The 113,046-nt window shown below is 69.5% G+C and carries 115 protein-coding genes, 1 tRNA gene and 1 pseudogene (1 of these 117 only partly in view); 82 read left to right on the top strand and 35 right to left on the bottom strand.

Going from position 1 to position 113,046, the window contains the following annotated elements; genetic code table 11:
* Window positions 1–1,537, bottom strand: the 5' portion of a protein-coding gene (locus tag ACZ60X_RS36590; protein ID WP_469608255.1) for a DUF2637 domain-containing protein. The gene continues 134 nt to the left of window position 1, outside the view; 1,537 of the gene's 1,671 nt are visible here — the first part of the coding sequence; the start codon lies at window positions 1,535–1,537; the stop codon falls past the left edge of the window.
* A 381-nt stretch (window positions 1,538–1,918) separates the two neighbouring features.
* On the opposite strand from ACZ60X_RS36590, the gene ACZ60X_RS36585 reads away from it, so the two are divergent.
* Both ACZ60X_RS36585 and ACZ60X_RS36580 read left to right on the top strand, forming a co-directional pair.
* Window positions 1,919–2,848: a ParA family protein gene (locus tag ACZ60X_RS36585; RefSeq protein WP_469608167.1), complete on the top strand. Its 930-nt coding sequence runs from the start codon at window positions 1,919–1,921 to the stop codon at window positions 2,846–2,848.
* 1 nt (window position 2,849) lies between these two features.
* Window positions 2,850–3,842 carry a hypothetical protein gene (locus ACZ60X_RS36580; protein WP_469608164.1) on the top strand — a complete coding sequence of 331 codons (993 nt, stop codon included), beginning with the start codon at window positions 2,850–2,852 and terminating at the stop codon, window positions 3,840–3,842.
* A 60-nt stretch (window positions 3,843–3,902) separates the two neighbouring features.
* Here ACZ60X_RS36580 and ACZ60X_RS36575 read toward each other — a convergent pair whose 3' ends face one another.
* The 9 genes from ACZ60X_RS36575 to ACZ60X_RS36535 form a co-directional block, all read right to left on the bottom strand.
* Window positions 3,903–4,676, bottom strand: coding sequence for a hypothetical protein (locus ACZ60X_RS36575; protein WP_469608162.1), 774 nt, complete (start codon window positions 4,674–4,676; stop codon window positions 3,903–3,905).
* Window positions 4,673–5,641 (bottom strand): ParA family protein, encoded by a 969-nt coding sequence (locus ACZ60X_RS36570; protein ID WP_469608159.1) that lies wholly within the window; start codon window positions 5,639–5,641, stop codon window positions 4,673–4,675. The genes ACZ60X_RS36575 and ACZ60X_RS36570 overlap by 4 nt, the downstream gene beginning before the upstream one ends.
* A 513-nt stretch (window positions 5,642–6,154) precedes the next feature.
* A complete protein-coding gene (locus ACZ60X_RS36565; protein WP_469608156.1) occupies window positions 6,155–6,949 on the bottom strand; it encodes a DUF5677 domain-containing protein in 795 nt (264 codons plus the stop codon).
* Between the two features lie 238 nt (window positions 6,950–7,187).
* Window positions 7,188–7,586, bottom strand: coding sequence for a hypothetical protein (locus tag ACZ60X_RS36560; protein WP_469608153.1), 399 nt, complete (start codon window positions 7,584–7,586; stop codon window positions 7,188–7,190).
* A gap of 18 nt (window positions 7,587–7,604) precedes the next feature.
* The gene (locus ACZ60X_RS36555; RefSeq protein ID WP_469608151.1) at window positions 7,605–8,195 is read right to left on the bottom strand and encodes a replication/maintenance protein RepL; all 591 of its coding nucleotides are present in this window, start codon (window positions 8,193–8,195) and stop codon (window positions 7,605–7,607) included.
* A 795-nt stretch (window positions 8,196–8,990) separates the two neighbouring features.
* The gene (locus ACZ60X_RS36550; RefSeq protein WP_469608149.1) at window positions 8,991–9,797 is read right to left on the bottom strand and encodes a hypothetical protein; all 807 of its coding nucleotides are present in this window, start codon (window positions 9,795–9,797) and stop codon (window positions 8,991–8,993) included.
* Window positions 9,798–10,019: 222 nt separating this feature from the next.
* Entirely contained in the window at window positions 10,020–12,503 is a 2,484-nt protein-coding gene (locus ACZ60X_RS36545; protein ID WP_469608146.1) for a helicase associated domain-containing protein, read from the bottom strand.
* Window positions 12,504–12,645: 142 nt separating this feature from the next.
* The gene (locus ACZ60X_RS36540) at window positions 12,646–13,167 is read right to left on the bottom strand and encodes a hypothetical protein (protein ID WP_469608144.1); all 522 of its coding nucleotides are present in this window, start codon (window positions 13,165–13,167) and stop codon (window positions 12,646–12,648) included.
* 260 nt (window positions 13,168–13,427) lie between these two features.
* Window positions 13,428–13,823 carry a hypothetical protein gene (locus tag ACZ60X_RS36535; RefSeq protein ID WP_469608142.1) on the bottom strand — a complete coding sequence of 132 codons (396 nt, stop codon included), beginning with the start codon at window positions 13,821–13,823 and terminating at the stop codon, window positions 13,428–13,430.
* 764 nt (window positions 13,824–14,587) lie between these two features.
* Between ACZ60X_RS36535 and ACZ60X_RS36530 the strand changes: the two genes are divergently transcribed.
* On the top strand, window positions 14,588–16,399 hold the full coding sequence (locus ACZ60X_RS36530) for a zeta toxin family protein (protein WP_469608139.1): 1,812 nt from the start codon (window positions 14,588–14,590) through the stop codon (window positions 16,397–16,399).
* A gap of 60 nt (window positions 16,400–16,459) precedes the next feature.
* On the opposite strand, the gene ACZ60X_RS36525 is transcribed toward ACZ60X_RS36530, so the two are convergent.
* Window positions 16,460–16,786, bottom strand: a complete 327-nt coding sequence (locus ACZ60X_RS36525; RefSeq protein ID WP_469608136.1) for a hypothetical protein — start codon at window positions 16,784–16,786, stop codon at window positions 16,460–16,462.
* A 135-nt stretch (window positions 16,787–16,921) separates the two neighbouring features.
* Here ACZ60X_RS36525 and ACZ60X_RS36520 point away from each other — a divergent pair, with 135 nt between their 5' ends.
* On the top strand, window positions 16,922–19,627 hold the full coding sequence (locus ACZ60X_RS36520; RefSeq protein ID WP_469608133.1) for an ATP/GTP-binding protein: 2,706 nt from the start codon (window positions 16,922–16,924) through the stop codon (window positions 19,625–19,627).
* Between the two features lie 350 nt (window positions 19,628–19,977).
* Here ACZ60X_RS36520 and ACZ60X_RS36515 read toward each other — a convergent pair whose 3' ends face one another.
* The gene (locus ACZ60X_RS36515; RefSeq protein WP_469608130.1) at window positions 19,978–20,250 is read right to left on the bottom strand and encodes a hypothetical protein; all 273 of its coding nucleotides are present in this window, start codon (window positions 20,248–20,250) and stop codon (window positions 19,978–19,980) included.
* A 488-nt stretch (window positions 20,251–20,738) separates the two neighbouring features.
* Here ACZ60X_RS36515 and ACZ60X_RS36510 point away from each other — a divergent pair, with 488 nt between their 5' ends.
* The 3 genes from ACZ60X_RS36510 to ACZ60X_RS36500 are packed head-to-tail and all read left to right on the top strand — an operon-like array spanning window position 20,739 to window position 22,256.
* Window positions 20,739–20,939, top strand: coding sequence for a hypothetical protein (locus ACZ60X_RS36510; RefSeq protein ID WP_469608128.1), 201 nt, complete (start codon window positions 20,739–20,741; stop codon window positions 20,937–20,939).
* Between the two features lie 23 nt (window positions 20,940–20,962).
* Window positions 20,963–21,520, top strand: a complete 558-nt coding sequence (locus tag ACZ60X_RS36505) for an RNA polymerase sigma factor (protein ID WP_469608125.1) — start codon at window positions 20,963–20,965, stop codon at window positions 21,518–21,520.
* Between the two features lie 7 nt (window positions 21,521–21,527).
* On the top strand, window positions 21,528–22,256 hold the full coding sequence (locus tag ACZ60X_RS36500; RefSeq protein WP_469608123.1) for a hypothetical protein: 729 nt from the start codon (window positions 21,528–21,530) through the stop codon (window positions 22,254–22,256).
* 71 nt (window positions 22,257–22,327) lie between these two features.
* Here the strand turns inward: ACZ60X_RS36500 and ACZ60X_RS36495 are convergent, their stop codons facing one another.
* Entirely contained in the window at window positions 22,328–22,999 is a 672-nt protein-coding gene (locus tag ACZ60X_RS36495; protein WP_469608120.1) for a hypothetical protein, read from the bottom strand.
* Window positions 23,000–23,078: 79 nt separating this feature from the next.
* Complete coding sequence (locus ACZ60X_RS36490; protein WP_469608258.1) at window positions 23,079–23,381, bottom strand: hypothetical protein; 303 nt, start codon at window positions 23,379–23,381, stop codon at window positions 23,079–23,081.
* Between ACZ60X_RS36490 and ACZ60X_RS36485 the strand changes: the two are divergent.
* A pseudogene (locus ACZ60X_RS36485) lies at window positions 23,341–23,610 on the top strand (SOS response-associated peptidase family protein); the annotation flags it as partial. The gene ACZ60X_RS36490 and the pseudogene ACZ60X_RS36485 overlap by 41 nt on opposite strands.
* 233 nt (window positions 23,611–23,843) lie before the next feature.
* On the opposite strand, the gene ACZ60X_RS36480 reads toward ACZ60X_RS36485, so the two are convergent.
* Window positions 23,844–24,104 (bottom strand): hypothetical protein, encoded by a 261-nt coding sequence (locus ACZ60X_RS36480; protein WP_469608118.1) that lies wholly within the window; start codon window positions 24,102–24,104, stop codon window positions 23,844–23,846.
* Between the two features lie 390 nt (window positions 24,105–24,494).
* Here ACZ60X_RS36480 and ACZ60X_RS36475 point away from each other — a divergent pair, with 390 nt between their 5' ends.
* Entirely contained in the window at window positions 24,495–24,698 is a 204-nt protein-coding gene (locus tag ACZ60X_RS36475; protein ID WP_356317676.1) for a cold-shock protein, read from the top strand.
* Between the two features lie 49 nt (window positions 24,699–24,747).
* Window positions 24,748–24,824, top strand: a tRNA-Met gene (locus ACZ60X_RS36470).
* An 88-nt stretch (window positions 24,825–24,912) separates the two neighbouring features.
* Here ACZ60X_RS36470 and ACZ60X_RS36465 read toward each other — a convergent pair.
* Both ACZ60X_RS36465 and ACZ60X_RS36460 read right to left on the bottom strand, forming a co-directional pair.
* On the bottom strand, window positions 24,913–25,341 hold the full coding sequence (locus ACZ60X_RS36465; RefSeq protein WP_469608114.1) for a GNAT family N-acetyltransferase: 429 nt from the start codon (window positions 25,339–25,341) through the stop codon (window positions 24,913–24,915).
* Between the two features lie 584 nt (window positions 25,342–25,925).
* On the bottom strand, window positions 25,926–27,788 hold the full coding sequence (locus ACZ60X_RS36460) for a hypothetical protein (protein WP_469608112.1): 1,863 nt from the start codon (window positions 27,786–27,788) through the stop codon (window positions 25,926–25,928).
* A 320-nt stretch (window positions 27,789–28,108) separates the two neighbouring features.
* Here ACZ60X_RS36460 and ACZ60X_RS36455 point away from each other — a divergent pair, with 320 nt between their 5' ends.
* Window positions 28,109–28,540, top strand: coding sequence for a hypothetical protein (locus ACZ60X_RS36455; protein ID WP_469608109.1), 432 nt, complete (start codon window positions 28,109–28,111; stop codon window positions 28,538–28,540).
* 448 nt (window positions 28,541–28,988) lie between these two features.
* On the opposite strand, the gene ACZ60X_RS36450 is transcribed toward ACZ60X_RS36455, so the two are convergent.
* The 12 genes from ACZ60X_RS36450 to ACZ60X_RS36395 all read right to left on the bottom strand — a co-directional run bounded on the left by ACZ60X_RS36450 (window position 28,989) and on the right by ACZ60X_RS36395 (window position 41,565).
* Window positions 28,989–29,750 (bottom strand): DUF6292 family protein, encoded by a 762-nt coding sequence (locus ACZ60X_RS36450; protein WP_469608106.1) that lies wholly within the window; start codon window positions 29,748–29,750, stop codon window positions 28,989–28,991.
* A gap of 197 nt (window positions 29,751–29,947) precedes the next feature.
* Window positions 29,948–31,705, bottom strand: coding sequence for an ABC-three component system protein (locus ACZ60X_RS36445; protein ID WP_469608104.1), 1,758 nt, complete (start codon window positions 31,703–31,705; stop codon window positions 29,948–29,950).
* Complete coding sequence (locus tag ACZ60X_RS36440) at window positions 31,683–31,949, bottom strand: ABC-three component system middle component 6 (RefSeq protein ID WP_469608101.1); 267 nt, start codon at window positions 31,947–31,949, stop codon at window positions 31,683–31,685. The genes ACZ60X_RS36445 and ACZ60X_RS36440 overlap by 23 nt, the downstream gene beginning before the upstream one ends.
* Window positions 31,946–32,884, bottom strand: a complete 939-nt coding sequence (locus ACZ60X_RS36435; protein WP_469608099.1) for an ABC-three component system protein — start codon at window positions 32,882–32,884, stop codon at window positions 31,946–31,948. The genes ACZ60X_RS36440 and ACZ60X_RS36435 overlap by 4 nt, the downstream gene beginning before the upstream one ends.
* 486 nt (window positions 32,885–33,370) lie before the next feature.
* Window positions 33,371–34,519, bottom strand: a complete 1,149-nt coding sequence (locus ACZ60X_RS36430) for a hypothetical protein (protein WP_469608096.1) — start codon at window positions 34,517–34,519, stop codon at window positions 33,371–33,373.
* A 203-nt stretch (window positions 34,520–34,722) separates the two neighbouring features.
* On the bottom strand, window positions 34,723–35,226 hold the full coding sequence (locus ACZ60X_RS36425) for a TFIIB-type zinc ribbon-containing protein (RefSeq protein WP_469608094.1): 504 nt from the start codon (window positions 35,224–35,226) through the stop codon (window positions 34,723–34,725).
* Window positions 35,227–35,258: 32 nt separating this feature from the next.
* Entirely contained in the window at window positions 35,259–35,600 is a 342-nt protein-coding gene (locus ACZ60X_RS36420) for a hypothetical protein (protein ID WP_469608091.1), read from the bottom strand.
* A complete protein-coding gene (locus ACZ60X_RS36415; protein ID WP_469608089.1) occupies window positions 35,597–36,376 on the bottom strand; it encodes a hypothetical protein in 780 nt (259 codons plus the stop codon). The genes ACZ60X_RS36420 and ACZ60X_RS36415 overlap by 4 nt, the downstream gene beginning before the upstream one ends.
* On the bottom strand, window positions 36,373–36,639 hold the full coding sequence (locus ACZ60X_RS36410; RefSeq protein WP_469608087.1) for a hypothetical protein: 267 nt from the start codon (window positions 36,637–36,639) through the stop codon (window positions 36,373–36,375). Before ACZ60X_RS36410 ends, ACZ60X_RS36415 begins: the two co-directional genes overlap by 4 nt.
* Window positions 36,636–38,843 carry a Mucin-19 gene (locus ACZ60X_RS36405; RefSeq protein WP_469608084.1) on the bottom strand — a complete coding sequence of 736 codons (2,208 nt, stop codon included), beginning with the start codon at window positions 38,841–38,843 and terminating at the stop codon, window positions 36,636–36,638. The genes ACZ60X_RS36410 and ACZ60X_RS36405 overlap by 4 nt, the downstream gene beginning before the upstream one ends.
* 137 nt (window positions 38,844–38,980) lie before the next feature.
* Window positions 38,981–40,372, bottom strand: a complete 1,392-nt coding sequence (locus ACZ60X_RS36400; protein WP_469608082.1) for a hypothetical protein — start codon at window positions 40,370–40,372, stop codon at window positions 38,981–38,983.
* Window positions 40,373–40,812: 440 nt separating this feature from the next.
* Window positions 40,813–41,565 carry a GntR family transcriptional regulator gene (locus ACZ60X_RS36395; protein WP_469608079.1) on the bottom strand — a complete coding sequence of 251 codons (753 nt, stop codon included), beginning with the start codon at window positions 41,563–41,565 and terminating at the stop codon, window positions 40,813–40,815.
* A gap of 278 nt (window positions 41,566–41,843) precedes the next feature.
* Here ACZ60X_RS36395 and ACZ60X_RS36390 point away from each other — a divergent pair, with 278 nt between their 5' ends.
* The 39 genes from ACZ60X_RS36390 (at window position 41,844) to ACZ60X_RS36200 (ending at window position 69,222) form a co-directional block, all read left to right on the top strand.
* Window positions 41,844–42,335 carry a hypothetical protein gene (locus ACZ60X_RS36390; RefSeq protein ID WP_469608076.1) on the top strand — a complete coding sequence of 164 codons (492 nt, stop codon included), beginning with the start codon at window positions 41,844–41,846 and terminating at the stop codon, window positions 42,333–42,335.
* Window positions 42,332–42,763: a hypothetical protein gene (locus ACZ60X_RS36385; RefSeq protein WP_469608073.1), complete on the top strand. Its 432-nt coding sequence runs from the start codon at window positions 42,332–42,334 to the stop codon at window positions 42,761–42,763. Before ACZ60X_RS36390 ends, ACZ60X_RS36385 begins: the two co-directional genes overlap by 4 nt.
* Window positions 42,760–44,376 carry a hypothetical protein gene (locus ACZ60X_RS36380; RefSeq protein WP_469608070.1) on the top strand — a complete coding sequence of 539 codons (1,617 nt, stop codon included), beginning with the start codon at window positions 42,760–42,762 and terminating at the stop codon, window positions 44,374–44,376. Before ACZ60X_RS36385 ends, ACZ60X_RS36380 begins: the two co-directional genes overlap by 4 nt.
* The gene (locus tag ACZ60X_RS36375; RefSeq protein ID WP_469608067.1) at window positions 44,376–44,789 is read left to right on the top strand and encodes an RRQRL motif-containing zinc-binding protein; all 414 of its coding nucleotides are present in this window, start codon (window positions 44,376–44,378) and stop codon (window positions 44,787–44,789) included. Before ACZ60X_RS36380 ends, ACZ60X_RS36375 begins: the two co-directional genes overlap by 1 nt.
* A 116-nt stretch (window positions 44,790–44,905) precedes the next feature.
* A complete protein-coding gene (locus ACZ60X_RS36370) occupies window positions 44,906–47,551 on the top strand; it encodes a DNA translocase FtsK (protein WP_469608065.1) in 2,646 nt (881 codons plus the stop codon).
* A 196-nt stretch (window positions 47,552–47,747) separates the two neighbouring features.
* Complete coding sequence (locus ACZ60X_RS36365; RefSeq protein ID WP_469608062.1) at window positions 47,748–49,106, top strand: hypothetical protein; 1,359 nt, start codon at window positions 47,748–47,750, stop codon at window positions 49,104–49,106.
* Window positions 49,107–49,292: 186 nt separating this feature from the next.
* On the top strand, window positions 49,293–50,018 hold the full coding sequence (locus tag ACZ60X_RS36360) for a hypothetical protein (RefSeq protein ID WP_469608060.1): 726 nt from the start codon (window positions 49,293–49,295) through the stop codon (window positions 50,016–50,018).
* Window positions 50,019–50,125: 107 nt separating this feature from the next.
* Complete coding sequence (locus ACZ60X_RS36355) at window positions 50,126–50,323, top strand: hypothetical protein (protein WP_469608057.1); 198 nt, start codon at window positions 50,126–50,128, stop codon at window positions 50,321–50,323.
* 99 nt (window positions 50,324–50,422) lie between these two features.
* Window positions 50,423–50,665: a hypothetical protein gene (locus ACZ60X_RS36350; RefSeq protein ID WP_469608053.1), complete on the top strand. Its 243-nt coding sequence runs from the start codon at window positions 50,423–50,425 to the stop codon at window positions 50,663–50,665.
* Window positions 50,666–50,840: 175 nt separating this feature from the next.
* Window positions 50,841–51,434 carry a hypothetical protein gene (locus ACZ60X_RS36345; protein ID WP_469608051.1) on the top strand — a complete coding sequence of 198 codons (594 nt, stop codon included), beginning with the start codon at window positions 50,841–50,843 and terminating at the stop codon, window positions 51,432–51,434.
* Window positions 51,435–51,556: 122 nt separating this feature from the next.
* A complete protein-coding gene (locus ACZ60X_RS36340) occupies window positions 51,557–51,799 on the top strand; it encodes a hypothetical protein (protein ID WP_201843353.1) in 243 nt (80 codons plus the stop codon).
* Between the two features lie 103 nt (window positions 51,800–51,902).
* Window positions 51,903–52,655 carry a DUF6197 family protein gene (locus ACZ60X_RS36335; protein WP_469608048.1) on the top strand — a complete coding sequence of 251 codons (753 nt, stop codon included), beginning with the start codon at window positions 51,903–51,905 and terminating at the stop codon, window positions 52,653–52,655.
* Between the two features lie 26 nt (window positions 52,656–52,681).
* Window positions 52,682–53,221: a hypothetical protein gene (locus ACZ60X_RS36330; RefSeq protein WP_469608046.1), complete on the top strand. Its 540-nt coding sequence runs from the start codon at window positions 52,682–52,684 to the stop codon at window positions 53,219–53,221.
* Between the two features lie 22 nt (window positions 53,222–53,243).
* Window positions 53,244–54,344 carry a DUF6919 domain-containing protein gene (locus ACZ60X_RS36325; protein ID WP_469608043.1) on the top strand — a complete coding sequence of 367 codons (1,101 nt, stop codon included), beginning with the start codon at window positions 53,244–53,246 and terminating at the stop codon, window positions 54,342–54,344.
* Between the two features lie 41 nt (window positions 54,345–54,385).
* Window positions 54,386–54,601 carry a hypothetical protein gene (locus ACZ60X_RS36320; protein WP_469608041.1) on the top strand — a complete coding sequence of 72 codons (216 nt, stop codon included), beginning with the start codon at window positions 54,386–54,388 and terminating at the stop codon, window positions 54,599–54,601.
* A 70-nt stretch (window positions 54,602–54,671) separates the two neighbouring features.
* Complete coding sequence (locus tag ACZ60X_RS36315; protein ID WP_469608038.1) at window positions 54,672–55,313, top strand: hypothetical protein; 642 nt, start codon at window positions 54,672–54,674, stop codon at window positions 55,311–55,313.
* Window positions 55,310–55,585, top strand: a complete 276-nt coding sequence (locus tag ACZ60X_RS36310) for a hypothetical protein (RefSeq protein WP_469608036.1) — start codon at window positions 55,310–55,312, stop codon at window positions 55,583–55,585. The genes ACZ60X_RS36315 and ACZ60X_RS36310 overlap by 4 nt, the downstream gene beginning before the upstream one ends.
* Window positions 55,586–55,676: 91 nt before the next feature.
* Window positions 55,677–55,949 (top strand): hypothetical protein, encoded by a 273-nt coding sequence (locus ACZ60X_RS36305; protein WP_469608033.1) that lies wholly within the window; start codon window positions 55,677–55,679, stop codon window positions 55,947–55,949.
* On the top strand, window positions 55,946–56,458 hold the full coding sequence (locus tag ACZ60X_RS36300) for a hypothetical protein (protein ID WP_469608031.1): 513 nt from the start codon (window positions 55,946–55,948) through the stop codon (window positions 56,456–56,458). The genes ACZ60X_RS36305 and ACZ60X_RS36300 overlap by 4 nt, the downstream gene beginning before the upstream one ends.
* On the top strand, window positions 56,455–56,670 hold the full coding sequence (locus tag ACZ60X_RS36295; protein WP_469608028.1) for a hypothetical protein: 216 nt from the start codon (window positions 56,455–56,457) through the stop codon (window positions 56,668–56,670). Before ACZ60X_RS36300 ends, ACZ60X_RS36295 begins: the two co-directional genes overlap by 4 nt.
* Window positions 56,667–56,978, top strand: coding sequence for a hypothetical protein (locus ACZ60X_RS36290; protein WP_469608025.1), 312 nt, complete (start codon window positions 56,667–56,669; stop codon window positions 56,976–56,978). Before ACZ60X_RS36295 ends, ACZ60X_RS36290 begins: the two co-directional genes overlap by 4 nt.
* The gene (locus ACZ60X_RS36285) at window positions 56,975–57,256 is read left to right on the top strand and encodes a WhiB family transcriptional regulator (protein WP_201843363.1); all 282 of its coding nucleotides are present in this window, start codon (window positions 56,975–56,977) and stop codon (window positions 57,254–57,256) included. Before ACZ60X_RS36290 ends, ACZ60X_RS36285 begins: the two co-directional genes overlap by 4 nt.
* Entirely contained in the window at window positions 57,253–57,993 is a 741-nt protein-coding gene (locus ACZ60X_RS36280) for an Lsr2 family DNA-binding protein (RefSeq protein WP_469608022.1), read from the top strand. The genes ACZ60X_RS36285 and ACZ60X_RS36280 overlap by 4 nt, the downstream gene beginning before the upstream one ends.
* A gap of 3 nt (window positions 57,994–57,996) precedes the next feature.
* Complete coding sequence (locus ACZ60X_RS36275; RefSeq protein WP_469608019.1) at window positions 57,997–58,485, top strand: hypothetical protein; 489 nt, start codon at window positions 57,997–57,999, stop codon at window positions 58,483–58,485.
* 88 nt (window positions 58,486–58,573) lie between these two features.
* Entirely contained in the window at window positions 58,574–59,725 is a 1,152-nt protein-coding gene (locus ACZ60X_RS36270; protein WP_469608016.1) for a phage Gp37/Gp68 family protein, read from the top strand.
* Between the two features lie 28 nt (window positions 59,726–59,753).
* Window positions 59,754–60,608 carry a hypothetical protein gene (locus tag ACZ60X_RS36265; RefSeq protein WP_469608014.1) on the top strand — a complete coding sequence of 285 codons (855 nt, stop codon included), beginning with the start codon at window positions 59,754–59,756 and terminating at the stop codon, window positions 60,606–60,608.
* Window positions 60,608–60,844, top strand: coding sequence for a hypothetical protein (locus ACZ60X_RS36260; protein WP_469608012.1), 237 nt, complete (start codon window positions 60,608–60,610; stop codon window positions 60,842–60,844). The genes ACZ60X_RS36265 and ACZ60X_RS36260 overlap by 1 nt, the downstream gene beginning before the upstream one ends.
* Before the next feature lie 59 nt (window positions 60,845–60,903).
* On the top strand, window positions 60,904–61,155 hold the full coding sequence (locus ACZ60X_RS36255) for a hypothetical protein (protein WP_469608009.1): 252 nt from the start codon (window positions 60,904–60,906) through the stop codon (window positions 61,153–61,155).
* The gene (locus ACZ60X_RS36250; protein WP_469608006.1) at window positions 61,152–61,715 is read left to right on the top strand and encodes a hypothetical protein; all 564 of its coding nucleotides are present in this window, start codon (window positions 61,152–61,154) and stop codon (window positions 61,713–61,715) included. The genes ACZ60X_RS36255 and ACZ60X_RS36250 overlap by 4 nt, the downstream gene beginning before the upstream one ends.
* Before the next feature lie 12 nt (window positions 61,716–61,727).
* Window positions 61,728–62,882: a DNA polymerase III subunit beta gene (gene dnaN, locus ACZ60X_RS36245; protein WP_469608003.1), complete on the top strand. Its 1,155-nt coding sequence runs from the start codon at window positions 61,728–61,730 to the stop codon at window positions 62,880–62,882.
* A gap of 88 nt (window positions 62,883–62,970) precedes the next feature.
* Entirely contained in the window at window positions 62,971–63,642 is a 672-nt protein-coding gene (locus ACZ60X_RS36240) for a hypothetical protein (RefSeq protein ID WP_469608000.1), read from the top strand.
* Between the two features lie 69 nt (window positions 63,643–63,711).
* Entirely contained in the window at window positions 63,712–64,017 is a 306-nt protein-coding gene (locus ACZ60X_RS36235) for a hypothetical protein (RefSeq protein WP_469607998.1), read from the top strand.
* Window positions 64,014–64,946 carry a DUF1643 domain-containing protein gene (locus tag ACZ60X_RS36230; protein ID WP_469607994.1) on the top strand — a complete coding sequence of 311 codons (933 nt, stop codon included), beginning with the start codon at window positions 64,014–64,016 and terminating at the stop codon, window positions 64,944–64,946. Before ACZ60X_RS36235 ends, ACZ60X_RS36230 begins: the two co-directional genes overlap by 4 nt.
* A gap of 193 nt (window positions 64,947–65,139) precedes the next feature.
* Window positions 65,140–65,625 carry a transcriptional regulator gene (locus ACZ60X_RS36225; RefSeq protein WP_469607992.1) on the top strand — a complete coding sequence of 162 codons (486 nt, stop codon included), beginning with the start codon at window positions 65,140–65,142 and terminating at the stop codon, window positions 65,623–65,625.
* Between the two features lie 46 nt (window positions 65,626–65,671).
* Window positions 65,672–66,031 carry a hypothetical protein gene (locus ACZ60X_RS36220; RefSeq protein WP_469607990.1) on the top strand — a complete coding sequence of 120 codons (360 nt, stop codon included), beginning with the start codon at window positions 65,672–65,674 and terminating at the stop codon, window positions 66,029–66,031.
* Window positions 66,028–66,876, top strand: a complete 849-nt coding sequence (locus tag ACZ60X_RS36215; RefSeq protein ID WP_469607987.1) for a hypothetical protein — start codon at window positions 66,028–66,030, stop codon at window positions 66,874–66,876. Before ACZ60X_RS36220 ends, ACZ60X_RS36215 begins: the two co-directional genes overlap by 4 nt.
* Window positions 66,877–66,888: 12 nt before the next feature.
* Window positions 66,889–67,053, top strand: coding sequence for a pRL2-8 (locus ACZ60X_RS36210; RefSeq protein WP_469607983.1), 165 nt, complete (start codon window positions 66,889–66,891; stop codon window positions 67,051–67,053).
* 246 nt (window positions 67,054–67,299) lie between these two features.
* Window positions 67,300–67,755, top strand: coding sequence for a RapZ C-terminal domain-containing protein (locus ACZ60X_RS36205; protein ID WP_469607980.1), 456 nt, complete (start codon window positions 67,300–67,302; stop codon window positions 67,753–67,755).
* 144 nt (window positions 67,756–67,899) lie between these two features.
* Entirely contained in the window at window positions 67,900–69,222 is a 1,323-nt protein-coding gene (locus ACZ60X_RS36200; protein ID WP_469607978.1) for a hypothetical protein, read from the top strand.
* Window positions 69,223–69,379: 157 nt separating this feature from the next.
* On the opposite strand, the gene ACZ60X_RS36195 is transcribed toward ACZ60X_RS36200, so the two are convergent.
* Complete coding sequence (locus ACZ60X_RS36195) at window positions 69,380–70,804, bottom strand: Twin-arginine translocation pathway signal (RefSeq protein ID WP_469607976.1); 1,425 nt, start codon at window positions 70,802–70,804, stop codon at window positions 69,380–69,382.
* 310 nt (window positions 70,805–71,114) lie between these two features.
* Between ACZ60X_RS36195 and ACZ60X_RS36190 the strand changes: the two genes are divergently transcribed.
* From ACZ60X_RS36190 to ACZ60X_RS36165, 6 genes are read left to right on the top strand one after another with little or no spacing between them, the layout of a single operon-like run.
* The gene (locus ACZ60X_RS36190; RefSeq protein WP_469607973.1) at window positions 71,115–72,296 is read left to right on the top strand and encodes a cytochrome P450; all 1,182 of its coding nucleotides are present in this window, start codon (window positions 71,115–71,117) and stop codon (window positions 72,294–72,296) included.
* A gap of 31 nt (window positions 72,297–72,327) precedes the next feature.
* Window positions 72,328–73,692 carry a preATP grasp domain-containing protein gene (locus tag ACZ60X_RS36185; RefSeq protein ID WP_469607971.1) on the top strand — a complete coding sequence of 455 codons (1,365 nt, stop codon included), beginning with the start codon at window positions 72,328–72,330 and terminating at the stop codon, window positions 73,690–73,692.
* A gap of 20 nt (window positions 73,693–73,712) precedes the next feature.
* The gene (locus ACZ60X_RS36180; protein ID WP_469607968.1) at window positions 73,713–74,681 is read left to right on the top strand and encodes an aspartyl/asparaginyl beta-hydroxylase domain-containing protein; all 969 of its coding nucleotides are present in this window, start codon (window positions 73,713–73,715) and stop codon (window positions 74,679–74,681) included.
* A complete protein-coding gene (locus ACZ60X_RS36175; RefSeq protein WP_469607966.1) occupies window positions 74,678–75,835 on the top strand; it encodes a glycine amidinotransferase in 1,158 nt (385 codons plus the stop codon). Before ACZ60X_RS36180 ends, ACZ60X_RS36175 begins: the two co-directional genes overlap by 4 nt.
* Window positions 75,832–77,079 (top strand): ATP-grasp domain-containing protein, encoded by a 1,248-nt coding sequence (locus tag ACZ60X_RS36170; RefSeq protein WP_469607962.1) that lies wholly within the window; start codon window positions 75,832–75,834, stop codon window positions 77,077–77,079. Before ACZ60X_RS36175 ends, ACZ60X_RS36170 begins: the two co-directional genes overlap by 4 nt.
* Window positions 77,076–77,879 (top strand): class I SAM-dependent methyltransferase, encoded by an 804-nt coding sequence (locus ACZ60X_RS36165; protein WP_469607959.1) that lies wholly within the window; start codon window positions 77,076–77,078, stop codon window positions 77,877–77,879. The genes ACZ60X_RS36170 and ACZ60X_RS36165 overlap by 4 nt, the downstream gene beginning before the upstream one ends.
* Before the next feature lie 22 nt (window positions 77,880–77,901).
* Here ACZ60X_RS36165 and ACZ60X_RS36160 read toward each other — a convergent pair whose 3' ends face one another.
* Window positions 77,902–78,888, bottom strand: coding sequence for a phosphotransferase family protein (locus ACZ60X_RS36160; RefSeq protein WP_469607957.1), 987 nt, complete (start codon window positions 78,886–78,888; stop codon window positions 77,902–77,904).
* Window positions 78,889–79,189: 301 nt separating this feature from the next.
* Between ACZ60X_RS36160 and ACZ60X_RS36155 the strand changes: the two genes are divergently transcribed.
* The 5 genes from ACZ60X_RS36155 (at window position 79,190) to ACZ60X_RS36135 (ending at window position 83,503) form a co-directional block, all read left to right on the top strand.
* A complete protein-coding gene (locus tag ACZ60X_RS36155) occupies window positions 79,190–80,851 on the top strand; it encodes an AAA family ATPase (RefSeq protein ID WP_469607954.1) in 1,662 nt (553 codons plus the stop codon).
* Entirely contained in the window at window positions 80,851–81,693 is an 843-nt protein-coding gene (locus ACZ60X_RS36150; protein ID WP_469607952.1) for an HNH endonuclease, read from the top strand. The genes ACZ60X_RS36155 and ACZ60X_RS36150 overlap by 1 nt, the downstream gene beginning before the upstream one ends.
* Window positions 81,694–81,893: 200 nt before the next feature.
* Complete coding sequence (locus tag ACZ60X_RS36145) at window positions 81,894–82,787, top strand: ATP-dependent DNA ligase (RefSeq protein WP_469607950.1); 894 nt, start codon at window positions 81,894–81,896, stop codon at window positions 82,785–82,787.
* Between the two features lie 80 nt (window positions 82,788–82,867).
* On the top strand, window positions 82,868–83,119 hold the full coding sequence (locus tag ACZ60X_RS36140) for an antitoxin MazE7 (protein ID WP_469607948.1): 252 nt from the start codon (window positions 82,868–82,870) through the stop codon (window positions 83,117–83,119).
* Between the two features lie 3 nt (window positions 83,120–83,122).
* Complete coding sequence (locus ACZ60X_RS36135) at window positions 83,123–83,503, top strand: toxin Doc (protein WP_469607945.1); 381 nt, start codon at window positions 83,123–83,125, stop codon at window positions 83,501–83,503.
* A 153-nt stretch (window positions 83,504–83,656) separates the two neighbouring features.
* On the opposite strand, the gene ACZ60X_RS36130 is transcribed toward ACZ60X_RS36135, so the two are convergent.
* Complete coding sequence (locus ACZ60X_RS36130) at window positions 83,657–85,291, bottom strand: 3'-5' exonuclease (protein WP_469607942.1); 1,635 nt, start codon at window positions 85,289–85,291, stop codon at window positions 83,657–83,659.
* A gap of 371 nt (window positions 85,292–85,662) precedes the next feature.
* Between ACZ60X_RS36130 and ACZ60X_RS36125 the strand changes: the two genes are divergently transcribed.
* The 12 genes from ACZ60X_RS36125 to ACZ60X_RS36070 all read left to right on the top strand — a co-directional run bounded on the left by ACZ60X_RS36125 (window position 85,663) and on the right by ACZ60X_RS36070 (window position 103,446).
* On the top strand, window positions 85,663–89,103 hold the full coding sequence (locus ACZ60X_RS36125; RefSeq protein ID WP_469607939.1) for a DNA polymerase III subunit alpha: 3,441 nt from the start codon (window positions 85,663–85,665) through the stop codon (window positions 89,101–89,103).
* Between the two features lie 5 nt (window positions 89,104–89,108).
* Window positions 89,109–90,098 (top strand): DNA polymerase Y family protein, encoded by a 990-nt coding sequence (locus ACZ60X_RS36120; protein ID WP_469608253.1) that lies wholly within the window; start codon window positions 89,109–89,111, stop codon window positions 90,096–90,098.
* 69 nt (window positions 90,099–90,167) lie between these two features.
* A complete protein-coding gene (locus ACZ60X_RS36115) occupies window positions 90,168–90,725 on the top strand; it encodes a hypothetical protein (RefSeq protein WP_469607936.1) in 558 nt (185 codons plus the stop codon).
* A 325-nt stretch (window positions 90,726–91,050) separates the two neighbouring features.
* Complete coding sequence (ku, locus tag ACZ60X_RS36110) at window positions 91,051–91,971, top strand: non-homologous end joining protein Ku (RefSeq protein ID WP_360098969.1); 921 nt, start codon at window positions 91,051–91,053, stop codon at window positions 91,969–91,971.
* Window positions 91,972–92,806: 835 nt separating this feature from the next.
* Window positions 92,807–96,178 carry a hypothetical protein gene (locus tag ACZ60X_RS36105; RefSeq protein ID WP_469607932.1) on the top strand — a complete coding sequence of 1,124 codons (3,372 nt, stop codon included), beginning with the start codon at window positions 92,807–92,809 and terminating at the stop codon, window positions 96,176–96,178.
* A gap of 196 nt (window positions 96,179–96,374) precedes the next feature.
* Window positions 96,375–97,205 carry a hypothetical protein gene (locus ACZ60X_RS36100; protein ID WP_469607929.1) on the top strand — a complete coding sequence of 277 codons (831 nt, stop codon included), beginning with the start codon at window positions 96,375–96,377 and terminating at the stop codon, window positions 97,203–97,205.
* A 403-nt stretch (window positions 97,206–97,608) separates the two neighbouring features.
* A complete protein-coding gene (locus ACZ60X_RS36095) occupies window positions 97,609–97,893 on the top strand; it encodes a hypothetical protein (protein ID WP_469607927.1) in 285 nt (94 codons plus the stop codon).
* Between the two features lie 59 nt (window positions 97,894–97,952).
* On the top strand, window positions 97,953–99,017 hold the full coding sequence (locus tag ACZ60X_RS36090) for a DUF6292 family protein (RefSeq protein ID WP_469607924.1): 1,065 nt from the start codon (window positions 97,953–97,955) through the stop codon (window positions 99,015–99,017).
* A gap of 223 nt (window positions 99,018–99,240) precedes the next feature.
* Window positions 99,241–99,600, top strand: a complete 360-nt coding sequence (locus tag ACZ60X_RS36085; RefSeq protein WP_469607916.1) for a WYL domain-containing protein — start codon at window positions 99,241–99,243, stop codon at window positions 99,598–99,600.
* 104 nt (window positions 99,601–99,704) lie between these two features.
* Entirely contained in the window at window positions 99,705–101,252 is a 1,548-nt protein-coding gene (locus tag ACZ60X_RS36080; protein ID WP_469607913.1) for a hypothetical protein, read from the top strand.
* A 184-nt stretch (window positions 101,253–101,436) separates the two neighbouring features.
* Window positions 101,437–102,090 (top strand): hypothetical protein, encoded by a 654-nt coding sequence (locus ACZ60X_RS36075; RefSeq protein ID WP_469607911.1) that lies wholly within the window; start codon window positions 101,437–101,439, stop codon window positions 102,088–102,090.
* Window positions 102,091–102,177: 87 nt separating this feature from the next.
* On the top strand, window positions 102,178–103,446 hold the full coding sequence (locus tag ACZ60X_RS36070) for a phosphoadenosine phosphosulfate reductase domain-containing protein (protein ID WP_469607909.1): 1,269 nt from the start codon (window positions 102,178–102,180) through the stop codon (window positions 103,444–103,446).
* Window positions 103,447–103,578: 132 nt separating this feature from the next.
* On the opposite strand, the gene ACZ60X_RS36065 is transcribed toward ACZ60X_RS36070, so the two are convergent.
* The 3 genes from ACZ60X_RS36065 to ACZ60X_RS36055 form a co-directional block, all read right to left on the bottom strand.
* On the bottom strand, window positions 103,579–105,642 hold the full coding sequence (locus ACZ60X_RS36065; RefSeq protein ID WP_469607907.1) for a Shedu anti-phage system protein SduA domain-containing protein: 2,064 nt from the start codon (window positions 105,640–105,642) through the stop codon (window positions 103,579–103,581).
* A 192-nt stretch (window positions 105,643–105,834) separates the two neighbouring features.
* Window positions 105,835–106,797 (bottom strand): hypothetical protein, encoded by a 963-nt coding sequence (locus ACZ60X_RS36060; protein ID WP_469607903.1) that lies wholly within the window; start codon window positions 106,795–106,797, stop codon window positions 105,835–105,837.
* Window positions 106,798–106,902: 105 nt separating this feature from the next.
* On the bottom strand, window positions 106,903–107,397 hold the full coding sequence (locus ACZ60X_RS36055; RefSeq protein WP_469607900.1) for a hypothetical protein: 495 nt from the start codon (window positions 107,395–107,397) through the stop codon (window positions 106,903–106,905).
* A 557-nt stretch (window positions 107,398–107,954) separates the two neighbouring features.
* Here ACZ60X_RS36055 and ACZ60X_RS36050 point away from each other — a divergent pair.
* From ACZ60X_RS36050 to ACZ60X_RS36010, 9 genes are all read left to right on the top strand, one after another.
* Window positions 107,955–108,623, top strand: coding sequence for a hypothetical protein (locus ACZ60X_RS36050; protein ID WP_469607897.1), 669 nt, complete (start codon window positions 107,955–107,957; stop codon window positions 108,621–108,623).
* 76 nt (window positions 108,624–108,699) lie between these two features.
* Complete coding sequence (locus tag ACZ60X_RS36045) at window positions 108,700–109,212, top strand: hypothetical protein (RefSeq protein ID WP_469607895.1); 513 nt, start codon at window positions 108,700–108,702, stop codon at window positions 109,210–109,212.
* A 2-nt stretch (window positions 109,213–109,214) separates the two neighbouring features.
* Complete coding sequence (locus ACZ60X_RS36040) at window positions 109,215–109,532, top strand: hypothetical protein (RefSeq protein ID WP_469607892.1); 318 nt, start codon at window positions 109,215–109,217, stop codon at window positions 109,530–109,532.
* A gap of 2 nt (window positions 109,533–109,534) precedes the next feature.
* Window positions 109,535–109,759 carry a hypothetical protein gene (locus ACZ60X_RS36035; RefSeq protein WP_469607889.1) on the top strand — a complete coding sequence of 75 codons (225 nt, stop codon included), beginning with the start codon at window positions 109,535–109,537 and terminating at the stop codon, window positions 109,757–109,759.
* A 589-nt stretch (window positions 109,760–110,348) separates the two neighbouring features.
* Window positions 110,349–110,744: a DUF3846 domain-containing protein gene (locus ACZ60X_RS36030; protein ID WP_469607886.1), complete on the top strand. Its 396-nt coding sequence runs from the start codon at window positions 110,349–110,351 to the stop codon at window positions 110,742–110,744.
* A 76-nt stretch (window positions 110,745–110,820) separates the two neighbouring features.
* On the top strand, window positions 110,821–111,390 hold the full coding sequence (locus ACZ60X_RS36025) for a hypothetical protein (RefSeq protein WP_469607883.1): 570 nt from the start codon (window positions 110,821–110,823) through the stop codon (window positions 111,388–111,390).
* A 48-nt stretch (window positions 111,391–111,438) separates the two neighbouring features.
* Complete coding sequence (locus tag ACZ60X_RS36020) at window positions 111,439–111,657, top strand: hypothetical protein (RefSeq protein WP_201843412.1); 219 nt, start codon at window positions 111,439–111,441, stop codon at window positions 111,655–111,657.
* 86 nt (window positions 111,658–111,743) lie between these two features.
* The gene (locus ACZ60X_RS36015; RefSeq protein ID WP_469607880.1) at window positions 111,744–112,256 is read left to right on the top strand and encodes a DUF6573 family protein; all 513 of its coding nucleotides are present in this window, start codon (window positions 111,744–111,746) and stop codon (window positions 112,254–112,256) included.
* 86 nt (window positions 112,257–112,342) lie between these two features.
* Window positions 112,343–112,729, top strand: coding sequence for a hypothetical protein (locus ACZ60X_RS36010; protein ID WP_469607877.1), 387 nt, complete (start codon window positions 112,343–112,345; stop codon window positions 112,727–112,729).
* Window positions 112,730–113,046: the final 317 nt, after the last annotated feature.

The raw sequence follows: 113,046 nt of genomic DNA, 5'->3' as shown, positions 1-113,046 counted from the left end.
CGGACAGCTTCTTGCCCTCTGCCTCCGCCTCGATCAGCCACTGGACGACGCGCTCGACCCGCTGGTCCTCGGTCAGCTCACTCACTGGCGTCTCGGCGACCTGCTGCTCGGGAACGCGCGCGGTGGCTTCGCCCGTGTCCGTCACGGTCGCCTCCCAGGGCGTCGCATCCCCGTCCGCTCCGCCCGCTGCAGAACCAGTCGTGAAGTCGAGAGCAGTCTGCCGGGGCAGCCGGCCGCTGGCGGCGGACGTGTCAGCTGCGGACGCCACGGGCGCGGGCACCGGCTCGGCGACTGGCGCGGACGGGGATGGTGCAGCAGTCGGCGTGACCGATGGGGTGACCGACGGAGCATCGAAGTACGAAGGCGCGGTGACCGATGCGGGGTGACCGACAGGATCGGTCATGCCGGCGGGCGGGATGTCCGTGACCGACGGATCGGCCATCCACTCGCTTGGGTTCTCGACGCGGTGCCGCAGCTCTCTCACGACCGGCACGAGTTCCCTCTCGGCGATCGGGCCACCGTGCGACGGGTCGGTGATTCCGTAGCCGTCGGCGAGGAAGAGGGCGAACTGGCGGGCGGTGGGGAAGTCACCGTGGTGGTTGAGGTACTCGGCGTATGCCGTGGCGAAGCTGGAGTGCGAGTCCGCGGTCAGTCCCAGGACGGCTTCCTCGACCAGCTCTTCGGTAAGCGCCTCCGGCTGCGCGGCCACGGTCTCCTCGCCGGCCGTGGACGTGACCGGGCCTTCGTACCGGTGGTCCGAGGCTTCCTCGGTGGCCCTCCCGGCTTCCAGGGCCCGCTGATGTTCAGCGCTCGCGGGCGCGAGCGGCTTCGGATCGGCGGCCAGCGACAGGCCGGCAAGGACGGGCATGGGCTCGTCGATCCCGGCCGCCGCCAGCCCGGCCGGCGCCGTCTCCCCGAGCGGCACCCCGTAGCGGGCAAGCCGCAGCGGCATCAGCGACTCCACCGGCGCCTTCCGGCGCCACGCCCGGCCGAACCGGGAGCGCAGCCGTGCCTGGTAGACGAGCCGTTCCTGCTCGAGCCGGATGACCTGGTCGTAGGAGCGCAGCTCCCACAGCTTCATGCGGCGCCAGAGAAGGAAGGTGGGGCCAGGTGAGAGCAGCCAGCGGGTGAGGCGGACGCCCTCCATGTGCTTGTCGGCGGTGATGTCCGCGATGCGGCCAATCGCGTGGCGGGCCGCCTCGACGGCGACGACGAACAAGACCGGGATGACCGCGTGCATGCCCACACCCAGCGGGTCCGGCCAGGCGGCCGCGCCGTTGAAGGCGATCGTCGCCGCCGTCAGCAGCCAGGCCGTCTGCCGCAGCAGCGGGAAGGGGATGCGGATCCAGGTCAGCAGCAGGTCCAGGGCGAGCAGGACGCAGATGCCCGCGTCGATGCCGACCGGGAACACGTAGGAGAAGTTCCCGAACCCCTTCTTCAGGGCCAGCTCGCGGACGGCCGCGTATGAGCCGGCGAAGCCGATGCTGGCGATGATCAAGGCGCCGGTCACGACCACGCCGATGAGTACGCGGTGCATCCTGGTCAGCTGCGGTGGCGCGGCCACGTGCTCCTGCCCTCCTCCAGAGCCTCACTCCTGAACGGGCATCACACTCTCACGTGCGGCATCGTGAAGCAGCAGTTCGGTCGAGCGGAGCGTCCGATCGTCAACGAATAGTGATCATCTGCCCCGTTCGTGTCGGCTCGGTGTGGCCCAGTTCACTTAATTGATCTTGCTCTGTTTGCACCGGATCAACCCCGGCACGAGGGCGCGGCGTTGGCCTCGCCCCTGCTCGAGTGGACTCCCCAATTGGGGAGTCGGGCCGATGGCCCAGAGATCCCAAGGGGCGGGGTGTGCCAGGATGCCGTGTGCCGCGCCTCACCCGGGTGCGCACAAGTACGTACAAGGAGGCTTCTTCCGGTGCTGAGCGATGCCGTGGATGCCATCGAGCCACACGAGAACGCCGTCATGATCGGCACAGGCAAGGGTGGCGTCGGAAAGAGCACAATCGCCGCCCACAAGGCCGCCTGGCATGCCGCGCAAGGCCAGCGCACCCTCCTTATCTGTGTCACCAGCCAGGACGACGACGACCTGGGCATCGAGCGATACGACCGCGGACTGCGCCCCGACGGACCCTCGGTACTCAAGGGCGAAGGCCTCTACCGGGCGATCCATGACCGCACTGCCCTGCTGCCGGTCCGGGAAGTGCGTCCCAACCTCGACGTCGTGCCGGGCGGGCCGGCCGTCGGTGAACTCCTGACCCTGCTGACCGCACGCATGCCCATCGAAGGCATCCACGTCGTCGCCTCCCTCCACCGGGCGATCGCCCCCATCGCCCCCTGGTACGACCGCATCGTCATCGACAGCGCACCGGAACAGGACCCCCTCGAGCAGCTGGCGCTGACCGCGGCCCGATGGCTGTTCGTACCCACCCGCTCCGACGACTCCTCCATCGGCGGCATGCGGCGCATCGCCCGCAACTACAAACTCGTGCGCAGCCAGATCAACCCGCACCTCCAGGTCGCCGGGGCCTGCCTGTACGGGTCCAATCCGAGCGCCACGCAGCTCCATGAAGAGGTCCGCCGCGACGTGATGGAAGTACTCGGGGCTAGCACCCCGATGCTGTCGACGGTGGTCGGCTACCGCGAGATGCCGGCCGTCAACGCCCGTAAGAAGGGCCTGACCTTCGGCGAGTACGCGGCCCTGCTGCCCACAAGCGCGAAGAGCTACGACGTGGCGGCTGGCCGCGCCGCAAGGGCTGACGTGGTGCCGGAGTCCATCAGGCCGCTGGCTAAGGAGATGGACGAGCTCAACGTGGAGATCGACTCATACTGCAGGAGGACTGCCTGAGATGGGCGCGTTCGACGACGACCCGACCGACGCAACCCGGCCGAAGGGCCTGCTGGGCAACGGACTGCCCACAGTGCTTCAAGAGGCCACCGTCGTGGTGAAGGCCCCGGTCGGCACAACCCTCGAGTCCATCCCCGCCCCCCGCCCGCCCGCCGCTGAAGGCGAGCTCACCCCGGAAGAGGAGAAGACGTTCGAGGCCTGCAAGGCAGGCATGGACAATCTCCACAAAGCCTTCTGGATCGCGGGCAAGAGCCTCGAAACGATGGCGACCGGCAACCTTCACCGCAACTCCGGACACCCGAACTTCGCCGACTTTGTCTGGGTGCACTGGGAGATTTCCGAATCCCAGACCTACCGCCTGATGGACGAATGGCGCATCGGCGAGGCGCTGTCGCAGATGGGCTGGCACCCACGCGAGTCCCAGGTACGGAAGCTGGTGGACATCAAAAACGCCGCCGGCAACACAGCGGCCGTCGCCGTCTACGACGCGGTGGCCCGTACGGGGAAGCGCGTGACAGCGAGCCTGCTCGAAGACGTCGCCCGCCGCCTTCCTCCCCTGACCCCTGAATCAAGCCCGGTTGAAATCGGGCAGATGGTGCGGGGCCTCCTGGCTCCCCCACCGCCCGCGCCTGAACCGGCCACGGACAACGAGCCGGCCGGGGACACCGGCGGCACGCAGTCCGATCCAGCGGTCGTGAACGGCACCGAGGGGCCCGTGCACAACATCACGACGATCGGCGGCAACCCGGACTCCCCAATTGGGGAGTCCGGCGCACAGGCCAGTGATTCCAAGGGTTCCGCCGCAAAGTCGGCGGACATGGAGCGGCTGACCGAGACGCTCGCGCTGCTGCGCGAGGCGGAGCGCGGCATCAGTAAGCCGGCCGTGCGGCGCGCCCTCGAGGCGGAGCCGGCAGCCGCCGCCGCGCTGCTGGCCGAGATCGAGAGCAGCCTCAACAAGATCGGCAGGACGGTTGCGGTGCGCCGCCCCGAGTAGCTGCTGAAGACGCAAGGATGGGCGGGGCCGACAAGTGGCCCCGCCCATTCGCGTCTCTGCCTAGCGTGAGGTCCGCCGCCCAGGCAGGGGCGGAAGGAATGCGTCGAGTACGGCGTCGAGGAAGTCCGAGCGGTTGTCGAAGGCGTACGCGGCGGCGTACGCGTCGTACACCGCGAGTTCCTGCTGCGACGGGCGGAAGCTCTGCTGCACGCCGTGCTTGACTCCCCCACGGTCGACGCGACGGGCCGGCACCTCTCCGAACAGGCCGTCGGGATCGTGGTCCTCTTCGCTGACCGGCTGCTGGCGATGCCGTACGGCTTCACGCAGCTGCGGCCACAGGTTGTTCCGGTGGGCGTGTAGGAAGGCTCTTTTGACGACCACCGCGTTGGTGGGTTCCACGCCGGTCTCAACCTTCTGCGTCATCTGGTAGCGGCCGAAGCGCTCCCGTACCTGCGGCTGCACCATGATCGTGCATTGGGTGGGGAGGTTGCCTTCCCTGGCGGGCGTGGGCCCGATGTCGATCCGGCCGGCTGGAACGGCGTCCGAAGCGGGCACGGCGTCGATGGGGCTCGCCATGTGCGGAACGGCGGACGGCAGCACGGGTTCCGCTGCCGTCGGCGCAGCGGGCGCCCCCTCTCCCCCGGTATCGAGAGGCCTGGTCTTCTCGGAGGCGGAGAGCGGCGAGCGGGCGGTGGGCGCGAACGCGGCCAATGCCGCCGTGCTGTCGATGGCGAACGCGTCCAGAGCTGCGTCCTCGGGCAGTCCGCCCCGCAGCGCCGGTGTGTTCTCCGTGCCTACCTTGGTCTCGCCGGTCGTGGTGGTGTCCTTGGTCATCGCCGTGCCTTTCGGTTCGCGTCAGCCTGGTCGAGTTCCGCCTTCGCCTGCAGGACCTCCAGAGCCAGCGACCGGTAGTCGCCGGCCAGCGCCTTCATCGAGCGTCTGAGCGCGGGGTCCAGGTCGGGACTCGCGGCGAGCTCCTGCGGCACCTGCCCGTGGGTACGGCAGGCGACGGCAGCGGCTTCGACATGGCGGATGGTCTGCTCCATGACCCCGGCCGCACCGTTGAGATCGTGGGCGAGCTGATCCCTGATTTTCTGCTGGACTCTGGTGGCCGCCGACGCCGTCGCGAACAGCACCACGCCCAGCAGCCGCAGCTGCGGGTTTAGACGCATGGCTACGGCGAACCGGCGAGCCACGGTCCTTAGCCCCTTTCGAGACGAGGGGTCGGACCGGGTGGGGACCAAGGCCATGTCGCCGGCGACGAGCGCCTGCAGTTGCAAGGGTTCGGACCCGGGGGCGACATCGAGGACGATGACGTCGTAGAGGTGGCGGACGGCGTCGATGGCCGACGCGTACATCCCCATCCAGGCGAGCTGATCCTCTGGGTCGTCACTGGTCGCGGCGACGCGCCGCTGGCAATACAGCTCCTCGATCACATCCTGCAGCGCACTTCCGCCGGGAACCACGTACAGGTTGGGCCGCGCCTCGCCGGTCGGGGTGAGGGGCTTGCCCTCGAGGATGGCGGCGGCCTGGGCCTGGCCGTCGTCTGCGAGTTCGGTGCCGGTGGTGCCGAGGTCCTCGCAGTGGTTGCCCTGTTCGTCGATCTCGATGAGCAGGACCTGCAGCCCGGTCTTGGCGAGGGCGGCGGCGATGGCTGCGGCCAGGCTGCTCTTACCGACCCCGCCCTTGCCGTTGATGATGACGATGACCTTGCGGTCGTGGACGCCCTCGCTCATCAGCTGCAGCCGTCTACGCAGTGCGGCTTTGACGCAGCTGAGGTCGACGACGCCGAGCCTCACGGTACGCAGAGGCACAAACATCACATCCCGTCAATTTACGGACATCGTGTGATGATCGAAGATAAGGAGAACGGCGCGGACACCCGGTACGACACACAGGCACACCACAACCCGCTGGCCCTCCTTCATCTGTTCGGCGCTGCTGAGTGCCAGACCAAGCCGCACCGCCATAGACACGAGAGTCGACGACCCGCCTAGCCAGCCGACTAGCGAGGCCCCTAGCGCACCGGCTACCGCGCTACCAGCCAGCGCAGAAGCGGCAATCGACGTGCTGCTGGCAGCGGTGCCGCCGACTCCCCAATTGGGGAGTCGCGCCCGCTGCCCTTGTGCCACAAGGGCAGCGGCCGACAATACCCGTGTCCTGCCTCGTGGAAGCCGAGGCCTCAATGCCTCAGCTCGCCTGAGACACGCTGGCCACCGAGGCGACCGCCACCCGTTGATCGGCCGTAGACGGCGGCCTTGCAGCGCCCTCGGGCCGGGGTCAGGAAAGGTCGGCTTCCGATGCGGCCAGGACTACTTCACGCGTACGGGCAGAAGCTGGGTGTTCTCGAGGCCGAGCTCCGCGAGGGCCTGGTCGATGCTGGGGCGCAGGGGGTCGCCCTCGATAAGGGGACTTACGACGGTGGCGGCCTGGAGCAGAGCCAGGGTCAGTTGAATGACGTCGGCGTGACCAAGTTCTGCCGCATCCTGCCTGATCTGCAGGGTGCCGTCGTCCATCTGCTCTACGTACGCGCTGGCGGTGGAGATGGTGGTGTGCGACAGCGAGGACAGGTGCGAGTACACCGGGTAGACCTCGGCAACGTCGTACCGGTCGAGCATGTCGTAGAAGTTCTTCAGCTCGTGCTTGAGCTTGTCGTGGAGTGCCTGCTCTGCGGCAGTACGGGCGGGCGGTGCAGGCTGCTGCGCGGCGGCCTGTTCCAGCGCGGCCCGGAACTCGGCGGCCTGGGGCCAGCCGGTCTCTTCCAGCTTCTTGCACAGCTTCTCGCGTTCCTCGTCCCCGCGGGCGACGAGGGCATCTACGGCGGCATCGCCATTGTCCGCGAGCCAGTGGATGGCGTACGCGTGGTTCAGGATGTTCCGGACCAGAGGGGCAACCTCGACTGTGAAGCCCTGCTCGGTGAGCAGCAGGACTGCCTCGGCGGTGCGACAGATGAGGCGCCACCAGCTGTAGACCGGGCCGAACACTCGCACCTTGGCCAGGGGGACGCTGACGCCGTCCACGATGGCGTCCTCGGCGGCTTTGAGTAGATCAGCGGCCGTCGCGCGGGCCAGGTCGGCAGTCTTCTGGTCGTTCCTCAGCTTCGACATGGCAGGACTGTAGGGGAGTGGTAGGACCGTGACGATCGGTTTCACGGAGGGCTCGGGACGTGCTGCGCGAGCATCTTGGCACGGTGACTGGGGCTGGGGGAGCGGCATCAGGCTGTCGGCGGCAGGGCGGAACCTCACGTGCGGCGAACGTCGACGCAGGGCATACTGAGAGCACGCTTTTGCGTACAGGTGCAGAAGGTCCCCGGCGGGAACGCCGGGGACCTTTTTGCGTCCTGCGTCAGGCGACTGCGTGCAGGCCGCCCTTGCCGGGCTTCGGAGGCCGCTTTGCGTAGCCGGGCACCCTGATGGGCGGGGGCCCGCCGACAGCGAGCTGTTCGGTCATCGCCTTCTCCAGCTCCGTCTGCGACTCGTAACCAGCCACGGCCGGATTGAGCGCGTAACGGTGACCGCGCCCGTTGCCCGAGCGGAGGACGATGCCGCGGTCGACGAGCAGGGCCATGGCCCGGCTCATCGAGGCCTGGCCCACACCGAGGATCTCGTCGATCTCAGACTGCTTCATGTCGAGCGATCCGCCGGCTTGCTGGCGCTGAACCATCACCGACAGGACGTCGATCGCCGTGGGGGTGAGCTGGAGCTGGTGCAGCATGCCCAGCAGACCCGTGGTGTTGAACAACATGGCGATGGATCCCTTCGGTCAGCCGAGCTCGGTCCTGGGAAACAGGGTGAGCTCGGGAGCGAGTTCGTCGGGGAACTTGGACTCAAGTGCGAGAGCCCTGAGCTCAGCGAGGAAGTCGTGCTGTTCCTGGCCGTTTCCGTTATAGGCGACGCGCGGGTTGAGCTGGTAGGAGGACCTTTTCACCTTGCGGATCAGGTTCTTGTCGCACAGGGCGTCCAGGGCATGGCCGATGCTCGTGCGCTTCACTCCCAGCTCGGCAGCGATCTCAGCGTGGGTGACGTCGATCTTTCCTTTCTTCTGCCGGCCGATGATGTTGGACAGGACCGCTGCCTGGAGCTTGCTGATGATGTTGTGCATCAGGCAGTACGGCAGCACACGGCGCAAGAAGTAGTTGCTGACGAGCGAGTAGCCGTCAGCGCCGAGCATGTCGTGAGGGGGCCGCCGGTAGACCACCGCCTTCACCTCGTGGACCGGCCCCTTGCCGAACTGCTCGGCAATCATCCGGGCGAGGTCAGTCCCGTCGTCTGCGCGTACCGGCCGAACCGGCTTCTGTTTCTTGGGCGGTGGGCTCGCGCGCCAGGCGCGCAGGGACTCTGCCGCTGCGTCCATACGAAGATCCTTTCACGTACAGGTGCCCGGCACTGTACGGCAAAAGTTGCGGCCATCCGCATGTTACGCGCCGAGAGTTGCTGACCGTCGCAACTTTGTGTCGGCGCCTGCCGACATTGCGGTTCCTCTCCGTGTCGTGCCGTCAGGCAGGCGCTCCGACGACAGGAGGCTGGCGGCGAAGTCCGAGGCGTGGGCAAGAGTTGCGCCTATCCGCATGTTTCGTGCAGATCTTGCGGATGGACGCAAGTTTTGCACGCGGATGTAGGCGCCCACTGACATCCGACAGCATCTAATGTCGGTGGCCACCGACATTAGATTTCACAAAGCCGCAGGTCAGCGGGCCTTTTTGCCGAGAGCCTCTTAACTAAAGAGCTGCCGCCCGATGGACGCCCACCCTCGAGGTCAGTGAGTCTGAAGCCAAGCTCGCTTCGCGTGCGGGCCCTCGGTCAACTGCGGCCAGTGGTCAGCAGCAGCGGTGCTGAGTCTCGGTGGGGCACCGTCGTGACGAATGCAAGCAGCGAGGCGTGGCTGGTGCCGCTGGGTGGTGCCGCTGCCCGGCCCTGGGGGCCAGGCAGCTCAGGTACCTCCGTACCTTCGTGGTCATCGATCCGTGGTCGTTACGTCCGTTCGGTGGCTGAGGCAGGAACGTTGGGTGGGTCTTGCCCGCGACAGATACAAGGTTGGTCGAGCCAGCGGGTGGATGGTGGGCACCTTGCCCCTTGAGCACCTTGGCGGACATCGGGACCCTTGGCTGGCCTGGCGTCGAGGGTTCGCCGGACACTGCCCGGCTCGGGACTATGACTCCGTGAGGAGTGCCGTGGCCGCGGCGTAGGCGAGGTGAGCCCCTGTAGTGGACGCGGGTGGGCGGGCGGCTTCGCGCTCGGTTCTCTTCAACTCTCGAACCACAGCCTCGACGTAGGTCTTGAGGCTGACCATCTGGGTGGGTGTTTGGCAGCTAGGAAGAACGGCGGCGATCTGGTCCAGCCAGAAGGTGATGTCCGCGCCGTCGTCCAGGCCTGCCCGGTGATCGAGCAAACGTTGGGCGACTGGTGCCAGGAGTCCGTAGCGGCGGCTGGCCTCCTCCTGCGCGCGTCGCTCTGCCGCAGCGCGCAGGGCAGCGTGTCGTTCGGCCTCGAGCACAGCCTCGGGTGTGCGTCGTAGGGGCCGGTCATCGCCGGAGGGGTCGGTGAGCGCGGCGGCACGCAAGCGAGTCGCCTTGTTGTACGCCGCGCTGGGGGCATTCACCGCCAGTGCCGGCACCAGTTCGCTCCACTCGGCGTTCGCAGCCCGGGCGTCTTCAATGGCCTTCGCTTGATGGAGGTCCACCTGCTCGCGGAGGTACTCCCACAGCTTCACGCGCGTGATCGCGGCCTTACGTTGCGCTGCCTCGTCCTTCAACGCGCCAGCGTGGGCTTCGAGATAGAGGAGAGCGCGATACAACTCCTCGTTTGCCGGCATGCGGTCGACCTCTTGGTCCTCCGCGTCCTCGTGCAGCTGGCGCAGCTCTCCGACGAGGGCAGCGGTGTCGAGACTGCCGATGCGAACACGGTGCTTCTGCAGTGGCCGTGTGGGAGTGGCTGACTTTCGGGCGGGGCGTGCCATGACGTCGAGTCTGCCCGGCGCATCCGATTCACATTCTGTGAATCAGCGGCTTTGCGGCGTCCCGCTCGACTCCCCAATTGGGGAGTCGAGCGTACAGGCCCGATTTCTCGGGCTCGAGCCCAATCCCGAGCTCCGAGCGGGGCCGAACGAGCCGCTGCGGTCCGAAGAACAGCGGGATGGTGCGTGCGCACCTGGGGTGCCCGCGCATTGTGATCGGCTCCATCACGACCAGCGCATGTCGAGTGCGGTCAGCGCATCCTTCAGGTCGCCGGGCTGGGCAGCCTGCCGTGCACGCACGTTGTTGATCCAAGCGCCAAGCCCGACGTCGGTTCCGTCGACGGCTTCGCGATGGGAGCGGGGGACGTCGAGGTGGCCTTCGCGGGCGTGGAACTGGCGGGCGGCCTCGAGGTTCAGCGCGCGCTGCTCGGCGCGGGTGAGCTTGCGCGGGGCGGGGGCGGGCGTGAAGTGGAGCATGCCGGTGAGCATCCACTGCTGGGTGATGGTCAGCTTGGTGAAGGCACGGCCCTGGGCGGCGAGCCACTTGCCGATGTCCGCGCCGTCGACGACGACTTCGCCGGCTTTCGCAGTGAGGGCGCCGCCGGTCTGCAGGTGGTGCCAGGCGAGGCGGAAGTGCCGCTGCCAGTCGATGGCCCAGGGCGGGCACCAGCCCGGATCGATGTCCTCGAGGGCCTGGCGCCGCCGGTCGGTCAGGGGCACGGTCCCGCTGTCGGGTGCGGTGGTGCCCTCCGCCTGGTGGTGGGCGAGGACTTCGGCGCGGCGGGCGGCGGCGCGCTGGTTGCTCAGGAACTTGCCGACGGGGTAGGTGCCCTGCATCGCGTCGGTGGGCGCGGCGAGTCCGACGTGGTGGTCGGCGGCCCAGGCAGCGGCTGCGGCGAGGCCTTCTTCGAAGGCGGCGTCGAACTCGGACCAGATCATGCCGAGCTTCTCTGCCTGCTCGATGCGCTCGGGGTCGAGGGTGCCCTCGTGGTAGTAGCGGCGCAGGTCGGCGACCCAGACGCCGAGCGGGAAATCGGCGGGGGACCAGTCGGTAGGGGTGCGGTAGCTGTACGGGACGCGCAGGTCATCGTGCTCGGCGAGGTAGCGGGTGGCGGCCTGGATCCCGCGGCGCCAGTGCACCTTCTCCGGGTTGAGGACGCGCATGCCGATGAACGCGGCGATCTGGCGGGGGTCGTGGGCGGTGGAGAAGGAGAGCAGCCCGCGGGTGGTGTCGTCGGCGTTGTCGTCCTCGTCCGTGTCGTCCTGGGTGTCGGCGGCCGGCTCGGTGTCGTCAACTGGCCCGTCGGTGGGGGAGGGGCGGGTCGGTGTACTGGGGGAGGCGAGGGCTTCGACGATGCGGGAGTCGTGGGCGCGCAGCGCGGTCAGCAGCTTGGCGAGCGGCGCGTAGGCGGGGGAGGTGAGCAGTTCGTCGGGGGATTCGCCGGCGCCGAGGATGATGGGGACGGCGATGGTGGCGAGCTTGCCTTCACCGGGGTGCATGCGGAGCGCCCGGCCGACGGCCTGGACGAGGTCGGGCATGGAGCCGCGGACGTCGGCGAAGAACACGGCGTCGCACTCGCGGGTGTCGACGCCTTCACCCAGGACCTTGACGGAGGACAGGAACGCCGGGCCTTCCCGGTCGGCGGCGAACTCGCGCAGGGTGCGTGCGCGATGGTCGGCCTTGTGGTCGCCGGACAGCCAGGTCGTCCAGAGGGTGTCGGGGTGCGGGTAGCGCTCGGGATCTTCCTTGGCCAGGGCGGTGGCCGTGCGGAGCAGTCCGTCGGAGAAGGCTTCGGCTTCGTCGAGGCGCGAGTGGAAGGTCAGCACGCGCTGGAAGCCGTGCTCGACGGCGGACTTCAGGGCCGCGGTCTGCAGGGCGGCCAGGCGGGCGGCGCGTACGGCCTCGGTGGCGTCGCCGTCGGCGGCGAGCTGGAGCGTCTGCAGCTGCGGGTCCTGGATCTCGATGCACAGCACCTGGTAGGGGGCGACGATGCCGCGGTCGATCGCGTCGGAGAGGGTGAGCTTGTAGGAGACGGCGCCGAAGGTACCGGTCGGGTCGTCGTCCATGGAGGCGACGAGTTCGCCGGCTGCGCCGTTCTCGCCGGTGTCTGTCTCGCCGTTGTCGTCGCCGGCCGCCCACAGGCGCGGGGTAGCGGTCATGTAGAGCCGGGCGGTGGCGGCGATGCGGGAGTTGTCGTGGACGAGCGCCCAGGGCTTGCCCATCCGGCCGCTGGTGCGGTGCGCTTCGTCGATGACGATCAGGTCCCAGGGCTGCAGGCCCATCTGGTGCGCAGCCTCGATCGTGCCGAGTGAGGCGTAGGTGCCGTAGACGGTGACCGGCCCGTCGCCGGCGTCCTTGAGTAGCTGGGTGAGGGCGGCGGGGTTGGTGGTGTTGGGGAAGCCGACGTCGCTCTGCCGCAGTGAGGACACCCCGATGGCGGGGCCGGGGCGTCCGGCGAGGCGCCAGGCGGCGGCGGTCTGGGTCAGCAGCGGCCGTGACGGCATCAGGACCAGGACCCGGGCGGCTCGCAGTTCCTGGGCGACGTGCACGGCGACGTACGTCTTGCCGCTGCCGGTCGCCTGGATGACCTGGGTGCGCAGGCCGTCCGGCGGTAGGACGGAGCCCGTCGGGACCTCGAGGGCCGGGACCGCAGACGTGACGGCCTCTGTCTGGTGTTCGCGCAGGGCCACGAGCGGCTGTGTCTGCATCCCAACGTGCCTTTCTGCAATGTCGCTTGTGATGGTCTCAGCCGGGAGGGTGCGGTGTCCGTCACTCCCAGGAAGGTTGTTGGTGACGGCCGCGGTTCCAGTCCGGGCTGAAGGGGGCCGCACCTTGGGGGCGTCCCCTTCCTCAGTAGGTTCGGCGGGCGGGCGCGTTGGGGCCGCAGCGGTCGCAGGGCGACGTCGCCCTGCTGGGGCCGTGGGTGTGCAGGGCGAGCAGGTCTGTGGTGGTGGCAACGGGGGTCCAGCGGCGGCCGCGGCACTTGCCGGCGGTGCAGGGGGTGGCGGCCTCAAAGACCTGGTCGGCGCGGCGAAGTCGCATCCGGATCTCGCGGCCGCGCACGGTGAGCTGGCCATGATGGGTGTCGCGGTCCTGCCAGGACCAGCTGATGTGGAAGGCGACCTGGTCGCCGAAGGTGGCCCGGGCCAGCTGGCTCGCGGTGAACTCGGCCGACGGCTCGAGGTTCCCGGCCAACAGGTCGGCGATCGGGTCTTCCTCCGGCAGGAAACGAAGCGTGCCGGCGTCGATGCGTCCGCAGTGGGGGCAGTGGGCCGGCTCCCGGCGGGTGCCCAGGCACCCGATGGTGAGGCGTTCCCCGCAGCACGGGCAGTAGTGAGCTCGGCGGTCGCCGTCGGTGCCGAGCCGGTTCATGCAGTTCTTGCACGCGCCCGGCTGCTGGTCGCGGCGAAAGGGCGTCTGAGGCCGGGGCGGCGCGGTGTGCTGATGAGTGGGACAGGTCGTCACGCGGACACTCCAGGGTTCGTAACGGGCGGGTCTCAGTGCACGGTGGTACGGCGAACGCGATGTCACAGGTGCGACGGCCGCTGTGGATCAGGAGATCGGCAGAGGCGGGGTGCTGTGGCGACGGCCGCGGGAGGGGAACGTCGGCCGCCGCCACAGCGGTTCCGAGGTCAGCGGCCGGTGTAGGGCTGGGCACGGCACTTCTCCGCGTGCTTCTGCGCCCACTCGCGTGCGGCCTGGACGAGCGGCGTTACGGCCTCTGCGGTCTTGTCGGCGCTGTCGTCCAGCGGCACCGCGTTGGTGAGCGGCTGCTCGTGCAGAGGGCTGGTGCAGCCGTGGCCGGAGCAGGAGGCGACCGCGCCGACCTGGACGGTGCGGTCGGTGCTCGGGTAGCGCTTGGTTGCGATCTTGGCGACAGCCTGGACCTCGACGGTGGCGCCGCCCACGGTGGTGAACCGGCCGACCGTCTCGCCGGAGGTGAAGTGGCTGGTGGCCCAGTTCCGGGCGTCGCGGATCAGTTCGGCGACGACGTCGGCGGGGTCCGGGGCGGTCTGGGTGGTCGGCATAGGGTCGGTGTCCTTTCCGTCTAGGGCAGGTGCCGGCGCGGATGGCGAGGCGGGCGACGCCCTCGTCCCACCGGTGGGGAGCGGTGCGAACAACGCCTCCAACTCCATATTGCAGATCTTAGATATGCATGTCTAGAGACTGCATATTCGGAGTATTCATTTTTGCCTGACTGGACCCAACTTTGCAGAAGGATCGGGGTCGTTCGTCGCCTTGTAGCTGCGCAGGCCGAGCGGGAAGTGGCCGCTCCCCTGGATGTCGCCACCCTCCCTGGCGTGCGTCGCACGCACCGCGCCGATATGGCCGGAAACCGTCCTGGCCGTTGTCGGGCGGGGAGTTGATCGGAGGCCCGGTTGCGAACTCTTTCGGGGGTGACGGGGGATGCCCTCCGGGGCGGGAGGGTGTGGTGACCTTCCCGAACACTCGACCCCAAGGCGGCGGTCCACTCAAGGGGTCGGCTGTCGTCGCAGGCGTCCGCGGTCTTCGTTGCGGCGTTGCCGTCGTCGACGGGGCGGGTGTGGTGCCGCCTGACCGTCAAGATATGCAGACCTTGACTATGCATAGTTAAGTTCTGCATAATAGAGGTGCGGCTGTTGCTGGTGAGTCTCCGGAGAAGGCCATCCCCGGCCACGCTGCCACCCTGAGCTGACAAGGGTGAATCCCCTCACTCGGGACGTCTTCAGTCTTCAGTGCACGCACATTGGAGGAGTACGTGAGCTCGGCGCACCGTCCCGGTCCGGCGGCATCCCCGGCACAGCTTCCAGACGTGGCCTCTGCCGCGTCTCGTGCAGTAGCTCCGGTCGGCGACTGGTCCGAGGAAATCCTCACCAACACCGTCCTGCCCAGCGTTCTGGAAGGCGCAGTTCCCCAGACCCGCCCAGTGGTGGTGTACGTCCTGGGGCAGCCGGGCAGCGGCAAGACCACGGTCATCGACCTCGTGCACGCTGCGCTGATGGCGCGGGGTGGGGCGGTGCGAGTGGATCGCGACACCTACAAGAACGTCCACCCTCGCTACAGCCAGCACCTTGCCGAGGACGTGCGCACTGCCGGGGTGCGGGTGCGGCCGGAGACGTACCGGTGGCAAGCCGTTGTGGAGGCCCGGGTACGCGAGGGCTGCTACGACGCGGTGGTGGAGGTACCGGTGTCCCGCCCGGAGGAGTTCCTCGCCGGTGTGGCTGCGGACCGGCAAGCGGGCCGATGGGTGGAGGTCGTGGCCTTGGCCGTGTCGTGGGCGATCAGCCAGTCCAGCACCCTGGAGCGGGACCTTCGCCTTGTCCAGGAAGGCCGGGCCCCCCGGTACGTCTCCTGGGACAACCACGACACGTGCGCCGACGCTCTGGTGCCGACCCTCGCCGCGGTGGAGACCAGGCACCTGGCGCACCGGGTGTTCGTCATCCGACGCGGCGCAGAGACGGCGCTGGACGTCATCTACGCCAACGAACTCGGCCCCCATGGGCGCTTGCTCCGCCCGGCAGGCGCGGCAGACGCGGTGCTCGCCGAGTGGCGACGGCCGTGGAGCGCCGCGGAGACGGGACGGGTTCGCCGTCAGCTCGCCGACGCCGAGCGGCGCCTGGCCGACCCCGCGCTGCCGGAGGACTGGGCGCTTGCGCTGAGCCGCACCTCTGAGCGCGCCGCCGCGCTGGCCGAGCCCGTCCGGCGCATCGCGCAGCCCCGGAGGGAGGCGCCCGGGGTGGACTACCACCAGCTCTCCGTCGAGGAACACAAGTGGATCTACGACGAGCTGATCGTGCCGTCCCAAGGGCCCATCACCCCGCAGGAACAGCCGGTCGTCATCTACGTGCTGGCCCAGCCAGGCGCGGGCAAGTCGCGGGCCGCCCGGATGATCCTGAACAGCCTCCGCGATCCGTCCCACATCACGGGCGAGATCTTCAAGACGGCTCATCCGGACTACCTGCGGCTGCTGCGCGAGGAGCCGCGCACGGCCTCGGCACGGATCCGTCGCGACTACCGAACATGGCAGGCCTGGTATGAGGCATACGTACGCCGGAGCCGCGGGAACATGGTCGTCGAGATCACCCCTGAGAACCCTGCCCAGTTCGTGGCCCGCGCCGCTGCGGACCGGCAGGCGGGCTACCGGACGGGGCTGGTGGTCTTGGCGGTCCGCGAGGCCGACTCCCGCCAGGGCACGGCCATCCGTTACGCCCAGGTGAGTCAGCTGGACGGGACCCCGCGGTTCACCACGTCCGCCGGGCACAACGCCAGCTTCGCCGTCTTGCCCGCGACGGTGGCACTGGCCGAGCAGATGGCCGCGGTCGACGAGGTGACGGTGATGCGGCGCGACACCCACCTCCTGTACCGCAACCACCTGACCGACGACGGGCGTTGGGACCGGAACCCTGCCGGCGACCTCGCCGTGATCGGGGAGCACTACCGCCCCTACACCGCAGAGGAGGCCGCGCAGTTCTGGGCGAACCAGCGCTGGCTGCACGCGGCGATGCCGCAGTACCGCGACGACCTCGTGGCGATCGCTGGGCTGGCCTGCCCGCTGATGCCCGCCCAGCGTCCGCACCAGCTCGGCGCCTCCGCCCCCGTATCCGCGCTGCCCGTGCCCGCCTGATCTGCCGTACGGCCCGAAGTCTGTACCGGTTCTGGGCGTGCGGCACGGCGTCCGTTGCTGCTATGCCTCGGGACGCGGCTCGGTGGCTTCCAGCTCCTGCAGACGTGTGGCGTAATCGGTGGCGATACGCGTGGTCTCCTCGGGCCCGGCGTCCTGGAGCCGGTGCTGGTCCTCCACGCACTTCTGCCGTTGCGCCTTCAGCTCTTCAAGGCGCTGCTGGTCGCCAGCGCGTCGCGCGAGCAGCAGCGCCCGGCTGTACCAGGCGATGACGGTACCCACGATCTCGTGCGCCGCCTCGTACCCGACGGCGTTGACGCCTTCCGGGCCCGATGCTGGCCCCGACGGGCGCTGCGGGTCGGGGGACGACGGCGATGCGGAGTCATGCATGGGGCAACCACCTCAAGGTTGGCAATCATCAGAGAAAAGATCATTTTCCCTGATGGGCTGAACTGCGGCTGTGATCGGCCACGGTACGCGGCATAGATTTGGGGCGTAGGTGATCACTTCCGGGGGGACTCGTCCATGGCCGACCTTCGTGCGCTGTTCAGCAGCAATGACCCCAACTCCGTGGGCAGCGACGAGGCGTTCACGAACCGCCAGTTCCAATGGAACCTCGTCGCCGTCGCCATCGAGGAGCACCTGCGGCACATCGCCGGCCCCAGCTTCGACGTCGAGGACCTGGAAGCCCCGCGTAATAACGTGATCGTGTTCCACGGGGTGGGCGGCGTGGGCAAGTCCACGCTGCTACGCAAGGTGGAGACGTCGCTCACCACGGCCGAACAGCGGCCCATACAGTGGGGCGCGCCAGCCTGGGCGGGCGAGAAGATCCTGCCGATCCGCATCGACCTTTCCCGCTCTGCATCGAACGGGTCGGATTTCGAACGCGTGCTCCTCACGGTCCGGCTCGCCCTCGCGGCCCAAGTCGGCCGCTCGTTGCCCAGCTTCGACCTGGCGCTGCGGCGGTACTGGGATGCGCAACATCCCGGAGAGCCGCTGGAGGAGTACGTCCGGCGCACCGGCCTCGTGGGCAGGTTCGGGGCGATGCTGCCGCAGCAGGTGCAGGGCGCGGTCAGTGAGGCGGTCAGTGCGCTGCAACTTCCCGGCCTGGTCGGCTCGGCGGCCGGGCAGGTCGCATCGGCGCTCGTCACGGCTCTGCGCGAGCGGCGTGAGCGGGCGCGGGCCCTGGCCGGCTGCGCGCGAACCGCCGATCTACTCGAGGCCGAACCCAGCTTGGAGGCGCTCTCCTACTATCCGCACCTGCTCGCCTGGGAGATCAGCCGCCTGCCCGCGAAGCACTCGGTGGTGCCAGTCATCCTGCTAGACACGTTCGAGGACACCGGCGACCGTCACCGCGACACGGAGCGGCTGCTGCAGCGTCTGGTGTGGCTGATGCCGAACTGCCTCTTCATCATCAGCGGCCGCAACCGCCTGCCCTGGGCTGATCCCGCCTTGCAGGGCCAGCTCGACTACACCGGCCCGGCCGCCTGGCCCGGCCTGGCCACCCCCGCTGGGCAGCCGGCGCAAACCGCCGGGCAGGGCAGCCGCCAGCACCTGATCGGGGACTTCTCCGAGCAGGACTGCGACGCCTACCTCGCCCGACGCCTGACCACCCAGGACGGCCAGCCGCTGATCAGCCCCGAAATCCGCGCGGTCATCACCGCGCGCTCGCACGGCCTGCCGCTGCACCTGGACCTGGCCGTCGCACGTTTCCTGGAGATCCGGCGCACCGGGCGTACTCCCTCGGTGGAGGACTTCGACCACACCTTCCCCGCGCTCATCGCCCGCACGCTCTCCGACCTGACCACCGACGAACGCCACGTCCTGCGCAGTGCCAGCCTTCTGGACGCGTGGGACCTTGACCTGGCCACCCGGGCCGCGGGCCTCACCCACCAGTCGGCGGCCCGCCGGCTCGTCGATCGGCCGATGGTCAGCGAGGACCCGTACGCGATCTGGCCGTACCACCTGCACGGCGCCATCCGCACCGCGCTGCGCACCGCCGACGACCACGCTGAGGACCGCTGGACCCCCGCCGACTGGCACCAGGCCGCTGAACGGGCACTCGCCGCCCTCGGCCGGCAGTGGCGGGACGCCGACGCCCGCACTTCCAGCCGGGCCCTGCTCGTCGCGTGCCTGCGCCAGGGCCTGCGCCTGGCAAGCGCCCATCACCTCGCCGACCTCACCTGGCTCACCGATGCCGCCTTCGCCTACACCGACGACTCCGTCTGGGAGCCCCTCGCCCCGCCTGCTCGCACCTCCAGGCCTGTGCCCGGTGCCAGCCAGCAGCCGGAGGCGGACACACCCGCCGATGCCCTGGCCGAACTTCTCGACGCCATCGCGCGGCGCCAGCACGAGCACCGCGAACGCACGGCCGAACGGCTCACCGCCGTGCTGGCAACCGGCGCGTTGTCCGGCGAACTCACCGAACTGGCCCTGTACTACCGGGCCAAGGCTCACAAGGATCTCGGCCGCACGGCCGCCTCCCTTGACGGCATGCGTCAGGTCGCCGACGCCGGCGGCCGGCTCGCCCCGCGCGCTCGCCGTGGCATGGCCAACCTCGCCCGTATCCGCGGTGATTTCCCAAGCGCCCTCGCCGCCGTTCCGACCCTGGGCTGGAAGGGCCGCCACCACCGAGTCCTGGGCGACATCCGCTGGCCGCAGGGTGACTTCCCAGGCGCCATCGTCGCCTTCGAGAACGCGCGTGCCGAGGCCGAAGAGCACGATGCCCCCGGCGAGCGAGCCATCGCCCAAACCCGCCTAGCGCTGGCCTGCGCCTTTTCCGACCCAGTCCGTGCCGACGACGAACTCGCCCTCGCCTATCAGCTCCTCGAACCGCTCGACCAGCGCGCGACCACCCTGCTCGCCCAGGTCGCCAGTCTCGTATGCGACGCCGGCACCGACCGCGATGTCACCGACCGCGCCGCCGTCCTGCGCACCCAGATCGACGTCACCGGCCTGGCTTGGCTCGTCCCGCTGCTGACGACTGCCCTGGCCTTCCACCACGCCGTACGCGGCGCACAGGACGACCTTGCTGCCACCATCGACCGCCTCCGCGAGATGACCGCGACCGGTGACTTCGCCTACTACGTGGACATCGCCCACTTCATGGCCGGTCAACCGCTTCCCCAGCCCTCCACCACTACCTGGCTCGACACCGAGGACGCCGTACGCAACCGGTGGCGCACCCTCATCGACGAGCGTCAGCGCCACCTGAATGCCCGCCCGTCGTGAACCGCGGCAGCCTGTTCGACAAACGCCTGACCAGCACATATAGGGCTGTGGCCCGCGAACACACCAGGTGTTCGCGGGCCACAGTGAAAGCAGGCAGACTCAGAGGGCGTCCGGGTCGACGCCCTGCGCACGCGCGAGAGCGAACAGAACTCGCTCGATCGTGTCCAGGCGCTGGGCGATCGACCGGTCTCCGGGCCTACCGACAGCGTTGGCGAGGGAATCAACACTCCCCAATGGCGCCCGCTGCTGCTCACGGATCGTCGCCAGTTGCCTGGTATACCCCGCAAGCGGACGTCCTGCACGAAACGCTTCCGCATCCTGGCCCGAGGCGGCAGCCAACACCAGCATGATCAGCTTGCGTCCGGACTCTTGCCCACCAGCGCAGTCAGCAGCTCAACGATCTGCGCCTGGTTCCGGTCCATCTTCTCTTCAAGGGCATCAAAACGGGCGCCGACCTTGGCAAACCCATCACGAACCTCACGACGCAACGCCGCCTGGCCCTCGATGACCGCCGCGAAATTCCCGCCCGTCTGCACCTGCAGCGCCTCGGCACGGTCCTCCACCGCCTCCAGGCGGCGGGTCAGCGCCTCGATCTCCCTCTGCGTGATGTCGTCCTCGGCCACGCGAGACTCCCCCAGATCATGTGCGGTGCTCATCAGACCCCCACGATATCGCGGGCTACACACCGCAGACCTGCGCCGGGAAGACACTGCCATGGACACACCCCCGAGCCAACGGCCGACGTAGGCGGTCCCTCGGCGCGGTTCGGTCGCAGCGCCTTTCGCCTGCGCACCGGTCATGTGATCCGCGTCACGGCTGATCGCTCTGCCGATGCCGCGCAAGGATCCACCGTGCGGCGAGTTCCGGTAGCTGCCTGTGATCCCGTCGCTGCTCAGAGTGCACTTTGGTGGTGCGGGGCCACGCCACGCGCCCCCGGGGGCCAGAGCTTGCCATCAGTAACCGGAGGTTGACTGCCCGCAAGATTCCTTGAGGGCTCGTTGCACGAACGGTGGCCCTGATCGATTGGCTGATCTCCGAGAGCGACAGGGCTCTCCGGTGCCCGCTGAGGGGGGCAAGGCACCGCCTGCCGATGACAAGGACTTCATTAGCCGTGAAAGACGTAGCCGACCTGGCGCTGGCCCTCTCGGCGGTCACCGCGCTGCGCGTGTTCGGCCCCGGCACCCGGACGCTCATCCGGCGCCTGCTGGGCGCGAGCGTACGCATCGGAGCCGAGTCCCTGGCCGAGCAGCGCACCGCCTACCTGGCCACGGATGCTGCGGCCGGCACCGAGGAGAAGGGGAGCCGACGGTGACCAGCCCTCACCAGCCTCAGCGCGTGATCCGCACGATGACCACGGAACTACCCACCGCCTTCTGGGGATTTCACAACCTCTACTACCGGCCTTATCTCGAATACGCCCACATCCAGCTCGGAGACCAGCGCTCCGCCGGCGAACTCGTCCACACCACCTTCATGGATCTGGCGCTGCGCTGGCCGGACATGATGGAGGACGCCAACCACGAGGCCTACGCGTGGGCCCTGCTGCGCGAGCGGATCGCCGACGAACTCCGCCTCCAGGGCCGCGCCCCAGCCACCGTGGAGACCGCGGTGTTCGCGCGCGTCAACCGCGCCGCCCTGGAGTCCGTGCGTGACCAGCTCGCCGACATGGAAAGCGCACTGGGCCTGTACGCGGCCATCTCCCGCCTGCCCGAGCGCCAGTTCGACGTCATGGTGCTGCGCTACGTGCTCGGCTACACCAGCGAGCACACCGCCCACATCCTGGGCGTCACCGAAGCGACCGTGCGCTCACAGGCCCGGCACGCCAAACGGAAGCTGGCCAAAGACCTTGATCTGACCCTCGACCCGACAGCCGACTGCGACGATGCGGAGTGACCACCCGATGCAGCTGAAATCCCTTGAACAGGTTCTCGCCGACGCCCGCGTCCTGGAGGGCGATTATGACGACTACGACGCGGCAAAAGCCCGCCAGCGCCTCGCGAAAGACGTCTCCCGCCTGCGCTGGGAGAGCCTGTTCGACCTGCGGCTCCCGCACGTCCTCGCCCAGCGCCGCTGCGGCGACAGCCCCCTGCCCCGTCCGCAAGAAGCCGCTGACCGTCGCCCTGCACCAGCTCACGCCCAGGCGGCCACGGAATTGCAGGCCCTGTCCATCGTCGTCATCCACGACCACGAAGCGCCCTCCTTCGTAGCCCGCCTCGTCAACGACCGGCGTATCGAACCCGACGGCGCATTGGTCCTCGCCTGCCTGCTCGATCTGGCCAAACAGGAGGAAGGAGCCCAGTTCTGGTGGCAGTTCGCCGCCGGCGCGGGCAACGCCACCTCCGCCTACTGCCTCTACCTCCTTCACCTGCGGCGCGGCGAGACACGCGACGCCGCACACTGGGCAGAACAGATCAGCCGGCTCAACGCCGAGTCCGACCAGTACCTTCTCCAGCCGAGTAAATCCACAGTGCGGGATGTAGCCCCCCACCGCGACTGCCCTTGCAGAGACGGCGTGTTGCGGGATGCGGTCGAACACCTACCCACGAGTTGCGACGACGACTACGGACTCGTACCGCAACCGGATCCCGCCCTGGCCGGGCGGCTCGAAGCCCTCGCAGCAGCATGCTGAGCGAGGTGGCGGTGGGTGGCACCGGCGATCTCGCCCTGCGCGCAGCCACAAGACGCCACGCGATCCGCCTGTCAACCGAGACCGAGCTGGCTGGAAGCGGTAGTCCAGTCGGTGACGATGGCCTGCTGCGCCGCCTGAAGAGTGATCTTCCCGGAGCAGACTGCCGTGTGCAGCTTCGTCTCCACCGGGTCTTTCTTGTTGTTGACCCCGCCGCCTGGCTTGTGGCCCGGGTCAGCCGGCTCCACCCAGAGGTTCCGGGCGTCGTTCGGGTCGCCCCCGAGCTGCAACGAAATCAGGTGGTCGTACTCGTCGTCGCTGAGGTTGCCGGTCACTCCGTAGGAGGCGGCGTTCAGTCGCTTCTCCTTCCCAGTGATCGCCACCGGCGGGCGGACCCCCTTGGTGTAGCCGCCCTTGCGGCAGATCGTCGACGCCAGATTCGCCTGGGTCACCGCCGGAGAGGTGGCGCCCGGCGTGCACTTCAAATCCGGCAGCGGCTCACCTTTTTCATACCGGTACTTGCAGCTGCCCGCGGGCGGCTGCTGCTGCACCGTGTACGTCGTCTGAGGACCCGCACCCACCGGGATCTTCGCCGCTCCCGCGGGTACGGCCGTGCCCGACGGCCCCGCCGCTGACGCTCCGTCCTTCCCCGAGGTGTCCGCCCCGGAGGAGGAACCGCTCGAACAGCCCGCCAGCAGCAGGCAAGAGAGCAACACCGGCGGAATGGCGCGGCGGATGGAACGCATGGCGACCCCTCACGGGCAGGCGACAACTGGGCACATGCTCCCCCATCCAGAGGTCCTCCTACCGCTCAGCCCCAGGCGCTCAGGTGCGCGCAGGCTCGCTGGGACGAGAGTTGAGGGCGCGTGTCAGAGGGAGCTCGTCACGGGGCCCATACATCGCCAGGCCCTCGTACCAGTCGGTGGTCGCCTCAACGAGACCGACGCCCGGGATGTCGATGCTGACGGTGATCTCCTCCGCGGTCCAGGCGGCACCGTCGGAGGCCTCCCGCTGGACCCACCGGGAGGTGACGGTGCCGCCGACGCGCTCGTAGAGGTCGTTGAGCTCCAGCTGGGACCACAAGACGAACGACGACCCCACGGCCTGGCTGATGACCTGCACCATCATCACCACCGAGGCAACCGACGCCGCCGGCCGCGTCCACCCCCGCATGCCGCTCGCACTCACCCCCGACCACTACGACGCCTGGCTCGACCCCCGCCACCAGGACCCCGACGACCTACGCGCCCTCCTGGACCAGCCCGCAGGCGGCCACCTTGACGCTCGCCCCGTCTCCACGGCCGTCAACAACGTCCGGAACAACGGCCCTGAGCTGCTCGAAGAGGTCCATCAGTAGCGACCGCCGAGCTGCGCGGCGCCCCCATGGAGAACCCGGCTGCTCGCGCCTCACGGCTTGTGGCCTGCCCGGGACGACGTGCGATGGGCCCCGGACAGGCTCCGCTCCCACTCTGCGGGGAAGTGCGGCTCGGCGCTCGCCGGTGGGCTCATGTGGCGTAGCGGTGCTGGCCGACGTGGCGCAGGCGGCCGCGGCCCGAGCGAAGCCAATCAGACCTGCAGCCCGGGCTGCGATCAGGCGGCCTCTTCCTTCCAGGGCCGCCAGCCGCGCAGGTCCAGGTCGGCATCAAGGACGGCATCCAGGCGCGCGCCAACGGTCAGCCACATGCCGGGCAGATCCGCTCGGGAGCACCGGGTGACCTGCATGAGCAGCATGGTGTCGACGGGGACGAGGATCTGGCCATGGTGCCAGTCCGGCAGGGCGATGAGCGTGGTGGTGTCGCCGACCCGCACGATGTGGGCCGCTACGAAGCTGTGGGTGCCGGTTTGAGCCATGCCAGCCTCCAATCACCCCGGGCCGAAAGGGGCATCACAGTCCCGGGACGCAGATCATCACCCAAATCGCACAGCCTGACCAGGCATTTGACACGCTGTGAGCCCATCTGAGGGGCGCCATACCTGTCTGCGGCGGCTGGCTGAAATCGGGCGACCCAGGAGAGCCGACCTACTCATCGACCCGAGCACCCGACCACGCTGGGCGGGCTCAGACGCCTCGCCGTCAGCGGTGATGTACACAACGCCAGGTACCGGCCACAGCGGCCCGCCGGAGGTAATGATCGGATAACCGGGCTGCGAGCTGGGTAAGACGAACGCCGGGTGCCTTCGCCTTGGAAGGCCCCCACCTCACCGGCTGGGGGCTTCCCAGCGAGAACGAAGGACAGCAGCATGGCCAGCGGCACTGTGAAGTGGTTCAACGCCGAGAAGGGCTTCGGCTTCATCGCCCAGGACGGCGGACCCGACGTCTTCGCGCACTACTCCAACATCACGGGCAACGGATACCGGGAACTGGTCGAGGGAGAGACCGTCACCTTCGATGTCACCCAGGGCCAGAAGGGCCCCCAGGCCGAGAACATCGTCCGCGGCGGCTGACGCCCTACCCGAGTCCCGCATGATCCACCATGTAGAGTGGCATCACCGACGCGGGGTGGAGCAGCTCGGTAGCTCGCTGGGCTCATAACCCAGAGGTCGCAGGTTCAAATCCTGTCCCCGCTACCAGAAGAAGGGGCCCGCAGGCGCGGGCCCCTTCTGCGTTGGCCGAGCCGGACGAGCAGCCGACCACTGGGCAGTGTTGTCGCGACCTGTTCTACCGCTCCGCGAGAGCCGAACTGCTGGTGCTGCGCCGGCCAGACTCGACCGTAACGAATGTGCCCGCTCCGTGTCGGGCTCGACGTAGCGAGACGCCCAGCCCTTTCAGCGCCAGTTGGTAGCCGTCATCACCGTCGTCGCAGCAGAGCTCGAGGCCTGGAAGCCACACCCGGAACGGCTCCCCCTGCGCTGCCACCAGGTATCCGCGCTGGCGGTACCAGCGCATCACTCCGTACTCCCCCCGGGCGATCTTCGCCATCACCACGCGGCACCCCCGGTTTGCCAACCATCCCTCGGCCTCTTCAAGGAGTGCACTGCCCACTCCTTGCCGTCGGACGTCGGCATCCACGGCCAGCAAGTCAATCTCTGCCAGCATCCGGGCCAGAGCACGCATCGCCGAACGTCCCTGCTCGGTGTGCTGGCGCATCAAGCGAACCGGGGGAGTCACGTAAGCCAGCCCGCATGGTCCACCTGCCGACTCCCTCTCGGCCACCACGGCTCGCACTTGGCCGAAGGGGCGCACGGAGAACTCGCCACCATAACGATCCACGAGCGTCCCAAGCCGCTGATCCTCCGGCTGCCGCAAGGAGGGGCGACCTCCTATGGCAATGTCTGACAGCCGGTTGAGATCCTTGCTCTCACCGCGGCGTGCGGTGCGAATGGCAAGCACCGAATTTCCTCTCATCGTCTGCGATCAAGTCCGTCCCTTACGTGGTGCGGGCGTCCCATACAACGACGGACCAACTGTTTTGGGCACACAACAGCCGTATTGCTTCCGCAGTTCCGTCCGGGGAAGAGCTGCCTGTGTGCGGCCGACGGCCCAGCGCCGCCATGGACGCGACATTCAGCCGGGCCGACTGCTGAACCGGCAGGTAGCGTCCTGGCCCCTGCTCGAGTAGGCCAAGCGCCGTACTTCTCCCGGTCCTTCAGGTTGGGAAGCCGCGCCAGGTGTGCGCCTCTGTAGTCGCTTCTCAAGCCTCCTGGCCGCCGCCGGGCCGACCATCTGCCGCACTATGAGGAGAAACTCGGCACGTCCGGGGTCACCGTCGGGACGCTCTGCCGTGCTGCTGTGGAGGGCAGGTCACCCCACAGGCGTCGATGAAGGGCGTCGGCTGCGGCCGCCATGTTCGCATGGTCGAGGGGTTCGGCTTGCGGGTCCAGGACGGTGGGGGGATGGTCACTGTGCCCAGGGCCGCGAACGATCAGACCATGGTCCGGGAAGCGGCCCAGCACGGGCGTGCCGTAGCGCGCCAGTTGCTCTTCGACGGCCAAGTCGAATTCCTCCGGTGCGGCAGCCTTGTCGGACTCGGTGAGAAGCAGCATCCCGTTCAGGGGGTGGGCGCACACCGACCGGCCCAAATGCTCCGACCGCCACAGGACGGCCGACTCGACCGGTGTCAGCGGTACGCCATCGTCTGTTCGCGTGGTGTTACCTGTGGTCTTGCCAGGGAACGGGATGTGGCGCTGGAAGGGCCGGGCGTGATGCACGAGAATCCGCAGGTCGGCGGCCCACTTCGAGGACGTCACCTCCTGCATCCAGCCGTCGTAGGCGCCGATCAGGAACACCTCGTCGAAGCCGCGGGGAGCATGCTGAAGCGCGGCGCCGATCGCGTCGCCGGTGTTGGGGACCGTCATCGACCACAGCTGGCCAGGTGGGGGAGCGAGCCGCAGCCGTGTCCAGGTGCTGGCCGCCTTCGGCAGTGTGGCTGTCGGCCACTCTGTGCGGCGCGGCTCGCGGAAGAGGCCCATGCTGCTTCCTTCCACGAGAAGGAGACCTACTGCCCGGCCGCGGGCAGCCCAGGCGGCGGCGATGCGCTCGGCCACCCTGATCAGGTGGTCCCGCCCCAGGCCGCCGTTCGGCGCGTCGAGGAGCTGGACGATGCACGGTCGCTTCGGACCGTCTGGCTCCTTGCCGTGCTCTGCGCGCTGGGGTCGGCTGGCATTTCGACCATCACCCACTGCTGTCAACGGCCGTGGGCCAGGGATCGAGCCGGCCCAGGCCGCCGGCACACGACTGCTGCGAATCGTGAGCAGGCCGTGGCCGAAAGACCGGAGGGGTGCCATCCGCACGGTGCATTCTTCGGGCCCGCATGTGTGGTCCAGCAGGCGTAGCCCGCACCCCACGATGCGGTCCTCGAGTACCTCGATCAGCCGGTCCTCGTCGAATCCGCCACCTGCCACCTGGCGTTCGATCAACCAGTCGAGCCCGTGATCGGCCATCTCGGTGCTCAGCCGCACACCCACGTACCCGGTGAGGCTGTCCCACAGGCGCGGGCGTCGCAGCAGGGCGCTGCCCATCGTGCAAGAAACGACGAGCCGGCGCAGCAGACTGCGTTCCACTGGCTCTCGGCGTCCAGGCCCTCGCTCTTCACGCAGCGGATCCCACTGCACGACGTGACCGGATGCCGTGACCTGATCGGTGTGGGCGGCCAGCAGCTCGGAAAGATCCTCACCGTGCGGTCCGGTCACCCACACGGCCGGCGCTGGGGAGCGCCAGGACGCCTCGAATGCCCAGGGTCGAAGACCGAAGCGCAGACGCGCACCGTCCATCTGCACGGTCAGTCCACGTACGCCACGCCACGGTCCCTTCTTCGTGCGGCAGGGCAACATCCCGAACAGGGACTGCACGTCCGCACGTCGCTCGAGGCGCAGAACCAGCCCACCCTCCGTGGGCTTGGCTTCCCTGACGCCGAACGGCCGTGTCTGACCATCCACGTTGCCGAGAGCGGAGACCAGTACCGCCTCCAGAAGGGCCTGCTCCCCTGAAGGCGAGGGAACGAGCTGATCGAAGCGGTCGAGGCTGCTCAGACGGCGTCGGACGTCCTCCAGGGACTCACCAGTGAGCTGGCAGACGGCGTTGCTGAGCTGATCCATGCAGTACATGCGTGTTCCTCCGAGTAGCCCCCCGACCTGGGCAACGAAGGCGCATCTCAACAGTTGCAGGATCCGACAAAAGGTTCACGACGTTGGTTCTCTGACGATGCCGCGTGGTCGGGTCGAGCATCCAGAACTGGCCGCGTCCGAGGCCAGGCGCGAGAAAACTAGCCCGACGGCTCCATCCGTTCCACCCGCCACGCCGACAAGGACCGCTGGTCCGCCAGCATGCGGCCACAAACTTCTGCTCGATCACCGCCACGCCGAGCGAGTGAACCGCGACTCGGCACGCGGCGGAGATCCCCCAAAGCAACCCGCCCATGCTCTATCAGCGGGACATGACAGACGTCCTACTCGACCGCTTCCTCCGACGAGCCGACCTCACACGGGTACTCGAGGAACACTTCGGAACCTGCCGCGCCTGGCCCCTTCGCTTGCGAGCCGCCTACGACCAGCTCGAAACACTCAGAGATCTGCTCGGACCCGCCACCTACTCCACGTTCCTGCGATGCGCCGAGCGTGCAGCCAGCCAGAAGGAAGGCTCCGAGTCCCGACTGCTCACCATGCACAGGGACTATCTGGACCGCGAGCTGTACAGGCAGTACGGCGATGAACTGACCGAGGAGATCAAGGTTGCCTGGGCAGTGACCTTCGGCATCATGCTGCTTCTCGACGACCAGGACTACGCCCACCTGATCAGGGCGGCCGTCCGAGCTGACGAGGCCAACACCGTCAGTACAGGTGCGTCATGATGCGAAGCCCCGCCAACACGGCGGGGCTCACTTCCACTCACTCCCGTTCTTCGCCGGCGCGGCCGCCGGCTCCGAGGGTCCTTCGTGGGGCCGGTGTCGCCGCCGGGTGAGCGCCGAGTACGCCGCGGGCCCGCAACCCGTCCAGGTCGGGGAGACGGACTTCGGGAAGTGCGTCGAGAAGGTCGGCCTGGGCGGCGCGGATGCCGTGCGGGGCCCGGGGGCCGGCGCCAAGGGTGCGGCGGGCTGTCACGCAGACATCGTAGGCAGCGCGTCAACTGCGTCCATACCCACGGGGAGGCGTTCGTAGTTCAGAACGGGGTGAGGGCCCGGGGCCAGGCGCTGGCGGTTCCGGGCCCTCGCGAGGTTCGCGCATCCGCGGGGGGGCGGATGTTCAGGGCGCGACGCCATACTCAACGACTCCCGGCCCATGCGGGTCACGCGTCGTGCGTTAGGCCGGGGCGTCGGGTCCGCGTCGGTGTTCGCGTCGGCGTTTTCGTCGTGCGGCCTCTTGTACGGCGCCGTCTTGGAGTTGTTCAGCTGAGGCTGAGCGGCCGGTGCGCGCCTTGATGTCCGCGGCCAGAAATCTGCCGAAGGGGTTGTTGTGGCTCTCGGTGTATTCAAGGAGGTGCAGCAGCGCTATGAGTTCCCCCTGCCGAAGGGGGACTTGCACGAGGGGGTCCGGGGCGGTGTTGTTCAGTGCCGCCTCTACCCGTTGCACGTAGGCGTCGGTCCGGGCGGTCTCGACCCGAGCGTGAGGGTTGGGGACGATTCGGCTGGTCGGCAGGTGGTGGCGAAGGCGCGCCAGAAGGTCGGGGAATCCTTGCCCTTCCTGCCGGTAGTAGGGCCTTTCGATGCTGCCGGCCTGGTCGGGGGCAAGCCGTACGGTGTCCAGGAACGCGGCGACGCGCTGCGGCTCGGGCAGAAGCCCGGCGCCGAGCCAGCGGGCTCCCTTCAGGTAGTCGCTTCCATCGGTGACCTGGTAGAAGCACCAGCCGGACGTGCCTTCCCAGTGGAGCCCGCAATCACCGCCGTACTGGTCCTGGAATGACTGTGTGAAGTTGATGCTGGCCTCGACATCGAGGTAGGGCTTGTCCGGGTCGTCGTAAGGGCCGCAGGTGTGAATGCCAGTGACCGGCAGACCTTCCGCCAGGAGCGCCTCGGCGACGGCGGCAGCGTAGTGCCCCGCGAGACGGGACAGTTCGGCTGACATCTGTGGGCTGGTTCCAGAACCCAAGTGAGGCCTCCTTCGACGAGGTGGTGCTGCCGATCCTTCCAGGTGGCGCCCGGTCCTGGGTACGAAGGCTGATTGCGCTCCACGGCCCACGAGTCCGGCGCCCGGGGTGCTGGGGCATTGGCTTCGTCCTTGACGCGTCCATCCAAGCGGAGTGACGACGCGACGCGTTCGGGTCAGAAACGGAAGCCGAACAGTCCGCCGGTGTCGATTTCGTCGGTGAGGTGGGGCTCACGGACGTAGGGGGCGGGGTCGAAGCCGAGGCGGGTGGCTTTGTCGAGGTCGTCACTGTTGAAGGTAGCGACGTACTGCAGGCCTTCGTCCCGGGTGACGTCGGCGACCAGGGAGAGAGCGGCGGCCAGCTGGCGTGCGTCGACTCCGTCGAAGAGGTGGCTGTCATGGATGAGGAAGTCGGGCCCGCGGCCGTGACGGTGGGCGAGAACGGCGAGGGTCAGGTCGAAGCAGAAGATGACCATGTTGCCGATGCCGCGGCTGTCGTCGCTGTGGATGTGCGGCCGCACCTGCAGACTGTTGGGGCCGGCTTCAATGGCCAGATAGGCTTCGCGGCCCTGTCCATACAGCCGCTGCGCGTACCGGGAGAACAGCAGTGTCGCCTCGGCGGTCTGCTCGACGCGCTCGTCGAGGTCGGTGGTGACGGCCTGCTGCAACTGCAGCCGCTGCGCGGTGATCTGGCGGGCGCTGGCCTCCAGCGTTTGCGCTGCCTCATACCGGTGACGCAGGGCCTCAAGGGTGGCCTGTTCGCGGGCGAGTGCTTGCTGCAGTGCGGTCAGCGCTTCCAGGGCGCCTCCGTCGTTGAGGATGCGCAGCAGGCGTGCCTGTTCCTCCCCGAGCTGGGCCCGTTCGGTTCGGCGGCCCTCCAGCCGGGCGGTCACTTCGGCGATTTCTGCCTCGAGGAAGCGCCGGCGGTTGCGTACGACGGAGTGGTGGAAGGTCTGCACGTCCTCGAAACGGCGGCGGACCTGGTTGGTGAGGACGATCCCGAGTTCTCGGTAGACGGGCTCGAGGTACTCCGTGTCCACGTCCGCGGCCTCGTTGACGGCCTGCTGCAGCTCCTCCAGGTTGCTCTGGTCGATCACGTCGTCCTGGGCGAGCTGCTTGATCTGCCGGGCGATCCCATCGGCCTGTTCCTTGACCCGCTCGTATTCGGGGACGACCCTGAATTCCGCGATCTGCGCCTGGAGACGATCCACCTGGGCCTGGGCCAGAGTAATCTGACCACGCAGATCAGCCGTGGTGCCGACGATCCTGCCCCATACGGGGTCGTTTACGGCCTTGCGGAGCTGGGTGCGGGTTGCCTTGCGCGCGGCGAGCTGCCGGTAGCCGTCGGCCAGCTGCCAGTCCAGGCCGAGCAGATAGGCGAGATTCGTGGTGGCGTCGGCTTCGGACTGCCGCGCGAACGTACGCGTTGCCTCATTGAAGCCGTGCGAGGACACCCGTCGGGCCAGGAACGACAGCATCGTCCGCCCACTGACACCGGCGTGATCGGAGCGCAGATGGAACAGCTCCCGTTCGATCAGCCGCGTCCATTCCTCGGCGCTGATATCGGCCGGACCAGGAAAGTCCGACCAGAGACCAAGGTCTAGGTCTTCGGTGGCGGTGATGTCCGGCGCGACGCGGACGACGGACGGGCGGCTTCCTTTACGCCACACGCGCAGGTCGGCTTCGATCGTCGGCCATGTCATCTGCAGTTCGAAGGTGATGTCACGCACCGCCTTCTTGGCCACCAGGGACTTCTTCGTGACCCGCGCTCCGAGCAGGAAATGGATCAGCTCGATGAGGCTGGACTTGCCGGCGCTGTTGCGGCTGTCGGTGTCGGACGAGCCCTGCGTGCGGTCCGCCACGATCAGGTTCAGGCCCGGCGTGAAGTCGGCGGGCTTGAACCGAGGGTCATCAGCGCTCAAGCGCCGCAGCATGCGCACTCCTCGCCACCAGCACGTCCCCGCGCAACTCCACCACACCCATGCTGAAGAGCACATCCAGCGCCAGCACGAACCAGCCGAACGATACCGGCGAGGGGTGCCCGTGCTCCGCCCGCCATGACTTCAGCCGGGCCCACGCCTGGCTGACAGAGCGGGGTTCCTCCAACTGGAGAAGAACCTGAGCGCCGACCGCGAGCAGGCACCGGTCGGGAGCAATGCCCTTCGTCGGGGTGATCATGCCACGACCCCAATCGTGGAGTTCTCCCAGCCGGCGGGCGGCGCCTTGAAGATGTCGCAGCGCTCGAAGAAGTGGGCCAGGACCACCCACGTGGCCCGCTGCACACGCGGAGGCGCGCTGCCATTGCCCAGCACGTACATCTCCAGCTGCCACAGCACGTCTTCCGGATCCGACCACTCCCGGCATACCTGCTCGTAGTACAGGCGGAAGCCCTGCGCCACCTCGTCGTGCTCCACGGCACGAAGCTTGCCGTCGTAGAAGGCGTCGACCAGGTGGCTGTGCCGCATGCCCCGCAGCAGCCCCTCGCGTGCCTCACCCTGAATACTGTTGAAGTCGAGCTTGCCCGGATCGACCTCGGGCAGCTGCATCAGCGGATCCGGGGCGCTGCGGTGGTCGCGCAGATGATTCAGCAGAGGCGCGAGATCATCCATGCCGATGCCGTGCACGACGGCATGAATCGGGACCTCACAGCCCAGCACGTCCTCCACAAGTGGCAGTTCCAGCTGGATGCACTCATGCCACAGACGCCGCGCGCCCATTTGCTCTACTCGCAGCTCGGGGTGGGCGTCTTGCACGTCCGACAGGACAGTGGCGACCTCGGGGTGCATCCCCCGCCGGTCGTTGTGTACGAAGACGAACACGTCGAACTGACTACCACGCTTGCGCAGCGCCTTCGCGACGTCCGAATCGATCTTGCGTTTGATCTCTGAAGCGTCCACGGTCTGCGGCGCGTAACAGGCATACAGCTTGCGGTCGTACAGCAGGAGACCATCCGCACCCTGGTCACCCAGCCGGCCATGCGTACGCACATCCAGAAACTGGGGGTACCGCGCGCACATGAGCCGGTGGAAAAAGTCCTCGAACGCAGACTCATACAGCTCAGCCATCAGCTCCAAGAACTTCAGCCGCGCATACATCCGCTGCTCGTATCGCATAGTCCCCTCCCCGCGACACACAGTAGCTCCCCGAGATCATCCGAGACAGTCCCGCGCAGCGCCTACCCCCGCCGCCCGCGGCCCGGCCCCGTTCGGGACCAATTCACAGATGCCTTGCTCCTGCATGGTGCAGGAGTCGGCACTCGCCGGTCCGTTCGGCGGGTCCCGCTTCGCTCGCATCGCAAGGTGCTGTTCCGCCCACAGGCCCACAGCGTTATCCGCGCTCTGCGCACCGGTCAGGCAGCGGTGGGCTACCGGAGCATCAGCGACAGCACGCACCGCTTGACCACAGCGGCTCCAGCGCAGCGGCGGCACGATTGTGGGAGGTCTCGCAATCCGTCGTGAATCCCGGCTCCACGCCGTACGTCATCGCATCCCACGAAAACGTCGCGGCCACAAGCGCGGGCTATCGCATGTCCAGGCGTTTGGGTGAAGGACCTGGCGACGCGGCCGCCATGCATCCGACCGGGAACACCGCGCGGCTGGCTATGCCCAGCTTGACCGTTTGCTCATCGCGTCGTCGATGAGGGCGCTGTAGCGACGCGCCGCCTCTTCAGCAACAGGATCGAACCTGGCGCGCAGGGCCGAAGCCTCTTCGTCCCAGTCCGTCCAGCCGAGCACGGGCGCGGCCAGATCCAACAAGCTGAGGAAGACCGCACCGACCTGCGTGATCCAGTACGCGCGCTGCACGTGCAGCCCGTCGAAGTCGTAGGCGAACTTGCCAGACTCAAGGTCCCCGTACAGCAGCATGTGCTGCATCAGGCTGGGGTGCCCGCCGGCGTTCGAGAGCATCGCGAATGCGGGATAGCCTCCGACCTCGGTGAAATGCGTATCGAACAACCGCTGGCGATTTGGCTTCGCCACTCGGGGGTAGCCACGCTGCACCCAGAGGGCATCCAGCGCGCTCTGCAACGTCGCCTTGATCCTTCGCCACCGGAGCGCGTTCTTGCGAAGCCGAGGGTCCCCGGAAGTCTTGGCGGCTTGATACCAGTGATCCTCGCCCTTGCCGAAGATGTCGATCGTGTCCATCGTCAGTGCGAATGCACGCGCCTCCATCGTTCCCTCAGTCCCGTTGACCAGCCAGGCCGCGAGAGCCTGCGTCTCATGGAGATGCCGCAGTTGCGCCAGTGCCGTGGTCGAGGCCCACGCGTCGAGCAGGGCGTTTGCCGCCGCCGCCGACTCGGCGCCGTTCGTCAGGAACATGAGGACCTGGTGCTCGGGGAGGGTCGGGATCGGGTGAGGGAAGTCGGGGTCGCCTTTAACACCCGCCTGGAGGGCCGCCTGGATCCGCCTCTGCCCGACGTTCTGGGTCGCGTGCGAGACCACCTCGAACGCGGCCCTGCGCAGCTCGGCGTCGGAAAGATCCGCGGGCAGCCGGGCCGCGTCCTCGTGGACTTCCTGCGGCGGAACGACCGATGCGGCGAAGGCGGGGAGCATGTCGTCCAGGAACGCCATGCCTCGCTCGGAGCCGAACTCGCTCAGGATGCTCTCGTAGCTCACCTCGGTGCCGCCTTCGGACACGGAGAACGAGCTGATCACGTCAAGCAGCGGCTGCATCCGTTGCATCCGTTCACGGGCGTCGTTCGTGCTGAACCAGGCCAAGAACTCTTCGGCCGTGGGCTGTTCATCGGTCATGAACGCAGGCTCGCACAGGCGAACTCGGGCACGTTACTGAGTAAGAGTGCGCCGCTTCCTCGTGCTACCTTCCGTCGCCGCGGTCAGGCTCCTGCGGCGCGGACGATCGTCCCGGCCATCCGGTGCGTGAGGACGTCGGGTGTGACGGGTATCGAAGAATGGAGCCCACTGCACGGTGGCGTATGGAGAAGGCGCAGCCACGGTCACCACTGCTCGCCTTCGCCTTCGTCGGCGGCGTCCTGCGCCGCCAGCTCGGCCGTCGCCTCGACGTCCACCTCCCCCGTCCCGTGGTAGACGAACACCACCCCGTCCTCTTCCTGGAAGTACGACGGGAGCTCGGAGTCGTCATAGTCGTCCGAGCAGAAGGAACGACGGCCGCAGGCCGGGCACTTGAAGAAGTCGAACCCGTCGAACTCCATCGGGGCCATGGCTGTGGCGCACTCGGGGCAAGCCGGCTGCCCGCTATCAGGAATGTCCTGCGGGGACGGGTCCGGGGCGCCGGTCGCAGGCCGACGGAAGGACAGGACGGTCGCCGACGGCCGATCCGTGGGAGCGCCCGTGCACTGGCCCTGGTGGCCGACATGCCATGGCCCGGCTTCCCCCGGCCCCAGGTTGCCCTCGGAGATCCAGCAGGTCCTGCACGTGGCGGTATGCGTCTCCGCGTCGTACGAGTACAGGGCCTGGGGCGACGGGGGATACAGGGGCATCAGCTTCGTCCTTTGGCTTGTCCCGTCAGGGGTTACAGAGGCCGTCCGTCGCAATCGACGTATCCGCCCGCGGACCGGTGTGGCTGGAAGCAGCTGGCGTGTGCAGCGTCGTGGTCGTAGGTATCGCCGTCGGCGTGCTGGACGAGGAAGGCCCCGGCGTCCGCGGATACTTCCCCCTCGCTCCCGAGCGGCTCCGCGGCGTCACCCCGGGTGCCATCCGCACTGGTGGCCTCCCACACGAACCCCTGCTCGCGGGGAAGCATGATGATTTCGGCGCGGCCGCCGGCGAGCAGCAGCTCGGTGACGCCAGCAGTGGCTTCGCCCGGCGTGACGTCCTTCTTTCCGCAGTGACGAGCACTGTGGTGGGTCCTCACCGGTTTTCCTTCCAGGCGCGGATCTCCAGGTAGACGATCTCGGCCTCGGGATGCATACGGCCGGTCATGACGAGCCAGCCCTGCACCGCAGCGGTCACGTCCCCGCCTGCCGCGTCCACAAGCTGCTTGAACTGGACCGCGTCGAAACCCTGTTCGCCGGATCCGGGGCCGCCGACGTTCGCGCCGTAGGCGCGTTCCTCGGTGCCGTCGGCGCGCTGGACGACGTTGCGGCGCACACCGGGGGAGTCGGCCAGCCGTCCGGCGTCGTGGGTGAACATGCGACGCAGCGCCCGCACCGTGAACGCGATCTTTCCGTTGTTTGCGGCCGCCTCCGCGATCACCGGATACAGGCGGGGCGCACCGGCGGCAATGTGCTGCCTACCGGCCCGCGCCAGGGACGACGTCCACTCCTTCACCCGCCGTCCCCGCTCATCAGTGACCGTACGAGTGCTGCGCACCGTGTTCCGGTGGCGCACACGAGCCCGCTCACCGCTCTTGGTCAGACGCGGCCGCACGTGCGCGCGGGCCAGCCGCTTGAGGCTGTCGATGTCCCGCGGCCCGCCGGCCTGCACCTCCTGCACGACCGCCCGCAACGCCTCCACCATCGAGGCGCCCTTGTTCTTCGTGAAGAACTGCGACACCAGCGACGCGTCACGGCCGAGGATCTCGGCGACCTGCTTCCGGTTGAAGCCCTCGGCGATGAGCTGGTCGGTGAGGCGGGCGGCCTCGTTGCGCTGATCGCGGCGGCCGCCGCCGCGCTGCCTGGGGGGCGTCATGCGGCCGTCTCCTCAACCTCGTCGTCCAACTCGTCGCCCGTATCGCACTCATGGCCGGAGGCGGCCCGGTCGCCGTCCTCCCACTCGCCGTCACCGCCGGCGCCGCAGATGCACTCCCACTGCCCGTACCAGCCGACGTCGCCCGGCTCGGGGCAGTCGTCGTGTCCGGAGGCGGGGGAGTCCTCATCAGGGAACAGGGCTTCGCCGGAGGCGCCGCATTCGGAGTGCTCCCAGCGGGCCTCCCACATCACGTCCGCGGTCACAGCCCCTCGGCCTCCAGATTCTGGCGGCCAAACTTCTGCAGCGTGTAGAACTCCTCGTCGCTGGTCGGGGTGGTCTGCTCCCAGTCCAGTGCGCCCTTGAGGAGGTAGTCGCCCGGCTGCCCGCTGTAGGGCCAGTCCGGCCGCACGGTGGTGTAGATGGCGTCCGTACGGAACGCCAGGACCGAACCGGCCGGCAGATGCAGGGCGCCGGCCGGGACTCCCTTGCCGACCTTGACGTCGCCGGTCTTCTCGTCCTGCCCGATGACCACGCTCTGGTGCGTGGACAGCAGCGCCGCACGCGCGGCCGACCACACGGCGGCTGCCCATTCCGGGTGCGCGTACGGGTCCCGCGCGAACCCGCCGTAGCGCTGCCAGGTGACGTGCGTGTCCGTGATCCCGGTCAGATGCGCGCCATCGGGGATCTCCGGCGTGGACCCGTCCTTGTTGAGTTCCACGGACCCGGTGGTGATCTTCGGGCGCTGTGCGAACGTCCCGATGCCATACAGCAGGATCGACCGAACCGCCCGCGCAGCCAGTCGGAACGCCCACCGCATCGACTCATCCCCGTGCGCGGTGGACCAACGAAGCAGGTGATTCCAGACGCTCTTCAGCTTCGTCGACCACTCCTGCAGCGGGCGCTGGTTCTTCTCCCACACCAGGCCGTCGAGGACCTCCACCTTCCAGGGCATGAGCGGGTTGCGGAGGGCCAGGTTGACCTCGGCGCCTCCCGCCCACGTGACGAAAGTCTGCCCCGGCTCGTACGGGTAGTGCCAGGACCGCTCCCCGGGCGCCGGCGCGGGCAGCAGCCCGACGTGCTCCCACCCCTCCGGGATGGTGACCTTCACCTGCCAGTGCGACGGCGAATACAGCACATCCGCCATCTCCTTGTCGCTCAACGCGGCGAACGAGTCCTTCGTCATCCGGCGCGGAACGCCGGTCGGAGAGGTGGAGCAGTGCCGGGCGTAGGCGAACGTGCGGTCCAGCTCGTACCAGGCCGGAACCTTCGCCGGCACCCGAGGCGGCGTGATCAGCTCGGTGCGGCCCTGCCCGGCCGTCGCGTGCAGCAGACCACGGATCTCTTGCGACAGCACTGGATAGCCATCCGCCCACCGGCCCCGCTCCGGGATGGTGCGTGTCCACAGGTCACGGCCGGTCTGCGACGGCGACCCCATCAGCACGACGTCCCGCCACTTCTCGTGCAGCGCCTTCCACAGCTCCACAAAGGCCTGCCGCACGATCTCCGGGGGCGCACCCTCGGGGTCGAACCACTCACCCACGGACCTGATTTCGGTGTGCTGGTCGCCGCGCTGCCACCGGCCCACTGGATTGCGTGGGTGGACCAGGTGCCCGGCCTGCCGGTCCTTGCCGCGCGAGGACTCCACCTGCCAGCCCTCCGGCAGCGGACCATTCAGCCACGCAGCAACCGCGTCCTTGAGCCACTCATGCCGGGCCGCGTCCCGGTGCCACGGATCGCCTCCTGTCACGTAGATGCGCTCGATCGAGGCCGGGACCGTCGCGTACACCGCGGTAAGGATCTCTGCCACACTCGCGCGCCCCAGCTCCAGCCGGGCAGTCCCGCCGCTCCACACCAGGACACCGGCCGCGGTGTCGAGGAACGCCATCTGCCGCACGGCTTGCTTGAAGTTCGGCCGGGCCGAGACCAGGTTCGACTCGGCCCTGAACCAGCGGTCGCCGTCCGGCCCGGCCGGGATCGACGGCAGTTCACGTGCAGGTGCTTCTCCGGCTGGCTGCGGGGGCTGAGCTGTGGGGGCCTGCTCGGTCGGCGCGGCCTCGGCGGTGTCGGGAGCCGATTCCTCGTCCTGGCCCTCGGGTTCCTGCTCTTCGACTGGGGTCGGCGGCGTGTGACGGTCGGGAGCGACAGATGCGGCAGGTTCCTTGATCGCTTGTGCGGCCGCCTCTGCCGCGGGGCGATCACCGGTGGACTCCGTGGCCAGGTTTTCCGCCGCGGGCTCGCTGGTGGGCGCCTGGGGGCCCAGGCGGGGCACGAGGGCGACGACGTCGATCACCGACAGGCCGGCCGACGTGGCCAACCGATCGGCCTTCGCCTTCTCATACTCGCCCAGCGCAGCGATCTTCTTATCCCGGTCGGCCAGCAGCTTCTTCAGCTGGCGCTCCAAGGGCCTGATCTCGTCACGCAGTTCACGCAGCTCGGCAAGGCCGGCGTTGTAGCTCTTGGCGTCCATCAGTCAGAGACATCCTTCGGAGATCGCCGGAACAACCGCGACCCATTGTGCAGATTATGACTATGCATAGTCAAGCTATGCGTTACTTGGGGGTGCTGCCGGGCCCGGACAGTCCAGCAGGAGAAGAACGCCACCGCTCACCCCACCACCGAATCCGCGCCGGAACCCTGCATGCTCCCAGACCCCACCGACACCGGCTCCGGCCCCATCAGTTCGCCCATCACGTCCTGCAGGTTCCGGCACGACGAGCACAGGCCCGACGGTTCAGACGGAGGAACCCGCTTCTTCGAGCCGGGGATGTTGCACGATCCGCTGCACTCTGGCCAGCCCAGGCACCGCGGGCACTTGTCGTACCCGTCGGCAACCGCCGGACTCCCGCACTCCTCGCACTCGCGCATCACGCGGCTGATCTCGCCCGACCAGGCCGGAGGCGTCCAGACCTCATCGATGTCCTCGTACCGCGACTCGCTCCCGTACGGCGCAGCCGACTGCGCCGGGATGGGCGCGGCCGCCGACGGAGCCGGCCCGCTCGCAGCTCGCCGCAACCGGCCCGCGATGATTGCCTCACGAGTCGTCGTGATCCTCTGCGGCCAGGGCCGGCCGGCAACGACATAGCGGATCAGCTCCGCCGTCCAGCCGCTCGCCAGCATTCCGCTCACAACCCGGCCCTGCTCGGCCAGCACCGGCCCGGTCAGTAGGAACTCCGGACCACACTCCTGGGCGATCGCATTGAGCACCTGCACGCCGGGCGAGTCATCGACAACGGCGTCCGCAGGCCTGCTCTTGGAGTTGGCGAGATCCCCCGTCCCGTCCGTCCCTCCGTCCGGTTTCGTTTCGCGCGCGGGAGCTGCAGACGAAGGACGGACGGAAGGAAGGGCGGGCTCTCGAGAAGGGTTATCGACTGGGTTCTTGATATTGGGCGTCATGGGTGACCCCACCCTCCCGTCATGGTTGACGCCAGGGGTGGCGTCATGGGTGACGGGACCCCCCTCCCCTTGGGGTGGCGTCATGGGTGACGCCACCCCCTCAGCAGCACCATCCTTCGGGTCGATCGGCGGCCCAGTCTTCGCCGCCTTCCGCCCGCCCTTCGGCATGATCCCGGCGTCCTTCTTGGCCTTCACCCGCGCCGCCGTGACCGCCTCCGCGACATCCTTCGCCTTCTGGTCCGGGCCCAGCGGATCAACCCACTCCCCACGCCAGAAAGCCGCGTCGTTCAGCTGGTAGACGTTCGCGTCATTGAGCTTCGGGTTATCCGGGTCCGTACGGCGCTCGATGCGAAAGAGCCCAGCGACCTCGCCCTCGAGGAGAGTGCGGTCCAGCGTCTTCTCACTCACACCCAGCTGCGCCGCCAGCTCGCGCCGGTAGGGCTTGCCGCGGCCGGTGTCCCGCACGCCTACATCGGCGTACGTGACGAGGATCGAATAGAGCGTGCGCAGGTTGGTCGTGTACCGGGGATCGCACACCCACTGCGACACGACCTGGCCGAACGGCAGGCCGCCGCCCCGGCGCACCTCGGGAGAAAGGCTCATCGGCCTCGCCCCCCAGGTCGATTGGAAGCGATGGCCTGGCGCGGCCGGGCGACGGTCGAGGATGCGGATGGCGATCCGTGGGTTCGTGAGATTGCCCCCGCGGAGCTCGGGGGTGCCGCTCTCTGGCCGAACGGCGGAGCAGCAGGGTTGTGCTGGTATGACACGTACGGTCCCTTGATCAAAGGGAGCCGATGATCAGCAGATGAACGTGACTCGGCCTACATGATCGAAGCCGCAGTGGAGCTTCGACGGCGAGCCTGACTATCCTGTTCGTGGTGACCGCGGGCCCTGGTGGTCCAGGCACCCAGCGCGGTCACCGCGCTGACCACGACTCCGATGCTTGCCGGCGGGGGAGTCGCTTCGACGGCCGCACCTGTTCCCGCAGGGGCGGCCGTCACCCGTTTTACGGGGGGATACCAAGATTCACGGAGCCGTTCTCCTTATCCGTCGAACTCGTACTCGAGCACGTACGAGAGCGAGTCGAGAGTCATGTGATTGACCTCCACAACCCGTCCGCCCTCTTCGTAGGCAGTCCGGACGATGTTGATCACTGGCGTGTCTGAGGAGAGGTTGAGCCCGACGGTGTCCTCCGCCGAGGGCATGCGGACTCGGATCTCTTCACGGAAGTGCACAGGGGCATGACCGAGTTCAGTCAACCGAGCGTAGATCCCGCCGTCGCCTGAATGTTCTTCAGTGATCTGCGACCCTGCGACCAGGTCGTACGGCATGTACGACGTAGACAAGAGGATCGGCCGGTCCTCGACGATGAAGCGACGACTGCGGGCGAACGCAGAGTTCTCACCTTCGAGGCCCAGTGCCTGGGCGATGAGCGGCGGCGCGGTAAGCCGACCGAGGAACGTGCTCTCGCTTGTCAGTGTTCGGCTGTCATCGGCGGAGAAGATGCTGGCACCTGATCCCCAGTGCTCGCGGGACAGGCGCGCGATGCCTCGACGGCGGACGGGCTGGAACGACCGCACGTAGAAGCCGGCCCCTTTGCGGGACTCGACTAGGCCCTCCTTCTTGAGGGCGTTAAGCGCCTGACGCGCGGTCATGCTGGCCACGCCGTACTCGGCAGCCAGGGGGTTCTCCCCAGGCAAGCGGTCGCCGGGACCAAATGCGCCTTCATCGATCTTGGTGCGCAGATCGTCAGCGATGCGCCGGTACTTCGGCAGCTTGCTCGTCTCTCCAGCCATCCCTCTCCCTACCTCGCTAGCGATCCTACGGCCCCACGCCGCAGAGATCACTCCGAGGCCCGACAACACGCCTGGAGCATACATCGCTAGGGAGGTGTTGACAGCTCGCTAGGGAAGGGTCTTTCCTGGGTGGCGGCGGCACAAGCTCGCTAGGGAAGTTCCGCGGAAATTGGGCGGGGCTTTCGAGGGCACCGCCATGCCAAAAACGGCCCTCCGGGTGGTCTTGGCAGAGACCCGGAGAGCCGCCCGGCCGTACCGACTGAAACGGAGTTACGACCGTGTCAAAGATTCTCGCAGGCAAGCGACCGACAGAACAGCGCGTAGAGATCGCGGGTTCGCGGCTGCTGGCTGCGGCGTTCGAGCGTCATGCCGACGCGCTGCTGGCCTACATCCGCGGGCACAACGAGCTGCCGGCCGCCACCGACTCGTACGGGGTCGAGGACCTGGCCGCCGAGGTGTGGCTGGAGTTCGCGACGAACATGGACCGCATCGACAAGCGGGTCCTGGACTTCTCGTACGTGCGGCTGACGGCGAACAAGGTCGTCCGCAGGGTCGCGAAGGTCGAGGACGTCGAGGTGCCGGTCGGCTTCGCCGGCGGTGAGCTGGGACTCGCCGTCGAGGGCGCCGATTTCGGCGACGACGAGGACTACGCGGTGGCCCCGCTGGAGCCGGTGGCGAAGCTCGGCGACACCCTGATCGAGGGCAGGCCCCGCACCGGCATGGGTGCCGGGCTGGTCCGCCACCTGTTCGATGCGGGGGTGGCGGCGTGAGTGCGGCGACGACTACTTCGACGCGGACCAAGGTCAAGATTTCCGCTCCGCAGGTCACGGTCATCCAGGCACAGGCCCTCGTCACCACCTGGTTGATCACCGGATTCGTAGCCTTCGGTGTCGCCTGGGGCCTGGGCCTGCAGGCCGCCTGGTGGCACCGCGTTCTGCTGGCGCTCCCGGTCGTCGGCTTGGGCGTGGCGGATGCGTACGGCATCGACCACGTCATGGACTTCCGCGCCCGGCTGACGCGTGCGCTCGCTGACCTGGACTGGGTGCAGATCCCGCTCGCGATCGGTGGCGGTGCATGGCTGCTGGGGCTCGTGCCCGCGGTCGGCACCCGCCTGGTGATCGTCGGGCTGATCGTCTTGGTTGCCGTGCTGTACCGCTACGCGCCGCACGCGGCAGCCCCCGCTGGAGGTGCCCGATGAGCAGCAGCCTCGCTGACTTCCGTACGGAGCGCCGCCAGGACCAGGAGTTGCAGGCCAGGCAGGCCCGGGAGGACAAGGCTCTCGATGTCGACCTCGAACTCCGCAAGGAGGAGTCGCAGTTCGAGCGGGAGATGCGGCTGAGGGCTCAGGAGCTGGAGGCCGAGCGGCTGAAGGCCGAGGAGGCCCGCAAGGACAAGGCGCAGAAGGACGCCGCCGAGCTTGCGAAGAAGCAGGCGGCCGAGGCAGCGAAGCTTCAGCGGGAGAAGGAGCGCCGCAAGGAGAAAGAGCGGGATCGGAGGCTGCGCCGGGAGCGGTGGCAGCAGCGGCTCGACGCCGCGCCGAAGTGGCTGGCCGAGCACCTGGACTTGTCGGCCGCGTTGGCGGTGATGGCCTGCAGCATCGTTCCCGCCTTGATCTCCCAGGCCTCGTCGCTGAGTGACACCGGCATCGTGGACGCGATGGGTTGGGCCGGCGGCCTGCTGGTCGCGCTGCTGCCGTTCATGCTGGAGTGCTCGGCCTGGGCGGCGACCGCCGGCGAGGCCAAGGCGATGAAGCAGGGCCGCTCGCCGTGGCCGTACCGGATCGCCGTGTATGCGTTCGCGGGCTTGGCCTCGTGGGTCAACTACCTGCACGGCCGCAACGTCGGCGGTGACCGTTACGGGGTGCTGCTCGGCAGTGTCCTGGCGGCGTCCTCGATCATCCCCATCCTGGTGTGGCAGCTGGTGCAGCTCGGCCGGCACATCGAGTACCGGGAGCGGCTGCGTGCGGAGCGGCGCCGGCGCCGTGATGCGAGGGCGACGCGCAGGACGCGGAGGCAGGATCTGCCGAGGGTCTGGGATGCCGCGAAGCGGCTGCGGGCGGTCGCTGGGTTCGAGCGGCTGTCCGAGGAGGACGCGTGGACGGTCGCGTACACGGTGTTCGAGGGTGCCGGATCGGAGGCGCTCTCGGACGAGATCCTGGCGCTGTTGTCCGCGGAGATGCTCGGTGATCTGGTGGAGGCCGAAGGACGCCGGACGGTCGTCCTGGAGGCGTTGGCGGAGGTTCGGTTCGAGCGACGGCGACTCGCGGAAGCGCTCGCCCAAAGGACCTCCGAGGAGGGGTCCGCGAAGGGCTCTGAGGAGTCCGTGAAGGAGTCCGCGGAGCAGTCCGCAACCCTCCCTGTGCGGGTCTTTGAAGCGTCCTCGAGCGGACTCGTCACAGTCTCCGAAAAGCCCCGGTTGCGGACGGTATCTGTGCAGATCAACCCGTCCGTCCCCGCGTCCGCACGCACGTCTGATTCCGCGCCCGCGCGCACACGCGAAACCGCGCGCCCGCGCACGCGTAAGGCTCGTACGGCGAGCGCCGTACGGAACCTGTCGCCGGGTGCGCGGAAGGCCGCGTCGGTGTCCGCGAAGGCGTACAGCGCGAACGAGAACGCGGACATCGAGGAGTGGATCCGCGGAGAGCTCGCGGCGGGCCGCAAGGTCGGCTTCAAGGAGGTCGCTGACGAGACGGAGAAGCGCCGCCAGGCGAACCTGCCGAAGAAGAAGGCGGCCGAGCTCGGCCGGCCGAGCAAGACCTGGGCCTACACCCGGATCTCCGAGGCGAAGAACCCGGTCCGGCGGAGCGCCTGATGCCCCGCATCAGCATGCACTTCTGGGACCCGGAGGGCTTACGGTTCGGCATCCCGACCTGGCCCGTCGGGCACCCCGACGGACCGGACCAGGAAGTCCTCGCCACCTACCGGCAGTTGAAAGCCCGGGGCTTACGCCCCGGGGGGCAGGAGCCGGTCGGCCAACTCGGCTGGTGGATACGCCGAGGCCAGCGGTTCGCCTACCTCTACCGGGTCGACCAGGCGAAGAAGCAGCGTCCGATGACGCCGGCGAAGTGGGCGTCGGTCCACAAGGCGCTCGCGGCGCGGCGGACCTGCCCGGAGTGCAAGACCGAAAAGGGCTACTACATCAACCGCGACCCGGGCGTGTGCCGGGAGTGCGATCCGAACGCCCCGAAGGCCTGGGATTCCGACGATCCATTGCTCGCGGCGTGAAGCACCAAGAAGCCAACTGAACAGGGGCGCGAGACGGGAGGTGCCGGCTGCACCTACCAGAGCGATGACCGGCTTTCGTCTCGCGCCCCGCCCCCAGAGACGGAGGCACGACCAGCATGACCGAGATCGACACCAACCCGGTAGTCGGCGCCGGCCTGGACCGCCGACTGGTGTGGGATGCCGCGGAGCTCGTGGTGTCCACCCAGTTCGGTTCTCGGTCCATGCTGCAGCGCAAGCTCCGTATGGGCTGGCAGCAGACGGAGCTCGTCATGGAGGAGCTGGAGCGGCTCGGCGTAGTGGGCCCGGATGAGGAGTCCAAGGCTCGCGAGGTGCGCATTCGGCTCGTCGAGGACCTGGAGCCGGTGTTCAACGCCCTCATGTACGGCGAGACGATCACCACGGACACCGTGGTGGAGGCGGCGCTGGCCGAACAGGCCGACGAGACGCTGGTGCTTCCCGTGCCGCGCGAGCTGCCCCACCTCACGCTCACCAAGGTGCCGGCCGAGCCGGCGGCGCCCGGGGAGGGCCCAGACGATGACGGCGAGCCGGAGCCCGAGCACTCCCGGGGTGTCGAGGGCACCGTCTACACCTCCCAGGAGTGGGAGGTGCGCGAGGACCCCGAGGGGGACCGGCCGTGGATCAATCCGCAGCTGCGCACCCGTGAGGGGCGCCGCGGCTACCTGCGGTTCCTGCGCCGCCAGGCGCGCCGGCGGATGCGGAAGAGCGTGGCCCGTCAGCGCACTCCTCACGGTCTGCTGCCGCGGATGTGGCGCGGCCACCAGCGGGTGCGGGCCTGGGTGGTCGGCATCGAGGGCGCCAAGGCCAAGGCGGACCTGAAGCTGGCGTTGGTTTCGGTGAAGGAGGCCGAACGGGCAGCGAGGCGCGCCCAGCTGGCGATCCGTGACCGGGACAAGAAGCGGCAGGCAGCGGTTGCGTTGCAGATGGAGTCTGGCAAGCAGCTGGTCGTTGCGAAGGCGGCTGGCGAGGCGGCGAAGCGGGCCATGTGGACCCGCGCGGGTCTGGTGTACGGGCCGGTCGTCGTGGTCGACGGGGTCACCTTCGGGCTCACCAACGTGTGGGGCCTGCTCGCCGCGCTGATGGTGAACATGTTCGGCCTGGCCTGGATGGGCCGGGATGTCGAGCTCACCGAGGAGGAGCTGGCCAGGCTGGAGCAGATCGAGGACGGCATGCCGCAGGAGGTCACCATCGGCATGACCCCGCGGGTGTTCCAGGAAATGATGCGGCAGGCCCTGGTCGAGAAGCTGAAGTGCGAGATCAAGTCGCTCCGGGTGGACCCGCTCGAGTACGCCTACGTCGTGCACGTCTGGCTGGACGGGATGACGCCGAAGCGGATTGCCGATGGACTGGCCGACCTGGAGGCGAATCTGCCGGGCGTGCGGACGTCGTCGATCCTGCTGCGGCAGTCGGCCGAGTCGCGGAATTACTGCATCATCACGATTCCGGGCAAGGACGCCTGGGCCGCGGTGCCCGAACTCCCCTATCGGGAGCCGAAGTCGCTGACCACGGACGACATTCCGGAGGCGCAGATCGCGGCCGCGATGGACGGCTCCGCGCTGGGCCTGCCGATGGAGCGGACCAACGTCAACATGGTCGGCAAGTCCCGCTCTGGCAAGTCCACGTGGCTGCGGGCCATCGCGGACGTGCTGACCGCCACGGACGATCAGATCGTCATCGGCATCGACCTGGGTTCGGCCGGCAGCGGCTTCGCAGGCCTGCGCCGCGGGATGCACCTGGTCATCACCGACCCGTTCCTGGCGGCGGAGGCCCTGGACTGGGGTCTGGCCGTCGGCCAGGGCCGCCCCGACCTGTTCGACGAGCTGGGCATGGGCCAGACCTGGGTGACCTCTTCGAAGCGGCCCGGCATCAAGTTCGTGGTCGACGAGTTCCCCGCGCTGGTGATCGCCTCCCGTAAGCACGTCATCTACGACGAGGAGACAGGCCGCAAGACCGGCGACATCAACCTGGACGGCAAGCTCGCCGAGATGGCCGACACCTGCGCCAAGTCCGACGTCACGATGGTGATCGCCTCGCAAGGCCTGACGAAGGAGCGGATCGGCAAGAACACCTGGCTCAACGAGCTGCAGGTACAGGTCATGGCCGCCTGCGACAAGGACGACATCGGGCTGGTGCTCCACTCCGGCGCGATGGACGAGGGATGGGCGCCGCACCGCCTGCAGCCGCAGATGGGCAAGGACCTCAACGACGCCGGCGTCGCCTACGTCCTGGCCGGATCCAGGCACAGCGAGCCGATCCCGTACCGGGCGTGCATCACCTCCGATGAGGAGTACGACCGGCGCGGCCGGGAGCGCGGCCGGCACCTGGTCGCGATGGACGCGGAGTCGGAGGAGTTCTCCGAGATCACCCTGGAGGACCTGATGGCGAAGCAGGCCGCGCTCGAGGAGAGCCGCCGCCGGCGCCGCTCGTCCGGCCCGCCCGCCCTCATCACCACCATCCGAAGCATCTTCCGGGACGGAGGCGACCCGGCCGGCTTTTCGCGTGAGGAACTGGCCGAGGCGCTCGGCGAGGTGGACCCCGACACCTGGGCGCTGGACAACTTCGACGGCGACGACGAGGCCGAGCAGATCCAGGCCCGGATCGACGCGGTCCGGGTGGCGGTCGACGCGGTCCTGGAGCCCACCGGCCACTCCTGGCCGCTGGAGAAGTACAGCAAGAACCTGCCCCGCGGTTGGCGCCTGCGGGACCTGAAGGTGATCACCGGAGAGGCCCCGTCAGAGGGCTGACCGGGCACCGGAATCGGGACGGAACCGCAGGTCAGCGAGGGGAACCGGGCCGGAACCGGCCCGGAACCCCCTCGAGACCAGCGGAACCCGGTACCCGCCAAGATCCCGGTTCCGGCCCGGTTCCACCCCCCCTGACCTGCGAGTTCCTGTCGGTTCCACACCGGTTCACGCCCGAAAGATCCCTTGGAGTCCGAAAATGGGAATCGACCCGAAGCGCTACCCCAAGCCGGCCGCCGGCTACCACCGCATCGCCTGCGAGCGCCGCTTCATGTGGATCGAGCCCGACCCGGAGGCGAAGCTGCGCGACAAGTGGCTTCAGCACCCCGTCGCCTGCCCGGTCTGCACGGTCGACACCGAGCTGGTCCTCGTGTACGAGGAGCGGGCCGACACGTTCGTCCAGGTGCTGTGCCCGGGCGGCCACGAGTGGCCCGAACCCCTCATCGACACCGCATACTTCGCCGCCTACTCCCAACAGCGTTTCTACGCCGACCCCAACCCCGCCCTGCTGTGGATCATCGACGCGGGCTTCGGGGAGGAACCCCCGCCCCCGATCGATGACCACGTCGAACAGGTCGTCCGCGCCTACCGGGAAGCCGCCAAGTACGCCCACCGCAAGGCGAAGACCCGCGTCAAGCGCGCCGTGCGGAAGCCGATGCGGAAGGCCAAGAAGAAAGCCCTCAACATCGCCTTCGCGCCGGTCGCCGCCGCGTTGCGCACCGCCTGGATCATCCAGTCCGGCGGCGTGCCGCAACAGGCCCCCAAGGGCGCGAAGGCCGGGGGCAGGCGGCGCCGCCCCGAGGACGGCATGAAGATCCCTTCGGTGGCCGCCTACCGCAAGGCCCTCGGCGTCCCCGCCCCGGAGAAGGGACCGACGTGCCTGGTCTGCCAGGACACCGGCCGGATCACCGCACCCGGCGTCAGCATCCTCTGCACCGAGTGCAAGGGAGCTGCCGCACCGCTCGCCCGGGCAGAAGAGAAAGCCCGCCGCGTCCGCGAGGGTGGCAACCGCGCCGCCGCCGGCCGCGCCCGCAAGGCGGCCGCCCCGCGCACTCGGACCAGGACGAACACCCGCAAGCAGGGGGTGACCGTCCGCGCGGGCGAGACCGTCACCGGACCGGTCTCCGTCACCGGGCCCACGGCGGCCGCCGCGCCGAAGTCCACCGCTAAGAAGGCCGCGAAGGCACGTCCGCCCGCGCAGGCCGGCGCGGCCGCGGCCGAAGCGTCCGCCCACGCCGCCTCCCGCCCCGGCATGACTGTGGTGACCGGTGTCGTCAACGTCGGCAACGGCCGCACCACCGGCTCCGTCCAGGAAATCCACGTCTCTGGCAGCCGCCAGCAGATCAGCGTCCGCAACGACGGCCGCCCGCCCGCCGGCGGGCGCACCCCGACTGCCGGCGAGGCAGCTGCCGTCCGCGGCGACCTCAAGGCCGCCGACCAGGCCATACGCGAGAGTGCCGGCCGCTCCTCCACCACCGTCCAGGTCTCCGGCAAGAACAACTCGGTGATCACGACCACCACCGACGGAGATGCCACCCACGTCACCGGTGACGGGTGATCTCTGGGGCTCTGACCAGCGCCTCCAGAGAAACCCGCACCCGTTTAATGCATAGTCTTGAAATGCATACTCTGAATCTGCATTATGGAGTGTGTAAGCCCCCGGGGCGGCCGCCAGGTCGCCAACTCAGCCGACCGCCCCGGGTCTTCCGTCCCGCTCAACCCGACTTCCGACAAGGAGCAGCACGTGACCGAGAAGACGCAGCCGGGAGGTCAGAGCTCGCCCATGGACCCGATCAGCTACCGCTACGGTGGCGACGCCCGGATGAACGGCGTGGACATCACCATCAGCCTCACCCCCGCCCAGGCCAAGGCCCTCGGCGGGGAGGCCGGAGTGATGGCCGACTGGTTCCACACCGCGCTCCACGCGATGGCCATGCTCCGCACCGGCCGCAACGCCCAGGGAGAGCCGTACTTCGCCGGACCGAACGACTGGTACACCGCGATCAACGACCTCGACCACCGGCTGATCCCCCGCCTGGAGGGCATCCGCGACGCCGTGGTCCGCTCCCACGCCAACAGCGGCGGCACCGTGCAGCACCTCGCGCTCGCCATGGACGTCCCGGACAGCACCGCCCAGTTCCGCCAGGAGGCCCTGCTGAGGACCATGCCCAGCACCTGGGAGAAGTGGGCCGAGGACGGAGGCCCGGAGAACAAGGGCCGCATCTCCGACCCCTACGCGCCCGGCATTCCGGTCGCCGGCGGATTCGTCATCGGCCAGCAGGTCCGCATCACAGCCGTCTCCGGCCTCCTCGCCGACCGGACCGACCTGATCGGCAAGGTGGGCCGGATCGTCTCCGAGGCGCGCGACGGACAGCTCACGGTCCGCGGCCTCAGCGGCAAGGAGCGCGAAACGTACGCGGACTTCCTCGGCTTCTGGCCGACCGAGCTCGACCCCGCCGACCGGAACTGACTCCGCCCCGGGACGGCCGCCACAGTTGCCGAACTCACCGGCCGTCCCGGGCCCAACTCGCAGCTCCAGGACCTTCTCCGTACCGACCCGACCTGGAAGGAGCGACCGTGGCCAGGACGCAGCACACCTGCGGCGGACCGAAGTTCGGCCGCCTGACCGCCGGCGCCGAGCCGGTCCGCTGGGCGCCCAGCCGCCGCGAGCAGGACGAGCGGCGCACCCAGGAGATCCACGACCACTTCCGTGGCCCCCACTCGCCCCACGCCCGCGGCGAGTGCGGGCCCGTGTGCACCTTCGGGGACTGGTAACGGCCCGGCCCCTCTTTCTCCCGGGGCGACCGCCAGGTCGCCAACTCCAGCCGCTCGCCCCGGGAGCCTCCCACCCGCCGAAGAGAAGGCAGATCCGACATGGGAATTCGAGACCGGCTCCGCGATGCGGTGATCGAGCACACGAGCCGCGCCGACGGCTCGCCCGCCCTCGCTCACCGGGCGACCCAGGTGGCCTCCTCCGCCGCCAACCTGGCCAGCCAGCACAGCCACCTCGCCGCCGCCGGCATCGCGTCGCTCGGAGCCGCCGCCGTCGCGGCGGAGGGAGCCCTGACCAACTACGTCTATCCGCAGGGCGAGTACGCCACCTTCCGCGAGGACTGATTCGCCGCTCGGGTCGACAGCACCCAAACTACGCGCAGACTCTTGTAATGCATACTTAGATTCTGCATTATGGAGTCCTGTAAGAAGCCCGGGGCGGCCGCCAGGTCGCCAACTCCAGCCGACCGCCCCAGGCCCTCCAACCCGCTCCACCCAACTCCAGCCGAAGGAGCAGCACGTGACCGAGATGACCGCCTCGCCCCGCAAGACCATGGCCCGCACCGAACCGCACAACGTCATCGTCCGCCGCTTCGTCACCCGCATGCTGCGCCGGGCCGTCGACGGCAGCGACCTGTTCTTCAGCTCGGCCTTGCTGGCCCTCGCCGGACTGTGGTTCGCGCACACCGGCCCGGCCTGGATCGCCCAGGCCACCGCCTGGAAGCTGATCGGCTACGGCGTCATCCTCTACGGCATCAACCGGCTCTACGACGGCGTCGTCGAAGGCATCGCCGACGCCCTCGACCCCGACGGCTTCGACGGTGACGTCTTCTTCGAGATGACCGAGAGCCTGCGCGCGCTGCGGGCCGACATCGACAGCGGAGCCGACACCGACGACGTCCTCGACAGCCTGGTCGCCAGCCGCGTGATCGAGGAACTGGGCGGCACCGTCCGCGGCCTCTCCCAGCAGTACGCCGCCCGCGGCGACCAGGACGAGGTCCAGCGGCTGATGGCAGTGGTCCTGCACCTGCGCAACGCCGAAGACAACCTCGGTTACGGCACGCTCAACGCCGAGCTGGACGCCGTCGAGCGCAGCAGCGCCGGGCTGTCGTAGCTTCGCCCGGGGACGGCGGCCAGGTCGCCAAACTCAGCCCGCCGTCCCCGGCCTCCCATCCCGCTCCACCCGGAGCAGGGGGCCGGAACCATTGTCTCCTACACCCCGAGTGGAGTTCACCAGTGACCCCCCGACACAGCCGACCCGACGGTGCCGAACAGAACCTCGAGGCAGCCGTCAGAGAGGCGAAAGAAGCCCGCGACAAGGCGATCGCCGACGCCGACAAGACGTTCTGGACCCGGATCGCCGAACTGAAGGGCTCCTACCGCGGCGCCCAGACCGACATCGCCGGCTTCCTCGGCGTCACCCGCGACGCGATCCTCAAGGGCATCAAGAAGCACGCCGGCGACAAGCCCACCAGCTGACTCGCCACCCCGGGCGCGGCCGCCAGGTCGCCAAACTCAGCCGACCGCCCCGGGCCTCCTTCTCCCTCCCACCGTTCCCCCCGCAGCAGAGGTTGGCCTTTCCATGCCCGCACACTCGACAGCCACGCTTGCCGCGCCCCGGACCTTCTGGTCCGAAGCGGCCCTCGCGGCCGCCGTGGACGCGGTGTTCGCCGAGGCCCTCGCCGAAGAGCTGGCCGCCGCCTTCCGCGACGAGCCCTCCGCCGAGCCCGAGATCACCGACGACGCCCAGCAGGCGCCTGTGATCGTGCTGCCGGACACCGACACCCTCATCCGGCAGGCGGGCATCGCCACCGGCCCCTGCCCGCCCGACCCGCGCATCCCCACCCGATCGGGACAGCTGGCCCGCACCGCCGGCCGCTGCGCGGCCCGCGCCGCCTGGGTGCTGCTGAAGTACTCCACGCTCTTCGCCGCCGGCGTCCTCGTCTGCTCCATCCGGCTGCTGTGGGACCTCACCATCCCCCGGACCGGCACGACGCGGCAGCTCGAGGCGACGCCCGCTCCCCGGCCCGAGGCCGTGCGCGCCTTGAGGGCCGCCGACTTCCTCCAGGCAACCTCCGAGACGATCCGCGTCCGCGGCTGGGTCCAGGGCGACTTCGTCGCCGCCGACGGCGTCTGCGTGATCGGCGCCGAGCAGGAGCTCGTCCACTCCGGTTACGCCAGCCGCACGACCGCCACCGACGCCAACGTCTACCTGCGCTCGGTCATCGGCCGCCGCTCCATCCCGCGCTGGAACGACAACCTCCAGCGCACCGAGGAGCAGGTCCACCGTGCCCTCCTCGCCGCCGCCGACCGCGCCCGCGCCGCCGCCCAGTAGCCACCGCCACGAAAGGGACACCCCTCATGGTCGCCATCACCGAAGCACGCGTCGGGTTCCGCAACCGGGGCCTGGCCCGGCACGCCCGGCAGATCGCCGACGCCGCCGCGGACCTGGTCCGCTACCAGTTCGGCTCCCTGCCGTACATCGAGCTGCTGCTCACCAGCGACACCAACCACTTCGCGGAGGCCGCCGCCCGCTCCGAACTCGCCCTGGTCCCCGGCGTCAGCTCGCGCGCGGCGAACAAGGAACTGCGCCTGGCCCGCCGCAACGCCCGCGGCAAGGCCGGTATCACCGTGCTGCGCGAGGTCGGTGTCCTGGTCGTCGCCAACCTGGCGAATGTGCCCGACAAGGCCGCCGTGAACCAACTGCTCGTGCATGAGTTCACCCACGGCCACCAGCTCGGCGACCCCGCCTCCCGCCAGCAGCACCTGGACTTCTGCGCCCACGCGTACGGCGTCACGCGGCTCCCGCGCCGCACCGTCCGGCAGATCGAGGTCCTTATCGACAGCCGCGAGGACCAGGCCTACGCCGCCGAACGCCTCGCCACCCAGCTGCCCGCCTGATCAGGACGGAAGGACCACGCCCATGCGACTGCGACTTCCCGGAGTGAGCCGCACCGACCGTGCCCGCTGGCGCGCGGCCCGCTCCATCGCCGATCTCGCCGAACTGACCGCCTTATGGCTCGAGGGCCGCATCGCCTCCCATCCCGGCGTCATGCCGAACTGCGGCCCGGACGAGGAGACCACCCACCTGGTGCCGGTCCTCGCCCTCGCCAACCGCGCCGGCTACCTGACCGACAACTCCCAGCCCGGTATCTCCCGACCGGGATTCGACGGCCGCTGGTGGGCGCAGCGCGCCGCGGTGACCGGCTGGGTCCGCCGCGACCGCAAAGGCGTCGACTTCGTCAACCAGATCATCGGACCCGCCCGGGCGGCCGGACTGGTCGTGTGCGCCGACAGCCACAGGCTCGGGTATCCCGTCACCAACGTGGACGGCCGCGACTACACCACCTTCGGTGCGCTGCTCAGCAAGCGTGACCTGCGCAGCATCTGGCCCGCCCACCTCATCCACCGCGACCTGTTCCGCGAGCTGGAGATCGCCATCCAGCTCACGGTCGTCGACCCCCAATGGGGCCGCGACGATGTGCTGTGGGACGTCCTGGCCAAGGCCCTCTACACACCGCCCACACCCGCCGCCGCACCGAACATCACCGAACCGGGCCTGTACGTGCTGATCGGCCCGGCTGGCTCCGGCAAGTCCACCCTCGCCGCACGGCACTTCCCCGCAGGCTCCGTCCTCGAGCTCGACGCCTTCCGCGCTCTGGCCGCCGGCACCCGCGCCGACCAGAGCGCCACCCCGGCCGCCGTCACCGCCTTCGACGCGATCCTCACCGCCCGCCTCGAGCGCGGCCTGCTGACCGTCCTCGACGCCACCCACGCCGAGGCCCGCCACCGCCGCAAGTACACCGACCTCGCCCATCAGCACGGCCTGCCGGCCATCGCCGTCCTGCCGGACACCCCGGACGCCGAGTGCCAACGACGCAACGCGATGCGCCCGGACGACCGGCGAGTTCCCCCGCGCATCCTGCGCGACCAGGCCCGCCAGGCGGCCCGCTTCAACGCGAAGGCCGACGGCTTCGACGCCGTGCTCCGCCCGGCCGACCTCGCCCCCGCCGACCCCAGCTGACAACCACCTCCCCATCCCTCCCCGCAGGAAGGAGCCTGCCCGTGCAGACCACGCCCGCCCCCCAGCCCCAGACCGACGCCGAAGCCCGTGTGCTCGTCGACCAGATCGTCGGCAGCGACATCGAGGCGCCCTCCGCCTTCAACGGCGACTGGCACCAGCTCCTGAAGAACACCGCCGCCCGCTGGGCCGTCGACACCCCCGCCCGCTGGGCCGCCGAGACTCTCGCCGGCACCAGCCCTGCCCCGACCAGTTCCTGACGAGATCCCCCTGGACTCCGGACGGCCCGCCGGGCGCCCGGCCCCACCAGAACACAGGAGACCCAATCCCGTGACGATCAACACGACGGCACTCAACCCGACCGATCAGAACCCGGCCAACTGGCTGGACGCCATCCGCGGCCGCGTCCAGGCCGCCACCCCCGGACCGTGGACGGTCCAGAGCGCCACCCTCAACGGCCACGTCCTCACACGCTGCGTCGGCATCAACGACCTGGCCAGCGACGACGACTGCATCGCCGAACTCGACGTGCACCCCGACGGCCGCGACGCCGCCAACGCCGACTTCATCGCCCACGCCCCCACCGACATCAAGCAGCTGCTCGCGCACATCGACCAGCTCACCCAGCGCCTGGCCGCCGCGGAGGCCGCCTTCCCCGGCATCACCCATCTGGTTCCCGGCGAGCCGGTCGAGCTGACGATCTACCGCACCGAGCACGACACCATCCCCTGCGGCCTGTTCACCAACCGTGCCGCGGCCCGCGCCTGCGGATCGGACCTCAGCACCCGCGACGACGACCGCATCGAGGTCACTCACGCGTGGATCCCCGAGCACGGAGGCGACGACGCCGCCGAGGACCTGTCGCTGTTCGGGCCCGACGGCGAGGACGACGAGACCATCACCAACTACTCGATCGTCCCGCTGACCCTGCACGCCGCGTACGACCCGCAGACCTCGGAGGACGGGGCATGACCGGCCGCACGCAGATGTGGGAAGTCGACGTCCCCATCTGCCACCCCGACGACCAGCGCACTGGGATCCACGTCTTCACCGGCCTGGCCAGCGACAAGAACGCGGCCTTCGCCTCCGCCCGGCGCGTCGTCGAAGAGGCCCTCGAGCACCTGCACAACGGGCGCGAGATCCCCGTTCCCGACCACGCCCGGATCGACTGGGCCGCCCGCGGCCTGCGCCCCGGCTGGGAGCTGCGCTGGGAGTGTGCCAAGGCCCACCAGATCATCCTCTGAATCCGCCCCGGGACGGCCGTCAAGGCCTGGAAAACCACCGGCCGTCCCGGGCCCCCCTCACCCGCGCAAGCGAGAAAGAGAGAGCACCATCATGCACGCTCGCACCAGCGGCACGCGCACCCCGGCCAGAAGGACCGCCGCCGAGATCATGCGCCAGATCGCCGCGCGTTCGCCCCGCCTGGGCCGCACCCCGGAATCCGTCTGCACCCGTCAGCACTGCCACGTCGCCTGGCGCGGCGAGGAAAACGACTGCTGGCACTGCGGCCTGCCCGCCACCGCCACCTACCGGCGGCGCGGCTCTGCCCTGCAGAGGCTGCTCGCCCAGGTCGACGCCGGCACGGCCCGGAAGGCGGTCGCGGCATGAGCACCCTCGCCTTCCTCAACCAGCTCGTCGGCGCCCAGGTCCTGGGCGACCACCTCACGGCCTGGGTCAACAACCTCGTCGACAACGAGGAATTCGCCCGCGCTGACGCCTACCGCTGCATCACCGACTGGGCCGACGAGGGTGACCCGAGCATCATCGCCTCCACCGGCCAGACGTGGGTACGCCGCGACGACGTCGACCCCGCCGACGCACCCGTCCGCCGCCTGCACGTCGTGGAACGCACTGACGACGGCGTCTTCCTCATCTACTACCTCCACGACATCGACACCGGCTTCGACATCGACGACCACGGGGACCAAAGCCTCCTGCTCGAGCAGGACCGCGACCTCAACCGCTACCAGCTCGCCCACCACCTGCCTCCCTCCCACGACCTGCCGCGCGGCGCCGACTTCCCGGTGGAACTGCTGCACCTGTACCGGCTCGAGGCCTGGTTCCCGCCCGAGTTCTTCCTCCCCGGCTGCACCCCGAAGGAGGCGAACACGCCGTGACCGCCGCCATCCGTACGACCCGCGCCGCGGGCTGCACCGAGTGCGCCGGCCGCGACGCCGAAATCCTCGAGGTCGTCTCCGGCAGCCGACTCGACAACGACCGCGTCGCCGACCGACTGGCCCGCAAACTCGGCAACGGCGCCCACACCCACGCCGCCCTCAACACCGACATGCACGTCGTCCGCGCCCTCACCAGGGAGAACGCGTCATGACCACGGCCACCCGACTCACCAGCCGCGACTCCTACATCACCGTCCGGACCGACCGCACCACCGAGCGGGGCGTTGACCTTCTCGCCGTCGAGAGGGCGGTCAACGGCGAGAAGCCCGAGAGCATGACCGACACCGAACTGGCCTACGCGGCCCGCGTGCTGAGCGAGCACAACGTCTCACGCGACGAGTCCGCGCGCCGCCTGGACCTACCGGCCTACGTCCTGCGCAAGTGCCAGGACAGCGGGTGGAAGCCCGACACCATCACCAGCTGGCGCGAAAACTCGCAGAAGAAGGCGGTCGCGGCATGACCGGCCGTCTCGCTCCGTTCCCCCGTTTCACCGGCGCCGAGCCGTGCCAGGACCCCGACTACGACCCGGACCTGTGGAGCAGCAGCGACCCCGTCGACCGGGCCACCGCCCAACTGGCCTGCCTCAGCGGCTGCCCCGTCCGCGAGAAATGCCTGGCCTGGGCGATCGACCACCCCACCGAGGCAGGCGACGACATCTGGGCGGGCACCACGAAGGCCCGACGCACCACGCTGCGCCGTGAATTCTCGACCACTGCGACGAGGAGGAAGTCGGCATGAGTACCCGCGACACCGCCCTGCTCATGCTCAAGGGCCGCCGCGCTCCCGGCGAGATCCAGCGCGCGACCGGCATGAGCACCGGCCAGATCGCCGCCCTCGCCGAAGTCCAGGGCCTGTCCCAGACCGCGGCACGCTCCGGCGGCTTCCTCACCGGCATCGACCCGACGCTCATCCGGGGCCTGGTCGCGCTGATGTGGGCCGAGCAGAATGCCGGGCACCAGCGCGTGCGACGGCAGGCCGCCCGGGTGCGGGAACTGCTCGGTGAGCTCGCCGGCTACCAGAGCCGCATGATCGCCGAAAATGGCATCCGTGGCGAGCTCGCCGAGATCAACCGGAAGCTGAACAACGCGCAGTCCAAGCTCAGCCGTCTCGGCGCCAGCACCGCCTTGCTGATCCGGGACTGGGCAGAGAAGCAGGGCATGACGGTCAGCCCGAGCGGTGTGCTGTCCGCCGATGTCATCGACGCCTTCGAGCACAACCACCAGCACACCAACAGGCTCGACCAGCGCCGCGCCATCACCGCGGCCCGCCTCCAGCGCGAGATCGCAAGCCTCAAGCGCAGCCGGACCGCCGCCCGCCGCCGACTGGACAGCCTGACCAACCCGCCCGCCGCCGAGGTACGGGCCTGGGCCCAGCAGCGGGGCCTGGCCGTAGCCGTCGGCGGCCAGATGCCCGCCTACTTGATCGAGGCCTACAAGGACCACCAAGCCAAAGCCATGTCCGAGCAGGCCGGATAAGCGATGGCCGTCTTAACACTGGCCTACCGCCGCACCGAGCGGGTCACCGGTACGGGACGCGTCACGCTCGCCCGTACCGGCGGCGGCGCCGACTTCGGCGCGTACGCCCTCCTCTACACAACCCGACCCGTCGACGGGGGAGTGGAAGCCATCATCGCCGCCACCCGCCCCGAGGACACCGACCCGGCCTGGAACCTCGACGAGCCGCACCGGTCCGGGCCGAGGGTCAGCGAAACCCGCCCGCTGATGGTCTGGGCGGCCGGCCTCAACGGAGCCAAAGCCAACGACCGCGGCGACGCCTACGCCGAGCGGCTGGCCAAGGCGCTGCTCACCACCGCGTGGAGCACGCGCATGGTCCCCCCGCCCGGCACGGTCGACCTGCCGCTGGCCGCCTGGGAGATCGAGACCCAGCACGTCGTCCCGCTCTGGCACGCCGGACACACCGCCGTCCGCATCGGCCGCCTGATCACCGTCACGGCCAAAGAGACCTAGACGCCCCTGAGCACCGGCCCTCGCCCGGATGCCGTGATCCCGGGCCGGGGCCGGTCAAAGCCCCCTACTACTGCAGGAGAGAACCGCTTTGAGTACCACCCGCATCGAGTGGGCCACCCACGTCTGGAACCCGATCTCCGGATGCGACCGCGTGTCCGACGGCTGCACGAACTGCTACGCCGCCGTGTTCGCCCGCCGGCACCGCGCCATGGGCACCCGCGGCTACCAGACCGATGGCCGCCCGGAGACCTCCGGACCCGGCTTCGGTGTCTCCCTTCACGACTGGGCCCTTACCGAGCCGCTGCGCTGGCGCACCCGGCGCGAACGCATCTTCGTCAACTCCATGAGCGACGCCTGGCACCCGGAGGTGCCGGACGAGTACCTGGCCGCCCTGTGGGCCGTCATGTACTGGACCGGTGCCGACGTCCGCGGCCGCTACGCCCATCGCCCCGTCCAGACCTACCTCCTTCTCACCAAGCGGCCCCCCAGGATGCGGGCCTGGCTGAAGAAGTGGGCCGACCGCGACACCCGCGTCGAACTGATCAAGGCGGCTGCCGCGCGCGGCTGGTGCGACCAGGAAGACATCGACAACGCCCCCTTCATGCCCGACCGGCTGGCCTCCGTATGGCTCGGCGTGTCCGTGGAGGACCAGGACACCGCCAACACGCGGATCCCGCAGCTGATGCAGACCCCCGCCGCCGTACGGTTCGTCTCCGCCGAACCTCTCCTCGGGCCGGTCAACCTCACCCGCTGGCTGCGGCCTGCCCTCGACTGCGGCTTCGCAGACCTGGCCGACGGCTGCTGTACCCACCCCGCCACCCTCACCCCTGAGTGCCACCGCTGGGTGCGCTGCCCCGTCGCCGCGGCGGGCCGATGGGAGGGCCTGGACTGGGTGATCGCAGGCGGGGAGAGCGGCCCGGCAGCCCGCCCCATGCACCCCCACTGGGCCAGCAAGCTGCGCATCGACTGCGAGGTTGCCGGCGTGCCCTTCTTCTTCAAGCAGTGGGGGGAGTGGGCACCGCTTGCCCCCAACACCGCCGGACGCCCGGGTGTCGTTCACGTCGACCCCCAGGGCGGCATCCACGGCTCGGCCGCCGGCGACACGCCGCCCGCCGGATCGGCACGTATGGCCCGGTACGGCAAAAGCCGCGCCGGCCACGTCCTCGACGGCGAGCACTACCAGCAGCTCCCCGGCCACTACGACGACCACGGCACCCCCACCACCCTCGCGACCCGCTGAACCACGCGGCCCAACAAGGAAGTTGCGGATGACCATCAGCCCATCGGCCGCCGAGCACGCCCCGCGTCTGCTGGAGCAGCTCGAGCGGTTCACCACCCGCGACGACGGCCAGGTTGCCGTTGGCCGGCGCCTGCTCGCCGACCACCCCGACCTTCCGCTGTTCGGCTTCGCGATCTCCCACAGCATCGATCCCGAGCCGGGCAAGCCCGCGCACTCCCTGATCCTGCGCGTCGGCGAGTACAACACGGACGCCATCACCGCCTGGGCGAGCGCTCTGGGCACCGAACCGGTCATCGACGGCGCCCGCCACACCCTGACCACGGCCATCGACGGCATCGGGATCTGGGCGACCGCCATGGTCCCGGACGACGTCTACGACATCGAGCAGGCCGTCTTCACCCCCACCGATGCCGACGTCACCTGTACCTACCGGGGATTACTCCTGACCAGTCTCGGGGAGGACGGCGCTCTGCTCATCGTCGGCCATCCGCCCGCGCGGCACGTCCTGGCCGCTACGAGCGCCTACTACCGCGACACCTGCGGCCAGCGCCTGCGCCCGTTCGATGCCAACGACCTCGCCGACAGCATCGCGCGCGGTTGGGGCCGGTTCGTCGCCTACCCCACCCGCAGCGAGTGGCAGCTCCAGCCCTGCTGGGAAACCACCCCCGGCGCCATGCCCGTCACCTGGATGTACGCCGAGGACGGCCATACCCAGGACCTCCTTTCCGTCGTCGCGCACTGCCCGAACTGCCAGCGCCCCAGCCGCGGCCTCGACTACGACCCCGTGGACGGGCGCGTACACGTGTGCCCCTCACCCGTCTGCCGGCACCAGTGGCCGGTCACCGACTCCACGTCCCCGACCAGCATGAAGGAGCACACCTGATGCGGTACGTCGCCACGATTCAGCCCGTCCACTCCGACAACACGGTGTGCAAGCACACGTTGACGGACACCAGTGAGCCGAAGGACCAGGCCGGCTGCAGCGGCCGGTCCGGCTACATCGCTCGCTGCAGCGGTTGCAGCTGGCGCCGCACGAGCAAGACCGAGGCCCAGCTGGAGGATCTCGGCGACTCGCACCTGCGCAGCCACCTCCACACCCCCGCCCTTGCCGCCAGCTGACACTCCGCGGCGGCCCGGAATCCCCGCATCCCCGGCCGCCGCGCCCGGAGGACTTTCAGATGACCGGGATCACCGGACGCACCTACCTCGAACGCGGCAGCCCCGTCACCGTGATCACCGCCTACAACGCCCGCCGCACGCCGGACATCACAGCCCCCTGGCTGCACTTCTCCTGGCCCGGGCGCCGCCCGGCCGCAGGACCCCGCAACGTCGCCATCCGCCGCGCCGACGGATCCACCACCATCCGCCCCTTCCGTGGCCTGACCCGACCCGATCGCCACGACAGCGACCCCAAGGAGGAACACCGATGACCGATCCCAGCACCGAAACCGCCGCCCCGGCCTGGCTCGCCGCCGCCGAAGCCGCCCACCAGGAACAGCACATCGACACCCTGGCCCAGGGACTGCTGCGCGCCCGGCGCCACGCCGATCTGATCAACGCCCGCCTCGCCGAGCTTGGCATCGAGCCGATCGACGCCGCTGGCGTCGACGACCGCGGCAACCTCAAGCCCGCCCGGCTCACCGAGCCCGAATTCGACCCGCACGCCTACTACGAGGTGCGCGCGGCCTGGAGCGAGGACGACAAGGAAGTCGAGCTGCACACCGCCGACTGGGAAGACGACCAACCGACCTTCGGTCGCGTGCGCCTGCTGAACTCGCTCGCCGACGTCGCCGCCGCACGCCGCGAGTGGCCCAAGTTGCCCGCCCCCGCGCGCGACTACCGCCTCGAGGCGATCCGCGCGATGGACAGCCTCAACCCCGACCACCTCAACAACGCCCAGGTCGAACCGATCACGACCGCCATCAACGGCACCACCGCAGCGCTGCTCCACCTCGCCGACACCATCGCCCGCACCAACTCCACCGTCTGAACGGACAACCTGATGAAGCTCAGCATCGCCCACAGCGACCTCGCCGCCGCCGTCGCCGACACCGCCCGCGCCCTGCCCGCCCGGCCGCCCGCCCCCGTCCTCGCCGCCCTGAAGCTCGCCGCCGCCGACGGCACGCTCACCGTGTCCGGCTTCGACTACGAGATCTCCGGCGAGGCCACCGCGAAGGCCGACGTCACCGAGCCCGGCACCGCGCTGGTCTCCGGCCGCCTCCTCGCCGACATCACCCGCGTCCTCAAGCCCAAGCAGCCGATCAACCTGGCCCTCGAGGGCACCCGCGTAGTCCTCACCTCCGGACAAACCCGCTACACCCTGCACACCCTGCCCCTGGAGGAGTACCCGGCCCTGCCCACGACGGAAGAGCCGACCGGCACCGTCTTGGGCGCCGCCCTCGCCGAAGCCGTCGCCCAGGTCGCCACCGCCGCCGGCCGCGACGACACACTGCCCGTCCTGACCGGCATCCAGCTCGAGCTCACAGGCGGCAAGCTCACCCTCGCCGCCACCGACCGCTACCGCTTCGCCGTGCGCACCGTCGACTGGACCGCCATCGACACATCCGTGGAAGAGGCCACCGCGCTGCTGCCCGCGAAGTCCCTGACCGACACCGTCAAGATGCTCGCCGGCGCCGACCGCATCCACATCACCCTCCCCGGCCAGGCCGGCGTGCTGGGCCTGGCCGCTCCAGCCCGCTCCACCACCGCCCGGACCATCGACGGCCAGCTGCCCCAGTACAGCAAGCTGTGGCCCACCCTCGACAGCATCAACGCCACCGTCATCGTCGACAGCGCCGAGCTGGCCGCCGCCATCAAACGCGTGGCCCTGGTCGCCGAGGGCAACAAGCCCCTCCAGCTCACCCTCGGCGGCGGCGCCCTGTCCCTGCACGCCGGCACCTCCGACGACGCCCAGGCCGTCGACACCCTCGACGCCGACTACGACAGCGGCGTCCACGACTTCACCATCGCCTTCAACCCCACCTTCCTGCTGGACGGCATCACCGCCCTCGCCGCCCCGAAGACCGTGCTGTGGATGACCGAGCGGACCAAGCCCGCCGTCCTCACCGGCGCCGACGCCGCCGCCAAGCTCGGCGAACTCGAGTTCGGAGGCGACGCCCTGCAGTACCTGCTGATGCCCATCCGGCTCAGCGCCTGACCCCGCCCCGGGGCGGCCGCCAGGTCGCCAACTCAGCAGGCCGCCCCGGGCCTCCCACCCCAATCACCCTCAAGCAAAGGGACCGCACGTGACCCTGACCAGCCACGCGACGACCAGCACCCACCCGGGCGCCACCCACCGCGCCTACGACCCCACCCCGTCCATCCCGCTGCTGATCACCGAACTGGCCCAGGAGGACTTCTGGGCCCGCTACGCCACAATCCGCGGCGACGCCGAGCACTTCACCCCCGGCTACCTCGCCGCCCGCGAGACCGCGGCGCTGCTGCTGCGCGCCGTGATCGCCGACCTGTTCGCCCTGGCCGACCCGACCAACCCGGTCGCGGCCGCCGACGCCGCGGCCGCCGCCAACGCCGTCCGCCGCAAGAGCCAGCAGATGCAACTGCCCGCCGAGGCCGCCCGAGCCTGGCTGCGCGACGAATACGAAGCCTGGCGCAACGAGGCACCGCACCCCCCGAACTGCCCCGGCCACTGCGGCGGCACCGGCATCGTCATGGAAACCACCACCTGGCAGGACGACGGCGCGCCCGTGTGGGCCGAGCCCGCCGACTGCCGGCGCGGCGAGGAAGACGACCCGCACTTCGACGACTGCCTCTGCCGCGGAACCGGCCGCCGCTGGAACGCCGAGTACCGCGAGTACCAGCGGTGCGACCGCTACACCCCCGACCCCGGCCACGCGCGACCCGAACCTCGCCCGGGGGAGGTCTGGAGCACCGGCCCGTACGGCGAAGAGCCGTTCTAGCCGCGCCTCGCCCATCCGCCAGCACCGGGCCGGACACCCCCGGCTCGGTGCCCTCCCCGGGGAGCACCCGTGTACCTCGCGCGAACCCTGTACGCGCTCGCCTGCGACGGCTGCGCCGCCGTCTGCCGACTGCCCGACGAAGACGCCGAGAACGACTACGAACTGCACCTGCCCGAGGAGCAGCTGGACCCGGGCCTCGCCCGATGCATCGAGGCCCAGGGCTGGATCATCGGCAGCCGCCACCACTGCGCCGCCTGCGCCATCAAGCGCGGCGACCTCCTGATGGAGCGCCTGGATCTCGAGGCCACGCACGAGCCGCTCTTCGAACTCACCGACCTGCCCAGCCCCGCCGACCGCGACCAGGAAAGCAGATGACCACGACCCGCAAGCGCACCCGCGACATCCTGCGCACCGCCGCCCTGTCCTCCTGCGGCACCTACCGCTACCTCCTCGTACGGGAATGGGCGAGGAGCGGACGCACCGCCGTCTTCGTGCTGCTGAACCCATCCACCGCCGACGCCGACCGTGACGACGCCACTACCCGCCGCTGCATCAACTACGCACAGGACTGGGGCTGCAGCAGCATGTGGATCGTCAACCTCTACGCCTTTCGCGCTCGCCACCCCGCCGACCTGTGGACGGACCACGACCCGGTCGGTCCCGAGAACGACCGCTTCCTGCGCACCGCGGCCGCCGTCGCAGCCGACAGCGGCGGCCCGCTGGTCGCCGGATGGGGAACGGAGGCCCGCCCCGAGAGGATCTCCGCCGTCCTCAACCTCCCCGGCCTGGAGATGCCCAGCGCCCTCGCGCTCACCCAGTCGGGTCAGCCCCACCACCCGCTCCGGCTGGACGGAGCCCTCACCCCGAAACCGTGGACGCCCCCCGGCACCCCGGTCTTCCCCGTGGCGACCCGCCGCACCGAGCCGCTCGAGACGCTCGACGTGGTCCTGAACCGGCCAGGCCTGCCTGACCTCCGGCTCGGCCCGTACTACTACCCGCACGTCGCCCGCGGCGTCGCGACCGGCCTGCGCCAGCAGATGCACAGCACCCAGCACGTGCCCGGAACCGTGGTGACGGTGCAGCCGCACCGCGGCGCCGACCACCTCGAGGCACGGGTGCCCACCGACCCCGACGCTCTCGCCGACCTGATGGACGCCGACCCGCCCGGTGACGGCACCGGCCGCAACTTCCCTGACCTGTACGCCCGGCTATACGCCCAAGAGGGATACGAGCGCGCCAGCGAGTTGTGGTCCCAGGCCTGCAAGGCCTGGGAGTTCTCGCGCAGCGGCGACCTGGATGCGTAACCCGTCGCTCCGGCCGCCGGTGGCCGCGTACTCACCGGCGGCCGAAAACACACACCAAAGTTATGCATAGCCTTGAAAGGCATAGTGCGATTCTGCATTATGGAGTTCGGAGCGGCCGCCAGGTCGCCACTCAAGCCGACCGCTCCGAACCCGCACCACTCCCAACCCGCCAAGCATCAGGAGACCTCACGACATGACGGACTCCACCGTCAAAGCCGCCGTGTTCGCCGCCGTGTTCATCGCCCTCTACATCGCCCACAGCGTCGGCGATCACTGGGTGCAATCGTCCTGCCAGGCCGCCACCAAGGGGCAGCCCGGATGGACCGGCCGCCTCGCCTGCGGCCGGCACGTCGTCGGCCTGACCATCACCAAGGCGGTCGTGCTCACACCCGTCGCCCTGGTCCTCAACCTGCCCGTCACCGTCCTCGGAGTGCTCGTCGGACTCACCCTCGACGCCGCGAGCCACTACTGGGCCGACCGCCGCACGACACTGCGCCGCCTCGCCCACCACTGCGGCAAGAGCGAGTTCTACTCCCTCGGCATGCCCGACCACCCCGCGCACCCCACCACCGCCGAGGGCACCTACGCCCCCACGCTGGGCACCGGCGCGTACGCACTCGACCAGAGCTGGCACATCCTCTGGCTCGGCATCGCCGCCCTCCTCATCGCCGCGCTGTAACGCAGCCCGGGACCACAACCTCCCACCGCACCACGGAAGGAAACCCGTGAGCAGCACCCCGAACATGACCCTGGACGAGGAGATCGCGGCAGCCGTCGCCATCGTGCGCGTCGGCCTGGACCGCCTGCGCGACGCCGCCACGCGCACCGAGGCCCTGGGCCCGCACGTCGCGGTCCTCCGCGCCCTGCGCGACCACCGCAACCCGGACGCCGGTGTCTGCGCGGCAGTCGCCGACGTCATCGGCACCATCACCGTGTCCATCACCGAGACCGACCACGAGGCCATCGACGACGTCGTCGACCTCCTCGACGAAGCCCAGGCCTACGCCCAGGACAACACCGGCGAGCGCATCGACCGCGCCCTGACCCTTCTCGCCCCCCTCCTGGACAGCGAGGAGAACCGGTGAACCGACAGACCAGCCACCCGGAACCCGTAGCCAGCCGGCAGAGCAGCACCGTGCGGCTGACCGTCCGCGAGACGACCACCGCGCAGCTCCCGCCCCTCCCCGACCCGGAGACCTACCGCGCATACTTCGCCAACCCGCACGACTACGTGCACGCCCCCCAGGACGCGAAGGCCGGCCACTTCCAGCAGATCGTGCTGGACCTGCGCACCAAGGACCTGTTCTTCCACGGCGAGGACTGGCGCGTGCGCCGCGAGGACCAGCCACGCTTCCCTGCATCCGGCCTCTTCGCCCCGTTCCACTGGCTGAAGGTCCCAGACATCATCTACTGGGTCATCGACAGTGGGATCCCGGTCGCCGAACGCCCCTACCTCACCGTCGACGAGGGCAATGCCTTCGCGCACCAACTGGCCCCGCTCGCCCAGACGCTGCTGGACCACCTGCTGCCCGTACCCGGCACCGACACCCTGGACTGGTCCGCCGAATCAGCCTCCGCCGGACGGGACATCGAGGCCGCGTGCACCCGCTACCAGCACCCGCCGAAGGGACGGCGCCCGGAACTTGTGAACATGAGCGAGGCCGTCAAGGCCTGTCCGGAGATCGTCCGACCCGAATGGGCGCACTACACCGATGAGCGGCTCGACGACACCGCCGAGTACCTCAACCGGTGCGGCCTGCACCACCACCCTGCCATCGCCCAAGCCCTCGAATTCGGACCCCAGACGCCACACGCCTCCCTCGTCGGCACCCGCGCGTGGCTCTACCAGAACCGCCGCAACGCCCAGGCCGTGCTCGCCTCTCAACTGAACACTCCGACCGTCGGCGATGCCGAGGACACCCACACCTGAGAGGACACGGGAATGGACACGCCTCCTGGCCAGTGCAGGCAGTGTTGGCAGCACGCCCACGATCCGAGCATCCACCGCCAGCTCGGGCCCCGAGAGGACTGCCCGCAGTGTGTGGATCACATGCTCAACGGTCACGGTTCGCACCTCGTGCCCAAGAAGGAATCTAGCTGGTGGTGACGGTCCTTCGCCCCATCTGGCACAGGGCCTCGACCCACAGGTCACTTCACCGGCACGAGCTGCGTACTCCGGGCAACTGACGCCTTACCTGGGCCCCCGCGATCAGCAGGCGATCAAGCCGAGTCTGGCGCGGGGCCTGACGTCTCCCCGACCCGATCAACAAGCAAGGCCCCGCTCCGCGAAGAGGAATCGGGAAACTCCCGCAAACCCCCACAGCCGTCCCGGCAGACTACGGAAGGTAGAGCCATGACCACCGCGACCGGCAGCACCATCACGATCATCTCGTTCGGCTACCTGCACGGCGCGCCCCCGGCCGACGCTCACCTCACCATCGACCTGCGCCACCACTTCCGCGACCCCCACGTCAGCCCCGAGCTGCGCTACATGACCGCCCACGACGCCCCGGTCCGCGCCGCGGTCATGAACACCCCCGGCATCAAGCAACTGCTCGCCGGGACCGCCGCCGCCGTCAACGGCTTCCTCGCCGGGCCGTCCAGCACCAGCCTCACGATCGCCGACGGCTGCGCTGGCGGCCGCCACCGCGCCGCCACCTTCGCCCTCGCGCTCCGAGCCGTCCTCACCAGCGACATCGCCAGCGCCGCCGAACTGGGCGTCGAGGACCTGGCCCAGCAGTACTCCGGCCGCGGCCTGGCGGTGCGCCTCGTCCACCGCGATCTCGATAAGAACGTCGTCGATCGCTGAACCCTCACGACGGAAGGCCGCTCACATGGTCTCTCGCGGCCGGCGCGCGATGGGAAATTGTTCCCGCTCGCCCCGGACGGAGACCGATCCCCCGCTGGCGGTGGGCTGGGCCCGATGTCGGAGGGAAGCGAGACACTGGTGACCATGGACGACTCGGAACAGCAGGACGGCGACGAAGACGAAGTGCGGGATGACGACAGAGCCGCGACGACCAGCGGCGTGCGGCCGATCGTCCACCCGCTCCTTCGGAACTACGATCCGCTGGGGCCCTTGCGGGCACAGATGGCCAGCATCAACCGCATGTGGCAACAGCCGGTGTTGGAGGCGGCACGGAAGAACTCCGTGATCGGGGTGGCGATGGCGAGCTCCGCCAAGGCGCAACTGAGCATCTTCAACTCTGCGCGGATCCCCGGAATGGCGGGCCAGTCCGTGCTGTCGAAGAGCGTGTTGGACACGATGGCGGCCTTTGTCGCCGTCAAGCCGCAGCTGACGTTCCTGAACTCCAACTACGCGCGCCTCGCCGCGATCACCGGTCCGCCGTTTTGGTCAAAGGGCGTGCTGGACGCGGCTGCCGCGGCCCGGCAGTACTCCTTCCTCGAAGGCGTGCGGGCGGCCACGGCCAAGTCGCAGCTGAGCATTCTCAGCTCGGTGCGGTTGTTCGAGCGGAATTGGGCGTCGTCGTACACCTCGCCGCTAAGCGCGATCGCTCTGCAGACAGTCTCGTTTCCGTCATCGCTGCATCAGATCGCCGGACAGATCGGCCGGGTATTCACCGAGGACTTGCTCAGCAGGTTCGATGCGCTCCGCGGGCTGTTCAGGGAGTGGCTGCCCGACAACCTGCGCGACATCGACGCTGACTTGTGGTTGTGGTTGTTGCGCATCTGCGCGAAGGACGGTACCTGCCTGGCCTGGGCACCGCGTGCGGGGATCGTCGCGGACCTCCTGGCTCTGCGCCGATCCGCGGACCGGCGGCACTACCTGATCGAGCGCCGCCTCGAGATAGTGGAGGATGTCGAAGCCAGCCTTGAGGAGGTCGACCACCCCGACCTGCTCGCCCACCGGGAGTTCACGCTCCAGGCTGCCGCCTGCGTCCGCAGTGGCCACGACGCGGCTGCGCAGGCTCTGCTCGCCAACGTCCTGGACACCGTCATGCGCGAACACGGCCACGCCTGGCTGCGCAGCTACTTCCCCCAGGCGACGTTCACCGGCGCTGGCAGCCACAAGATGATCGCCGGAGCACACGGCACCCACACGGGAGGGGCAGAGCTACGAATGCTGGCTCCGTACCTCCTGGTCAACGCACTGAAGAACGTGTTCTTGAACGGCGTCGACCGCCAGCACACTTTCAACCGCCATCTAGGCGCACACCGTGCCTCCGCTGATTCCTACCGCAGCGAGTTCGCCTTCGCAGCCCTGCTCAACGCCCAGGCGCTGCTGCGCCTCATAGACCGCTACCTGTACGCCTGAGCGGCGCTGTTCCACCTGGCGAGGCCAGCCGGGCGCCGGCCAGTGCCAGTCCCGGCGGATGCAGAGACCGCTGTGGGAGCGTACCGAGGACACTCAACGCCTCTTATTGAACCGGCACGCCATCCTCACCGGCTGATTCAGGCCATAGCACCCTGGCTCAGGCGGTGGCAGCACCGTATGCATCGACGGGCGGCGGCAGGGTACGCAGGCGCTCTCGGAAGTCAGCGACATTCTCGGCGGGCCGGGCCGCGAGTAGTCCATCCAGGCGCCCCAGCCGGGTACGGGCGGTCGCGCGCAGTCGGCTCGCCGGGAGCTGCTCAAGGACATCCAAGGCCCGCTGCGCAGCGTCGGACGGCTGTTCGGAAGCTTCCGCCTGGGCGAGCACGAGCGTGGCGGCAGCCCACCCGGGGGTGCCAGGCGTGCACGCGGCCGCAGAGACCTCGGCGCGTGCACGGGATTGGTCGGTGCGCCCGAGCACCAGGTGCGCCTCGGCCTGGTGCAAGGCGAGTTCCGCCTCGTCGAACCCGAACCGGCCCGGCGCTTCGCCGACGGCATCGGCCTCGAGTTCGGTCAGCGCCACGTCCAGGGCAGTGCTCGCCTCCCGATCGCGGCCCTGCTGGGCGAGGGTGGGCAACAGGGCCCAGGCATACAACTGCGCCCGGACCAGCCCGCCCGGGGCCGCTGCCGCACCGCGTTCGGCGTAGGAGAACGCTGCGGTCAAGTTCCCGGTGCTGCGGGCCACCATGCTCTGCGCGCCGTACGCCCACGCGGCGAGCGCCGTATCGCCGCACCGGTTCGCGTACGCCACCGCGGTGCCCAGGTGAGTGCGCGCGCCGGCCGCGTCGTTCAGATGGAACGCAAGGTTACCCAGGAGCCCCGAGAGCCGGCCGACCTGCCGCTGCAGCTCAGTGCCCTCCCGGCCAGGTGAGAGCAGTCCCGCCAGCAGGGTGCGGGCCGCGCGGACCTCCCTGAACAGCACCGGTACGGGGTGCTTGCTGTAGTTCAAGTGGTAGTGGTCGGCCGCGGCTTCGGCGAGTTCGTCGACCAGCGGGCTACCTTCGGGCTCGGCCAGGAGCGCGAGCTGGAGTGACTCTCTGACCGACGGGAGCCCAGCATCGGTGGTCATCGGATCCGCCCCTTCCTGCCGGCCGGATGCGGCGACGCCGGCGTCGTGGCGACCGTACCCGATCACCTCCGCTGTCCATGCCGACAACTGCCGTACACGCCCCAGCAGGCCCAGCTGTCCGGGCTGGGCCCGGTAGGCGCGGCACAGCATCACCGCATATTCCTGCCCGGGCCAGTCGTCCGGGTCGTGTTCCCACCGGCACAGCATCGACTCCGATAAGCCCGGCGGCAGGAGCCCGTCCGCGACGTACAGCTCACCGATCTGAGCGATGGTGTCGGCTCTTGACCAGCCCAACGCCATCCGCCATGCCTCGAGTTCGGTGACCTCCGGGAGCTCCTCGCGGATCGCCGAGGCGATGTGGTCGATGGTGAAGCCGGAACGCTGGCTGCGCTTCCGGATCAGTGCGGATTCCCGCGCGATGGCAGCGCGTCGCGAGCGGGTGATTGCGGCGGCCATGGCACCCCCGTCCAACCGGTCCTGAGCCCTTCACGGTAGCCGAGGATCACCCGCTCCGGCAGGACGAAAACGCGTATTGCGGCAAGCCGCAATCTGGGCTCTGAGCAGGCGCAATGACCTCCCTTCAGGGGGCGGGTGACGCTGTTTGCACACCGCCCGGCCCGGGCGGTGACACCTCCGGAACGGGAGGAGGGACGCCATGTCGTACGACCACTGATCGCCATCGCACTCCCCACGTCCGTTCGTCTCGGCCGCTGGCGTCTGCCGGCGGCCGGGATCGTTCCCGAACCCCTAATACGAAGGCGAGGACATGGCAGTGATGCCAACCTGCTCAGCGCCCTACGACCCGCTGGACGACACCACGCTCATCGACCCCTATCCGGTCCTCGCAGCGCTGCGCACACAGGCGCCGGTGGCCTGGCACGAGGGAATGGGATGCTGGCTGATCACCCGGTACACCGACTGCGTTCGCGTGCTGCGTGACCACGAGCACTTCGCCCGGGACCCCAGGCGCCTGGGCCGTACTGTGCCCGCGTCGTCGTTGAGCGTGCAGGTCCTCGACCCGCCGCATCAGGCCACGGTGCGGTCGCGGTTCCTGGGCGCACTGCACGCGCAGGACCTGGCGGCGCTGCAGGAGCGCGCCAGCCGGGACATCGGGGCCCGGCTGGACCGTCTCGCCTCTCAGCCGACCTGGGAGGTCATGGGCGAGCTCGCCCAGCCCGTTGCCCTGGCCGCCATCGCCGATCTGCTCGGGGTCACCCCGCCATCCCTCAGCGAGTGGGCACCCGTGTCCGACACGATCATGCGCAGCATGGACGGCGGCCTGAACCGCGAGCTGATCGAGCCGGGCCGTCAGGCCAAACAGTGCCTGAGCGACCTGGTGGAGTCCTGGTTCAACGACAGCGGCCGCCCCACCGGCCTGCTCGGACACGTCCGCGCTCGAACAGACGCGGCCGACTCCGAGCTCGAGCAGTACATGAGGCACACCGCCCGCGTGATGTTCCAAGGCGGCTACAGCACCCTGGCCGCGGCGATCGGCAACGCCCTCGACACCCTGGCCCGCCACCCCGACGCCCAGCACGCGCTGCGGGCGGCGCCCCAGCTGCGTGCCACCGGCGTGGACGAACTGGTCCGCTACGACGGCCCCGTACAGGGGACCACCCGCCTGGCCTCCGCCGACGTCACGTTCGACGACATCACGATCCGGCGCGGCGACGCGGTGACGGTGCTCTTCCAGGCGGCCAACCGCGACCCCGACTACTTCGAGCACCCGGACGAGCTGCTCCTGGACCGCTCACCGAATAGGCACCTCGGCTACGGCTGGGGAACCCACGCCTGCCTGGGCACCACCGTCGCCCAGCGCGTCCTTCTCGCCCTCGTCGACGCCCTCGCCGACCACCCGCGCGTCCTGCGGCCAGCCGGACCCGCACGGCGCCGGCGCACCGCCACCATGCGGGCCTTCGACGACCTGCCCGTCACCCTCCAGCCCTGACCCCCGTCTTTCGCGCCATTGGGAGCACGCGTTGAGGATCATCATCGGTAATCACATCGACCCCGCTATCCGTGACCGGCGCGACCTGCGGGCGTGGACGCAGCGCGCCCTGTGGGGGGCCCGCGACGGCGACCTGGTCGTCCTGTGCGCCCCGCCCGACCCAGGCTTCCTGCAGTACGCGACCAAGCTGACCGGCACCGACCCGAACCGGCTGCACCTCATCGTGCCGCCGCCCGGCCAGTTCGGCGGCCGACTGCTCGACCCGCAGATGCTCACCCACCCCGACACCCTTCACCAGGTGCAGGCCGTACTCGCCGAGCGCGCAGGCGCCGGAGCGGTGGAGGAGGTCTGGGCGCTGTGGCCGTCGGCGTCCGTCGCCCGCTTCGCCGCCGCGCTCGACCTGACCGAGCAGTTGCCCGGCGCCGGCTTCCTCGCCCAGGGCGGCGGTGAACTCGTCAACAACAAGACGGTGTTCAGGATGCTCGCGGCCGCGGCCGGGGTCCCGGTGGCGGCCGGCACCGTCGTACGGGACCCCGGCGAGGCCACCACCGCCACCCTGTCTCTGCTGCACAACAGCGGGGCGGTCATGGTCAAGCAGGCCCACAACGGGGCCGGCGTCGGCAACGAACTCCTCGTCGCCGACCCCTCCCTGCCCACCGGCCACGCCGGCGCCCGCCACCAGCACCACCTCGACCGCAGCGACCTTCCCGCCGCGGCGGCCGCGTACTGGCGCGAGCGCTGGACCTGGGCCTCAGCCGACGGCCGCTTCCCCGTCGTAATCGAAGAGTTCGCTCCCGATGCCCGCACCGTCTACTGCGAACAGCACCTCACCGACACCGGCGCCCACCCCACCGAGATGGGGGAACTGCGCTACGTCGACCGACGCCTCAGCCACGAGAGCGTCCCACTGCGCGACCTCGAGCCGACGGTGCGCGAGCAGCTGCTGGACGGCTCCGACCGCCTCGCCCACACCTACCGAGCCATCGGCTACCGCGGCCGCATCAGCACCGACGCGATCGTGCAGCCCGACGGACGGCTGCTGTTCACCGAGGTCAACGCCCAGATCAGCGGCTCATGGCACATCTACGAAGTCTTCGCCCACCACATCGTCCACGCCAACGATGCTCCCGAGCGCACCGTCACCGAGTCCCACGTCCCGCCGCACTGGACCGTGCCGGACGGCCCCACCTTCCACCGCGCCCTCGCCGACCTCGAGCTCGCCTACACCCCCGCCACCCGCACGGGCGTGATCGTGTCGATGCCCATCGTCGACCACCCCACAGGCGGCGGCGCCCAGTTCACCTTCTCCACCGTCCACGCCAGCCCGGCCGGCCACGCCGCGATCTGGCAGGCCCTCGAGGACCGCTTCGCCGCCACCCGCCGCGCGGCGGCCTGACCCGCGAAAGGCACCCCCAGATGACCACCCTCACCGCACGGCCCGCGCCGGCCGCGCGCCTCAGCCCCGTCCTCAACACGGACCGTCTGACCCGCGACCTCACCGCAGTCACCGAACACGAGTGGGAGCGCCAGCGCACCCACCACGCCGGCGGAAGCATCGGCCCGGACACCCCCACCGACTGGCGCGTCCTGCCGCTGCGCAGCCCCGGCGGCGACCCGGACCGCACCGACCCCGGAGGCCCCGGCCCCGACACCTACGCGCCCACCCACTGGCTCGAGCAGATGCCCTACCTGGCCGAGATCCTCCAGCAGATCCCGGCACCGCTGAACGCCGTACGGCTGCTGGCCCTCGGCCCCAGCGCCGCCTCCCAACCCCACCGCGACCCCAAGTACCAGCTGGAACGGGGCATGGTGCGCCTGCACATCCCGATCGTCACCCACCCCGGCGCGGTCCTCATCCTCGACGGCACCGAACACCGCTGGCAGCCCGGCACCCTCTGGTACGGCGACTTCTCCCGCGAACACATGGTCCGCAACACCGGCCCCGTCCGACGGGTCCACGCCGTCATCGACGCACTGTTCACCCGCGACCTCGCCGCACTCTTCCCCACCGAGTGGCAAGAACAACTCGCCGACACCGACGTGCTGTTCAACCGCCCACCCGCCCCCGCACCCCACCGGCCGGCCCACCCACTGCCCGCTGTCCTGCGCTTGCCGTCCGGGTTCACCGACTTCCGTCAGGACACCCCGCTGGACGGCCCCACCACAACCGTCCGGCTCACCGAGCACGGCGACGGGCTCACCCTCACCGCCGGCGAGCGCACCTTCGCCCTCATCCACGTCGCCGGCAGCGAGTACCGCTACGCCGGATGGAGCGAGCAGCGCACCCTCCAGCTCGGCTCCGACCACGCCGTGATCCACGCCCGGCACGGACGGGCCGTCACCAGCCAGCACATTCCCTTCCCCACCACCAGCGCCGACGCATGAAGGACGCAACCATGCCGCTGAACAGCTACGACGACTTCACCCCCCTGAGCGAGATCGTCGTGGGATCCGCCGCCCACTACCTCGGTCACGACCGCGACGTCACCTTCGAACTCTTCTTCCACGAGGCCCTCGACGGCTACCGCTCCGACTGGGCCTACCCGCGCCTGGTCGCCGGCGGCAGCGGGCAGGCGGAGCACTGGGCGATCAGCAAGCAGTACGCCGAAGAACTCCACGAGGACGTCGAGAACCTCGCCGCCACCCTCACCGACCTCGGCATCAGCGTGCACCGACCGCTTCCCCTGCCCAAGAACGCCAAGCCGATCAGCGGGCTGGGCTGGCATGCCGCACCGACCCCCGCCCTGAACATCCGCGACAACACCCTCATCCTCGGCGACGAGATCATCGAGACAGCGCCCGCCATCCGCAGCCGCTATCTCGAGACCCGGCTGCTGACCCCCGTCTTCCAGAGCTACTTCGACGCCGACGCCCGGTGGTCGACGATGCCCCGGCCCACCCTCACCGACGCCTCCTTCGACCTGTCCTACGCCCGGGACGCCGCCACCACCCTCGGAGGGCCCACCGAGCCGATCACCGACCCGCAGCCCAGCCCGTACGACGTCGGGTTCGAGATGATGCTGGACGGCGCCCAAGTGCTGCGCCTGGGCCAGGACCTGATCGTCAACGTCGCGCAGGCCAACCACCAGCTCGGCGTCGACTGGCTGACCCGGCACGTCGACGGCCGCTTCCGCGTGTGGCCCGTGCACCGCATGGCCGACAACCACATCGACTCCATGCTCCTGGCCCTCAAACCGGGGGTGTTCCTGGCCCGGCACGCCGGGCTGCGGGAGATGCTGCCCGCCCCATTCCAGAAGTGGCAGTTCATCGTGCCGCCCGAGCCCGAGCCCGGACAGTTCCCCGTCTACTCCGACGAGGACCTCCTCCTCACCAGCCCCTACATCGACATCAACGTCCTGTCGCTGGACGAGGACCGCGTCCTGGTCAACGCCGACTGCACCGGCCTGATCAAGAAGCTGGAATCCGAGGGCTTCACCGTCATCCCGCTCCGCCACCGCCACCGCAGGTTGTACGGGGGTGGCTTCCACTGCTTCACCCTGGACACGCGCCGCGCCGGCGGGGCCGAGGACTACCGGTGACCACGCCCGTCATGCTGCTGGAGGCGGCCGGACCCGAGGCCCAGGCACTCGCCCGGGCCGCGGCCGCCTCCGGCCACACCGTGCACGCCGTCACCACCGCGACCGTCCACGCCGCCTACCCGCCTGAGCTCCACCAGCTCCTGGACGGCTGTCTGCTCACCGACTTCGCGCATCCCGATCACGCCCTGGCCGACATCACCGGCTACGCCCACCGGATTGGCGCGGCGGCGCTGCTCACCAGCAACGAGTACCTCACCCCGCTGTGCGCCCGCGCGTGCGCGGGCCTCGGCCTGCCCGGCAACGACGCCGACCGTGCCGTCGCCGCACGCGACAAGGCCGCCATGGCCCAAGCCCTCAAAGCCGCCGGCGTCACCATCCCCCGAACCCAAGCCATCACCGGCCCGGGCGAGCTGGACGCTCTGCACGCCACCGGGACGCTCCGCTACCCGTGCGTCATCAAGCCGGCCGACGGCGCCGGATCCAACGGCGTGACTGTGGTCACCGGCCCCGAGCACCTCCACCCGGCCTGGCTCGCCGCCCGGTCCGTGGAAACGATGTACGGGATGCCGCGCGAGGACGGTGTCCTGGTCCAGGACTACGTCGCCGGCCGCGAGTACAGCGTCGAGTCCGTCACCCAGGACGGCGCCACCACCCATCTGTGCATCACCCGTAAGCACGTCACGGCCAGCACCCACCGGGTCGAGGTGGGCCACAGCCTGCCGGCCCGGCTCCCGCCGGCCGCCGAAGCCATGCTGTACGAGCAGACGGAGAGGGCGATCGCCGCGGTCGGCATCCGCAACGGCGCCAGCCACACCGAACTGGTCCTCACCCCCGACGGCCGTTGCACCGTGCTGGAGATCGGCGCCCGCCTGGGCGCCGGGCACATCGGCGTCCTCATCCAGCACGCCCTGGGCATCGACTGCTGGCGGGCGCTGTGGGACATCGCCCTCGGCCACCCGCCCAAGGTCGCAGCACACTCCCGCCGTTACGCCACGGTCCGCTTCCTGACCAGCCCCGGCGCGGGCCGCCTCGTGGCCGTCGACGGCCTGCCCCAAACAGGGGAGCAGACCCCCGTCGTACACCTCCGGCACGCCGAGGGAGACCTCGTCGGCCCGGCCGTGTCCAACCGCGGCCGCCTGGGCTACTTCATCGTCACCGGCCGCGATCCCGCTGCCGTGGACCACCTGGCCGACCAGATCCTGCGCCAGATCACCGTCACCATCGACACGGGGAGCCCGGCATGACCCCAACGCCCACCCCTCGCGTGACCGCCGGGCCTGGCCATCAGACCACCAGCGCCGCGGAGTTCGACAGGATCTTCAGCAGCGCAGCCGACGTGAACGCCTTCAACGACGTGGTGCGCCAGGTCGACCCCGCCCTCCCCGAGGGCATCGAGCCGTTCTCCTTCCTGTGCTCTCACCTGCTGGACCACGTCCTGCACCACCTCAACCTGCACCCGCACCAGATGCTCGCGGACCTGGGCTGCGGCCGCGGAGGACCGGGCCTGTGGCTCGCCCGCCGTACGAACGCCACGCTGATCGGCATCGACTTCTCAGCGGTCGCCCTCGAACACGCCCGCGCCCGGGCCGCGGAGCACGCCGGCGACGCACAGTTCCTCCTCGCCGACTTCGCGGACTTGCCGCTCGACGACTCCTCCGTGGACCGCGCCGTCTCCCTCGACGCCCTGCAGTACGCCGACGACCGCATCGCTGCCGCCCGGCAGGTCCACCGGATACTGCGCCCGGCCGGCCGACTCGTCCTGACCGGCTGGCACCCCCGCACCCCCGGCGACCAGCGTCTACCGCTGCGGCACCGGAACACCCACTGGCCCCAGGTACTGCACGCTGCGGGCTTCCTCGCCATCGCGTGCCACGACGATCCCGTCTGGGACACCGCCTACCAGGCCATCTACCGGACTGCCCTGGCGATGAACACCGACGCGAACCCGGGGCTCGCCAGCCTGCAGGGCGAGGCCCGACGGAGGCTGGCGACGGCCCACCTGCTGCGACGGGTCGCCGTCACGGCAACGCGCAGCGATAGCTGAACGGCAGACCCAGCAGTTCCCATCAGGCCAGCTGGGCGAGAATGGCAGCCATGGAGTCGTACGTGTCGCGGACTCCGTCGACCTTGCCCAGGCGATGCCGCTCCAGCCGGATCGCACCCACATGGCGGGCCTCGTAGACGAGCGACCTCCAGCCAGCGGCCGGGGAGGTGTCGCGAGGCCCGTACGTGTCCCAGAACGCTGTGCGCTCGTCCTGCTTGGCACTGGCCATGCGGATGGTCCAGTCGGCCGCGGGGTCGCCGAACAGGGTGCGGTCCAGATCGAGCACACCCGTGATCACCGGTTCGGGTGCGTCGGTGGAAAGCATCGTGTTGACGGTCCACAAGTCCCCGGTGAGAAGGCGGGGGTCGCCGACGGCATCAAGCACGCCGCGCTGCTCGGCGGCGAGGTCAGCGGCCTTGCGTACGTCTGCGGCATCCAGGCCGGAGACGCTCAGATCGTCCGCGATGGCGCGCAGGGAGGCGAGAACGGCCGCACTCCAGGTGGGGAACCCGGGGCCCGCAACGGGGCCGAAGTGCGGGCCGCGCACGGAGTGCACGCGGCTGGTGATCTCGCCGAGTTGGGCGAAGAAGCCATGCCAGAGCGCACGGTCGTAGGCGCCGAGACGCTCGGGGGCCGGTGCGCCCGTGAGGTGGCTCTGCACCATCCAGTCCCGGCCGATGATCTCCTGCGACCAGTCAGCGAACAGTACCCGCGGAACCAGGGACGCGACCGTGGAGAGGTAGGGCGCGGTGACGTACTCGTTGCGCATGAGCTCCCACTCGGAGACGAACTGCCGCTCCGGGGCCGGGGCGATCCGCAGGATGACTGGCTCCTGAAGGCCTTCGGCGGTGATCCGGTACGTCGTGTTGTACATGCCGCCGCCCAGCTCCACCGCTGAGGTGACCCGCACGCCGGCGCCGAAGGCACGCCCACACATCTCCTGGATCTCTACTGCGGAGACGGGCTGCTGGAAGGCGGACGACTCGCGAGAGATTGAACGGAACTCCACGAAGGCTCCTCGTGTCCTGGCCGTGGGCGGGGGATGCAACCGCAGCCCAGTGTGTCGGCGATACACCAACCCCATGATGCGGATTTCTACTATGCATAGTCAAGTTATGCATTATTGAGGTGCGTTTGGCGCGCCTTGGCGGATCACAGCACGGCGCCTGGCCTGCCGATGAACTCCTGCAACACCCCACTTGCTCCAGCTCTCAAGGGAGCGGAAGCCTGCCACTAGATCCCGCGGTCGACGCACGGCTTGCTCTCGGCTGTGGGCGAGTGTTTCAGTGAGCCGGTCCGAGGAGGGGTGCGTGCGCTTCATCGTGCTGGACGCGGAGGAACGGCCACGGAGCCGGAGCAGGCAGCACGCCTGCCTTCTGGAACCGGTCGACCTGTCCGACGACGACTATCTGACGCTGTACCGCCTGTGGTTCGCCGACGGCACCGGATCAGTCGAGGAACTGGGGACGGTCAAGATCGGCTACTCGGACCTGGTTCGAGACGAGAGGCCACTCGGAAAAGGGGAGTTTCGTCAGCTGACGGGACTGGACCGCCGTCTGTACTGGTTTTCGCTCGGGCAGGACGCCGCCTACTACGAGAACATCAGCAGGCTCGGTCCGTCGGTTCGAATCGAGCTGCTTGAGGCGCTGTGCGACATCGCCTTCAGCCCCCAGGTTGCCGAAGACGCCGGGTACTGGGACGTGACGCAGACGTCGCTACAGCGCAGCGTCGAACCGCAGACCGTCGAGAACCAGTTCCGGCGCATCGCACGGGGCGGATCCCGGTTGACGGCGTATCACTTCGAATACGTGACGCCCGTTGACGACCAGGCGGAAAAGCCGGGAGAGGCATGGCGTCTGGCCTTCTCCGTCACTCCGCACTCCCGGCCACCGTCCAACATCCATGTACTGATCGGCCGTAACGGCGTGGGCAAGACAACGCTGCTGGGCAATATCAGCGAGGCGGTGGTGAACCCCCGTGCGGAGCCCGCTGACGTCGGGCAGGTCGTGTGGGCAGATGAAGGCACGGGATCGTTCACGAACGTCGTAGCCGTCACGTTCAGCGCCTTCGACCCGGCTCAGGAAGGCGGTGAGGCAGAAGCCGGCGAAGTAGAAGTCCGCGACGACGAACGCCATCCGCAGGTGAAGGGATGGGACGAAGCCAAGGATCTTCCCGGCGAGCAGACGCCACCGGCCGAGCCAGCCGAGCCAGCCGTCAAGTACACGTATGTGGGACTGGCCAAGGTCGATGTTCACGGCCGTCCTACGCGCGAACGCAAGTCGTACGACGACCTCAGCTCAGAATTCTGCAAGAGCATCGAGGAGATCCACGCAGCTGAGCGGATCGGTCGCTGGATAGCCGCGCTGGACGTGCTGAGCAGCGATCCGCACTTCTACGAGTCCCCCATCCACACCTTCGCCCGGGACTTGCTGGACCACTCCTACTCCCAAGACGCCAGAGACTATGCGCAGGAGATCTTCTCCTGGCTCAGCTCCGGGCACGCCATCGTGCTACTGACGATCACCCGGCTGGTGGAAACCGTCGCCGAGGGGTCTCTCGTCCTCTTGGACGAACCCGAGGCGCACCTGCATCCGCCGCTGCTCGCGTCCTTTGTCCGAGCGCTGTCCGACCTGCTCACAGACCGCAACGGCGTCGCCCTGATCGGCACCCACTCGCCCGTGGTCCTGCAGGAAGTCCCCCGTTCCTGCGTGTGGAAGGTCAGCCGCTGGGACCGTCACCCCCCACAGCGGCCCAGCCTGGAAACGTACGGGGAGAACGTCGGAGTTCTCACCCACGAGATCTTCGGACTGGAGGTCAGGCAATCCGGCTTCCACGCCGAGATCGCCCGGGCCGTCGACGAGCTGGGATCCTACGACCAGGTCATGGACCGCTTCCGTGGACAGCTTGGCGGGGAGGCAAAGGGACTGGTCCGCATTCTCCTGGCGCACCGGGATGCGGACGGACTCCGCTGATGTGGCCCCTCGAACCACCCGCTCTGTCCGCCCGGGACAGCTATGACACATGTGTACGCGGCACCAGGGATGTACAACGACGCGGTCAGCTGCTGACGGCCGGCGACAGCGTGGAGGCCGCAGGCGAGCGTTTCCGGCAGGCGGCACGGCAGGGGACCCTGCACGAACTGGACAGCCAAGAGTTCACCGTGCCGGGCATCGCCCCCGGCGACCTGGTGCGCTGGGTCTACGACAACGGCATGGTCGGTTCCAGGGACGGACGGGCCGTCTATGAGCGGATCCTGGGTGGCGCGCCGGACGAAAGGTGTCCCCTGTGCGGGCACGGGGTGGTCCGTACTCTGGACCACTTCCTGCCCAAAAGGATGTTTCCTGCGCTATGCGTAGACCCGCTGAACCTGGTGCCGGCCTGCGCCGATTGCAATCACATCAAGGGTGAACGCCTTCCGGCAGATGCAGAGACCACCCCGTTACACCCGTACCTGGACCGGATAGACCAGGACTCCTGGCTGGATGCCCAGGTCACGCACAGCAGTCCCGTGTGGCTGGACTTCTTCGTCAGCCCCCCATCCAGCTGGGCGCACATCCTCATCGAGCGGACCCGGTACCACTTCACACTGTTCGGATTGGCCAGGCTCTTCGCCGTCCAGGCCAACCGCACGGTGAACAACATCCGCCGCCAGCTGACTGTGATGCTCGATGCCGGCGGCAAGGACACAGTGCGCGCCTACCTGACGGACGAAGCCGAGACACGCCTCGCGGACCGGCTCAACGGATGGGAGGGAGTCACCTACCGGGCCCTGGCACGCGACGACGCCTTCTGCAGCGGCGCATTCGAACTCTGACCCAACGAGGCGCTGCCCTGGGCTCTGGCCCGGGTGTGGAGGTGCCTGCGTCGGGGTGGCCGCACTGGCTGGAGCCGCTCCCTCACCGTGGCAGTCCGGGGCGCACGTCAGGGACTGTCGCCCTACGCTGAAGGCCCGCAGGAGGTCCTGGTGCCGCCTTTCGCTCTGCCCGTCCCGCTCTGGCCCGCGCGGTCACTGCCGTGCCCGAGTCGCCGGGCTGGACGCTCGAGCCCAAGTGGGACGGCTGGAGATGCCAGATTCACACCGCGACCCGTCGGGTGTGGAGCCGGCACGGCACGGATTTGTCCCGCCCGTTCTCCGACGTCGCAGACGCTGCCGCTGGCCTGCCCGACGCCGTCCTCGACGGTGAGCTCGTCGCGGTCCTCGACGACGGCTCCGGCGTGGCCTTCGACCGGCTGCAGAGCCGGGCCGGCCGCCGTGGCCCGCGGCCCGGTGCCGACTTCACCGTCCATGTCGCGCTCTTCGACGTCCTCGCCGTCGGCGATACCGACTGGCGGCCGCGCTCGTATGCCGAGCGCCGCACCGAGCTGCTGCGTCTCCTCGAGGACGGCCCGGCCACCCTGCGCGCGGTGCCCACCACGGAAGACCGTGGGCAAGCCCTCGAGTGGGTCGGAGCACTTGCGGGCGTGGAAGGCCTGGTGGGCAAGCGAACCGACGCACCATACGCCGCCGGCCTCGCCTCGGGCTGGGTGAAGTGGCGCGAGCGCCACACCACCGAAGCCGTGGTCATCGGGGTGACCGGCAGGTCGCCGGCGGCGCAGGCCCTGGTGCTGGGCCGGCCGGCGGGCGGCCGGATGCGGGCGGTTGGAGTGAGTCTGCCGCTCGCTCAGCATGTCCGCCTGGCCGTGGCGCCGCTCTTGCATGCATCCGGTGAGGAGATGCGCGAGTTGCCGGGCACGGTGGGCGGGCTGCCCGGAGCGGACCCGGTGCGCTTTTTTCCGGTTAAGCCCGAAGTAGTGGTCGAGATCGAGGTAGATCAGTCACGGTTGGAATTCGGCCGGTATCGACATCGCCCGCGTGTTCGACGCGTGCGCGGCGATCTTCGGTCGGAGATGCTCGACGAGGGGAACTGACCGAATGCGCCACCGACGGCCCCGGCTGTGAGTTCCCTGACCGGTATTCGCGAAGGTACCCATGGGTGCATACTCGGGGTATGGCTGACACCACCGTGAAGGTCGACTCCGAGACCAGGGACCGGTTCGCTGCGGTAGCCGCAGCCCGCGGGCAGAGCGTGCGCGCGTACCTGGCCGAGCTGGCCATAGAGGAAGAGAACCAGATCAAGCTGAGTAAGGCGACGGCTGTGTTCCGCGAGATCATCGCCCGGCCCGGCTTGGCCGAGGCATTCGACGAGGCCTTCCCTGACGACGCCCCGGCCCGGCGAAGCACCGCGGGGCGAGCGGCCTGACCCTTGGAACTGCATATCGACATCCGGTGGCTCCTCGACCGACAGGAAGAACTGCTCGGTAAGGAACTCGGGGTCCGGGACTACTCAGGCCTGGTGGCCGCCGTCGCCCGGCACCGAGTGAACACACCACAGCTGGAGATGGGCGAACCCGACGCCTACTGGCGGGCTGCCGCCCTGCTTGAGCAACTGGTCCTGCTACGCCCTTTGCCGGGCCGCAACGCCTACTTCGCGTATGGCGTGGCAGTGGCGTACATCCGGGCCTCCGCGGAGGAGATCGACGACTCCTTCGAGCCGTGGCGGGACCTGATCACCGACATTCGCTCGCTACGGCTCACCGTCTACGACATCGCCGACCGCCTGCGTTCCTGGGGCAGCACCGGCTGAACCGTACGGGACGGGCGAGCGGGAACAGTTGGCGTCCGACCCGAGACGCTTGGGTGCGATACGAGCACCGAACCGTCCTGACCACAGACATGCGACGCCCGGCCTGTACAGAACAGGACGGGCCTCGCATGTCCCGCGTTGTACGGAGCCGAATCAGGCGCTGACCTTCTCCTGCGTACGCTCCAGCACCCACTCCGGGGCTGATGCCAGGGACGTGAGCATCTCCAGTGCGGCACACGCATCGCCAAGGGCACGGTGCCTGCCACCCAGCGGCAGGAAGTCGCGTATACCCTCCCAGACGGAGCGCCGACGCATGATGCACCCCCACTGATCCTTCGCCCGAAGGTGCTGCGGATCCGCCTCCACCCTCAGACAGTCCCCCACGATGACCGTCTTGTCATACTCCGCGTTGTAGGCAAGGATCTTCCGCCCGGCGGTGACACGCAGTACCTCCGGCAGCACCTGGTCCCAGGTCGGCGCGTCCGCGACCATCGCGTCACTGATCCGGTGAACGTCGAAAGCATCCTCGGTCACCGGGATCTGCGGGTTGACCAGGCTTTCCAGCAGCACCTCGCCGGTGGCCGCGTCGACCACAGCGACCTCCATGACCCGGCCCCACAGGTCGTGCGTCTCGGTGTCCAGCACGCAGGCCACGCCCGGCTGCAGCATCCGCCGCGCCCAGTGGATGGCCTTGCCCTGCGCGCTGAGCAACTGGATGCCGTCCGCGAAGCGGGATGCGACCGGGTTGCCGGCGAGCAGCGCGGCGACGTCGTCCGGTGACGGGCTGCCGTCCAGGCCCGGCTCCCAGTCGATCAGCCAGCGGTTGTCCAGGTTGGCGAATCGGGCCCAGACCGGCAGGCCGAACCTCTCGCGCAGCTCGTCGACGAAGGCGCGGACGACGGCGGCCCGCTGCGGCGCCAGCTGGGCGAAGGCACGCAACGGGGAGGGCCGGCCGGGCTTGGTCGCCCGCACCGCCTCCCAGTCCACCCCGGGGATGTCCTTGAGTGCGTTCAGGTCCCCGACCCGGTACATCGGCACGTCAACGACCTTCTGGTGGCCGTGCCCGCCTGACCACACCGTGCGGCGCACGTGGCTGACCGGTGCCAGCCACCCGGCCTCAATGCAGTACTCCAGGTCCCGGCGCCGGATCTCCAGGTGCTGGGCCGCCAGCTCCGGGCCCAGTATCCGCGCGGCCAGGATGTCCGCCCCCAGGTCCTCGTTGTCGGCGAGCCGCTCGACGTCCTCCAGCGCCCAGCGGCCGAACCGGCCCGGCGCGATGCCCTGCTCCTCGGCGGCCTTCTCGAACTCTGCCACCTCCCAGCCGCACCGGCCGGCGGCTTCATCGGTACGAGCCGAGGCTTGAAGCCAGGCGACCCGCTCGGCCGCGATCTGCTCGAGCGCCGCGCACATCTGTGGTGTGGGGGAGGTCAGCTGCCGCTCGTCATACAGCGGATAGTCCCCGAACTCGCCGACGCACTCCAGCAGGCCCCGCTCAGCCAGCTGCTCGACGTCGCACGCCCACACCTCCAGCTTCCGATCACCGAGGTCCGGCGCCTGCGCCAGCATCTGCGCCCCGCGCTTCGCGCCGTAGCCGGGGTGCGTGCCGAGCACTTCGACGATCCGGTCGCGGCGCGCCTGGACGTCGTCAGCCTGCTCATCCGACCATCGGCCCGAGTCCAGGGCCGGCGCCGGAATGAGCCCCTTGGACTGCCCCCGCTCGACCTGCCACTGGGCCAGGCCCGCGTGGTTGGCCAGCTGGACGGGGCCGAATCCCTTGCGTCGTCCCATCACGTGTCCCTTCTCTGGTCGCTCCGCTCTTGGGGAACAGAACATGACAGAATGCCTGAAAGGCTGTCAATACATGCTGAAATAAGGCTAGTTGGCGCAATGCACTTAGAGCTGCGCACGCGTACGTGAGGGAAAAATCACCCAGTCGGAGTCGTCTCCCAGCCCTGGCAGGACCCTCCCCGTGGCGACGAGACGAGATCTGGGCGGTCGCACAGAGCGGGGCGGCGCCCGTCCCGCGAACGGGTGAAGCCCGCGCGCCCCACTCGTGACCTGGGATCTCACGCGCTACGATGCTCGAACAAAGATTCGAAACTAGGGGGAGCGGTGCATCACGTAGCGGGCCGAAGGGGGCAGGAGATGGGAGGCGCGCCATGGGCGGGTTTACCCACCTCAACGCCGTCTCCGGGTTCTCCACCCGCTACGGCGCCGCCCACCCCGAGCAGCTCGTCCAGCGCGCCGCCGAACGCGGCATGACCGCCTTGGCCCTGACCGACCGCGACGCTGTCACCGGCGCCGTCCGGTTCGCGCAGGCCGCGCTCGACCATGGCATCCGGCCGATCTTCGGCATCAACCTGGCCGTCGCCCCGCTCGCCCCGGCCCCCGTGCAGCGCCTGCGCACCCCGGTCCGCGGCGGCGCCCACGTGTTTGAGCCGCCCCACCGCGTCGTCCTGCTCGCCCAGTCCCGAACCGGCTGGGCCCGGCTGTGCCGGCTGACCTCAGCCGCCCACGCCCACGACGACGGCCCGCCCCTGCTGACCTGGGACGACCTGCAGCAGCACGCGGGGGAGGGGCTGACCGTCCTGCTCGGCCCCGCCTCCGAACCTGTCCGCGCCCTGGCCGCCGGCCGAGGCGACCTCGCAGAACACCTCCTCGCCCCCTGGCGGCAGCTGCCCGGCATCCAACTGCGTCTGGAAACCTGCTGGCTCGGCCTGTCCGGCACCGGACCCGGCTCACTGCGCCTGGCCGCCCGCACCCTCACCCTCGCCGACCAGCAGGGCATCCCGGCCGTGCTGACCAACGCCGTCCGCTACGCCGATGCCGGCCAGCACCGCCTCGCCGATGTCCTGGACGCCGCCCGCCTGCTGCGCCCCATCGACCGCCGGCACCTCGACTCCGGCGAGCGCTGGCTGAAGGACCCGCCCGCCATGGGCGAGATCGCCCGCCGGATCGCCGCGGCCGCCGGCCACGGCGACGACCGCGCGGCCCGCCTGATGGCGGATACCGCTGCAACGGCCGAGGCTTGCGCCGTCGACCCCGTGCAGGATCTCGGCCTGGGCCGTCCCCACTTCCCCGAACCCGCCGTCGTCGGCGCCACCGGAGGCCCCGACCACGCCGCCCGCCTGCTGCGCGAGCGCGCCGAGGCCGGCCTCATCCGCCGCGGCCTCGACCGCGATCCCCGCGCCCGCCAGCGACTGGAGGAAGAGCTCGCGGTCATTCGCACGCTCAAATACGACACCTACTTCCTCACCGTCGCCCAGGTCGTCGCCGACGTCCGCGAGCTCGGGATCCGGGTCGCCGCCCGTGGCTCCGGCGCCGGCAGCATGGTCAACCACACGCTCGGTATCGCCACCGCGAATCCGCTGGACTTCAACCTGCTCTTCGAGCGCTTCCTGTCGGTGCGCCGCGCGAGCCTGCCGGACATCGACATCGACGTCGAGTCCGCCCGGCGGCTCGAGGTCTACGACCGCATCATCGAACGGTTCGGCACCGAACGCGTCGCCGTCACCGGCATGCCGGAGACCTACCGCGCCCGCCACGCCCTCCGGGACACGGGCCTGGCCCTCGGGATCGCCCCGTACGACGTGGACCGGATCGCCAAGTCCTTCCCGCACATCCGGGCCGCCGATATCACCGCAGCGCTCGCCGAACTCCCCGAACTCCGCCAGCTCGCCGCCGAGGCCGGCCGCTACCGGCTTCTGTTCGAACTCGCCGAAGGCCTCGACGCCCTCCCGCGTGGCCTGGCCATGCACCCTTGTGGCGTCATCGTCTCCGACGCCACCCTCCTTAACCGGCTGCCCGTCCAGCCCACCCCCGGCGGCTACCCCATGGTCCAGATGCCGAAGGAAGGGGTCGAGGATCTGGGGCTGATCAAGCTGGACGTGCTCGGTGTACGGATGCAGTCCGCGATGGCCCACGCCGTCACCGAGATCGAACGCGCAACTGGCGCCCGCATCGATCTCGACGACCCCCAACAAGTCCCCCTGGATGACCACTTCGCGTTCAAGCTCATCCAGGACGCCCAGACCCTGGGCCTCTTTCAACTCGAGTCACCTGGCCAGCAGGACCTCCTGTCGAGGCTGCAGCCGCGCAACGTCGCCGACGTCATCGCCGACATCAGCCTCTTCCGCCCCGGCCCGGTCGCCGGCGGCATGCCCGAGCAGTACATCGCCGCCCGACACGGCGCCGCCCCCACCTACCCCCACCCCGACCTCGAGCCGGTACTCGCCGATACCTACGGGGTCGTCATCTGGCACGAACAGATCATCGAGATCATCGCCACGCTCACCGGCTGCGACCGCGCCCTGGCCGAAGTCGCCCGCCGCTGCCTCGCCGACCCCGACCGGCTGCCCCGCCTACGGGACTGGTTCCACCGCACCGCCGCCGCCCGCGGCTACACCCCCGACGTCCTCACCCACGTCTGGAAGATCATCGAAGCGTTCGGGGCATACGGCTTCTGCCGCGCCCACGCCGTCGCCTTCGCCGTCCCCGCCCTGCAGTCCGCCTGGCTCAAAGCCCACTACCCGGCGTTCTTGCTGGCCGGCCTCCTCGAACACGACCCCGGCATGTGGCCCAAGCGGGTCCTCATCCAAGACGCTCGCCGTCGCGGCGTCGCCGTCCTGCCCGTCGACGTCAACCACTCCAAGATCACCCACACCGTCGAACGCGCTCCCGACGGCACCTGGGCGGTCCGCCTCGCCCTCTCCGGCGTCCGCGGCATCCACACCGACGAGGCCGAGCGCATCGCCGCCGGCCAGCCCTACGCCTCGCTGTCCGACCTGTGGCAGCGCGCCCGCCCCAACCGGCCCACGGCCGAACGCCTCGCCCAGGCCGGCGTCCTCGACAGCCTGCGCGGCAACCTGACCCGCCGCGACCTGCTGCTGCAGATCACCGAACTGCACCGCCAGTACCGCGGCCGCCCCCTCGGCGACGGACAACTCCCCATCACCCTCACCGACCAGCACGCCGCCACCCCGTCCGGGCTGCCCGAGATGACCAGCCGCGAAGCCCTCAACGCGGAACTGCACATCCTCGGCGTCGACGTCAGCCGCCACCTGATGGACCACCACCATCAGCTGCTCCGCGAACTCGGCGCCACCGACGCCGCCCACCTGAAGCGACTGCGCCCCGGCCAGCAGGTCCTCGTCGCCGGCGTCCGCGCCTCCACCCAGACCCCGCCCATCCGCTCGGGCAAACGGATCATCTTCGTCACCCTCGAAGACGGCTCAGGCCTCGTCGACCTGGCCTTCTTCGAAGACTCCCACCAGGCATGCGCTCACACGATCTTCCACAGCGGACTCCTCCTCGTCCGCGGCAACGTCCAGCGCCGCGGCGAACGCAACACCGTCACCGGCTCGATGGTCTGGGACCTCGAGCAACTCGCCGCCACCCGCCGCGACCACGGCCCCGAAGCCGTCCAGCGCCTCCTCGGCACCGACGCCAACGTCCCGCCGGCCCCGCGCACCGAACCGCACCGCACCATCACCCACGAAACCGGCGCCGCCCTCCACCCCTGGGCCGACCTCCAGCCCGCCGGGCAGCGCGCCGCCGACCTCACCAAACTCGGCCACACCAGCCCCGGAAGCGCCGGGTGAGCACCATGACCCACCAGCGCGCCATCCTGCGCATCCACTTCCACCACAGCGGCAACGAGGACCTCTACCACCAGCTACTGACCGTCCTCGACGGGATCTCCCCCCGCTGGCAGGCCCAACCCCCGACCGCCGCCGACCACGACATCACCGGCGCGCTGAAGTACTTCGACCGCCACCCCCGCGACCTGGCCCAGCTCATCGCGCTCCGCGCCGCCGCCCTGTACGGCACCCAGACCACCATCGGCGGCGGCAACTCGATCCTCATCGCCGCCATGGCCGCCGACGCCACCCCACCCGGCCGCATCACCATCATCGACCCCACCCCGGACGCGATCGCCGCCTTCCTCAACCCCCGCCCCGTCCACGCCCTGCCCGGCATCGGCCCCGCCACTGCCACCCTCCTGACCCGCCACGGCCTGCACACCATCGGCGCCCTCGCCGACACCCCACTGCTCACCCTGCAGCGCCTTCTCGGCAAGACCACCGGCCGAGAAGTCGCCGACCGAGCCCGCGGCCACGACCCCCGCCCCGTCACCCCAGGCACCGCCCCCGCCTCCCGCTCCGCCCGCCACGACTTCACCCACGACGAACTCGACCCCGGCCAACACCGCCGCGCCATCGTCGCCCTGGCCGAACAACTCGGCGCCGACCTCCGCCACACCCACGACGCCGCCGGCACCCTCACCCTCGACGTCCGCTACGCCGACCGCTCCCACACCACCCGCACCCGCACCCTGCCCGAAGCCACCAACCACTCCGCCGCCCTCACCCACGCCGCCCACCGCATCTACGACCACCTCGGCCTCCAGCGAGCCCGCGTGCGCACCATCACCCTGCGCGCCTCCGCACTGCGCCCCGCAACCGCCGCCCACCACCAGCTCCTCCTCGACGCGAGCGACGACAAAGCACGCCGCATCGAGCAGGCGGCCGACGCCGCCCGCGCCCGCTTCGGACCCGACGCCGTGTTCCCGGCCTCCCTGGCCTCATCGCCGTGAACCGCCCAACGCCCGGCCGCGCACTACTTCCCCGCATCCCGGGCAAGCCCCCACCCCTACGATGCGGTGGTGCGGAACACCAAAGCGTTCAAAGAAGCCGTAGCGCAGACTCTCGCCGAACTGGCCCGCCGGGGTGTGACCCTCACGCCGGCGACGGTGGAGGACACCATCGAACAGAACGTCCAGGCGGTGGCCAACCAGCTCCGCATCCAGGTGCGATCAGCCTGGAGGTACTTCGACGCCTCCTCACTCGCCGACAGCCTTGCCCAGAGCGTGCGGGAATTCGAAGACGGGACCGACGAAGAGGTCGGGCAAGCACCCCTGCCGCCCCAGGGCAACCCCGAGCTGGCCCTGATCCTGGCGGGCGTGCCGGACGCCCTGGCCCAAACCGGCGGAGACCTGTACGCCGTAATCATCAACGTCGCCGTCAACGCGTGGATGGCCGGCCACATCCACGGAGAGGACGGCTGCCAGGGATGCGACGGCAGCCGCGGCCCGGCCGGCCACGACTGGGAGGCCCGCATGCGCACCCTCACACAGATGCAGCCCGACATCACCAAGTGGTTCGACCGAGACGTGTGGACCAGCGCCTTGAACAGCACCGGCTTCACCGTCACCCGCCACTGACCGACCTCGTCGGCGTCCTGGCCGCAGCTGCCGGGACAGGCTTGCCCACCCCCGAGCGGCAGAGCTTGCCCCGACTCAGGGTGCGGCTTGCCCACCGAGTGATCCGCCCTCAGCCGACGGCCGGTGGCGGCGGCATCTCAAACGTCGCTGGCGTGATGACGCTGCCGACACGGACCCGCCGCCCGCCGTCCTCGGCGGGCGGGTACACGACGACAGGCGGCGCGCCGACCATGTACTCAGGTGCGGCGTGGACCTCGAGAGCGCATGCGGGACGGCAGAGGCATTCGTACGCTGGTGATGCTCGGGGCTACCGCGGAGGTCACCCATGCCCCGAACCATCTGGAGCGGTGCGATCAGCTTCGGCCTGGTCAGCGTGCCGATCAACGTGGTCGGCGCGACCGAGGACCACAGCATCAAGTTCCATCAATACCACCTCGAGGACATGGGCCGAGTGCGGTACCGCAAGGTCTGTGAGCTGGAGGACCGCGAGGTCGACCAGTCCGAGATCGGCAAGGGCTACGAGCTGTCGAAGACCCAGGTCATCCCCATCACCGACGAGGATCTCAGCAACCTCCCGCTGCCGACAGCGAAAGCGATCGAGATCGACGCCTTCGTGCCCCTGGAGTCCATCGACCCGCTGAAGATCGCCGAGGGCTACTACCTCCAGCCGTCCAGCCCGGTCGCGGCCAAGCCGTACAAGCTCCTCGTCCAGGCCCTCGGCCGCTCCAGCAAGGTGGCCGTCGCGAAGTACGCCTGGTCCGGTCGGGAGAGACTGGGACTGCTCCGGGTCCGCGACGACGTCCTGGTCCTGCACGCCATGCGCTGGCCGGACGAGATCCGCGACCCCGCCGAGCTGTTGCCGCCGCCGGTCGAGGTGTCCGAGCAGGAGATCGAGGGCGCGCTGGCCCTCATGGACACGATGACGGTGGATGAGTTGGTGGGCCCCGACTTTGAGGACCGGTACACCGAGGCCATGGCCCAGATCATCGAGGCCAAGCGCGAGGAGAAGCCGCTCCCTGAGGCGCCCGAGCCGGAGCAGCCGGCCCAAGTGCTCGACTTGATGGCCGCGCTGAACGAGTCGGTGCAGAAGGTCAAGGCGTCCCGCGGTGAGGGCACCGGCCCGGCCGAGGTGCATGAGCTGCCGAAGCCGAAGAAGACGGCCGCGAAGAAGCAGCCGACCAAGAAGGCCGTAGCCAAGAAGGCGACCGCGAAGAAGGCGACAGGGCGGAAGCCGAAGAGCGCCTGAGGTGCGGCAGGCGTAGGGACACGGCAGACACGGCCGCGGTGACGGGGCTCTCTGGTTCACCGACGTAGATTCGGATGTATGAACGACTCCGTCAGACGCATCGATCCCTCGACTGACCCTGCATCGGCAGCGATCATGCTCGGCTGCAGGCCCGATCAGATCGGCCCGTGCGCACGGTGCCAGGGACTCACAGTTCGGTACGGCAACAACGCCCAGCTCGTCTGCCCGGCCTGCCGCGCCAAGGAGCAGCCGGCCACCTAGCCGCGCGTCGATGCCAGGCAGCGCGGCGTGCGGCGTACGGGTCCTGGCAATCGGTGTGCTGCTCCGCTGGCCGGCCGGAGGCAGTTGCTTCCTTAGTGGGCCCCACCGTTGCCTGGACAGTGGGCTGCACCGTTGCACCGAGAGTTGCACCGAGAGTTGCAGCACCCCTCCGCGCAGATCCGGCGTTCGCCCAGCTCACCCCCCATGGGCAAGCCACTCGCCCTTACCGACACCTCTTTCTCCGCGTAAGTCGGAGGAAGAGGATTTAGTTCAGCACAGGCCAGCACAGCCCAGAGTTCAGCCCATCCCGGCTCCGTCCGCTCGTCCCGCCGGTGCCCGGCCGGCCAGGGCTGCCGCTGGGTCCGCCGTCGGGCCGCTCAGGGGCGCGGCGGGTGGGTGCGCGCGCTCGCGCGCGTGGCGTCGCGCGAGCCGCTGACCAGCGGAGATTCTCAAGAAAGTGCCCCGGAATCACTTCCGTTCAGTGATGCAAGTGCGGTATCTTTGTCTCGTTGGTGGTCGGTGGCACGGCCCCAACACCGAAGCCACGCACCCCCTCACTACGGAGGACTCCCCTATGTCGCACGCGGTCATGATCACCACTCCCGCCGGCAACGCCATGGAAGGGCACGGCCTTACGGACGCGCGCATCATCCTTGCCTCGGATGCCGACTTGCACCCGGAGCGGCAGGGACTGAGCATGACGCGTCGCGCGGTTGCGTACTCCGTGTACAACCCCGCGACGGAGCGGTACAGCCTGGTGACCCTTGACGGCCGGTGGATCATCCCGGGGCGGGAGGGCTACAAGACTCGGGGCCCGGTGGCGACGTACGCGCGGAAGAACATCGCGGATGTGCGCCCGGATGGGCTTGTGATCCTGGAACCGGTGCGGCACAACGGCCGGTACGCGGTAACGCGGTTCGGGGGGCGTAAGGCGGGCATCTGCCGTCGGCAGATCCACCATGCGACGCGCGGGGGGTACGGGTTCGAGTGTTCGTGTGGCGCTGTTGTGACCCCGGACGCCGTTCGCCGTGAGGGGTTCACGATCGTGTCTGACGGCCGTTCGGGTACTCACAATGTGGCGTACGCGGTGCGGTCTGAGCACGGGATTGAGTGGTCGGCGGATGTGGCCATGACGGCGGACGCGCCCGTGGTCGTGGCTACGCCGTTCCGTCCGGCTGCTGAGGTGATCGCGGAGGGCCACGCCCGTAAGGCGGCGGAGGCTGCCGCTGTGGCGGAGTCTGCGCCCGTTCCGGCGCCCGTCGCGGATGTCGACACCATGAACGTTCCGGCGGACGCTGAGGCGCCGTTCTGCGCCCCCTACAGCGTGGCCGAGTACAGCTTCACGCCGGACGTGTCGGTGGTAGGCCGTATCGCGTACGGCGCACCTAAGCCCGTCAAGCGCTGGAAGGTCGTCGACGCGAACGGGCGTGTTGCCTCCGATGATCATCTGTCGCGGCTCGCGGCGGACACCCGCGCCGACTTCCTGAACGGCGAGGCGGGCCACGCGCAGACTCCCGACACGTGCCCGGAAGGCACCCCGGACCATGTCCGCCCGCTGGTCAGTGTGGGCGCGCAGGGTCGCGCTTACGTCACGGGTGGGGGCGCGCGACTGAACATCGAGTCGGCGGACGGGCGTGCCCATTTCACGCTGCACACCGTGCCGGATGAGGCACACCCGGAAGCGCGCGACGGGTTCCACAAGCGTGCGCGGGAACTGTCCGGGGAGATCGTCAAGCGTGGTGACGGGCGCCCCGTGTTCAAGCCCGCGAAGGTTCAGATGTGGTCGGGCAAGCCCGCGCCGCGTAAAGCGTTCGCTCCTAAGGACTACGCCCCGGGCGCGATGCTGGCCTGGACTGCCGACGGGGTCCGGTACACCGGGCAGGTCTGGGCGAACCGTGTGAGCTCCGGGAAGTGGAACGGCGACCGGGGTGAGTGCTCGGCGGTAGTGGTGGCGACAGTCGACGGCCGTCGGGCGCGGCGTGATGAGGCAGTGTGCCTGCCGTTCGTGCACGGCTCGCGCCGCAAGAGCACATACGCATTCGTGGCGACTCAGTACGGGAACGCGGACGTTGAGGTGATCGCTCCGGAGTGCGCGTCGGACGGTCTGTTTGATGTGGTGGCCACGACCGGTGACCCGGTTGAGGGATGGGAGTCGGAGGGTGGCTACGTCCCGGGCGTTGAGCCTGCCGACGCTCCGGCGGACCCTGCCGACACTGTCGAGCCTGCCCCGGCGGAGGTACCGGCAGAGACTTCCGAGCCTGCCGACGCTCCGGCGGAGGTTCAGGCAGGTGAGCACTGCCCCCGCTGCGACCGGAACACGCTGTACGGCATCGAGTGCGCCTACTGCGGCCACGTGATCATCACGGCTTTGATCGGCAGTGGCCCGCGCCTGTGCCCGGCGGAGGAAAAGGCCATGGCTACGGGCCGTCAGTACTGCCCGCGCTGCTTCACGGTCGGTGTGGCGCTGTACGCGGCGACGCTGCACACGGGGCGCGGGTACGTGTGCGCCGAGTGCTACACGTGGGTAGGGCGCCGTCTGCCCGAGGCTGGTCCGGCGCCGGTCAAGGCTCCGGCCGGTGAGGTTATCCGGGCCGCGCGGGCAGCGCGCAAGGCAGCGGAGGAGTCGGGCGCGAGCGTCGGCGAGATTCACCGCGCTGGGGAGGCCGCGCGCAAGGCGGTCGCCGTGGCGTACGGGCAGCGTCCGGCGGACGTGATCAGCGACCCGTGCAGCGTGGACGCGTGGGAGGGCGAGGGCGGGGCGTGCATCGGCGTCGACCGGCCCAGCGCGCCGGACGCTGGATCGGGTGCTGAACCCGACGGCACCGACCCCTCTCCGGAACTGGGTACATGTACCGATCCGGCCGTCGACGCCACCCCGGTACTCCCTGACGTCGTGAGCGATCCGTGCAGCGTGGACGCGTGGGAGGGCGAGGGCGGCGCCGTGCCCGGCGTCGAGGCGCCACGCGCGGAACGGCCCGGCCTGGACCCGTACGCCGTACGTCCGGCCGTGGCCCAGTGGGCCACCACCCCGGGCACCAACCACCGGACCGCGACGCTGACTTGCGCGGGGGAGGAGTACCGCGTCTATCACGCCCCTGATGCGGTGCTGCCCTACACCGTGCGTCGGACCGTCGGCGGTGCCGACGTCGACCTGGGAGGCTGGGTCGGCATGGACGACGTGCGCGCGATCGTCCGGGCTGACCGCCGCCGCAGTGCCGCCCTGGAAGCGGACCGCCGCCGTGTCGAGCAGGAACAGCGGCGCGTGGCCTACCGGTTGGAGGGGCAGCGGCGGCAGCCCCCCGTACGGTTGTCTGCGGAAGAGCGCCTGGCTATCGCCCGGCGCACAGAGGAAAAGCATCGTCCCGTGGCTGCGGAACTCTACGTCTCGCCGATCACAGGAAGGGCGGTGCTGGCCTGGGTGTGCGGGACGTGCGACACCACGCACGATGACCACCTGTGGAGGCCGCAGACCATCGGGGGGAGCTACCGCACTGCGCTGTCCGTCGACCGGGCCACCCTTGCTGCCCTGGTGGAAAAGCGCGGGTGGATCGTCACCAGCGCCTGGACGGCCCATGGGACGCGCGGGGACACCATGCGTGCACGGATCGCCCCGACCCCGGCCTACCTCGCGTGGGTGGACGCGACCTACGGGCCGGACCCGGCCACGCCCGAGGTGGAGGCGGGGGAGCGCATCGTCCCCGTCCAGCGGGGATGGTGGGACGTGGTCAGCAAGGAAGGACACCGCTACGAACTGACTTGGCGGCCGACCCTGACCGGGCCGGTGTGGAGCGTGCGTCACCGCAGCGCCGGCGGCTTCGAAACGGTCGCCACGACCGGCATGGCGGGCACGGTCCTGATCGGTATGCGGGCCCACTCGGCCAAGCGTGACCACCAGCCCGCGGACGAGGGGTGCTCCGAATCGGTACATGTACCGCTCGCGAGCTGACAGGCCGGTCCTCCTGGCCCCCGCCCTCGGGCGGGGGCCCGCAGCTCGGCGGCCGGCTCCCAGGCAAGGGGCCCGGGGCACTGCCGGACCGGGCGGCAGACCGGTGGGTTCCCGAGAGTGGAGCCGGCGAGGTGCGGATGGGCACTCAGGGAAACGGAGTTGACCACGGGGCGGCAGGGATTGGTACATGTACTAGATGGGTGCGCGCATCAAGTGGCAGGACATCATCGACCGGGCCCGCGACATCGTGGAGGGCTACGACGGCGGCGTCACCGTCCGACAGGTCATGTACCGGCTGGTCGCCGAGGGGCTCTTGCCGAACACCGCACCCACCTACCGCAGGCTGTCCTCCCGGCTCGCCCAGGCCCGCCGCGACGGGCTCTTCCCGGACCTCATCGACACGATCCGCGAAGTGCACGTTCCGCCGGCCTGGCCGGACGCCGACGCGTTCGTGGCGGACATGCCCCAGTGGTTCCGCCTGGACCGCACCCGCGGGCAGGAGTGGGCGCTGTACGTGGCGGCCGAGAAGGACACGCTGCGCCAGCTGCTGACCGGGTGGCTCGCCGAGTACAGCATCCCCGTCCTCGTGGTGCGCGGCTTCGGCAGCCAGTCCTACGCCGACGTCGTCCGTGACCGCGCGCGCAGAGATCCCCGGCCGGCGGCGCTGCTCTACATCGGCGACTTCGACGCCAGCGGCTCCGACATCGAACGCGACTGGGTGCAGCGCACCGACTGCTGGGAACGGGTGGAGAGGGTGCTGCTGACGGACGGGCAGGTCCGCGAGTACCAGCTGCCGCCGGCCGAAGGGAAGAGGGACGATCCGCGCTGGCCCGGGTTCGCCCGCCGCTACGGCTTCGATCTCGACCGTCCCGTGCAGTGGGAGGTCGAGGCACTGGAACCGGCCGAACTCAAGCGTCTGGTGATGGAGGCTGTCGACGGCTACATCGACCGGGAGATCCTCGCCGAGGTCATGGCCGAGGAAGAGCAGCAGCGTGCCCGGCTCGCCGCCATCCTCGGCCGGCAGTAGGAGGGCTGAAGGAGCGCACGGACTCGGCCATTGGGAAGCGCGGGTGCGGCGAATACCGCCCGGGGCAGGGCTCGGGCTGCGACACTGGCCCTGCCCCGCTGTCCCCCCGTCGGCGGGGCACCTTACGCTGCAGGGACGGTCGGCCGGCCGCGGACAAAGAAAGCGGCCGGCGCCCAATCCGCCGAAGCGGGTGGCAAGGGCACCGGCCAACCGAAGACACACACCGCTTGAGGACAGGAAGTGACCCGCACGGGTTGCGTCGCCCTCTGAGTGTAGCGGTGCGACAGGCACGAAGAACGCCTCCTTGCCCGCGATGATGCAAGTCCGGTAACTTTCTTTCGTTGGGTGTGTTGTGGCAACCGCACCCGCGCCGAAGTCATCAGCGTCGTCAAGGAGTTGCTTCATGCTGCACCGCGCACGCCCACGTGCCGCCGTACTACGCCGCGCCCGCCGCTGCCGCGCCGCCCTCAAGGCGCACCACAACGATCGGGTCCTGGAGGACCTCGGCGCTCGCCTCGTCGACGCCCCGGCCTGCCGATTCCTGGATGCGCCGGTGCTGCTCGAGAGCCTGCAGGGGGTCCAGGACGCGCGGACCGGCACCGCTCAGGACCGATACCGCGCCGCCGCCCGCACCCTCGAAACCCGTTGGCCTGCCACCGCCGCCGAAACGCCCACCCCCACGGCATAACCCCCGCCCCGCCCGCAACGCCGACGCCGGCGCCCTGCATAACCGACCAGGAGTGAGTGATGATCCGCGCCGGACGCCGGAAGTACGCCCAGAACAGCGAAGAGCTCGCCGCCGCCATGGGCGTGACGATCGGCACCTTCCGCAACAAGAAGCCCTACGCCGACGAGGCCTTCCCGCCCCTGATCAGCTCCGACGGGGCGCGGGTGAAGCTGTGGGACAGCGAGCAGACCGCTGCCCACCTGGCCGGCCGACCCGTCCCCGAGCTGCCGCAGGAGGACGACGAGCAGGACCTCCTCGACCGCAACGAAGCCGCCGCCGAGCTGGGCATCACTCCCAAGACCTGGGACGACTACAAGACACACCCCCAGATCGCCCCCCACCTGACCAAGGTCAAGGGTGTGGAGCACTGCCCGCGCGGCATCGTGCAGGCCTTCCGCACCGGCAAAGACGCCGGCACCGATACCGGACCCAAGGGCCGGCCGAAGGGCAGTGGGGACATGGTGCCGCGCGACGAGATCTCCGCCCGGGTCGGCGACCTGCTCGACGAGGACCCGGCGGTGACCCTCGCAACCGTCCAGGAGCGCGTCGGTCTGTCCTATGCCGCGGCCGCGCGTGCCCTTCCCCGGCTGCGCGGGGAGCGGATCGCCGACCTGCTGCAGGCCGAACCGGACGTGACCCCCGAGGAGGCCGCCACCCGTCTCGGCTACCCGACCGCGGTGCAGCGCACAGCCCTTGCCAGCGCCGCCACGGAACTACGCGCCCGCCAGGTCCAGCCGTACCTGCAGCGCGTCGCCGACGTCCTGGTCGGCGCAGGCCTGGCCGAGGCGCAGGACGTCCGGGTGCAGCGCCTGGAGGGCGATGTGCTCGCCGCGGCCGTGGCGCTGAGCGGATGCGACGCGCCCGCCCTCGTGTGGGACGAGCGCTACGGCTGGCGTACTGCGGTCAGCCGGCGGCACCCGATCGGCAAGGAGACCGGCACCCCGCCGGAGGGCGAGGGCATCCGCTACCTCAGCGAGCACCAGCAGCCCGAACCCTCCGAGCTGCTGGCCGCGCTCACCGACCACCGGCACGGCACCAGGCATCCCAAGACCGTCCACCCGGCCGGAGGAGCCCTGCAGGGCTGACCCACCGGCAAGAAAACGCGTGACACGACAACCTCGGCCTGCGGCCCGGACATCGTTTCGGTGTCCGGGCCGCTTCACGTAACCAGTGTCGGCTGGCATGCCAATTTGCCTGGAAAACAGGCCCCTTCACCTCCCATTGATGATGTTAGTGCGGTATCTTTGTCTTGTGGGTTTCGTGGCAGAGCCCACCACCGAAGACAGACAGATCCCCAGGGAGACTTTCGTGCTGGACACGATGAAGAACACCGCCCGCCAGTCGCTCACCGACACCCTTACCGACCTCGGCCGCGCCATGGACGAACAGCGTGCCGTCACCATCGCGTACGCCGACGCGGACGAGGCCCCCTCCATCCGCACCATCGAGATCCACGACATCGTCACCGGCGGCGACGACGGTGCCGTCTTCGTGCAGTCCATGGACCGGCTGAGCGGGAACTTCCGAGGCTTCCGGGCCGACCGCATCCAGATCTACATCGCCCTCGACGAGCCGTACGTCCTCGACGCCCCCAACGCCCCGCTCCCGGTGCGCTTCACCGCCCACACCGAGAAGGAGTTCGTGGCCCTGGAGCTGGAGCGCGACTGACCGCACGCGGCACACCGCACGGTGCCGGGCCCGCCGTACGGGCCCGGCACCGCGGCCGCCGCTCCGGTCGCCGCTACCCGCGCACCAACCCCTGGAGCCACCGCATGCCCGCGTACGCGCCGCCCACCCAGCTCGCCGAGCTCGCGGCCACCCCCGTGGCCAACACCTTCCGCCCCAAGCGCGCCACCGTCCTGTCCTACGGCCTGGGCGCCGACTCGACAGCAATCCTGCTGATGTACCTGGCCAACCCCACCGCCCACGGCCTGGAACCCGACCTGAGCGACCTGATCGTCGTCCACGCCGTCACCGGCGACGAATGGGAAGACTCCCTCTCCTACTGTGATCGCCTCGTCCTGCCCCTGCTGCGCGAACGCCGTGTCCGGCTGGTCCAGGTGTGCCGCGCCGGCAAGAGCGACGCCGAAGGCGTCCTCGTCCTGGACGACTCCCGCACCCCACAGCGCATCCACCAGGCCGGCCCATGGCGCCTGTCCGACGAACTGCGCGCCGCCGGCACCGTCCCGATGCTCGCCTCCGGCCAGCGACGCTGCAGCATCCGGTTCAAAGGCTGGGTGCTCGACCACTGGGCGGCCGCAGAGTTCGGCACAACCTCCTACCGGCGCGTCATCGGCTACCACTACGACGAGATGGGCCGCGCCGACAAGGACAGCAAAATCCAGCGGGACCACAACACCAAGGCAGGGCGCACCATCTGCGAGCCGCACTACCCGCTGATCCTGGCCAAGATGAAGCGGGCCGCCGTCGAGGCCTACGTCTACGAACAGCTCGGCGAGAAGATCAAGAAATCGTACTGCTCGCAGTGCCCCTTCAGCGGGGTCTGTGCCTCCCGCGACCGGCACGAGGAGCGGCTACGTGAGCACCCCCACGTCGCTGCCGAGGTTCTCCTCATGGAGTTCGTGTCCCAGGCCCTGAACGAGCAGATGTCGCTGTACGGCCCCGCCGGTTCGCTCTACCAGCGGCTCGCCGAGGACGGCCGCAACAACGACGTCCTGACCGCGTTCGAAACCGCCCTGGACCAGGCCGAATACGCCGTCTACGAGATCCGCCGCATGACCTTCATCGGCCGGACCAAGGACTGCCGCACCCACCACGGCAGGAAGTGCAGCCATCCGAAGTGGTGGTGCCGGCAGGAGCGCACCGCCCGCTGTCGGCGCGACCACCCCCAGGGCGGCTACGTCGACTACGAGACGGGAGAGCTCATCGAACACCCGCCCTGGTGCTCTGGGCCCGACGGCTGCCGCGGCAAGGTCAAGAAGGGCCAGTCCTGGCGCTCCCTGCGCACCGTGTGGGTAGGCGACCGGTTCACCGCCGAGCTGCTCGTACGCCGCTACGCGTCGAAGAATCCGCACGTGAAGCTCACGAGAGGCGAGCACTCCCACATCCGCCGCGCCCATTATCTGCTGCCCACAGATGGACTGCCCTGCGCTGAAGCGTTCCTCGTTGCCGCACCCGCCGGCGCCGTCGACAAGCAGCGCAAATCCTTCGAGGCCCGTTGGCGGGACGTCACCGGCCGGACGGGCACCGTCTTCCGGCCGGTGCGCGGACTCCCCAAGCCCGGACCCAAACGGAAGAAGGGGACGCCGATCCCGATCCGCCGGGTGATCGACACCACCGACGTGACGCTCACTGCCTGACCGCGGCCTGGCCGGCTCGCGGCCGCGCCTCTGGGAGGCCCGTCCCGGAGGCGCGGCCGCCAGGCCGAGCGGGGGAGTGGGGTGCACCCCCCTCCCGTCCGTGATGTAAGTGCGGTATATTTCTATTGATGGTTGGGCGGGATGCCCACCAATCCACCTCCCCCTGCTCCAGGAGAGATTCCGCATGGCTGTCGTCACCGCCGCCCGCGCCGCACACGAGATCCTGCGCTTCGCCCGCACCACGCCGTCCCAGGACAACCTGCGCGACCTGCGGCAGGCCCTGCGCGCCATGGGGCGCCTGGCCCCGGCCGAACACCACCTGGACGTCGTTACCGTCCACGACGAGATCGCCGGAGCGGCTGAGGAACTCGTCTCCGCCCGCCGCGACTTCACCGCCCGTCGGGCCGCCCTCGCGTACATCGACGCCGCCCTCAACCAGGCCGAGAAGGTGATGCTCACCCTCGACCCGGCCGCGGCATCCCCGTTCCGGCCCACCGACATCCCCGCCACGCCCGAGGACATCACGGCCTCTGCCATCGCCTACAACGCCGCCTGCTTCACCGACTGGTACGCCGAGACCCGAAGCATCAAGGACGGCACGCCCGCCGTGCGCGTCCACTGCCGCTCCGACCACCGCACCGGCCGCACCATCACTGCCGTCATCACCGCCGGAGTCGACACCACCGACGGGTTCGTGGCCGCGCACCCGCCCGTCGCCCACACCTTCACCCGCCTCGACGGCCGCGAAACGCCCGCGGACAACGCCCGCCGCGCCATGTCCACCCGACTGAGCTTCCCCGGCATCCCCATCAGGTGGACCAGCGACCACCGCGTCTGACCCACCACTGTGCTCCGAACCCGGTGCGGGACGGCAGTGGCAGCCGCCCCGCACCGCCACCGAAGACACCACACGGCTGAGGAACCCATGGACAACACCACACGCCTGCACCTGCTGGACCTGATCCGCCGGGCGCAGCAAGCGACCGCCGCACACACGGCCGCAGTGCGCGCCGCCGCCCGGGCAGCAAAAGCCGCCGCCCAGGCCCGCGACCACGTCGACGACCTCGCACGGCAACGCACCACCACCCCGGACCCCGCACAGGCGTCCCAGGCCACCGATGAACTGGACGAGCCCCTGGAGGAATACGCCAACTGCCTCCACCGCCTCCAGGCCGCCAAGAACAAGGTGGCCCGCACCTTCCTGTCAGCTCGCGCCGCCAACCGCACCCTCGGTGCCTCGTACGCCCGGCACGCCCGCGGCCGCGCCCGAGCAACCAGCCGCGACCAGATCGCCGCAGGCCTGCTGGACGAACTCGCCGACGTCCCGCTGGAGATGATGGACGCCGCGCACGCCATCCTGGTGCAGTCCAGCGCCGGCAAGGACTCGCTGGTCATGCTGCACCGCATCGCAACCTTGGCCAAGAAGGCGGGCTGCCTCCACAAGGTCGTCGTGATCCACATCGATCTGGGTGAAGAGTCCGAGTGGCCGGGCGTCCGCGAACTCGCCCAGCGCCAGGCCGAACGCTACGGCCTGCGCTTCCACGTCCTGCGCGCCGAGGGCGGACTCCTCGGCCTGGTCGAGAAGCGCGGCATGTGGCCCGACGCTGCTCGCCGGCTGTGCACGGCGACCCTGAAGCGGGACGTCGCCAACAAGCTCCTGCGCCAGATCGCCGCCGAACTCGGCCTCGACGAGCAGGCCGTCATCCTCAACTGCATGGGGATCCGCGCGGCCGAGTCCCCGGCCCGCAGCAAGAAGCAGCGCCTGGCCATCGACATGCGCACCAGCGCGAACAGCCGCATGGTGCTCACCTGGCACCCCATCTTCGAGGTGACCGACCGTGAGGTCTGGCAGGAGATCGCCACCCACGGGCTGGAGTACCACCCGGTCTACGACGCCCTGATCCCCCGCCTGTCCTGCGTCTTCTGCGTCCTGGCCCCCTTCGACGTCCTCGTGCGCGCCGCCCGCCTGTGCTGGGCCCTCGGCCTGCCGCTGCCCGCCCGCTACCGAGACCTGGAAGCGAAGATCGGCCACCGCTTCAAGCAGAGCCACAGCCTCGCGGAGGTCTACGCCGAGGCCGAGCGCCTCGAACGCGAGGAAGGCTCCCTGGTCTGGAACCGCGGCGACGCCATCCGGCAGCACCTCGGCGCCGGCGAAGCCGATGACTACCTGGCCCGCGTCGCGCTGGCCGCCTGACCCTCTACACCTGAGCGCCCTCCCAGGGGCCGCCGGCCACGCGGCACGGCCCCTGGGCGGGGTTGCCTTTGCCCGCTGCTGTAAGCCCGGGGGTCAGAGGCGATCACGTTTTCGGCTTGGCGCGTTCGGGCCTCAGCGGTCCTCCACGATGAAGCAAGCCCGTTCGTAGAGCTCGTCGAACGTGATGACTTCGACGTCCTGGATGGATCGCCTGTACTGCTCGAAGGAGGTGATCTTCTCCGGGTTCACCGAACCGCGGTCGGCGAACTCACTGAGGCGACCGATGACCAGCACCTGTCGGGGGCGGGCGGTAGAGATCTCAATGTCCGTCGGGGCGCCGTCGTCTTCATAGAGCTTGTGCAGCTCGCCGGTGACCAGCCGGAGGGCCTTGTGAGCGGTCTTCTGCACCTGCGCCACTGCGCCGACGACGTCCTTGGAGACCTGGTAGACGTCCGGGGGCCGGTACGGCGTGCCAGCCAGCAGGGGCGTCATATGTGTCTTGATTTCGCAGAGCAGCAGGCTGCTGATGAAGCCTTTGGAGCGCATGACGGCGTCACTGCGCTTTCCCGCCCCGGTGAAGATGTTGGCGCCGGTTGTGATGCGCTCCAGCTTCCCGTCGTTCAGTGGTTCACAGGCCACGAGGTTGAGCCCGTACCCGAAGATCCACGGATTTTCTTCGAATAGGCCCTGCCAGACTGCCTCTGGCCCTGCGACCTGTTGGCGCTCCCGCTCGAAGTAGTCCGGATCGGTCAGCAGCTGGCGGAACCGTTGGAGTTGTGACTTGCGGTTACTGATCAGTCGGATGTCTTCTTCCGTGAGGGCGCCGCCGACAGCGGTCCTGACGGCTTCGAGGAGAGTCGTGCGGTCCTGGTCGGCCAGGAGGCGAGCCAACTCGGCTTCGTCGCCGACGACCAGCCGCAGACTGCTCTCAGGGATGTCCAGTCCGACGCAGCTCTGGAGGAAGCGGATGACCTTCCAGAAGCTTTCGTGGACATCGCTGGTGTCGACGAGTGCCTTGACGATCTGAGGGGCCTCGGGGCCGGGTATCGCTTCCGTGGCTGCTGTCTTCGCAGCCTTGGTCTTGTCCTTCTTCCAGAGTTTGATCCTGGGAGAAAGGACGCCGTCCTTGTTTATGAGGGTGACGTTGCACAAGGTGGCCACCCGCGGCCGGTCATCGAGAAGGAAGTCGGTGATCAGGCGGCTTCTGCGCGTGTCGTAGAAGTAGGGGAGCCCTTGGCCGCGAATCTCGAGATCTGAGAAGTCCTGCGTCGTGACGTCGAACTCCGTGGTCGGGAGACCGATGCGGAGGCGCCGTAGAACGGGGAGATCGGGCTCGGCCGTCTGGTTCCTCCAATCCGGTGAGACGGCCGGCAGCGGTCCCATGTCGCCTTCGACCACGAGGGACTGGACGTCTGCGCGCTGGAGACGGACGAGTACGGCTTCCAGGCGTTGCCAGACCGCATTGGTGACCGCCTCCGTGAATGCAGGCAGGAGGACAGACGGCACGGTGAGGACTGCCTCGTAGGTGGCGTCCGTCCATCCGTCACCGGGCATGGGGTGGTAGAAGCCGCCGTCACGGCGCAGCGTCAGTACAGTCGGGCGGAGAAGGTCTCGGGCGACTTTCTCGCCGTCGCGGTCGAGGAGGCTGTAGGTCTGTCCGAGGACGAGGTCGAGTTTGCCGGTGTCGTCGTCATCGAGCGGCAGTGAGACCAGCGGGCCGGTGTCCGGTGCGGGGGCTGGCGCGTAGACCGGCCGCCCCGATATGAACTTGAAGGCGCGGAGGGTCCAGCCGTCCGGCCCGAGGAGGCGATTCAGCTTCGCGACCAGTTGGGACGAGTGGTCAACGTCGGGCTGCACCTCGGGATGCACGAACCGCGCCAGGAAGGCGAGAAGCACCTCGTCAGGGCCGTCGTGGAGTTGGAACTGCGGGTACTCGAAAACCCAGTCATCGGACCAGTCGAGCGGGTTGTTGACCCGGTGCTGGATGATGTCTTCACGCGCCGTCCTGAACCGGCGGTCCGTCGACGCCAGCCTGTCGAGGTCGTACAGGGATCCAAGGAAGTCGATCTCATCGAGCCGCCCCCACCAGGGGCCGCCTTCACCGCTCAGGTAGTCGACGATGTCGCGTCGCGTGAGTGGCGTGATCCTCTGCGTGCTGTTGCTGTGTGATGCCGGGGAGGCGGCGGACTGCGTCATGCCCCCAGAATGAACGCCCTCCGCCTCAGATGTGGGTGATAGGACATCAAATGTCTCTGACCTCAGCGGTGACGTCGCCGATGCCGCGGCATCGGCGAGCAGCGCTCCTGCCTCGCCCGCCTGGCCGCGGCCGACGATCCACTCGGCCTGGCCCGGGCCCTCATGACTTGCGCAGCCCCGTCACCCGCCCGGCTAGTTGCTGGAAGCCTGCACGGTGGGCGGCAGCGGTATGTCGTAACGCGCGAAGAGGTCTCGGAAGAAGCCGGCGACTACCCGAGGACCGCCACTGTGATCGAGCTCGTGGCCGCCGAAGCGGTAGACCTCGTACCCGGAAAGCTTCAACTGCCGGTCCTCCGAAACCATCTGGGCATACAGCTCAGGGTTCGCCTTGCCGTTGACCGAGTAATGCTGTTGGCCGTCAACCTCCAGAACCACGCGCACCCGGTGGGGCAGCAGCAGGAGGAAGTCCATACGCTGCCTCGCCAAAGGGCCAGGCGTGGCCCGGGCCTTCGCGGTGTAAGGGTCGTAGTGGAGATACACCTGGGGAATCAGGGCGGGCAGGGCAGGCCCTCCCTCCCGGAAGTACAGCGCCGCGTACGTATGGAACAGGACCTTCTCCGGCGGGGAGGCAAGCGACTCCGCAAGCCGTGCGCACAGATCCCCGGAGGCGGCCGCCTGATCACCCGACACGGCGGGGTTCGTCTCCTGCCACCAGCTCACGAGCTCCGCCCACGACAGGCCGGCGGCGCCGAGCGGCCGGGTGTACGTCAGGCAGAACTTGGCGTTGCGGACGATGTCGAGGCGGTTGTTGACCGCGTCGCGCAGAACGATCTCAGGCTTGGGGCCGTTAGCGGCAAAGATCAGATTCTTAAACTCTCCGTCGACGCCGGTCATCCCCAGGGAGGCGAGGACCTGCTCCAGCTGCGGCGCCTCATACTCGTCGAGGACCTTGCGCGCGACGGCGGTCAGCTCCGGTACCGTCAGCGGCCGCAGCCGATGCATGACGTAGCGGAACTTGCTCTTGAAGGCATCGCTCTCATCGCCTGGCGACAGTCCCAGACGCACGCACTCGCCCGGAACCTCGTACGACTTCAACTCGGATACAACGCTGGCTATGGCGGACCGCAGCGTTTCAGGCTTGACCGCATCTCCCATACCCCGAGGCTAATGGGCTGCACCGACACAAAGCAGTCAACCCGATCGGGCCCTACCCCTCCGGAAACGGCCAGCGGCCCTGCCGGCGCGCGGGCCTGGCCGGGCTCACCCCACGGGCACGTGCGGGCAGGTTTCGCGCTGCTGATAGCTGCCCGGCACGCCGGAGCCCACAGCCGCCCAGAAGGCTCGGGAGTCCTGGAAATGGCCGCCCAGGGTGTGCCAGGACAGGCCGGGGTGCTCGAGGCGCAGCGCGCCCAGGCCCGCGGTGGCCAGCCCGCACCGCTGATACTTCTCCACGGTGTAGGGCTGCTCGACCCACCCGAGCCGGCAGTGGGCGCAGACGGTGTAGTCGACGGCGAAGGCGACGTCGCCAGCGAGGTTCGCGGCGCGCTCCCTCCAGCCGGGCCGTTCCGAGGAGGGAGTGTCCTGCCAGGGCGCATCCATCCTGATCACGGTCCAGCCGGTGGGCTGCCGGCCCCATCTGCCGCCGCTGATCGCGCGTAGGACCCTCTGCCAGGGCGTGCCGTCCGCAGCCCATGCCACGTCGCGGGCCTGCGCGGCCAGTGCCAGGGCCTCTTGCCGTTCGTCAACGCTTCCCATGCCGCCTACCGTGCCCAAGCAGCCTAAGGCCCCAACGCCCGGGCGCCGACCGGGAATCCAGGCGCGCTGCCCAGCCCGGGCTCGCCACGGAGCTCTTGACGGACCTGGACCGGCGGCCGGGGCGCGATAGGGCGCAGACCTGCCCTTTCCGTTTCGTGGGTGGGGGCGGCCCCGCCCGGACGCGTGCCGGTCGGCGGTGCGGCACGCTGCGCGCGCCGTACCGCCTCGCCGCGTGCCGGGCAGCCGATCCGCGTCCGCCCGGACCGAGCGCTCCGCGCTCTCACGCGCTGCGGGAGGCAGCAGCCGGTCCCAGTGCGCTCCGCGCCCTGCTCCCTCGCTCCGCGCTGCCGTCTCCCTTGCCTTCGGCGCTCCGCGCCGCACGGCCCGGCCCGCACCCGGACGGGGCCGCCCCCACCCACGAAACATCCTGTGACCTGCGAAGAAAGGCGTTTCCCTCCCCCGATAGTGATGAAAATGATGTATATTTGTCTCGTGAGGCGGTCCCGTGGCAAGGGCCCCGATCACCGAAGACACCCACCCAAAACCAGGGAGAACCCGTGGCGTTCGACTACGACAACCCCCACGAGATCAGCATCTTCACCACGCTGCACCCCGACGGCGAGGTCGCCCACTCGGTCGGCCAGCCCACCCGCACCACGCTGCTCACCGAACTGCCCATCCTCGCCGGAGCGGCCCCATACGCCACGCTCCTGCTCGCCGACGGCATTGAGCTGCACCACCAGCCCGCAAGCACTGGCCCGAACAACCCGATCGCGTCCACCCTCGCCGCCCACCACGGCTACGAGGGACTGACCCTGCGCGGGACGGTCTACATCACCGGCGGCAGTGCCGAGAGCGACACCGCCATCGGCATGGAGATCCACCCCTTCGACGACCTCGACCGCGCCCTTCACGCGGCGGCCGAGACCGTCGGAGCCCGCCTGTACTGCAAGATCCGCCCGGACGATACGGTCACGGTCGCCTACGACGACTACGTCCCCGGCGACGTGTTCTGGTTCCTCGGCACCAGCCACCGCGTCCTGCGGTTCGAGGACATGGACCCCCAAAGCGTCACCGCCCAAAACCACCCCGGCGCCCGCGTCATGGTCTGCGACGACGAATTCACAATCACGGCACTGCCCGGCTCCCTCTTCCCCGAGCGTGCCGACCGTGCCCCGGCTGGATTCTGGCAGCGCACCGGCCATCAGCTCCTGCCCGCCATGTGAGCACCCCCGGGGCGGCCCTACGCCGGGCCGCCCCGGCCTCACCAGCAACGCCAACCGCTCACCGAAAGGCAGCAGCATGTCCGCACTGTGCAACCACACCCGACCCGACTTCCACTTCGACGGCGAGACCTGCATGTACGCCCGGGACCTGTGCCCCGGCGACAAGCTCTCCGTCCTCAGCGGCTCCGCCCAGGCTGTCGTCCGGGAGGCCGCGCCGGCCGACGAGGCCGGATGGATGTCTGTCCTCCTCGACGTCTCCTGGGACGGCCCCACGCTCATCAGCTCCGACAAGGTCCTGTCCGTACGCCGCCCCGAGCCCGAGCCCGAGCGGGACGGCACTGACGGGGAGGACGACCCGGACGTCCCGGTGACCGTCGACCTCACGGTCACCGAAACCGTCGTCTACGAGTTCCGCTCCGAGGTTGAAGTCCCGGCCAGCATCGCGGCCGACGAGCACGAACTGCACGGCTACCTCGACGAGAACGAAAGCCTGTGGCTCGATGACCTCGACCCCACCGGCGAGAACGCCGCGCTCACCATCACGGAACGCAGCCTCGACGAGGTCTGCCTTGCCGGACCGGAGGCGTAGCCGTGAGCACCTTCCAGCCCCCGACGCCGACCAGGCCCGAACCATCGAGCGCCCCGGCAGCCCCGGCCAGCCAGTGGCCAGGCGCCGAACGGCTGACCGCGTACGACGAACTGGCCGCAAAGGCGCGCGACTTCCTCGCCCGATTTCACGCTGCGGTCAACAAGTACCGGATTCCCGCTGAGGACGGCGAGATCCTGGAAGGCGCGGACATCGACCCCGCCCAGTATCCGGCCTACGACGAGATGCGTGCCGGCTACGGCGAAAGGGCCATGGACCTGGTGGAAGCGCTGGCTGGCTGCGCGCCCGAAGAGGGGGCGTGAGCATGGCTTCCTACCGCGTGTGCTGGGACATCGACCTGGACGCCAGCGACCCCGTCGACGCGGCCCGTAAGGCCCTCGCCATCCACCGCAACCCCGGGTCCTGGGCCACGGTGTTCACCGTTCACGGCGAACAGCATGGCGCACCCCAGGTGGTGACCGTCGACCTCGACCCCGAAGGGCTCGAACCCTCCGGCAACGGGACACTGAAGGTCGAACAGACCGCGTGATCCCCCACGCGTCCCCGGAGCGCCCAGACCACCCCGGGGACGCGCCGCCGAAGGGAAGCGCTGCACAGCACCCCAGGACGCCACAGGAGCCGACCTGACGCCCTCGCACGGCCCGACGGGATAACTGGGCGCGGCAGCGCCCCAGGCGCGGCAGAGCGGGGCGCAGCATCAGTTCTCGTCGGGCCGGGGCGCGCCGCCGTCCGTGCCGGTCGGCGGTGCGGCACGCTGCGCGCGCCGTACCGCCTCGCCGCGTGCCCGGTGACCGCTCCGCGTCCACCGGGCCGCGCGCTCCGCGCGCTCACGCGCTGCGGGAGGCGGCAGCCGGTCCCAGTGCGCTCCGCGCCCTGCTCCCTCGCTCCGCGCTGCCGCATCCCTTACCCGTGACGCTGCGCGCCACGGGGCGCGGACACGCCCCGCGACGTGCCCCGGCCCGACGCCCGAAAACTCGCTCTGGCCAGGGGAAATGCATCAAAGAAAGATCCCCCAACCCCTGCAAAACGTGATGCTAGTGCAGTATATTTGTCTTGTTGGCCGGTCCTGTGGCAAGGCCCCAACACCGAAGACACACACCCGAGTTCAGGAGACACCCATGTCCCCGATCACCACCACCGCAAGCGACGACCAGCGCTTCGCCCTGATCATCCAGCCCACCGGGAACTTCCGCCTCCTCGCCTGGCTCCCCGTCAGCACCCCGCACCGCGCGCTGTGCTGCGACAACGCCCGCCCGGTCGACCTCACCACCGCCCTGACCCTCTGGGTCGACCAGGACGCCGCAGCCTACGGCCAGCACCCCAACCGCGCCGCCCACGGCCTCATCGCGCTCTACCGCCCCACCCCGTTGCCGTACATCGGTGACGTTGTGCTCACCGGCACCCCCGACGCCAACGGCAACCCCCACGGACTCAGCCACACCCAGGCCCTGGCCCTGGTCGACCTCTACCTGGACACGGCCACGGTCAACCTCATGCCGCGCCCCCGCTCCTGACACAGGTCACGCGCTGGCCCCCGGCCCACCCGAGGGCCAGCGCCCCCGAGTAATTCAGCAGAGAGGGAAAAGACCAATGCAGAGCGGAGCTGTTCAGACTTTCACCGTCATCGGCCTGCGCTCAGACGTCGACATGAGCGACCTTTTCATCGCCGGAGTAATCCCCGGACCGGTCACTGAAGAATTCGCAATTCTGGAAACCAGCGAAGAAGAATTCACCCGCTGGGCTATGGAATTCGACGCCCCGGACGCCGACACCGCAGCAGCACACGCATACCTGCAATGCCGCACGGATGAGGAAGTCGAGAGGGAAAGCGCCGGAGCACTCCTGCAAGCCGTCCTCGCGGACGTGTCCATCAGGTCTCGGCGCGGCGGCGACGCCTCGGCCGGAGCGGTGTGGATCTGGGTTCCCGCCGGTGCAGACGCGTACGTGCGCATCTCGGGCACGGGCGACACCGAGAACGAGATCGACTATGACCCGGCCGAGCATCACGGCTGGTACGTGGTCTACGACTCCGACGCCGCCGACGCCCCCGATCCGGTCGTCCTGCACGACGGGTCCGGCTGCCGCGACTTCCGGGCCGACACCACCGCCGTCGTGGAGAGGATCCGCTGCTTCCTCGCCGCCGCCCGCCGCGCCCGCTAACTCCCAGGCGGGCACCGCCCGCCCGATCCTTTCGAGGGGACCGGACCCATGTACCTGGTGACAACAGACACCCGGCTCGGCGCCGTCGTCGTCGCCCCGGAGTGCGCCGACGACCTCAACGACGAAACGCGCGCCGCCATCGAGGCCGCCGCCTTCACCTGGCAGCCCGACATCGAAGCCTTCACCCAACCCGGCCAGGACCGACAGGCGGCCGCCCGAATCGCCCTCCGGCTCGTCCAACTCGGGCACGACGTCTTGGCGGTCTAACCAGGCCAGCACCAACCCAGCCCGGCGGCGGGGGAGTGGCACCCCCGCCGCCGGGACCGACCGAAGACACGACTGAAAGGCCCACCATGTCCAACTCCCTGATCCCCGGCGCGTCCGACTACGACGGCATCAGCGAAGACGCCATGCGCTGGACTCCCGATGAACAGCACGACCGCGCCGACGCGCTCACGGAACTGTTCGGCGGCGAAGCCGACGTCATCCACACCTACACCCGCGCCCAGGCCATCGCCGACGGGGTCCTGGTACCCGCCCCGGCCGAACTGGCCCGCGAGGCAGGCTTTCGCGTTCCCGTCGCGCTGACCGCCGCCGCATGGGCCGACTGCGTGGAGTGGAGTGACGAGGACAGCCGCCGCCAGACCCCGCAGGACGAGACGGGCCGTCTGTGGGACGTCCTGAACATGACCCGCTTCGCCATCCGGCGGAGCCGGGGCGGGGGCAGCAGGGTCACGGTCGAGCTGTATCGGGTCCCGCGTGGCGGCAAGGGCCGCCAGCCGCGCCGCGTCCATCTCGTTGCCCGCATTGGGCCTGGAGACAACGCGGAGCCGGTCATGACGATCTCGCAGCCGGACGAGGACTGACGCCTTGGCGGGCGTGACCGGCCCGGTCACGCCCGCCGGCACTTTCTGCCCCCAGACCGAGCCCCCACAACATGGAGGAACACCCGATGAGCAACTCTGCCCTTGCTACCGAGGGCATCTACGACCCCGAGCCGGGCACCGAGTACATCTACGCCCTGTCGGATTACGGCCGTGCCGCCGCCCGCTCCCTCGGGCCCGGTTGGGGCGCCGAGTCCGGCTTCCTCGGCGCATGGGCCCTGATCTTCTACACCGAGGAGCCCGATGGCTCCCGGCTCAACGGCCAGTCTCTGCGCCTTTTTGTCGACGCGGAGGGAGATTTGTGCGTAGAGATCCACGACGACGTCATGCCCTCGTCGGAACGGCACTACATCCCCACCATCGAATTGCCGGATTTCGCGCCACGCACTCACGAGGAATTGTCTACTTGGGGTGACTGTATCGCCGCAGCCATCCGTCGCCACTACATCGACTGATTGATAGCAGCTCAGAGAATGTGGGGTATGGAGGGACCCCGGGAAGGGCCTTTCTGGGGCCTTGTCGGGGTTTCTTGTTTCGGGTTCGTTCGGTTTTCTGGTTGCGGCTTGCGGTTTATGGATTATGTCTGATGCTCTGTCAGTTCCGGGGGTTTGTGTGTTGGGTGTCTGGTGGGGCCGTCAGGCCCCTTCCGTGTCCCGGGAATGGTTGTCTCCTGCCCTGTGTGTCAGGGGCGGGGAGGTTTGTTTTCGTGCGGGCGTGCGGTGAATTCACGGATCGGGTGTGCCGGTTTCTGAAATGGTGTCATGGTGGGGGT

The sequence above is a fragment of the Streptomyces sp. NPDC104106 genome (assembly GCF_055584345.1).
Note: the sequence above shows the minus strand (reverse complement) of the source record. Positions and strands in the feature narration are given on the sequence as shown.

Bases quoted from the DNA above. Each gene is read 5' to 3' on its own strand.
- ACZ60X_RS36580 (WP_469608164.1), top strand. From the start codon at position 2,850: ATGGGCGCGTTCGACGACGACCCGACCGACGCAACCCGGCCGAAGGGC.
- ACZ60X_RS36575 (WP_469608162.1), bottom strand. From the start codon at position 4,676: ATGACCAAGGACACCACCACGACCGGCGAGACCAAGGTAGGCACGGAG.
- ACZ60X_RS36565 (WP_469608156.1), bottom strand. From the start codon at position 6,949: ATGTCGAAGCTGAGGAACGACCAGAAGACTGCCGACCTGGCCCGCGCG.
- ACZ60X_RS36560 (WP_469608153.1), bottom strand. From the start codon at position 7,586: ATGTTGTTCAACACCACGGGTCTGCTGGGCATGCTGCACCAGCTCCAG.
- ACZ60X_RS36555 (WP_469608151.1), bottom strand. From the start codon at position 8,195: ATGGACGCAGCGGCAGAGTCCCTGCGCGCCTGGCGCGCGAGCCCACCG.
- ACZ60X_RS36550 (WP_469608149.1), bottom strand. From the start codon at position 9,797: ATGGCACGCCCCGCCCGAAAGTCAGCCACTCCCACACGGCCACTGCAG.
- ACZ60X_RS36545 (WP_469608146.1), bottom strand. From the start codon at position 12,503: ATGCAGACACAGCCGCTCGTGGCCCTGCGCGAACACCAGACAGAGGCC.
- ACZ60X_RS36540 (WP_469608144.1), bottom strand. From the start codon at position 13,167: ATGAACCGGCTCGGCACCGACGGCGACCGCCGAGCTCACTACTGCCCG.
- ACZ60X_RS36535 (WP_469608142.1), bottom strand. From the start codon at position 13,823: ATGCCGACCACCCAGACCGCCCCGGACCCCGCCGACGTCGTCGCCGAA.
- ACZ60X_RS36525 (WP_469608136.1), bottom strand. From the start codon at position 16,786: ATGCATGACTCCGCATCGCCGTCGTCCCCCGACCCGCAGCGCCCGTCG.
- ACZ60X_RS36520 (WP_469608133.1), top strand. From the start codon at position 16,922: ATGGCCGACCTTCGTGCGCTGTTCAGCAGCAATGACCCCAACTCCGTG.
- ACZ60X_RS36500 (WP_469608123.1), top strand. From the start codon at position 21,528: ATGCAGCTGAAATCCCTTGAACAGGTTCTCGCCGACGCCCGCGTCCTG.
- ACZ60X_RS36495 (WP_469608120.1), bottom strand. From the start codon at position 22,999: ATGCGTTCCATCCGCCGCGCCATTCCGCCGGTGTTGCTCTCTTGCCTG.
- ACZ60X_RS36490 (WP_469608258.1), bottom strand. From the start codon at position 23,381: ATGATGGTGCAGGTCATCAGCCAGGCCGTGGGGTCGTCGTTCGTCTTG.
- ACZ60X_RS36480 (WP_469608118.1), bottom strand. From the start codon at position 24,104: ATGGCTCAAACCGGCACCCACAGCTTCGTAGCGGCCCACATCGTGCGG.
- ACZ60X_RS36475 (WP_356317676.1), top strand. From the start codon at position 24,495: ATGGCCAGCGGCACTGTGAAGTGGTTCAACGCCGAGAAGGGCTTCGGC.
- ACZ60X_RS36465 (WP_469608114.1), bottom strand. From the start codon at position 25,341: ATGCGCCAGCACACCGAGCAGGGACGTTCGGCGATGCGTGCTCTGGCC.
- ACZ60X_RS36460 (WP_469608112.1), bottom strand. From the start codon at position 27,788: ATGGATCAGCTCAGCAACGCCGTCTGCCAGCTCACTGGTGAGTCCCTG.
- ACZ60X_RS36455 (WP_469608109.1), top strand. From the start codon at position 28,109: ATGCTCTATCAGCGGGACATGACAGACGTCCTACTCGACCGCTTCCTC.
- ACZ60X_RS36450 (WP_469608106.1), bottom strand. From the start codon at position 29,750: ATGTCAGCCGAACTGTCCCGTCTCGCGGGGCACTACGCTGCCGCCGTC.
- ACZ60X_RS36445 (WP_469608104.1), bottom strand. From the start codon at position 31,705: ATGCTGCGGCGCTTGAGCGCTGATGACCCTCGGTTCAAGCCCGCCGAC.
- ACZ60X_RS36440 (WP_469608101.1), bottom strand. From the start codon at position 31,949: ATGATCACCCCGACGAAGGGCATTGCTCCCGACCGGTGCCTGCTCGCG.
- ACZ60X_RS36435 (WP_469608099.1), bottom strand. From the start codon at position 32,884: ATGCGATACGAGCAGCGGATGTATGCGCGGCTGAAGTTCTTGGAGCTG.
- ACZ60X_RS36430 (WP_469608096.1), bottom strand. From the start codon at position 34,519: ATGACCGATGAACAGCCCACGGCCGAAGAGTTCTTGGCCTGGTTCAGC.
- ACZ60X_RS36425 (WP_469608094.1), bottom strand. From the start codon at position 35,226: ATGCCCCTGTATCCCCCGTCGCCCCAGGCCCTGTACTCGTACGACGCG.
- ACZ60X_RS36415 (WP_469608089.1), bottom strand. From the start codon at position 36,376: ATGACGCCCCCCAGGCAGCGCGGCGGCGGCCGCCGCGATCAGCGCAAC.
- ACZ60X_RS36405 (WP_469608084.1), bottom strand. From the start codon at position 38,843: ATGGACGCCAAGAGCTACAACGCCGGCCTTGCCGAGCTGCGTGAACTG.
- ACZ60X_RS36400 (WP_469608082.1), bottom strand. From the start codon at position 40,372: ATGAGCCTTTCTCCCGAGGTGCGCCGGGGCGGCGGCCTGCCGTTCGGC.
- ACZ60X_RS36395 (WP_469608079.1), bottom strand. From the start codon at position 41,565: ATGGCTGGAGAGACGAGCAAGCTGCCGAAGTACCGGCGCATCGCTGAC.
- ACZ60X_RS36380 (WP_469608070.1), top strand. From the start codon at position 42,760: ATGAGCAGCAGCCTCGCTGACTTCCGTACGGAGCGCCGCCAGGACCAG.
- ACZ60X_RS36375 (WP_469608067.1), top strand. From the start codon at position 44,376: ATGCCCCGCATCAGCATGCACTTCTGGGACCCGGAGGGCTTACGGTTC.
- ACZ60X_RS36370 (WP_469608065.1), top strand. From the start codon at position 44,906: ATGACCGAGATCGACACCAACCCGGTAGTCGGCGCCGGCCTGGACCGC.
- ACZ60X_RS36365 (WP_469608062.1), top strand. From the start codon at position 47,748: ATGGGAATCGACCCGAAGCGCTACCCCAAGCCGGCCGCCGGCTACCAC.
- ACZ60X_RS36350 (WP_469608053.1), top strand. From the start codon at position 50,423: ATGGGAATTCGAGACCGGCTCCGCGATGCGGTGATCGAGCACACGAGC.
- ACZ60X_RS36335 (WP_469608048.1), top strand. From the start codon at position 51,903: ATGCCCGCACACTCGACAGCCACGCTTGCCGCGCCCCGGACCTTCTGG.
- ACZ60X_RS36330 (WP_469608046.1), top strand. From the start codon at position 52,682: ATGGTCGCCATCACCGAAGCACGCGTCGGGTTCCGCAACCGGGGCCTG.
- ACZ60X_RS36325 (WP_469608043.1), top strand. From the start codon at position 53,244: ATGCGACTGCGACTTCCCGGAGTGAGCCGCACCGACCGTGCCCGCTGG.
- ACZ60X_RS36310 (WP_469608036.1), top strand. From the start codon at position 55,310: ATGACCGGCCGCACGCAGATGTGGGAAGTCGACGTCCCCATCTGCCAC.
- ACZ60X_RS36305 (WP_469608033.1), top strand. From the start codon at position 55,677: ATGCACGCTCGCACCAGCGGCACGCGCACCCCGGCCAGAAGGACCGCC.
- ACZ60X_RS36300 (WP_469608031.1), top strand. From the start codon at position 55,946: ATGAGCACCCTCGCCTTCCTCAACCAGCTCGTCGGCGCCCAGGTCCTG.
- ACZ60X_RS36290 (WP_469608025.1), top strand. From the start codon at position 56,667: ATGACCACGGCCACCCGACTCACCAGCCGCGACTCCTACATCACCGTC.
- ACZ60X_RS36285 (WP_201843363.1), top strand. From the start codon at position 56,975: ATGACCGGCCGTCTCGCTCCGTTCCCCCGTTTCACCGGCGCCGAGCCG.
- ACZ60X_RS36280 (WP_469608022.1), top strand. From the start codon at position 57,253: ATGAGTACCCGCGACACCGCCCTGCTCATGCTCAAGGGCCGCCGCGCT.
- ACZ60X_RS36275 (WP_469608019.1), top strand. From the start codon at position 57,997: ATGGCCGTCTTAACACTGGCCTACCGCCGCACCGAGCGGGTCACCGGT.
- ACZ60X_RS36265 (WP_469608014.1), top strand. From the start codon at position 59,754: ATGACCATCAGCCCATCGGCCGCCGAGCACGCCCCGCGTCTGCTGGAG.
- ACZ60X_RS36260 (WP_469608012.1), top strand. From the start codon at position 60,608: ATGCGGTACGTCGCCACGATTCAGCCCGTCCACTCCGACAACACGGTG.
- ACZ60X_RS36255 (WP_469608009.1), top strand. From the start codon at position 60,904: ATGACCGGGATCACCGGACGCACCTACCTCGAACGCGGCAGCCCCGTC.
- ACZ60X_RS36250 (WP_469608006.1), top strand. From the start codon at position 61,152: ATGACCGATCCCAGCACCGAAACCGCCGCCCCGGCCTGGCTCGCCGCC.
- dnaN (WP_469608003.1), top strand. From the start codon at position 61,728: ATGAAGCTCAGCATCGCCCACAGCGACCTCGCCGCCGCCGTCGCCGAC.
- ACZ60X_RS36230 (WP_469607994.1), top strand. From the start codon at position 64,014: ATGACCACGACCCGCAAGCGCACCCGCGACATCCTGCGCACCGCCGCC.
- ACZ60X_RS36225 (WP_469607992.1), top strand. From the start codon at position 65,140: ATGACGGACTCCACCGTCAAAGCCGCCGTGTTCGCCGCCGTGTTCATC.
- ACZ60X_RS36210 (WP_469607983.1), top strand. From the start codon at position 66,889: ATGGACACGCCTCCTGGCCAGTGCAGGCAGTGTTGGCAGCACGCCCAC.
- ACZ60X_RS36205 (WP_469607980.1), top strand. From the start codon at position 67,300: ATGACCACCGCGACCGGCAGCACCATCACGATCATCTCGTTCGGCTAC.
- ACZ60X_RS36200 (WP_469607978.1), top strand. From the start codon at position 67,900: ATGGACGACTCGGAACAGCAGGACGGCGACGAAGACGAAGTGCGGGAT.
- ACZ60X_RS36195 (WP_469607976.1), bottom strand. From the start codon at position 70,804: ATGGCCGCCGCAATCACCCGCTCGCGACGCGCTGCCATCGCGCGGGAA.
- ACZ60X_RS36190 (WP_469607973.1), top strand. From the start codon at position 71,115: ATGGCAGTGATGCCAACCTGCTCAGCGCCCTACGACCCGCTGGACGAC.
- ACZ60X_RS36180 (WP_469607968.1), top strand. From the start codon at position 73,713: ATGACCACCCTCACCGCACGGCCCGCGCCGGCCGCGCGCCTCAGCCCC.
- ACZ60X_RS36175 (WP_469607966.1), top strand. From the start codon at position 74,678: ATGAAGGACGCAACCATGCCGCTGAACAGCTACGACGACTTCACCCCC.
- ACZ60X_RS36165 (WP_469607959.1), top strand. From the start codon at position 77,076: ATGACCCCAACGCCCACCCCTCGCGTGACCGCCGGGCCTGGCCATCAG.
- ACZ60X_RS36150 (WP_469607952.1), top strand. From the start codon at position 80,851: ATGTGGCCCCTCGAACCACCCGCTCTGTCCGCCCGGGACAGCTATGAC.
- ACZ60X_RS36140 (WP_469607948.1), top strand. From the start codon at position 82,868: ATGGCTGACACCACCGTGAAGGTCGACTCCGAGACCAGGGACCGGTTC.
- ACZ60X_RS36130 (WP_469607942.1), bottom strand. From the start codon at position 85,291: ATGGGACGACGCAAGGGATTCGGCCCCGTCCAGCTGGCCAACCACGCG.
- ACZ60X_RS36125 (WP_469607939.1), top strand. From the start codon at position 85,663: ATGGGCGGGTTTACCCACCTCAACGCCGTCTCCGGGTTCTCCACCCGC.
- ACZ60X_RS36120 (WP_469608253.1), top strand. From the start codon at position 89,109: ATGACCCACCAGCGCGCCATCCTGCGCATCCACTTCCACCACAGCGGC.
- ku (WP_360098969.1), top strand. From the start codon at position 91,051: ATGCCCCGAACCATCTGGAGCGGTGCGATCAGCTTCGGCCTGGTCAGC.
- ACZ60X_RS36105 (WP_469607932.1), top strand. From the start codon at position 92,807: ATGTCGCACGCGGTCATGATCACCACTCCCGCCGGCAACGCCATGGAA.
- ACZ60X_RS36100 (WP_469607929.1), top strand. From the start codon at position 96,375: ATGGGTGCGCGCATCAAGTGGCAGGACATCATCGACCGGGCCCGCGAC.
- ACZ60X_RS36095 (WP_469607927.1), top strand. From the start codon at position 97,609: ATGCTGCACCGCGCACGCCCACGTGCCGCCGTACTACGCCGCGCCCGC.
- ACZ60X_RS36090 (WP_469607924.1), top strand. From the start codon at position 97,953: ATGATCCGCGCCGGACGCCGGAAGTACGCCCAGAACAGCGAAGAGCTC.
- ACZ60X_RS36080 (WP_469607913.1), top strand. From the start codon at position 99,705: ATGCCCGCGTACGCGCCGCCCACCCAGCTCGCCGAGCTCGCGGCCACC.
- ACZ60X_RS36075 (WP_469607911.1), top strand. From the start codon at position 101,437: ATGGCTGTCGTCACCGCCGCCCGCGCCGCACACGAGATCCTGCGCTTC.
- ACZ60X_RS36070 (WP_469607909.1), top strand. From the start codon at position 102,178: ATGGACAACACCACACGCCTGCACCTGCTGGACCTGATCCGCCGGGCG.
- ACZ60X_RS36065 (WP_469607907.1), bottom strand. From the start codon at position 105,642: ATGACGCAGTCCGCCGCCTCCCCGGCATCACACAGCAACAGCACGCAG.
- ACZ60X_RS36060 (WP_469607903.1), bottom strand. From the start codon at position 106,797: ATGGGAGATGCGGTCAAGCCTGAAACGCTGCGGTCCGCCATAGCCAGC.
- ACZ60X_RS36055 (WP_469607900.1), bottom strand. From the start codon at position 107,397: ATGGGAAGCGTTGACGAACGGCAAGAGGCCCTGGCACTGGCCGCGCAG.
- ACZ60X_RS36045 (WP_469607895.1), top strand. From the start codon at position 108,700: ATGTCCGCACTGTGCAACCACACCCGACCCGACTTCCACTTCGACGGC.
- ACZ60X_RS36035 (WP_469607889.1), top strand. From the start codon at position 109,535: ATGGCTTCCTACCGCGTGTGCTGGGACATCGACCTGGACGCCAGCGAC.
- ACZ60X_RS36030 (WP_469607886.1), top strand. From the start codon at position 110,349: ATGTCCCCGATCACCACCACCGCAAGCGACGACCAGCGCTTCGCCCTG.
- ACZ60X_RS36025 (WP_469607883.1), top strand. From the start codon at position 110,821: ATGCAGAGCGGAGCTGTTCAGACTTTCACCGTCATCGGCCTGCGCTCA.
- ACZ60X_RS36020 (WP_201843412.1), top strand. From the start codon at position 111,439: ATGTACCTGGTGACAACAGACACCCGGCTCGGCGCCGTCGTCGTCGCC.
- ACZ60X_RS36015 (WP_469607880.1), top strand. From the start codon at position 111,744: ATGTCCAACTCCCTGATCCCCGGCGCGTCCGACTACGACGGCATCAGC.
- ACZ60X_RS36010 (WP_469607877.1), top strand. From the start codon at position 112,343: ATGAGCAACTCTGCCCTTGCTACCGAGGGCATCTACGACCCCGAGCCG.